This is a genomic window from Sphingomonas sp. GW821-FHT09B04, from assembly GCF_059418285.1.
Window position 1 is genome coordinate 1 of record NZ_JBWKPO010000005.1, and the last position, 115,343, is coordinate 115,343.

Sequence of the window (115,343 nt, forward strand, 5' to 3'; positions counted from 1 at the left end):
AACGGCTTGAGCGACGCGCCAACATCCGGCCAGAAATACCCGATCCCCACACCCGCCGCGATCGCGATCAGCACCTGCACGTACAGCTGGCCGTACCACGCCGTCCGGCGCGGATGCGGGTCCGCCGCATAGTCGAGTGCGATCGCCATTCAGTCCTCCCGTCGCGCCCTGTCGGCGTCGATTATTCCATGCCGCTCAGGGCACGCCGGGGTTATCCTTCCAACGCAAGCCGAACTCAAAGATCGGCTTAATGGATTGAAATTAATATATATTCTGGAGGATCAATGGCCAAGAACATGTGGAAATATGCACATATATCACCCCGAATGTGTGGTAATCCGCACAAATGAGTGGCGTCACCCGATCGACCCGGAGTCTCGTGCTGCTGGCCATTGCTGGCGCGGTGCTGCTGGCGGTGGTCTCGATCCTCGCCTTTCGTATCGCCCAGCAACAGGCGGTGTCTTCGACCGATCGTACGGCCGCACAGCTGGCGCGCGACAATGCCGGGCTGTTCGCAAGTGAGTTGCAGAAGTTCCGGCTGCTGCCGCTGGTGCTCGCCGAATACCCCGATGTCCGCGCAATGCTGGAGACGCGTGACGAAGCGATTGTCGAGCGGATCAACGCGCGGCTCGAACTGCTCGCCGCCAGCACCGACGCCGCGGCGATCTATGTCCTGACCGCGCAGGGGCGCACGGTCGCAGCGAGCAACTACCGGCTGCCGGCGAGCTTCGTTGGACAGGATTACGGCTTCCGCCCCTATTTCCAGGGCGCGATCCGCGATGGCGACGCCGAACTGTTCGCGCTCGGCACGGTGAGCGGACGCCCGGGTCTCTACCTTGCGCGCCGCATTGGCGATGCCGCGCGGCCGCTTGGTGTGATCGTCGTCAAGATCGAGTTCGAAGCGATGCAGTCTGCCTGGGCGCGTCAGCAGGGCAAGACGATCGTCACCGACGGGCATGGCGTAGTGATCGTGACCAGCGAGCCGGCCTGGCGGTTCGCGACGATCGGCCAGCTCGACGCAAGCAGCCGCGCCGCGATCCGCGCAACGCGCCAATATGGCAATCTGCCGCTGACACCGCTGCCGTTCACGATCACGGACGGCGCTGCACGGATGGGCGATGACAGCAGCCGCGTCGCATCGACCGCTCTACCCCTTGCGGGTGCGCAGCTGCGGGTGCTCTATCCGCTCGATCCGGCGATGCGCAGCGCCAACGCCAATGCGCGACTGGTGTCGCTGGGCGCGCTCGCGCTGATCGCCGGAGCCCTGCTGCTGCTGTGGCGGACGCGCGAGCGGCGGCTGATCCAGATCGCGGCGCAACGCGCTCTGGAGGGCCAGGTCGTCGAGCGCACCGCGGAACTGCGCGATGCGAATGCCCGGCTGGTCGCCGAAAGCGCCGAGCTGGCGCGCACCGACCAACGCTATCGCGCCGCGCGCGAGGAGCTGGCGCAGGCCAATCGGCTCGGCTCGCTGGGGCAGATCACCGCGGGCGTCGCGCACGAGATCAACCAGCCGGTCGCCGCGATCCGCGGCTTCGCCGAGAATGCGCAGGGCTTCCTTGCCAGGGGCGACGCCGCGCGTGCCGAAGGCAACCTGTCGCGCATCGTCGAGCTGACCCAGCGGATCGGCACGATCACCGCCGAGCTGCGCAACTTCGCGCGGAGGCGCACGCCCGAGACCGGCCCGGTCGATGTCGATGCGGTGATCGAATCGACACTGCTGCTGATCGGCGACCGCGTGCGCGCGCAAGGCGTGGTGCTCGAGCGAACCGGGCCGGTCGGCCTGCACGTCACCGCCGATCGCGTGCGACTGGAGCAGATATTGATCAACCTGATCCAGAACGCGCTCGACGCGCTCGCGGGACGGGAGGGCGCGGTGATCCGCATCGCCACCCATCGTACGGCTGACGGCATCGAGATCGATGTTGCGGACAACGGACCCGGCGTGCCACCCGACATTGCCGACGAACTATTCATGCCGTTCGTCACCGGCCGCACCGAAGGCCTAGGCCTCGGTCTGCCGATCGCGCGCAACATCGCGCGCGACTTTGGCGGAGAGCTGAGCCTCACCGACCCGGCGCTGGACGGCGCGGCGTTCCGCCTGTCGCTCCCGGAAGCCGCGCATGGCTGAGCCGCTCGTCCTGTTCGTCGACGACGATGCGGCGATGCGCGAGGCGAATGTCCAGACGCTCGAGCTGGCGGGGATCGCCGTGCGTCCCTTCGCCAGCGCGCAGGCGGCCTTGGGCGCGATCCGGCCCGACTTCGACGGTGCAGTTGTCACCGATATCCGCATGCCCGGCATGGACGGCCTTCAATTCTTCGAGCGCATCCGCACGATCGATCCCGAAATCCCCGTGATCCTGATCACCGGCCACGGCGACGTGCCAATGGCGGTGCGCGCGTTGCAGGATGGCGCTTTCGACTTCCTCGCCAAGCCCTTTGCCGCCGGGCACCTCGCCGCGTCCGCAAGCAAGGCGCTCGCGGCGCGCGCGCTGGTACTCGACAATCGCCGCCTGCGTGAAGCTGTAGCGGCCCGGGTCGAGAGTCCGCTGATCGGCGACAGCCCGGCGATGGTTCGGCTGCGCGAGACGATCGCGCAGGTCGCGCGCGCCGATATCGACGTGCTGATCGAGGGGGAGACGGGCACTGGCAAGGAATTGGTCGCGGCGATGCTCCATCGCGGATCGCCCCGCAGCGCGCGCGCCTTCGTCGCGGTCAGTTGCGCGGCGCTGCCCGAGGCGCATGCTGAGATCGAGTTGCTCGGCCATGCCGCTGATGCGGTGCCCAATGGTCGCTTCGCGCGCACCGGCCGGATTGAGGCATCGAACCGCGGCACTCTGTTCCTCGACGATATCGACGGAATGCCGCTCCCGGTGCAGTCGCGGCTGCTGCGCGTGATCGAGGAGCGTGAGGTGCAACCGCTCGGCGAGCAACGGCCGATCCCACTCGACCTGCGCGTGATCGCGTCGGTCAAGCCGGGGCTGGAGATGCTGATCGAGCAGGGAGCATTTCGCCGCGACCTCTATTTTCGTCTCAACGTGGTGCGGCTGTCGCTGCCGCCACTGCGCGAGCGTCGGGCGGATATCGCACCCTTGTTCTCTGCATTCGTCCACGAGGCCACGGCGCAGACCGGACGAGCCGATTTCCGGATTACCGATGCGGTGCGTCGTCACCTTATCGAGCACGACTGGCCGGGCAATGTGCGCGAGTTGCGCAATTTCGCGTTCAGTGCCGCACTCGGCCTGAGCGAGCCGGAGATGTGGGCAGCGGCGGAGCAGGGGCTGGTCGAGCGCGTGCGTGCCTATGAAGAGATGCTGCTGCGTGAGGCGCTTCAAGCCGCGAACGGCCGTGTCGGGCGCGCGATGGAATTGCTGCGCGTTCCCCGCAAGACGCTGTACGACAAGATGAGCCGCGCGGGAATTACGCCTTCGACCTATCGGACGGGTAGCCCCCGCAATCGCCCGGATTGATCGCCGAGCAGGAGAGGGGCGTCGCCGTTCCCGCCTCGGACCGGGATTTGCGCGCTGGGCTATTGCCTATCAGGGTCTCCAATCCCCGCATGGTTGCTATCAGAATCGGGATGGTATTTTCGTATCAGACATCGATTGCGATGAGCCACTCTTTCTAGAATTGGAATTAATCTGATTAAAACCAATTGTTTAATTGCAAAACTTTCTTCTGTTGCAATCGCCGCTCATTGCGACGAATGTTCTAATTAGAGAATGTGGTGGGCCGGACAAAAAATGGCTTAACCGCGCCGTGCAATATGTGCCGGGGGCATAGGGGAGTTTTCCATGTTGAATCAGAAGCTTCGGTTCGCAGTGCTCCTCCTGGCGAGCGGGGCTGCGCAGCCGCTCTGGGCGCAGAGTGAGCCCGCCGCGCAGGCAGGGACTTATGACGTCGTGATTGCCAATGGCCGCGTGATGGATCCTGAAAGCGGGCGCGACGAAATCGCCAATGTCGGGATCAACGGCCGCGGTGTCGCGATCATCACTACCGCGAAGCTGAAAGGGCGCCGCATCATCGATGCGACCAACCTGGTGGTCGCGCCCGGTTTCGTCGATCTCCACGCCCATGGGCAGAACCCCAAGGGAGAATATTATCAGGTCCTCGACGGCGTCACGACTGCGATCGATGCGGAGGGCGGAGCGATGCCGATTGCGCCCTTCATCGCCGCGCTTTCGGGCAAGGCGCTGGTCAATTTCGGCGCGACGGCATCGCACCAGTGCGCGCGGCGGGAAGTGATCGCCAATGCGCCGTGCCAGGGCCATGGCGCAATCAATCCGGATGGCGGGGCGGCGAGTGACCGCCGCGCCTATACCGCGCCCGCCACGCCGGAGCAGCAGCGCGCCATCGTCGCCGCGCTCGATCGCGAGGTCGCGGCCGGCGCGCTCGGCTATGGCCTCGGCATCGAGTACACGCCGGGTGCAGGGCGCAGCGAGATCTACGACATTTTCAAGGCCGCGGCGGTGACGCGCGCGCCGGTCTTCGTCCATGTTCGCAGCCGCCCGCTCGATCCGGCGCCGGGCGTGCCGATCGCGGTGGTGCAGGAAGTGATCGCCAACGCAGCGGTAACCGGCGCCGCGCTCCAGATCGTCCATCTCCATTCGACCGGCTTGCGCGACACGCCGACCCTGATCGACATGGTGAAGCGTGCGCGCCAGCGCGGGCTGGACATCACCTCTGAAGCCTATCCCTACACCGCGGGCAGCACGCATATCGGATCCGAATTCTTCCGCGATGGCTGGCAGGAGCGTTCGGGCATCAGCTTTGGCGATCTGCAATGGCCCGCGACCGGCGAGCGGCTGACCCGGGAAAGCTTCGAACGCTATCGCCGCGAGCAACCCAATTCCGCGGTCGTGGTGCACATGATCCCAGAGAATGTGGTCGACACGATCATCGCCGAACCCGAAATCTCGATCGCGTCGGACGGAATGCCCTGGGTCACGTCGGGCGAGCATCCGCGCGGCGCCGGCACCTATGGCCGTGTGCTCGGCCGCTATGTCCGCGAGCGCAAGACGCTGGGGCTGATGACGGCGCTGCGCAAGATGGCGCTGATGCCTGCGCAGCGGCTGGAGGCCGTCTCGCCGCAAATGGCGAAGAAGGGCAGGGTGAAGGTCGGCGCCGATGCGGATATCACCATCTTTGATCCCGCCACCGTGGCGGACGTCGCAACCTTCGAGAAGCCGATGCAGGCGTCGGTTGGCATCCGCCATGTGCTGGTCAACGGCCAGCCCGTAGTGCGCGATGGCAAGCTGGTGGAGAAGGTCTTCCCCGGTGAGCCAATCATGGGGATGGCGAAGGCGCCCTGACCTCAAAGTGCCAAGCCGTCCGTTAGGCGAGTGGTGCCTCAGCCCTCGGGGCCAGGCAGCAGGTCGAAATGGCCGGGCGTATATTGGAGGTAGACTGGCTCGGTGCCGGTATTGGCGGTGAATTCGGTCCAACCGTTCACCTCGTCGTCCATCACGATATGGACTTGCGGATCGAAACCGCCCAGCAGTTCGGCGAGTACGCGGCGCACCTCGGCTGCGACCAGCCCGCCGGCATCGATGTCCTGACCGACGTTCCGAAGGCCCTGTGCAGCAAGGTGTATCTGCACCGTATCGACCATGTCCTCGATCTCACCGTTGCCGATATAACCCAGTCGGGCCGCCGCGGTCACCAGGCTACGGATATAACAGGCGAAGCCGCGGCCGTTGATGGGGATGGGCTCACCATAGGGCGCCGCGACCGGTTCGCGGATCAGCGAGTTGAGCGGCGCCCCTTGGCTGGATTCGGTCACCTCGCCCACCAGCACCTGCAGCAGGGCCTTGATGTCCAGCGGCTCCGAGGACGGGGCGCCTTCGCCCTTCATCGGGGTCGGTTCGAAGCCGAAGGATTTGGGGCCGGTGCGATAGACCAGCTTGGCGCCCTGCTGGCCGGCCATTCTCATCGCCGCCTCGATCGCCCGGATCTCGGAATGCATGGCGAGATAGTTGGAGAGCAGCGCCTCGACGAAGACGCGCTCGTCGGTGCCGGGGGCGGTATCTTGCAGTGCCGTCTTGAACGCAGCGAAGATATCTTCCGACAGCCCATATTTCTCGGCAAAGACTGGTTTGTAGTCCTTGCTGAAATCGGGAAATTTGGCGGTCATCTGCTTCTTTACGCGGCCGGGCCCAAGCATGCCTTCGAACGGCGATTCGCGCTCGGGCAGGATGACTTGGGCGATGTTGATACGGTTCTGGCGCTGCAGTTCGATCAATTGTTCAGGGCCACTCTCGTCGTAATCCGTCAAGGGATGCAGCGAGACGTACATCCGCCCCGAATAGGGATGCCTGGGCGTTCCCATATCATTGTAGCCGGGCTCCAGGATCTGGTGTTCATGACCCGAATAGGGCTTGAGCCCATAGGCATAGCGCGCCGCATGGGTGGGCACGTCGCCGGTGGAGACCTTGGGATTTGCGGCGTTGGTCAGGCCCTCGAACAGCGGATCCAGCGGGCTTTGCTCTTCGTCTTCTCCGCGGCCCAGCTTCTCGGCGAGCGCGGTGTGATAGGCGTCATAGTCCTGGCTGTAGAAGTGGGTGCTGATATCGGACATGGAAGTGGGTACGAAATTGTCCGTCGCCCGCCCCACCGCCACGCGCGCGTCTTCCTGCGGCGGCTGGCTGCGCAAGGCCAGGAGCGCCTCACGAATGCGCTGGGCTTCGTAAGTGACGAGGCCCTGATAGGTGTTGAGATCGGCCTGCCGGCCGGCACCGTAAAGATAATAATAGCCCGCCGTGCTCAACGGCCCATCGGCGAGCGCGGAGGAGGAAAACACAGGCCGGTTGGTTTCATCCAGGCCGCGATGCTGAGCCCGGCTGCGCTGGTTGAAGGTGGCGCGCGAATAGAACAGGCCGCGATACTGCGCGACGACGAATCTCGACGGCACGATCTGTTCGGCCAGCGCAATCGGCACGCCCAGATCGAGCAGCGCGTTCAACTGCGCCAGATCGAGGGTTTGCTGCGGGCTCGGCTTGACGGGCAGCTTGGCGCGGTCGCCTACGGTCACGCTGGGATGGCGAAATTTGGTTTCCTTGCGGAATAGGGTTTCCTTGGCTGGCCGCTTGCCCCCTTCGAACATGGCGGCGCGCATCGCCTCCCCGCGCGTTGGCAGTTTTTTGGCCTTTTCTTTGCTGCCGGTCTTCCTGACCCGGCTCTTCACGGCCATCGCCTTGCCCAGTTCCGTCAGCCGCTTCCTGACCAAATGCGGCTTGAGCAAGCCCGCTTCGCGCTTCAGCCGATGCGTGGTGGCCGCGAGGCGGTCTTCGGATTCGCCATAGGAATCGTCATCTTCGGTATCGCTGCCGTTGGTATCGGTGCCCGAACCGTCATCCTCGCTGTCGCTGAATTGGGGCGCCTCGAACTCGTCCTCGCTTCCGGCCTCTTCCTCTTCGCCGAGATCCATCCTCGACGGCCAGGCGCGCGAGTGGGCATGTTCGCCCAGAATGGCGCGCCGCTCGCGATCGTGGGGCGCGCCACGCACCCGCAACTGATGATGGAGCTCTTCCAGTTCCTCCTTCGTGTAATCGGCCTCGTCCACCCCGGTGCGGAATTCGTCCAGCTCCTCGTCGGAAATTTCAGGGATGTCACTGGACCCTCGCACATCCTCGTCGCCCAGGCGCAGCGGCTGGCCGCGGACGATGCCGTCTTGCCAGTCATAGACCCCGTGCATGTTCACATGCAGCTGCGCGTTCAGCCAACGGTACAAATCCGTCGGCTCATCCGACGCATCGATTTGGTAGAACGTCTCCAACAGGTCGGGCCGCACCTCGGCGACATACTCTTCGACTGCATCGATCTCGCGGTCATGAGGCGCATCGAAATAGCGTTGCACCGGGCCGCCGGCCGCCTGCGCCCCGGTAGAGGGGCCGCCGGAGGCCGGCGCCAGCGGTGTTTGCAGCGCGCGGGCGCCCATGACATCGGCTTCGTGCTCCAGCCCCGCATCGTCGTTGAGCGCGACACCCTTGAGCTGCGTCGTCGGCGCGACGCGACCCTGCAATTGCTGCGCGGCGTGCCAGGCCTCATGCGGAAGATGCCGTTCCTGTCCCGGACCGACATGGATATCGCTGCCTTGCGTGAAGGCCGGGGCCCGCAACTGCGCCGGACGGGCGGAATTGTAATGGACGCGCACGCCATCAAGGCTGGTGCCCGAGAGATGCTCCACGCCCGCTTTCAACCGGTCGGGCAAGCCCGTCCGGTTCGTGAGCGTGGACGCGCCGCTGTCGGCCATCCGCTGCGCTGCCTGCCCCGACAGGGCGTCAGACAGTTTCGCCTGCGCGACAACGGACGGCGCGCCGTCGAGCTTTGCCTGCAGGCTCTGGTTTGCCTGCACTCTGGGATTTCGGTTGAGATCGCGGGCCTGGGCCGCGAGCGGGGTGGCGAATTGAAGCGCGGCCGCGCCGCGACCGGCCGGTTCGCCCTGCGCGAGCCGTGCGGGCCTCTCACTCTCGGACCTCATTTGCTGCGTCATCGAAGCTCTTTCGGTCAGGCTGCTCATTGATCCATTCCCGATGAACAATGCACCATCTTGATCACAAAGCAAAACGCGAGCGCATCTGCCAATGCGCGTTCGATTGAATTCATATTGACTTATGGGTGCAATGATAAACGGGGCGCTAAGTTCATGGCGAACGATTTGTTCACGAAATAAAGTGGCGATGAACAGTATTTTCTATTGTCGACCCAGAATCCTGCCCATATGTGTACAGCGTAACGGGGGCTTGTGTCAGTATTGTTGATCCCCGGCTCCAGCATTATCCGGACCTGAGGGGGCTCCTATGGACATGCCTGATCCAGTCACGCCGCTTACGCCAGCCGAGCAGGCGTTCGTCGCTAAACTCAATGCCACATGGACCCGCGAACAGGTGCTTACCCGCCTGAGAACCGACCTCCAGACCGCAGTCGAGATCGAACTCGCGACGATCCCGATCTATCTCTACACTTATTACTCACTTGTCCGGAACAATGAGAGCGGCGAGACGATCAGCGACGCCCAGCTTTTCGCTAACAAGGCGGGCGGCATCATCATGAGCGTGGCGGTGGAGGAAATGCTCCACATGTCGCTCTCGTCCAACATCCTGTGGTCGATGGGGGTGATGCCTCAGCTCTACGGCAAGGCGCCGGGCGTTTATCCGACCGGGCTTCCCTATCATAATCCGCAGGGGCCGGCCGGCCCGGACGGCAAGACCGCGGTGCTGATTCCGCTGGGTAAGCTGAGCTTCGAGCAGCTTTGGCACTTCCTCCAGATCGAGTATCCCGAGCAGTGGAACGCCCCGCCGCAGGACAGCGACTGGGATACGATCGGACAATTCTATTCGTACATCCGATGCCTGCTGAACACGCAGTTTCTGGACGATTCGGACTTCCAGCGTGGCTCGGTCGACAACGCGATCCAGCCCTATAATTACTCACCGAACAACGTCGACACCGTCTATCCTTCCGCCGGTTTCGATCCGTGGAAGCCTGCGCCGCCGGCGACGGTGACCTGGGCCGATCCGGTACAGGGCGCGGCGGCCGCGGCGGTCTATCCCGACTATGCCGACAGCCATGCGGGCCAGACCCAGCTGGTCGCGATCCGGTCGATTCAGGATGCCGCAACCGCGATCGACACGATCTGCGATCAGGGAGAGGGCGTGCCGATCCCGGATATCGGTCCCAGTCCTTATGACGATCCGTCGAAGGACGAGGAATCGCACTATGTGAAGTTCCTGACGCTTCAGGCGCAGTTCGCGGACTATGCGGGCACCACGGAAGTGCGCCCGCCACAGCCACCCGCGCCGACGGACGTGATCCAGCCCGCCACCGATAGCCAGACGCTCCTCGATGCGGGGGTGCTGGTGAACATGCCCGACAGCCCGCTCGCGGCGAGCTATCCCGAATATTATGTCGATATCGCCAACTTCTGCAGCGCATGCTTCCAGTACATGCTGGTGATGACCGAGACGGTCTATCTGGTCCCGCCCGAGAAGCAGAAGGTCTTCTTCAACGAAGGGCTGCACCGATCGATGATCTGGGTGCTCGACAAATATATCCGCACGATCCGTCAGATCCCGATCACGGCCGGCGTCTATGCGGGCACGATGATGGGTCCGACCTTCGAAAATGTGTCGCTTGGGGATCGGGTTGTGTCGTTCCAGGGACTGACCGACTTCGGCAACAAGGCAATCGCATCGGCCAATGCGCTGATCGCGCAGCTCGACGCCAGCGAAGTGGTCGAACATGTTCAGGCGCTGTTCGCGCCCGGTGGCACCACCGCCGAGGCGGTGAAGATCGAGAAGGAAGACAGCGACCTGATCGGCGTGCTCCAGAATGTCATCTACTATGTCGGCGTCGCGATCTCGAAGACCGGCACCAACAATGTCCCGATGCACCTGCCCGATGTCGGTCCGTATTGGACCGCCGCCCAGCAACGCTGACGCCCAAGCGAGAGGAACGACCCATGGCATCCTGCTCCACTCCGACCCCGTCGCCGGCGCCCGCGCCAGGTGTTCCGGTGCCGACCCCTTATCCCTATGCCGCCGAACCCGCCTTTCCGGGGCCAGGTGTGATCGGCCCGCAGCCCGAGGGCCTGCCGCTCCACGCCTGTATGGGGCTGAACGCCTGCGCGGGATCGGATCGCTTCGGCATGTTCGGCGCCCCGGGACGTGCGCCCAATGCCTGTGCCGGGCAGGGTTATTGTTCGACCGGCACCGACCATACCTGCCACGTCCAGAACGAGTGCAAAGGGCAGGGCGGCTGCGGCCTCTATGGCACGGGCGAGGAGATGAACAATCCCGGCGCCAATGATTGCCGCTCGCAGGGGTCGTGTGCCACGCCGATCAATGCTGAGCGCTTCAGCACCAACGGGCCGAACCAGGGGCAGAGTGTCTGGCTGCGCGCGCGGGCGGTGTTCGAGGCGAATTGGGAGACGACGCGGCTGGAACTGCTCGCGGCACAGGCGCTGCAGAAGGTCGGTTCCGGCCAACCGCTCCCGGCCGCGCTCGGCGGCGCGCCGGCGGCCTTTGCGGCGACCGGACCCACTTATCTGTGGATCTCGGACGACAATAACGAGCGCGGCAATATGACCGCCTGCGGATCGAGCGGGATGAGCGGCGCCGGTGGCTGCAGCTGAGGATTCACTGGCGGGCCTGCCCCGGCTTGGGTTGGGACTTGGCCTGCGCAACGTCCATTTCGATGCGATCCTGTCGGGCGAACCGCGCGACCTGTGGTTCGAAGCGATCTCCGAGAACTTCATGGACTCGGGCGGGCGGCCGCGCGCGATCATCCGCGCGGTCGCCGAACGCTATCCGATCGTCCTCCACGGCGTCTCGCTGTCGATCGGCAGCACCGACCCGCTCGACATCGCGTACCTGACATCGCTCAAGCGGCTGGCGGATGAGGTCCGCCCGGCCTGGGTCAGCGACCACCTCTGCTGGACCGGCGTGAACGGGCATAATTCGCACGACCTGTTGCCGATGCCGCTGACCGAGGAGAGCCTCGCTCATGTCGTCGCGCGAGTGCTCCAGGTGCAGGACATGCTCGAGCGCCCGCTGATCCTCGAAAACCCCAGCTCCTATGTCCGTTTTGCCCAGTCGACGATGGACGAACCGGCTTTCCTCCGCGCGCTGGCCGATCAGACCGGCTGCGGGCTGCTCCTCGACGTCAACAATGTCTATGTCAGCTGCTTCAATGCCGGCACCGATCCGGTTGCCTATCTCGAGGCATTCCCATGCGACCGCGTCGTCCAGATGCACCTGGCCGGACATCAGGATTTCGGCACGCACCTGATCGACACGCATGATCGCCCGGTGCGTCCCGAGGTGTGGGAGCTGTTCCATATCGCCTGGGCGCGGACAGGCGGTGCCTCGACCCTGCTCGAATGGGACGATCATATTCCCGGCTTCGACGATTGCCTCGCCGAGCTGCGCAAGGCGGAGCGCTACATGGTGGGCGACGGCACGCTGATTGATGGCTGCGTGCAGGCACCGGACGGCGAGGGCGTTTCCAACCCGGTCGGTTTCATCATCCCGCGCGCGATGGATAGCGTGATGGAGCATGCGGCGTGACGGCGTTGGCGGGCGCACAGTGCCGGATGCACGCGGCGTTGATCGATCCCCGTGCCGATCCCAGCGCGGCGCAGGAGCTGTTCGAAGCCGACGGCAGGCTCGGTGCGGTTGGAGGGTTGGCGGTCTATCAGCGTGGCTATTTCCTGCGCATCGCCGCCTGCATGCGCGAGCAGTTCCCGGCGCTGTGCCACGCGCTCGGTCGCGCGCTGTTCGACGATTTCGTCGCCGATTACATCCGCGACTGTCCACCAGAGCGGCATACATTGTACGATCTTGGCCGCCGCTTTTCGGACTGGATGGAAGCGAACTGCCCCGATCCGCAAGCGCGTGAAGCATGGGTGGATTTCATGATCGATCTCGCCCGTTTCGAGTATCTGGCGTTCACGATGTTCGATGCCGAGGGCAATGAGGGACGCGCCTTTGCTACGGTCGATACCGCGGACAGCGCCTTGCGCCTTCAGCCTGCTTTCGCGTTGGGCAGCTATCGTTTCCCTGTCGCCGGCTATTACCACGCCGTGCGTCGCGGTGAGGCGCCATCGCTGCCGATGCTGGCGCCTTGCCACATTGCCCTGGTTCGCAGCGATTATGTCACCCGCACCGTGCCGCTGAGTGAACCGCAGCACGGCCTTCTCGCAGCGATGCTGGCGGGAAGCGGTGTCGAGGCGGCGCTCGCAAATGTCTCGGCATGCTACGGGCTCGATCCGCGGGAGGCGGACCGGATATGGCGCGGCGCGCAGGGCAGCCGCGAGCGCTGGATCGAATGGGGCTTCTTCGTCGCCGCCAATCTGTGACCTGAAACGAACGGCGGAACGGGAGGAGTCTAATCGCGCCGGCGCTTCGTGTCCCCAACACGCAGCCCAAGCGCAGCGCCAGAATGCGATTGCTTTGGGCGGAACAGCGGGCAACAAGCTGGCAACCTTAGGAGATTGATATGCGCGGTACCCTTGCGTTGCTGTTGGCCTTGCCACTTGTTCAGGCGAACGCTCCGGGACCCGTATCGGCGCCATCTGCGCAAGCTCAGGCCCAGGACGCGGCGTTGCTTCGATTTCTGGATCAGGCGTTCGACGAGCAGATTCGCCTGAGCCCGGAGGCGCAGACGCAATTGGGGTTCAAGACGGACTATGACCGTCTGGACGACCGCACGGATGCTGCGGCCATACGTGGCCGGGACCTTGCCGAACGGCAACTCCGGGATATGCGCGCGCGGTTCAAGCCGGAGCAGCTCGGCGAAAGCGCGCGCGTCAGCTTCCGCCTCTTCGAATATGAGGTCGAGCGCGGCCGCGAGTCGTTCCGGTTCCGTCAATTGCGCTTCCCGGTATCGACGACGGGTAGCCCCGCCGGTGCCATTCCGGTGTTGCTGATCAACAACCACAAGGTCGACAGCGTTGCGGACGCCGAAGCCTATATCGCGCGGCTGCGCGATACCGAGCGCGTGATGCGCGAGGTTGCCGCGACGATGCGCCGACAGGCGGCCGCCGGGATCGTGCCGAACAAGGTCAATTTCGCACCGGCACGCGCCGATGCGCAGAAGGTGGTCACGGGGGCACCGTTCGATACGGGTCCGGATTCGACGCTGATGGCAGACTTCGCCAAGAAGGTCGCGGCGCTGGATGCGCCGGCCGCCGCGAAGGAAGCGCTACTCGGCAAGGCACGCGCAGCCCTGACCGGACCGTTCCGCACCGGTTATGGCGTGCTGATCGCGGCGATCGACGAGATCGAACCCAAGTCCAGGGGCAATTTCGGGGCCTGGAGCCTGCCCGACGGCGCCGCCTATTATGCTGACCGGCTCAAGACCTCGACCACGACGAACCTGACCGCCGACCAGATCCACGAGCTTGGCCTGAAGCAGGTTGCCGCGATCCGGACCGAGATGGAGGGGATCAAGCGCGAGGTCGGTTTCGAGGGAACGCTGGCGCAGTTCTTCGACCACATCCGCACCGATCCGAAGTTCAAATATGCGAACACCGAAGCCGGGCGCGAGGAATATCTTCGCGATGCACGGGCGGTGGTCGCATCCGCGATGGCGGCGGCGCCCCGTTATTTCCATGTCTTGCCCAAGGCACCGCTTGAAGTGCGCGCGGTCGAGAAATGGCGCGAAGGGACGGCGTCGACCGCCTTCTACAACCCGCCATCGGCAGACGGTAAGCGTCCTGGCATTTATTACGTCAACCTCGTCGACATGAACCAGACCCAGAAGGTTCAGGTCGCAGGCATCGCCGTCCATGAGGGCGCGCCCGGCCACCATTTCCAGATTGCGCGCCAGCAGGAGCTGGCCGGCATCCCCAAGTTCCGCAAGTTCGGCGGTTACGGCGCCTATATGGAGGGCTGGGGGCTCTATACCGAGCGCCTGGGCGACGAGATGGGCCTGTACAAGGGCCCATATGATCGGTTCGGCATGCTGTCGCTTCAGGTGTGGCGGGCAATCCGGCTGGTGCTGGATACCGGCATCCATTCGAAGCGGTGGACGCGCGAACAGGCGATCGCGTATTTCCGCGAGAACAGCTCGGTATCCGACACCGATATCGCGCGCGAGGTCGACCGCTACTTCAACTGGCCGGGGCAGGCGACGAGCTACATGGTCGGCCAGCTCAGGATTGCGGCGCTCCGCGCGCGGGCAGAGAAGGCGCTCGGGCCGCGCTTCGACATTCGCGATTTCCACGAAGCGGTGCTGAGCCAGGGCGCGCTGCCGCTCGACATCCTCGAGGAGCAGGTTGACCGCTACATCGCCGCAAAGCGCAGCTGAGGCGTCTCGGCGAGGCGAACCATAACGCTGAAGCGGCCGGTCAGGAAACGGGCTCAACCGCAGTTCATTTCCTGTCCGGCCGCTGCTAGATGCGGGCGGTGAGCGATGTACCGATCCGCAAGATCATCCATATCGACATGGATGCCTTCTTCGCCTCGGTCGAACAGCGCGATCAGCCGGAACTTCGCGGAAGGCCCGTCGCGGTCGGTTATGCGGGACCGCGCGGGGTCGTCGCGGCGGCCAGCTATGAAGCGCGCGCGTTCGGTGTGCGTTCGGCCTTACCCTCGGTGACCGCATTGCGGCGCTGCGCGGAGCTGGTGTTCGTGCCGCCTCGCTTCGAGGTCTATCGTTCGGTTTCGGCGCAGATCCACGCGATCTTCGCCGACTATACCGACCTCATCCAGCCGCTTTCGCTCGACGAGGCCTATCTCGACGTCACCGCCAATCGGCGCGGCATTGCCACCGCCTGGGCGACAGCGAAGGAGATCCGTGCCCGGATCCTCGAGGAGACCGGGCTCACCGCCTCCGCCGGCATTTCGTATAATCGGTTCCTCGCCAAGCTCGCCTCGGATCATCGCAAGCCCAATGGCCAGTTCGCCGTCACCCCCGATATGGGCGAAGCCTGGGTCGAAGGGCTGCCGGTGGCGAGGTTCCATGGCGTCGGGCCGGTGACGGCAGCCAAGATGAAGCGGCTCGGTATCGAGACCGGCGCGGACCTCAAGGCGCGGTCGCTTGAATTTCTGGCGGCGCATTTCGGGAGCGCGGCGGAGTGGTATTACGGCATCGCACGCGGGATCGACGAGCGGCCGGTCAATCCCAATCGCGAGCGTAAGTCGTCAGGTTCGGAGACGACCTTCGATCGCGACCTCAGCGACCCGGAAGCGATCGAGGCCGGTTTGCTGCGGATGGCCGACGATGTGGCCGCCTGGTGCGACGCCCGGCAGATGTTCGGGCGGACCGTCACGATCAAGGTCAAATTCGCCGATTTCCGGCAGGCGACGCGCAGCCGGACATGCGCGCAGCCGGTTCGCGACGGAGTCTTGTTGCGCCGCACGAGTTTGGAACTGATCCGTCTTCTCTATCCGCTGGATCAGGGGATCCGGCTGGTTGGCGTCACCGTGTCCAACTTTGATCGGCCCGCGAACGAGGCGATGCCGTTGTTCGATCATGCTGACAATGTCCCGTGATCAGGACGCCAGTTCCTGCGCGTGGAGTGATAATGACCGCGCGATAGCGATCCCTTGGCACCCGGCCCGCATAAGGATATCGATCAGGTCGTGCCTACTCGCTGCCCAAGAGCCGGGTGGGCGTTCTCCCATCCATCGGGAATCCGGAGATCAAGCCGCCAGCCTTCGCCCGATTTGGAACGGATGGCCGCATCCGTGGCGCCTGCAATCCGGAGTTTCTGGCGGACATTGTGCACGTGAACATCCACCACGCGCTCCGATCTCCCACGGCGCGCTCCGTATAGGCGTTCGAGTATCGCTTCCCGCGATACCGCCGACGGCATCTGTTCCCACAGCAGTTCGACGACCTGAAATTCGCGCTGGGTGAGCGAGACCTGGCGTCGTCCGATGCGGACCTCACGCTTGATCGGGTCGAGGCGGAAGGGAAAAGTGCGTGTCGTCGTCTCCGTCGAGCCCATTCCGGTGCCGGCTACTTCCTGGCCTGCTGCCAGCAGGCGAACGATCTCCGCTTGATGAAGATCGAGCAGCATCTGCACGTCCTCGCGCCCGCGCGTTTCGGACAGCGCGGCGATCAGACCGGTGAGCTCGCCGATGTCCGTGGTCAGATCAGCGACCAGTTCGCGCATGCGTGCGACACGTTCTGCGCACGCGTCGAGCTTGTCTTCCAGCATTTGCTGCATGCCCGCACTCACAATCGATCTCCAGAAAGCCGTAATCAGCATTGGCGAGTAGTATAAAGTACGAATGTAATTATTGGCAGGCAAGATTTCTTGAAAAAATAATATCAGCCTTAACCGAGCGGCGGGCAATATAGTTAAGGTCTGGTTAACTACATCGGTCTGTTCATTATTATGTATTGGGATGTAGTTGGTGCCAAGGAACCGTGGAGTTTTTACCATGAAGCGCGCATCAAGTCTTGGTATCGCAATGTGCGCAGCTGCGCTGTCTTCCGTGCCCGCATATGCGACGGGAATGGATGCTCAATCGTCAGGTAGTGTCACGATCACGGTCAACATTCCGCCTTTCGCGGCAGGCCTCGCCGCGCAGGCGGAAGGCGCGGTGGGTCTTTGGACGATGATCGACGATCAATCGACGTTGATGGTGAAGTTGCCTGACTCGGTCAGCAGCGCGGGTGGCGAAGTCGAGGCGGCGGTGTTTACGCCCGCCAGTGCGCCCTTCAGCGTTTCCGTCGCCAATCCGGGTATGAAAGTCGCGTCACTTCAAAGCACGGCGAGCAACGGCCTGATCCGTCATGGTTTTACGCTACGGCATACGGGGTTCATGGCGCCGGCGGGCGTGTCGCCAGAGGGCTCCGCGACGCTGGTCATTGCAGCCGTTTGAGATTCTGATCCGCTAATCTGACACGCTGACAATAGCGGGCGTCGTTGACTCCCGCACCGGCCATCTCGATGACGCCGCGTCCCAATCGGACCGGGTTCGGTCGATTTGGGCGAAGGGGGATTTCTGAAGTGAGGCGTGCGGTCGTTGCCTTTTGCGTATTGGCGGGTGCTGGGTTCTTGCCGGCCTCGGCGTCGGCGCAGCTTGCGATCGATCGTCTCTGGGTCGACTTCGAGCCCGGGATGGCCAATCGTTCGGATCTGGTGATCCGCAACGAGAGCGCTGACCGTTATTACATCACGGTTAGCCCCGTCGAAGTCGTGTCGCCCGGCGCGGTGGACGAGCAGCGCGTAGAGAAGAGCGATCCCGAACAGCTCGGCCTGTTGGTCTCGCCGAACCGGCTGGTCATCGATCCGGGTGGGATGCGCGCAATCCGCATCGTTTCGCTCAACGAGACCGTTTCCGTCGATCGCGTCTATCGCATTCGGGTTACCCCACAGGTGGGCGAAATTCAGGCCGGGGATCCGGGCGCCGAGGCGCGCGGCATGACGGTAAAGTTGCTCACAGCCTATGATGTGCTGGTCACGATACGTCCGCCCAAGCCCGAGGCTGGGATTACCGCGACGCGTGCCGGGAATGAGGTTACGATTCGCAATGGGGGCAATAGCAACACGCTGTTGTTCGACGGGGTCGCCTGTGCGCCCGCAACAGTGTCGGGCGCTGCCGAGGCCTGTGAGGATATCGGTGCCAGGCGCCTGTACCCGGCGAATGAGTGGAAAATCACACTCAAGGATCCGAACGCCAAGTTGAAATTCAAGGAGCGCCGCTACGCTTCGTCAGAGCCGCGTGAAATAAACTTCTAGTACTAAGTAATGTGAACAAAAAGATTGGGTGGCCGAATGAAGATTCGCGCCGCCCATTCTTGTTTTTACGCGTTAACTATTAAATTGATGGTTAATGACGGTGTAATTGATCTTAACCGCTGTTGACGTGTCTTAACAAAATATTTACCCAGCCAACTTGAGACCGCTAATTTCAGCGCCGTCTGGTTAAGAACTGGGGATTCAAATGAAGAAGATTCTTTGCGCGTCCGCGCTCGCTATGGCCGTCATTGCTTCGCCTGCTTTCGCGCAGGACGGCAGCCTGAGCTCGACAAGCAGCTCGGCTGAAGTCGATATCTCGACCACGATTCCGAAGCTCGTGCGGATCTCGGGTCTGCAGGACATCACCCTGACCGCGAGCGCAACGGATCTGGCCAACACCAGCGGCGCCTACAACCGTGGCCAGACCTTCTGCGTCTATTCGAATGACACGATGGCCGGCCTCTATAAGCTCAGCGTCAACGGCCAGGCCGGCGCCGAGCTGAACACCGGTGAGGCGAAGTATTCGCTGAGCGGCCCTGAGGGTCAGACCCTCTCGTTCGCGCTGTGGACCTCGGACGTCGCTTCGAACGTCTATGGTGGCGGCACTGCGACTCCGGGCGTCGCCAAGTCGTTCAAGACCACCTCGGGTGGCCAGGCGCGCACGACGACTCTGAACTGCAACGGCACTGAGAACGCGTCGATGAACGTTCGTTTCAGCAACGCGCGCATCCTTGCAGCCGTGGCGGGCACCTACACCGGCACCCTGACCTTCGTCGTCGAGGCGCTGTGATGTGAGCACGGCGGGGGCGACGTGCCCCCGCCGCTGCTTTTAGTTTGGGGGGAGGATAATTGTGTCGAGCAGGGTCATCCTGATTGCGTCAGGAATCGCGTTGGCGGCGTCGCCAGTCGCCATGGCCCAGATCGCGCCTTCGCAGGTTGATGCGTCCGCTTCGCCGGCCGCCGCGATCCGCATTTTCTCCAGCGACGGCCGCGTCGCGCGCCGCAGCTTCGATCTCATCAACGGTACCGCGACCACCCTATGCGTCGCCAGCACCACCGGGCGCTATCGGTTGCGCGTGACCAGCCTTTCGGGCGGCACGATGCGCGGCGCCGACGCCGGGTCGGCGCTCAGCTACCGGCTCAGGTTCCGCGACGCCACCGGCGCCGAGCAGATCAAGCAGATGGACGGTGTTGAAGTCGTGTTCGAGGGACGGTCGCCCGGTTACGCGGATTGCTCGCGCGGGGCGAACGCGTTTCTGCTGGTCGACAGCCCTGACCAGAATCTGGCGGGGCCCGTCGCTGGCACTTATGCCGATCGCCTCAGCCTGAGCGTCGAGCCGCTTTGACAAAGGGGCGAGGGTACATGCCGGGGGGCAAACGATATCGCGACATCAGCTGGGCAAGCGGCTGGGCGCTCGCGATCGCGCTCGCGTCGCATGCAGCCGCGCAGACGCAGCCGCCGGCTGTCGATCCGGTGCCAGCGCAGCTCACGCCATCTCCCCCACCGGCAACTGTCGTTCGAACCGGTGTTCCGGCTGGCTTCGATGATCTGGGCGCCTCGGTCAGCACGCTCTTCGACCTGACGTTCCAGGATCGCCGCGTCGGTTCCTTCGCCGGGCGGCTGGAGAATGGCACGTTCGTGTTCGAGGACCCCGCTGCGGTGACCGCGGCGCTGGGCGATGCAGTTGATACGGCCGGGGTGATCCAGTTCCTGTCGCAGCCGCTGTTAGCCAACGAGCAGTTTCGCTGCCGCCCTGGCCAGCTCGCCATTAGCGGGTGCGGCATCCTTCCGCAGGGCGGGTCCGGCGTCATCGTCAATGCGGATAATTTCGGCGTCACGCTGTTCATCCCGCGAGAGCTTTTGCGCAGCCGGGTGGTGGAAGTGCGTGAGCTGGGCGCACCGATGTCCGGTCCGTCGCTGATCCAGAATGTGCGCTTCTCGGCCGCCTCAGTTGAGGGCAATGAGCTGAGCTATGGTGGCACGCTGTCGACCTTCGCCAGTATCGGGCGGACCGCTCTCGTCGCGCAGACGACCGTAAGCAGCTTCAACGGACTGCGCAGCGAGGAAGCTTATGTCCAGCATCTGTGGGGCGAGCGGCGTGCGGCGGGCGGCTTGCTGCAGGACTACCAGACGCTCACGCTCAACAGCTATCGCATGCTCGGCGCCGAGTTCGGCTCCTTCTATGGTACGCTGATTGACCCGGCAAACGATCTGGCGACGCCGATCGAAGTATTGCTGCCCAAGCGTGCGCAGGTTGAAATCTATCGTTTCGGTGTGCTTGTCACCAGCGGACTCTATGATGCCGGGCTCCAACTCATCGACACGCGCTCGCTGCCCGACGGCACTTACGAAATCCGCGTCGTGGTGCGCGATGGCGGACAGATATTGCTCGATCAGGTGCGGCCATTCTCGCGTATGAACAGCGCGCTGCCGCCGGGCAAACTAGGCTTTCGCGTGCGTGCCGGCCGGCGCGTGCGCGACAGTGTCTTCTCCTCCGGATCTGCCGGACAGGATGATGGCTTCCTGCCAAAGGTGACCGACGAATTCGTCGTCTCGGGCGCGCTGCAGCGCCGGTTCGGCAGATCACTGCTTGGCGGCCTGACCGCGACCAGCTTCGGCTCCCGTCTGTTCGGCGAGGCAACGCTTGAGGTCAGCCAGGGCCGCATTAGCGGGCTGGCAGGCGTCGGCGGCGGCTCGGGCGGCGCCTATTCGATCGTGCTGGGCGGCAATGTCCAGTTCGCGCGGATCAGCGCGAATGTATCGGCGCGCCGTATGCGCGGGGGTGACGATCTTGTCGGGATTCCGGGCCTGACCCGCCCCGATCGCTATCAACCCTTTTTCCGCAGTCAGGATACGGTGTTCGGATCGGTCCAGGGCATCGTCCTGGGTGGCTCGCTCAACCTGACCGGAAGCTATACCCGTGCGACGAGGCTGCCGACGCGCTATACCGCCGGTCTGCAATATACCCGGCAGGTTCGGATGCCGATGATCGGCAGTGCGTTGCTGACTGCCGGATTCGCCCGCTCCGACTTCGATACCCGTTTCGGCGTCTCGGTATCGTTCTTCCGCCGGATCGATCGCAAGACCACCGGGTCCTTCGCGATGGGTGGCCAATATGTGTCCGAGTCAGGTCCGGACGGCGCGCGCCGTGGCTTCTCGCCGGTCGCCGACGCATCGATCGCGCGGACCGAGCAGTGGGGCTCGACCGACATCATCGGCGAGCTGGGTGCGTCGACCGATGCGGATTCGAACCTTGCGGTTGCGCGTGTCCGCGCGCTTTCCAACCTCGGAACCGCAGATGTCGCCGCGCAATGGCAATCGCGCGCCTCGGGCGGCGGAAGCGCATGGACCTATCAGCTCAACGGTGAAACCGGATTTGCGATTGGTGGTGGCGCGATGAAGGCCGGTCTTCGCACGCCGGCTGACGCAATGGTGATGCTCGACATCGGTCGCGTGCGGCAACTCGACGGCGCTCCGGCGGATTCTGATTCAGGCGAATCGAGCAGCGGCAGTGCCAGCACAGGCGGCGGCGCACCGGTCGCCGATGGCGGCTATCGCGTGATGATCGACGGCCGCCCGGCGGACTTCATCGAACCTGGGTCAAGGGTCGCGATCGGGGTCCAGCCGCTGCGTGAATATACCGTCTCCCTCCGGCCGGAGGGCGCGCCGCAGTTCGACCTCGATACTACGCAACGCAAGGTCGTCGTCTATCCTGGCAACGTCGTACGCGTGCGGTTCGAGGCCCAGCGCGTGGTCAGCATGTTCGGCCAGGTCGTGGACGCGAACGGCCGCGGGTTGGGGTCTGCAAGGGTTGAGGCCGGCACCGATGTCGTCACCGCCGACGATCGCGGCTACTTCACGATTACTGCGCCGCTGTCGGCGACGATGACCATTCGGAACAAGTCGGGCGAGCTTTGCGCCCAGCGCGCGCTTGAGACGCTCGCCGACACGACCCAGCCATCACTGCTCTATCGCTTCGGGCGGATCGCCTGTGGTCAGCCAGGCACAGCCGCGCAGAAATCTCCGGGCGCTGCCCGCGACATCGCGGAATCAGTGGCTCCGCTCGATAAATTGCAGAGTGAGCGGCCGACACGGCCCGCAAATCCCCGCACCAGTCAGCTTCGCGCACCATCATCGCACGTCGCTGAGCTGATCCAGCTTGCCAAAGCAGATTTGGAGCGTCTGGATCAGCTATTGGCATCCCGTCCTGTAACAAATGGGGCGTAGCGGCGCTGCGGGGCTGTTGATCCGAAACGCTGCTGCCAGATCGCCAGCATCGAATCCATCGCGGAACTCGAAAGGCCGCCTATCGATGGGGACCTGCCATCACCGGAATCGGCACGGCTGATCCCCATCGCTTCGGTCAGCGCTTTAGCAGCATCTCTGCGTTTTCGAACGGCAGGCCCTGATCGTCGATCGGCCGGCGCGCGGTTTCGACAAAGCCGAGAGACCGGTAGAAGGCGCATGCGCGCGCATTGGCAGTGTAGACTTCGAGGCGAAGTTGCTCATTGGTCTCCAGTGCGCGGGTGATGAGGTGGCGGCCAATGCCGGCACCCTGATGGCGGGGCGAGACGAACAACCCGCCGATAAAATCATCGATCAGACTGATGAAGCCTGCGGGCTCGCCGCATCGCATCGCAACCAGCGTCTCGGCTTGCGGTAGGTAGATGGTTTCGACGAGGGTACGCTGCTCGCGCAGGCGTGCTTCACCGATGAATGCGTGCGCGTGCCGCGATGCGTCGAACCAGATCGCCGACAGGGCTTCCATGTCCGCGGTCTCATAGCCGCGGATCACCAGATCCATTTGTTCCATGGTATTTCCCGAAAACAGAATATGCGTAGAAAAACGGCGCCGGAAAGCACCGTGCAATCGCCGCGATATGCGGCCTGATGATCAGCTTCTGCGCATCAAACTCCTGTTTCTGGCTTGCGAGATGGCGCGAGCGGTCGCGAAGATCAAGCCCGCTCGCGCCATCTCTATTCTGTCATCCCGCCCCGACCAGCGCGGCATGGATCTCGATTCCGGCAGCGATCCATGCGCGGCGCGCTTCCGCGCCGGCTTCCTCGGCTTCGACCAGACCACGTTCGGCGTCGATCTGGTCGATCCGGCTTGCCGCGCCCCGTGCGAAGCGGTCGCCGACCAGCTTCAGGCGCTGGCGTGCATGCTCTACCGCGTTCGTCGCGGGGCCCTGACGGTTCTGGGCAGAGAAGGAGGCCGCCAGCGCCGTCGCGAGATCGCGCTGGGCCGTGATCGATGCCTTGACGTACATCGCCTCGGCTTCGGCGGCTTCGGCCGCGGCACCGTCTGCACGGGCACGCGACTTTCCGCCGTCGAAGATCGCGCCCTCCAGCCGGATTCCCGGAATGAGGCTGAAGCCGGGGTTCTTGAGGAAGCTCGCGAGCGTCAGATTGCCCCCCTGTCCGCCGAGGCTCAGTACGACTCTGGGGCGGGCGTTGCGGATTTCGCCGAGCCGCCGTGAATCCGCCGCCTCGAGCCGCGCCGCCGCGGCCATGACATCGGGTCTGGCCTCCAGCTGGTCGAGGGCGATCGTGGCCGGCTGGAAGCGCTGCAACGCACCGAGCGTGCGGGGCGCATCGAAGCCGTCGACCGAGCTAAGTCCTGCCAGCGCCAGCAGGCGCAGGCGGGTCGCTTCGCGCTCGTTGGCGACGGTCAGACGCTCGTCGGCCAGACGTGCGAGCGCGGTGTCGCGCGCGAGCACCTCGTCCTGCGCGGCATAGCCAGCGGTGATGCGGCGTTGCGCAAGGATGCGCCCTTCGCGCTCCATCGACTGGCGGCGTTCGATGCGCGCCAGCCGGTCGTCCGCTGCGACGAGTGCAAGCCAGCCGCGTGCGAGGTCCGCTGCCAATACCGCCCGGGCGGCTTCGACATCGTGCCCCGCTGCCTGGGCTTCGGCGCGTGCGAAGCCCACTGCTGCGTTCACGGCTCCCCAGAGATCGGGAGTCCAGCTCGCAGTTGCGCCGAGGTCGACGCCGCGGGCATGGCGATCGCCACCAGCGATCGAGCGCTGCCAGCCGGCGGTGCCGTCGACCGTGGGAAGCCTTCCGCCCTGTTCGAGACGGACTGCAGCATCGCGCGCCGCGGCGCGGGCGAGGGCGGCCTTGACGTCGAGCGACCCCAGATCGGCGCGCTCGAGAAAGGCCATGAAGGCGGGGTCGCCCAGATCATAGCTCCAGCCGCGTGGTGTCTGGGTCTTGAGATCGGCAATGTGCATGATCCGGCCGGCACCGGCTGCGTCCGGGAAGCTGGCGCAGGCGGGCAAAGCGAGCGCGATCCCGAGCAGCGCGAAGGTCGCGACGTGGCTCATTTGAGCACCCGCACCTGGACGCGCTGACCGATACGGAGCGCCTGACCGTTCTGAACATAGACGACCATCTCGATCACGCGCGTGTCCTGGCGCTCGTTGGGGTCGTCGCTGGCGAGCTTGCGTGCGCCAAAAACCTCGCCGAGGCGCGATACCTTGCCCTCGAACGCCTGCTTGTCATCATAGTCGAGCAGGATGCGTGCGCGCTGGCCGGGGCGGACGCTCGTCACGAATTGTTCGTCGAGCTCGGCACGAACGATGCGCTCGGTTTCGGGCGCCAGCAGGAAGAGCTCGGTGACGTTGAACGTCGAGGCGCCGTCGCCCGGCTTGGCGGAGCGGCGGACGATCCGGCCATCGAGCGGCGCGCGGATACGTCGTGCCTCGATCTCGAAAAGTTCGCGCCGGAGCTTTTCCCGAGCGACTCCAATTGCGGCGGCGGCTGTCGCGAGTTCTCCGCGCTGAACGCGCGCCTCGTCGCGCGCCTTGTCCGCATCCTGCACTGGAACCGCATTGGTCGACGCGAGACTGGCGAGTCGCTTTGCCTCGCGATCGGCAGCCTGTGTCCGCGCCTGTGCGATCGTCTGGCGTGCCTGCGCCTCAGCAAGGTCGGCGCGTGCCTGGGCAACGCCCAGTTCCGCCTGGCGCGTGTCGATCTGCGCCAGTATCTGGCCCTTCTTCACGCGGTCACCTTCCTCGACGAAGACCGCCTGAATCAGGCCTTCGCGCTGCGCGGCGAGGCGGATGACCCCGCCTTCGACATCGATCTTGCCCTTGGCGATTGCCACGACATTGCGTGGCGCGGTGGTTGCCACGGCAGGCACGTCGACCTCACCGCAGCCGTTCAGGACGGTCGCGGAGAGCAGCAGCAGGCCCAGGCGCGGGGAAATAGAGCGGATAGACATGATCAATGTATCTCGTTCTGAACGGAGGATTGGGGGGCGGGGCGCTCGTCGCCGATGATCCGACCATCCTCCATGCGGATGATCCGGTCGGCGAAGCCGAGCAGCCGGGGGTCGTGGGTAACGCACAGGACTGCGGCGCCTTGATTGTGTGCAATGTCGCGCAGCAGCGCGATCACCGCATGGCCATTCTGGGAGTCGAGCGCGCTGGTGGGTTCATCGGCGAACAGGATGCGCGGTTCCTTGGCGAGCGCGCGCGCGATTGCGACGCGCTGCTTTTCGCCGCCCGACAATTCGAACGGCCGCAGCTTCATACGGGGACCAAGTCCGACGGCCGCGAGCGCGGCCCGTGCGCGTTCCATCGCCGCGCCCGGCTTCACCTTCATGCATTGCAGCACATAGGCGACCTGCTCTTCCGCGGTGAGCGCGTTGAACAGGTTGAAGCCCTGAAAGACGAACCCGGTGTTCTCGAGCCGGAACGCATCGCGCGCGCTGGCTTTCATCTGCGACAGCGGCGCGCCCAGTGCGTGAACCTCGCCTTGATCGGGCGGGGTCAACCCCGACAGGATCGCAAGCAGCGTGCTCTTGCCGCAGCCCGACGGCCCCACGACCAGCGTTAATTCGCCGGGCATGATCGAGACACTGACCCCGAACAGGATCTGCGTGCGGACCTGGCCGACCGTATAGGATTTGCTGATCGCGCGCGCATCGATCGCGATCGCCACATCGGGTTTGGTCATGAAGTTCACCGGAGCAACGCGGCCGGATCGGCCTTGGAGAGCTGGCTCAGCGCAACGAAGCCCGACAGGATCGCAACGCAGAGAACGAGTGCACCGCATCCCGCAGTGATCGGCAGCGAAATCGTGACCGGGATATAGGCGAGTTGGGCGAGCCACAGGATCAGGGCAGACAGGATACCGGCGATCACCAGGCCTACGATCCCGACCCACAGCGCCTGTTGCAGCACGACGCTGCGCAGGTGGCTACCGGGTGCGCCGAGCGCGCGCAGCGTCGCGAATTCACGGATCGACGCGGCGACCGCTGCCATCAGCGTCTGGCTGGTAATGACGATCGCGACGATGACCGCGACGAGCGAGGAGAGGCCGAACGCGGTGCCCATACCCGATTCGAACAACCAGTAGTTGGTCGAACGGTCGGCAAAATCCTTTGCGGTCCACGCCTCATAGCGAGCGGTCACGCCCTTGGGGGAAAGCGCTTCCTTGACCTTGGCGGGATCGGCCCCGGCGCGCAGCTTGACGAGGTAATAGGCGACGTCGTCGGTATGCTGGAGGCCCGGATCGAGATGCCGCGCTGTGCTGAGCGAGGAGATGACGTTGACGCTCCCGATGCCGCGCAACCCTTCAGTGAAGCCGGCGACATGGACCTTCTTGCCGTTGATCTCGGCATGCGATCCGATCGCGACGCCCAGTTTCGCGCGGTCCGCTATATCGACGAGTACCGCGCCGGGCATCTTGAGCCGCTCGCGCAGGTCGGGGGAGACGGTGTGCGCAAAGGTGAGCGAGCCGGGGCGGGGATCGATGCCGGCAAGGACGACGCTGACGTCCCCCGCGCCGGGCCGCGACCGCCAGACCCCGCCTGCCCAGGAAAAGGGCTCCGTGCGATCGACATCGGGGTGCATCCGAGCGAAGGATTCGGTGCGGTTGGAGATGTAGCGCCCCTGGTCGACACTGGGCGTGCCCGGAAACCCGACCCAGAGTTCGGCATCGGACTTCTCGATATAGACCGCGACCGTGGCGAAGATGCCGACGGCAAGCGCCGCCTGGATCACGAGCAGGATGCCTGAAAAGGCGATCGCGAAGATCGCGGGCGCAAAGCGGCGCCATTCGTGCAGGATGGATTTGCGGGCGAGCGATATCATGACCGTGCCGATGGCGGCGGTTCATGGAGCTACGCCCCGCGAAACGTGGAGGCGATGTGGAGCGTGCCCTCAATGGGGCAGGCGAACCTCGAAACAGGCGCCGCCGCCCTCGCGCGGTGCGGCGGAAGCCCGGCCGCCATGCGCCTCGGCGATGGCCTTCACCACGGCAAGGCCAAGCCCGGTGCCGCCGGAATCGCGCGACCTGGAATCGTCGGCACGCCAGAAACGCTGGAACAGGCGTTCCGCGTCTTCGGCGGCAATGCCAGGGCCCTGATCGAGCACACGCAGAAATGCCCCGTTGCCGTCGGAGCCCGTCTCGACCCTTACAACACCCCCCGATGCGGCGTAGCGCCGTGCATTGTCGAGCAGCGCGAGGAGGATTTGACGCAAGCGCGCGCCATCGGCGGCCAGTCGGACCGGGTTCAGATCGCGTTCCGCAACCATGCCCGCGCCGGTCAGTTCTCCATTGAACGCGTCGATCGTCCGGTCGGCCTCGAATGCGAGATCGATCATCGTCGGGCGCATCACCAGCCGGCCGGACATGGCCAGGCTCAATGTCCGTAGATCCTCAATGATCTGGGCGAGGGCATTGGTCTGGAAGATCAGGCCCTCGATCCCCTTCGCATCGGGGGCGAACACGCCGTCCGCCATGCCCTGAAGCCGGCCGCGCAACACGGTCAGCGGGGTGCGCAGCTCATGCGCAATCGCAGCGATGCTCTCGCGCATTTCGCGTTCGGACCGTTCCATCTCGCGTGCCATCATGTTGAAGTCGGCCATCAACTGATGCGTTTCGCCCGCACCGTTCCCGGTCACGGCAACTCTGACGGTTCGGTCTCCCGCTGCCACGCGTCGGGCGGCGGCCGCGACCCGATGCACCGGATCGCTGATCCGCGCTGCGAACCAGCGGCCCGCGATAATGCCGACCAGCAGTGCGACCACGCCGAGCACGGTCACCGCGATCAGTTCCTGAAATTCAAAGCTCGCTTCCCATCCCCGATAGGCGTTGAGGAGAGCTTCCAGATCCGCCTGCGACGGCAGCTGGTTGTTGTCGACCAGTTCCTGCGCGCGTCGTGCGTCCGCCGGGAGGCTGCTGACGAACAGGTCGATCGACCAGACATAGAAGGTCAGCATGCCGCCGAGCATCACGACGACGGAAAGAAAGGCGACGACCGTCATTGCCGCAGTCAGCTGGGTCGTGAGCCGGGCCCGGCGTCTGCGATGCCTCGCGCGCCCGATCATCCCGCCCAGTCCGGCAAGGCTGGTCGGACTGGGTCGACCCTTCCGGTGTGTCTGCGCCGCTATGTCAGTCGTCATCCGGTCCTGCGCTTTCCGTTCATCGGTAGAAGTCCCTGCGTCGGCCTGCGCCGGGCGCCCATCAACTCTCGACCGACTCTCGACGCGCGGGTCGTGATTGTCGGCGCGCGCTGCACCCGCGGCTGGCGTCTTGCGAGGAGTTGTGCGTGCAGATGCAAAGGCGATGGTGGCTCGGTTTTGTCGGCCTGATCGGATTTTACAAGGTGCCGGACATGGTCCTCGCCTGGCACGGCCGCGAGAGCGCGTGGGAATTTCTTTCGCTCGGGTGGTTTCTTTGGCTGCTCTACTTCGTCCCCGAATTGCGCCGCGATATCTGACGCGTTGCGAAGATCTTTAGCGCATGGCCGATCCGCGCGCAGGGCGGCGGCGCGGCTCATGGCGGCAGCAAACGATAGCCGATACCCCGTACGCCCCCCAGCAGATCGTCGGCACCTGCCATAAGCAGCTTACGGCGAAGGTTACTCACATGACTATCGACGGTGCGTTCGAGCGCTTCGCTTTCGGGCATGCAGGCGTCGAGCAGTTCGCCGCGTGAAAAAGCTTTGGTCGGCGCTCGCATCATGTGCGCGAGCAGCTTGAATTCGGTTGAGGTCAGGTTGAGGAGCTGCCGCCGGTCTGCGACCAGCACATAGGCAGCGTGCGCAGCGCCATCGAGCTCAAGCGGTCCGTGGCGGACGAGCGCGTCCTGGCTCATTCGGCCGCGCCGCAAAATGGCCTTTGCCCGTTCGACAACCTCGAGCGGATTGAAGGGTTTCACGACATAATCGTCCGCGCCCAGCCGGAGCGCCGACAGCTTGTCGAGGTCTTCGGTAAGGGCGGTCGCCATGATTACCGGCGTTCCGCCGCGGCGACGGACTTCAGCAAGAACTGCAAAGCCATCAGCCTTTGGCAGCTTGACGTCGAGGACCATCAGGTCTGGCGCAAGCATCAAATGATGCTGCAACCCGATTTCGCCGTTGGCCGCGGTCACGGTGCGGAATCCGTCGCGCGTAAAATAGGCATCGAGGATCGAGGCGATTTCCGGCTCGTCCTCGACAATCAGCACTAATGCACTTTCCACGTTCGACTCCCTTTCAGGATGCTTCACTGCCCTGAAGTCGAGATTAAGTGAACCAATTGTGGAGAGTTGATGGAGGCGCCCTGCGGATGCGCATGCCGGCATCCCATCCGGCCGGGACGATATCGTTCCGGCCGGAATGACAGCGATCAGGCTATCATGGGCCGTGTTTCGCCGCCCCACAGTAGGGATGCGGGGCGGCGAAACCTCAGAAGCGCATCACGCCGCCGAGCAGGAAGCGGTCGCGCTTGACTTCGTCGTTGAACTTCACGCGATCATACTCGCCACGGATGGCGAACTGGGGGGTGAGCGCGACTTCGGCGCCGCCGCCGAACAGGAACCCGCTTTCCTTGATCTTGGTGGTGACCGGCTTGGCGCCGATCGCCGTCGGGGTCGCGGTCAGATCGAAATGCTGGCGGGCCCAGCCGGCCTTGCCGAACACGAGGACGTTGTTGAACGCATAGCCGACGCGTCCCGTTGCGTCGAACGTGCGGCCGGGATTGACCTTGACGTTGGTTGCGCCGACCTTCTGAGTGAAGGTCTTGCCGCCGCCGCCCAGACCCAGCTCGACGCCGAGCACGATGTTGCTGTCGGTTTGAATGTCGTAGCCGGCATAGCCGCGCCAATCGAAGCTCTTCTTGGAAACGTCCAGCTCGGCTTTCTCACCTGCGACCGGCTTGTCGATGCTCGTACGGCTGATGCCCGCCGACGCGCCGACCTTGAACCCGTTGAAGGGCTTGTCCGAAGAATCTTGGGCATGCGCGGTCCCAGCGGCGACAAGCGCCATCCCGCAAAGGAGGGATTTGATCTTCATGTGAAACTCCAAAGCACTGCGGTCTTGATCGACCGGGAGAGTGCATCTGGCGCGGTATTGTGGAGCTATGGTGGAGGTCGTGCCGACGCTGGGTCGAGTCCGGGCGATCCACAATATCTCCATCCTTCACAGACAATGCCTGCACCAAACCGGCCCACCCCAAGGAGACATGATCGGGACAGCGAACAGCGAGGCAATATGGCGGCGTATCTGATGGAGCGGGCGCATGATCCGCTATGGTCGCGCAGCTCGGGCTTGCGCGTTGCCCTGTTCTCCGGAAATTACGACTGCGTTCGGGACGGCGCCAATCAGGCGCTCAACCGGCTCGTAGGCCACCTTCTCCACGAGGAAGGCGCGGCAGTGCGCGTCTACTCGCCGGTTGCGTCGGAACCGGCGTTCAATTCGGTCGGCGATGTGGTGCCCGTCCGATCGCTCGCGATTCCAGGGCGCGATGAGTACCGGGTCGCGCTCGGCCTTCCAGCGAAAATCAAGCGCGACATCCGGGCGTTCGCACCCGACATCGTGCATCTGTCCGCGCCCGACTGGCTCGGCTGGAGCGCGCAACGTTTCGCGCGTGAGCTTGGTGTTCCGGTCGTGAGCAGCTTGCACACGCGCTTCGAGACCTATCTGGACTATTATGGGCTCCGATGGTTGCGGGGGCCGGCCGAGCGCTATCTGGGCCGCTTCTACGGGGGGTGCGATCATGTGCTCGCGCCGACCGAAGCGATCGCCAGCGATTTCCGCAGATCGGGACTGGGCGGCCGCGTCTCGGTCTGGGGACGGGGTGTCGATCATGACCAGTTCAACCCTGGATGGCGCAGCACGGCGTGGCGACGTGAATGGGGCTATGCGCCCGACGAGGTCGTGCCGCTGTTCTTCGGACGCCTCGTACGCGAAAAGGGGATTGGCCTCTTTGCCGATGTGATCCGCGGCATGCGTGAGCGCGGATACCCACTGCGACCGCTGATTGTGGGGGAGGGGCCGGCACGGGACTGGTTCGCAGACCAGCTTCCGGAGGCGCAATTCCTCGGGCATCTTACTGGCGAGCGGCTCGGCACGGCGATCGCGAGTGCAGATATCCTGATTAACCCGTCGGTCACCGAGGCTTTCGGGAACGTCAATCTCGAAGCAATGGCGTCCGGGATTCCGATTATTTCGGCACGGGTCGACAGCGCCACCGCGCTGATCGAACACGATATCTCGGGGATACTCGTGCAACCCGATGATGTGACAAGCTATGTCGATGCGCTGGAACGGCTCGTCCTTTCGCGCTCGGCCCGTGTGGCGCTTGGAACAGCTGCTTCGCGGCGCGCGCTGGCCTATGACTGGCACGGGCAGCTTTCGTCGGTTGCGAAGGTGTATGCTGCATGCCTCGACCGGAAGCGGCGAAGTTCAGGGGCATGCGTCCGGCCCGTCCTCGCTGGCGCGGCCTAGAACGGGCGATCCGCCTCGATCATCCGCCGTGCGACCTCAGACGGCAAGATCACGGACGCGATAGCCATAGCGTTCGTCCAGTCCGAGTTCGCGGATCGCCCGGATCCCTGCCGACAGCGCAGCGGCGTCGAGCCCACGCAACGGCTTGCGCAGGCTGCCCACGGGCAGACTGCACGCCTGCATCAGCGACTTCACCGCGACCGGATTGATCGCGGAATAATTGAAATGCATCAGCGGCAGCAGCGCCAGATATTGCTCGCGAAAACGGGTTGCGTCACCCTCGCTGCGCCACGGCGCTGACAGCGTCGCCATCTCGGCAGGTGCGAGGTTGCCGGTCATGTTGGCGGTGCCGTGTCCGCCCAGCGCCATCGTCGGCACCACCAGCCCGAGATTGGGGGAGTCGCAGCACATCACCGACACGTCGGGACGTGCAGCGAGGATGCGACCGACCTGACCGACGCGTGCGGTCGATTCCTTGTGAACGACGATGTTCGGATGCGCGAACAGGCGCAGCAGCTGCGTCCAGTCGAGGTCGGTCTTCACCCGCGGCGGGTTGTTGTAGATGCCGAGCGGCAGATCGGTGGCGTCCGCCACTTCGAGGTAGAATTCGACGATGTCGGCCTCGGGCGCGCAGATATAGGGCGGTGGCGCGATGATCGCGCCGTCGGCGCCGTTCGCTGCGGCGAAGCGGACATTGTCGATCACCTGATCGGTCGTGGGGCCGCTGCAGCCGTAGAAGAAGAACATGTCGGCGGGGCGCAGCTTCACCGTCTCGACGATCAGGCGCTTCTTCTCCTCAGGGGTCAGCAGCGTCGGCTCGCCGGTCGATCCCATGAACAGCACCGCGCGGGTGCCATGGTCGCCAAGGTGACGGATCAGCGTGCGGAACGCGCCGAAGTCGATCGCTCCCCTTGAATCGAACGGCGTCACGGTCGCCACGAACGAACCTTCGATCCGCATCTTCGCCATCTATGTGTTCCTTGCCCTCTGGATTGTCCCAGGCCCTTCCAGCTACGACGGGCAAGCCGCACCGATCCGCCATGTCCGACTGGCGGAAATGCGCGCGCCGGGCGTCGTTCCGGGCAGGAGGAGGGCAGGCATGGGGATGAAGCGCACCGGGAAGGCGATGGTGGCAGTGCTGGCCGGCGCGATGCTGTGTTCGGCGGCACCGCAGCGGGGCGTGCCGCCGGCGGGGGAGGGGCTGATCGCACTCAAGGCGGCGCGGCTGTTCGACGCCACAAGCGAACGCCTGCGCGACGACGCGGTGGTACTGGTTCGTGACGGCCGCATCGTCGGCGTCGGGAACTCTGCCGACATCCCGACGGGCACGCAGGTGATCGACCTGGGCGACGCGACACTGCTGCCCGGCTTCATCGACGCGCATTCGCACCTGACGCTCGAATCCGACGCCGACTATTACCGCCACGTCTTCAAACAGATGATGCGCACGCAGAGTGAGCAGGCCTTTTATGCCGGTGCCAACGCAAAGCTGACGCTCGATGCAGGCTTCACCACCGTCCGCCATGTCGGCGCGCGTTATTTCATCGATATCGGCCTGCGCAACGCAATCAATGCGGGCCTCACGCCCGGTCCGCGTATTCTCGCCTCGGGCAACCCGATCACTGCGCGCGGTGGAAGCTGCGACCAGCCGCCATTTCCCGCCGAGCGGGTCGCGCCCAAGACTGCGATCGATGGCGTCTGTTCGGGCGGCGCCGAATGTCGCGAGGCGGTGCGCCACCAGATGAACAACGGCGCTGACGCGATCAAGATCTGCGTCTCCGGCGGGGTATTGTCGTGGGATCCGGTCGACGTGCCGCAGCTGACGCGCGAGGAGATCACGGCAGCTGTCGAGGAAGCGCACAACTGGGGCCGCAAGGTCGCGGCGCACGCCCATGGCGACACCGCCGCGCGGATCGCGATCGAGGCCGGGGTGGATTCGATCGAGCATGGCAGCTTCCTGAGCGAGGCGACGCTCAGGCTGATGAAGGCCAAGGGCGTGTTCCTGGTGCCGACCTGCACCGCGATCGACTGGGTCGAGACCCATTCGGGCAACTATCCGCCCAGCATCGCGGAGAAGGCGATCACCGCATCGAAGGCGCATCACGACATGCTGCGCATGGCGATCCGCATCGGCGTGCCGATCGCCGCGGGCACCGACATGAGCGTGGTCGACAAGGGGCATGGCAAAAACGCGATCGAGATGGTGCTGCTGACCCGCTACGGGATGCGGCCGGCCACGGCGCTGATCGCCGGCACGCGCGAGGCTGCGCGCCTGCTTGGCATCGCCGAGCGCGTGGGAACGATCGAGACCGGCAAGGACGCTGACATCGTCGCGGTCGCCGGCAATCCGCTCGCGGACATCGCCGCGACGCAGGCACCGGTGCTGGTGATGCAGCGCGGACGGATCGTCATGCAAAAAACCCGCTGACCGACTGGTGGAAACCGCGACCGCATCCATCCTTCCTGTGAGGGATGGTTTTGCGAGGGGGATGCGCGTGTTCGGTCTGAGTTCGGCAATCGGCAGAGTATGGCGCACGATCGCCGCGCTCATTGTGGTCACGCTGGCACTTCCCGCCGCGGCGCAGCTCAATTTCTCGGTCCAGCTTCCGGTCGATGCCGGCGGCCCGGTGACGGGCCGGCTGATCGTGGTTGCCGCGGGCACTGATGTCGCCGAACCGCGCACCGCGATCGGCATGCTCGGCCCGCCGTCCTTCGCAGTCAATGTCGACGCGATGAAGCCTGGCGCGAGCGTCACTGTCGGACAGAATTCGATCGGCTATCCGATCGACCTCAAGAGCCTGCCACCGGGCGAGTATAACGTTCAGGCGGTGCTGATCCGTTATGTCCAGACAAAACGGTCGGACGGCCACACGCTGTGGGTCCCCGCGCCCAATCAGGCGCGCGCGCCCGCCTATCTCAGCGGCGGCAACCTGTTCAGCAAGGTCGCCAAGGTTCGCATCTCGCCGATCGCGAGCGCGCCGATCGCGCTCTCGCTGACCGAGACGATCCCGCCCCCCGCGGCGCCGGTCGAGACGCCCTGGCTCAAGCATGTCCGCATCAAGAGCAAGGTTCTGTCGGACTTCTGGGGGATGCCGATGACGATCGGCGCGACGGTGCTGTTGCCCAAGGGATTCGACGCCAATCCCAACGCGCGCTACCCGGCGGTCTATGCGCTTAGCCATGGCGACATCCCGTTCGGCTTCACCACCGATGTGAGCACCGATACCCCGCGGGCGCGCGAACGCGCCGCCGACGGTGCGCTGGAGACCGGCTATCAATTCTACAAGGATTGGGACGGCGAGGGGATGCCGCGCTTCGTTGCGATCACGCTCGAACAGTACAGCCCCTATTTCTTCGAATCCTACGTCCTCAACTCGGCCAATAACGGCCCGTGGGGCGACGCCATCACCAAGGAGCTGATGCCGTATCTGGAGAAGAAGTTCCGGCTGATCGACCAGTCCTATGGCCGGATCGTCGAGGGCGCTTCGACCGGGGGGTGGGAGTCGCTCGCGCTCCAGCTCCACTATCCCGACATGTTCGGCGGTGCGTGGATCTTCAATCCCGACCCGATCGACTTCACCCGCTGGGGCGTCGCCGACATCTACCGCGAACCGAACATGTTCGAATATCGCGTGAGCGAGTGGCAGACTGCCGAGCGGCCGTTCCGCCGGACGCGCGAGGGACTGCCCGGCCTGTCGATGCGCGATCTGTCCAAGCTCGAGCTGATGCTGGGCGATCGCGGCCGCGGCTTCTATCAGCTCGCTGTCTGGCAATCGACCTATGGGCCGACAGACAAGGATGGCTATCCGCGCGCACTGTTCGATCCGCTGACTGGCGTGATCGACCGCGAGGTCGCCGAATATTATCGCACCAACGGCTTCGACCTGACTCATTACGCGAAGACGAACTGGGCGAAGCTCGCGCCGAAGCTGTCGGGCAAGCTCAACTTCTTCGCCGGCGAGCAGGACGAATTCTTCCTCAACCTCGGCGTCTACAAGTTCGAGGAAATGGTGCGCGAGGTCGGCGGCGCCAACTATCCGATCCGCTTCGAATATGGCCGGCCGAAAAAGGGCCATAACTGGCACCACACCGACTGGACCGGCGTGATCAAGGAGATGGGCGCGCATGTGCGCAAGAATGCTCCCGCCGGTGCGCGGGTGGCCGACTGGAACTATTGAGGGAGATCGAGCGATGAAGGCACCCTCTTGGAAAATGGCGGTGGCGATCGGCACCGCGCTCGGCATCGGTACGCTGCTTCCTGGCGGATGGGCGGTCGCCACCTCGACCCCCGCGGCGAAGGCGCGGGTCGCGACCTTCGACGAGATCAATGTCGGCCGCGTCAACATCGTCGAGCCGAACGGCAAGTACCGGTTGGTCCTCTCGAACAAGCCGCGCTTTCCGGGCCTGTTCATGGACGGCAAGGAGTATAAGCACCACAACCGCGATCAGGGCGGGATGCTGTTCTTCAACGACGATGGCGACGAAGTCGGCGGCATGGGCTTCGGCAACCGCGTTCGCGACGGCAAGAATTCGGCCAGCGCGACGATGATGTTCGACCAGTATAAACAGGATCAGACCGTGGGGATGGTCTACTCCGAAAACGACCGCAAGCGTGTGGCCGGGCTTCGTGTCTGGGATCGCCCCGACGCGTCGATCCAGCCGCTGATGGAGATGAGCGACCGCGCCTCGCGCGAACCGACCGAAGCGGGCAAGGCGAAGATCCGCGAGGAGATGATGGCGCACGCCAAAGCCAATGGCGGGGGCGGCGCGGAACGCTTCTTTGCAGGTAAGCAGTTGGAGGAGGCGGTCGTCCGGCTTGCCGACAAGCAGGGGCGTCCGCGGCTGGTGATGAAGGTTGGCGACGACGGCCTGCCGGTGATCGAGTTTCTGGGCGAGGACGGCAAGGTGGTGAAACGCATCACGCAATAGGCGCTTCCCGAAGACTGTAAGCAGCTGGCGTGGCGGGTGCTTCGGTATCCGCGCGCTATTTTCGTGTATTATCAGTATTTTACTTTGGCATTATTTAGTTTTTGTGACGGTTTGTTCTTGACGTCGGGCCGGTTTGCTGATGCTCTGCCGGAATGGACCATCAGGCCCGCCTTCTCTGGTTTGCACGCGAAGTGCTCCCGCATGAGGGGGATGTGCGGCACTGGCTTGCCGGCCGCATTCGCGGGTTGACCTCATGCGAGCTCGATGAGGTGATCCAGGAGGCTTATGCCCGGATCTGGACGGTCGATGTCGAGCGCATCGTCAGCGGGCGCGCCTATCTGTTCGTCACTGCCCGCCATATCGTCGGCGAGCATGTCCGCCGGTCGCGGATCGTTTCGATCGAGCTGGTGGCGGATTTCGAGTCGCTGAACATCGTGGATGATGAGATCGGCGCGTTTCGCCGGCTGAGTGGTCAGCAGGAACTGGCGCGGCTGCACGCCGCGATCACGACCTTGCCGCCCAAATGCCGGCAGGCGTTCCAGCTCAAGAAATTCGAGGAGTTGTCGCAACGTGAGATCGCCGGGCGTATGGGCATCTCGGAAAGCACGGTCGAGAAGCACCTCGCGAAGGCGCTGCGGCTGTTGATGGAAGCGATGAAGGCGCCACAGACAGGCGCGGAGGATGAAGAGCGTGGCAAGCGTAGGTTCTGGGGATTCGGATAACGCCGAGTCGCGCGCTGCCGCCTGGGTCATCCGTTCTTCTGAAGGTCCGCTAACCGCTGAAGACCAGCAGGCGCTCGACCAGTGGCTGGCGAGCGACACGCGGAACCTTGGGGCATGGGTGAAGGCGCAGGCGGCGTGGCTCGACGTCGATCGGCTGGTCGCGCTGGACACCGGCACGGCGAACGAGCCGGTGCGCGTCACCAAACCGCTGCCGTGGCGCAAGATGGCGATCGCCGCATCGGTGCTGTTCGCGATCGGAATCGGAGTCATTGCGGAGGACCGGCTGCCCGGCCGGATCGAGACGGCGCGCGGCGAAGTGCGCCGCGTCGCGCTCGATGACGGGTCGACGCTGTTCCTCAACGGCGACACGCTGCTTCAGGTGCGCTTCTCCGACGGCCAGCGCCGCATTGTGCTGCGCCGGGGCGAAGCGTCGTTCAAAGTGGCACACGATGCCGCGCGGCCCTTCGTGGTCGACGCGGGGAACGTCTCGGCGCGCGCGGTCGGCACTGACTTTACGGTCGGCAAGGCGACGGACGGCGACATCGCGGTGACCGTGGCCGAGGGGCGCGTGAAGGTGACCGATGCCGAACGCGGGGCGCCGCGCCAAATCGTGCTCGACCGCGACGAACAGTTCGTGGCCGCGACGATCGGCCCACGCCGCGCGCGGCTGGACCCGCGCGAGGTTCAGCGTCAGCAGGCCTGGCGCAGCGGCCAGCTCGTCTTCCGCGGCCAGATGCTCGCCAGCGCTGCGGCCGAGGTCAATCGCCACGCGGTCAAGCCGGTGGTGATCAACGATTCCTCGCTGGGCCGCGCCGAATTCATCGGCGTGTTCCGCGTTGGTGATTCCCGTGCCTTCGCCAACGCCGCCGCGGCGGCCTTCAACGGCGAGGTGAGCGAGACACCCGACGCCTTCGTCCTCGCGCGCAGACAAAACTCCCCCTCGCACTAAGATCGGTTGCCGCTACGGCGGCGGAACGATTTTGATCCGGAGTGGGGGATTTCTCGCATCCACCCCTCTCTTCCCCATGAGGCCGGATAACCGGCGATTAGGGGGAGACAGCCAATGGGCGAGCAGCGGAAAGTGCGGAGCGGAGCGCGGGCCATGTTTCTGGCCGGAGCGGCGATTGCCAGCCTCGGCACCGGCATGGTGGCGACGCCTGCCTGGGCGCAGGCGGCGCGGCAATATTCGGTCCCGGCAGGCGATGCGGGCGATGCGGTGCAGACCATCGCGCAGCAATCCGGTCTTCAGGTCATCGCCCCAGCGGCGGATCTGGCGGGTGTGCGCACCCATGCGATCAAGGGCAGCTTCAGTGCGGTCGAAGCGCTGCGACGCATGTTCGCGGGGACCGGCCTTGAGGTCGTCCAAACCGCCGGTGGCGCGGTGATGGTTCGCCGTGCCGCGGCGGCGCAGACGGAGCAGGAAGCTCCAGTCCCAGCGGCGAGCGAGGACGTCGTCGTCACCGGATCGCGTATCCTGCGGCCCGGGTTCGACACGCTGCAGGCTGCGACCTCGACCGATGCCGAGGAGATCGAACGGCGCAGCTATACCAACGTGCTCGAAGCGTTGCAGGACACGCCGGGTTTTGCGCCCGCGGCGTCGAGTCAGATCGGTACCAGCCAGGGCACGCTCGGCATCGCGCAGAGCTTCGCCAATTTCTTCGGGCTGGGTTCGCAGCGCACGCTAAGCCTCGTCAACGGTCGCCGCTTTGTGTCGTCGAACACTGTGTCGGGTTCGGGCGGCTCGACCTCGCCGGGTTCGCAGGTCGATCTCAATCTCATCCCGGTCGGGCTGATCGAGCGCGTCGAGACCGTCGCGATCGGCGGCGCGCCGGTCTATGGCTCAGACGCGATCGCCGGCACCGTCAACGTCATCCTCAAGGAGAATTTCGAGGGCTTCCAGCTCACGGGCCAGAACAGCATCAGCAGCCGCGGCGATGCCGCGAACCAGATGGTGCGCGCGCTGGTCGGCAAGAATTTTGCAGGCGGGCGCGGCAACATCGTGCTCGGCGCCGAATATGTCCGTCAGGAAGGCATGGTGCTCGGGCGCCGCTTTCCGTTCCGCTTCCTCACTCCATCGGGCAACAGCAATCCAAGCGATGGCATCTCCTCGCTGATGGTAGTCGACGAACTTCGCTATGCGCCGCTGACCGATGGCGGTCTGCCGTACACCGCGGGCGCGCCGATGGCCGCCACCTATATCCGCGATGCCGCAGGTAACCCGCTGCAATTCGGAACCAATGGCGATCTCGTGCCCTTCAACGTCGGAGCGCCGTTTTTCGGCTCGGCTATCTCGGGAATTCCGGTTTACGCCAGTGGCGGGGACGGGATGAATCCAGCAAAGCATACCAGCCTGTTGTCGCCGAATGAGCGATACCTGTTCAACCTCAACGCCAATTTCGACGTGACCGACAGCGTCAACTTTTTCGTCGAGGGCTCCTATGCTCATACCAGCGGCACGAAGCTGTCCGATCTGTTCCAATTCGCAGCCCCGGGTATCCTGGGCGGACCGGCGATCAACATCAGCGTGAACAACCCGTTCCTTACGCCTCAGGCGCGCGCGACCCTGGCGGCGAACGGCATCACCAATACGTTTCGGCTCAATCGCAACTTCAACGATATCGTCGACCGTTTCCCGGCCAATTCCACCTTCGACGTCTTTCGCATCGTCGCCGGGCTGAAGGGCGACCTCAAGATTGGCGGCGAAGCCTGGAACTGGGATATTTCGTACAATTACGGGCGAAGCCGCAATCGTACCGAGTTCAACTCGATCAACCTTACCCGGCTCCAGAATGCGATCAACGCGACGAGCACCACGACCTGTGCGGTCGGAGGAAGCTGCGTGCCAATCAATATCTTCGGCGAAGGCGCGGCCAGCGACGCGGCGGTCAACTATGTGCTCGACCGCGGCGTGGGCATCAGCAAAAACTCGATGGGGGTGTTTTCCGCGAACATGGGTGGCGCATTGCCGTTCGGCATTGGCGGGCCGATCTCGATCGGTATCGGCTATGAGCACCGGCGTGAGGCGGGGTCGTTCGACGGCGACGCTATCCTCAATGGCGGCTTGACGCTGCTGGGTGGAGCGATTGCTTACCCCGACGCGGCCGAAGGCAGTTTCAACACCGATGAATTCTATGGCGAAGCCGTCGTTCCGCTGATCAGCGACGCGATGAATGTGCCGCTGGTCAAGTCGCTCCAGGCCGAGGGTTCGATCCGCTATGTCGACCATTCAGTCTCGGGCGGCGACATCACCTGGTCGGGCGGTGCGCGGATGCAGACGCGCCTCGACGGGCTGACCTTGCGCGGCGTCTATACCCGCGCGATCCGCAACCCGTCGCTGGTGGAGCTGTTCCTCAACACCACGCCGGTGGCACGCAGAGGCGACGACGTGTGCGCCGCCAGCCGCGTTGCTGCCGGACCCAATCCCAGTGTCCGCCTTGCCAACTGCACCGCGGCGCTCGCTGCTGTTGGGGGACCGGTGCCCGGCCAGTTCCTCCCGACCACCAACGGCGCATCACCTTTCGGCCAGGTCGGCGGAAATCGCGATCTGGAGAATGAGAAGGCGCGTTCATGGTCGCTGGGTCTCGTTTATCAGCCGCCGTCGATCCGCAACCTACGGCTGTCGATCGATTACAGCCGCATCCGGCTCGCGAACGCGATCTCGCGCTTCGATCTCGGCACTGCGCAGGCGGCTTGCTACGATAGCCCGAACTTCCCGAACGAGACCGCCTGCCAGGCGTTCCGTCGCCTGAATGTGGCGGAAGCGGCGGCACAGAGCGCGGCGACGGGACGGCAACGCATCGCGGGCGATCTCGCCGATGGCTATCAGGAAACCTATTATAACAGCGCCCTGCTCGACTTTGCGGGGATCATCGGCGAGATCAACTACGCCTTCGCCGTGCCGAACGTTGCGGGTACCGAACCGGGCCAGCTGCGGCTGGGGCTCAAGGCCTTCTACATCGACTATTTCCGGAACCAGACTTCTGGCGGGTCGCCGGTGATCGAGGGGGCGGGGACCGTTGGTTCGCCGCGCTGGGACGTCAACGGCCGGATCGGTTACAGTTTCGATCCGTTCGACTGGGATGTGCAGGTGCTGTGGAGCAGCAAGACCGTCAACAGCCGGACCGCGACGATTGAGAACACGCCGATCAACGACTATCCGGCCTACACGTTGGTCAACACGACCTTCAGCGCCAAGGTCACCGAAAACTTATCACTGCAGTTCACGGTTCGCAACCTGTTCGACCGCGCAGTCCCGTATCCGGCGACGGTGACACGCTCGTTCGGGGTGTACGATCCGATCGGGCGGACCTTCACGGCGCGCGCGGCGGTGTCGTTCTGATGCGGGCAGGTCTGATCGCTGCCGCACTTCTGCTTGCTCTGCCCGCCGCCAACGCGGCGGAGCAGACCAAACGCTATACGATCGAGCAGTTGATGGCGGCGGAAACGTTCGGCGGCATCTCCTTCTCGCCCGACGACCAGCTGCTGCTGACCACCAGCAACCGCACCGGCATAGCCAATCTCTATACGGTGCCGGTGGCGGGCGGGCCGATGCAGCAGCTCACCCATTCGACCAAGGAGACGGTCAACGCGATCGGCTTTTTCCCCGACGACCGCCGCATCCTCTATTCGAGCGATCAAGGCGGTAACGAGCTTGCGCATATCTATGTGCGTGAGCTCGACGGCAGCGTGCGCGACACGACGCCGGGGACCAAGCATGTCGCGCGCTTCGTCGAATGGGCCAAGGATGGGAAATCCTTCTTCGTCCAGACCAACGAACGCGATCCGCGCTATTTCGACCTCTATGAGATCACGACCGACGGCTATGTGAAGACACTGCTGTTCGAGAACGACAAGGCCTATCAGATCCGCGCCGTCAGCGCCGATCGCCGCTATGTCGCGATGAGCCGCATCCACGACAACGCCAACAAGCGCGTCTATGTCTATGACCGTACTGCTAAGGCGCTGCGCGAGGTCACCGCCGGATCGACCCCGGTGTCGGGCGAGCCCGAGACCTTCGCACAGACCGGGTCGACCCTCTACTTCACCACCGACGATGGCGGCGAGTTCACCAAGCTCGCCCGGGTCGATCTTGCGACCGGGCGGCGTGAGACGATCTTCGCGCCCAAATGGGACGTATCCGGCGCCGCCCTCAGCCGCGACGGCCGCACGATCGTCGCGACGGTGAATGAGGATGCGCGCGGCCGGCCCTATCTGTTCGACGCCACGACGCTCAAGTCGATCCCGCTCGCCGATCCGGCGCCGGGGGCGAGCGTCGGTCTGCGCCTCGGCAACCGTGGAGCGATCGCGGCGATCTCGCTGACCAACGGTGCGACGCCGGGCGATATCGCGATCCTCGATCTCAAGACCGGCAAGCGCCGTCCGCTGCTCAACGCGCAGGCGCCCGGCGTCGCGCAGGGCGATCTCGTCCCCGGCAAGATGGTCCGCTTCGCCTCCTATGACGGGGTTCAGGTGCCGGGCGTGCTCTATGTGCCGCACGACGTCAGGCCCGGCGACAAGCGGCCGGCGGTGATCCATGTCCATGGCGGCCCCGGCGACGAGAGCCGGATCGGCTACCGCCCGCTGATGCAGTATCTGACCAACGGCGGTTATGTCGTGTTCGAGATCAACAATCGCGGCAGCTCGGGTTCGGGCCGCACCTTCTACCATATGGACGACAAGAAGCACGGCGACGCCGATCTCGACGATGTCGTCGCGGCGAAGAAGATGCTGGTCGCCACCGGTTTCGTCGACGGCGACAAGATCGCGATCGAGGGGCAGAGCTATGGCGGCTACATGACGCTCGCAGGGCTCGCTTTCCGGCCGAAGGAGTTTGCGGCGGGGGTCGACATCTACGGCGTGTCGAACTGGCTGCGGCTGCTCAGGAACACCCCGCCATGGTGGGAGGATCTGCGCCGCCTTCTCTATACCGAGGTCGGCGATCCGGCGACCGACGAGGCTTATCTGACCAAGATCTCGCCGGTGTTCCATGCCGACCGGATCGAGCGGCCCTTGCTCGTGCTTCAGGGGGCGAACGATCCCCGCGTGCTGCCGATCGAGTCCGAGGATATCGTCGCCAAGGTCAAGGCGCGCGGCGTTCCGGTCGAGTATATCTCCTTCCCCGATGAGGGGCATGGCTTCCGCAAGAAGGCCAACCAGATGGTCGCCTATCGCGCGATCCGCGACTTTCTCGACAGGCATGTCGCCAGGCGTGGCGACGATCCGGATGCGGCGCGCGGCGGCCTGCCGATCGGCGAATGAGCGGCCCGACGATGAGCCGGCGGGCGCTGCTCGCCGGCAGCGCCGCGCTCGCCGCATGGCCGGCTGCGGCGGCGGCATCGGGTGAGGCCGCGCGGCTCGACGCGTTCTTCGAGGCGTCGTTCCGCAAGCGCATCGCTCGCAATCCGCTCAGCCAGTCGGGGCTCGGCATCAAGGACGGACAGAGCCTTTGGCCCGATCCGGGCGATGGGCGTGCCGTCGAGGATGCGGCAATCCTGCGCGCTGAACTCGCCGAGCTGGCACGGTTCGATACAAGCGCGCTCGATCCCGAGCGCCAGATCAGCGTGCGGTTGTTCGACTATGCGGGGAAACAGGCGCTGACCGCGCATCGCTGGCGCGGCAATCGCTATCCGGTGTGTCAGATGCGCGGGCCGCAGCGCGTCATTCCGCAGACGCTGATCAACAACCATGCGATCGCCGACCGCGCGGATGCGCAGGCCTATGTCGCGCGGCTGCGCGGTGTGAAGCCCTATCTGGAAGCGATTGTCGGCGGGCTCGACACGCAGGCTGCGGCAGGGGTGCTGCCGCCCAATTTTTCCTACCCGCTGGTGATCGGCAATTGCGCGGCGCTGATCCGCGGTGCGCCGTTCGGCGGTACCGGAGACAGCCCGATCCTTGCCGATTTCCGCGAGAAGGTGGGCAAGCTTGCGATTACGGAGGGGGAGCGCGCACGGCTGGTACAGGATGCCGAGGCGGCGATGCGTGACGGCTTCGGCCCTGGGTTCCAGACGCTAATCGCGTGGCTCGAACGAAGCCAGGCACGCATGGCGGGCAACGACGGGGTGTGGAGTCTGCCCGAAGGCGACGCCTATTACCGCGCCGCGCTCGAGCTGGAGACGACGTTGCCGCTTACCCCGCAGGAGGTGCATCGCACCGGGCTGGAGGAAGTCGCGCGTCTGCATGCGGCAATGCGCGCGGTCATGGCCCGGTCAGGTTTCACCGGATCGCTGACCGATTTCTTCGCGTTCGTCGGCAAGGACGATCGCTTCTATTTCCCGAATACTCCAGCGGGCAGGGCCGCCTATCTCGACGCGATGCGCGGGCATATCGCGGCGGTCGAGGCCCGGCTGGGAGAGGTGATGACGCGCGTCCCCAAGGCGGGGATGATCGTCAAGCCGGTCGAGCCGTGGCTCGAACGCTCGGCCGCGACCGCGGGCTATTTTGCACCCGCGCCCGATGGGTCGCGGCCGGGAATCCTCTACGTCAACACCGTCGAGATGCGGAACCTGCCCAAATATGAGCTGTCCGCGCTCGCCTTTCACGAGGGCGTTCCTGGGCACCATCTCGAACGCGCGGTCAGCCAGGAGCTGGCGCATCTGCCCGCCTTCCGGCGGCAGGGCGGCTACACTGCCTATAGCGAGGGCTGGGCGCTCTACGCCGAGCAACTGCCTTATGCGATGGGTCTCTACACCGATCCCTATCAGGAATTCGGCCAGCTCTCGCAGGAGTTGATGCGCGCTGGGCGGCTTGTCGTCGATACCGGGCTGCATCATCTGCGCTGGAGTCGCGAGCGCGCGATTGACTGGCTGGTCGCCAACACGCCGGGTAGCCGCGCCGATCATGTGACGGCGGTGCAGCGCTACATCGTCACGCCGGGGCAGGCGACGGCGTACGAGATCGGCAAGCTCAAGATGGTCGGGCTGCGCGAGCGCGCGGAGAAGACTCTCGGGCGCGGCTACGACCTCCGGCGTTTCAACGATGCGTTGCTGGGCAGCGGACCGCTGCCGCTCTCCCTGCTCGATGAAGTGATGACGCGCTGGATCGCGAATGGAGGCAAGGCATGACGGTAACGCGCCGCGGGATGATGGGCGCGCTCGCCGCGGTGGCGGTGCCGCTGCCCGCCTGGGCGCTTACGGAGAACGAGGACGCTCGGCTCGATGCCTTTTTCGAGCGCGTGTGGCAGCGCGGGATTGACCGCAATCCGGTGCGCCAGTCGCAGCTCGGCATCAAGCGCGATCAGGACAAATGGAACGATGTCAGCGAGGCGTTCGCGATCGAGAATCTCGAGCTGCTGAAGCAGGATCTTGTGGTGCTCGCCGGGTTCGATCGGGCGAAACTGTCGCCGCAGGCGCGGATCAGCGTACGGATGTTCGAGGACGATGGCCGCAAGGCGGTGGCGCGCTTCGCCTTGCGCCGCGACGACTATCTCATGACCCAGATGGGCGGGATGCACACGCGCGTGCCGGTCACCCTGCTCAACGCGCATAACATCGCGGATCGCGCCGATGCCGAAGCCTATTGCGCGCGGATCGAGCGCGTGGGGCCGCTGATTGATCAGGTAGTGACGGAACTGGCGCGACAGGAGGCTGCGGGGGTCTCGCCGCCGCGCTTCGTCTACCGACTGGTGATCGAGCCGAGCGAGAATATGCTCAAGGGCCGCCCGTTCGACACCACCGGGGTCGACTGCCCGATCCTCGCTGATTTACGCGCGAAGCTGGCGAAGGCGAACATTGCCGATGCCGAGGCACTGGTCGCACGGGCGCAAGCCGGGCTCAATGGACCGTTCGCTGCGGGCTACCGCAAACTGATTGCGCATCTGCGTGCGGCCGAGGCGAAAGCGGACACGCGCGACGGGGTTTGGAAGCTGCCGCGCGGGGACGCCTTCTATCGCCAGCAGCTCGAAAACTACACCTCGCTGCCGCTGACAGCTGAGACAATCTACGAGCTGGGCCTGACGCAAGTCGCGCGCATCCATCGCGAGATGAGCGCGATCATGCGCAAGGTCGGCTTCGCCGGCACGCTCCAGGCATTCTTCGAGCATGTCCGCACCGATCCGCGCTTCTTCTATCCGCAGACCGACGCCGGCAAGGCCGCCTATGTCGCCGATGCCGAACGGCTGCTCGCCGAGATACACGGGCGGCAAAGCGAGATGTTCACGATCATCCCAAAGGCACCGGTTGTAGTGCGTCCGGTTGAGGCATGGCGCGAGAAGTCCGCGGCCAAGGCCTTCTACGCCAACCCGCCGCAGGACGGATCGCGCCCCGGGGTGTTCTACATCAACCTCTACGACATGAAGGCGCAGCCCAAATGGCAACTTGCAGCGACGCTCTATCACGAGGCGATTCCGGGCCATCACATCGAGACCTGCGTCGCGCATGACATGGCCGGGCTGCCCAAGTTCCGCCGTTTCGCGAGCGAGACGGCGTTCAGTGAGGGCTGGGGCCTCTATTCGGAGCGGCTACCCAAGGAACTCGGACTCTATGCCGATCCCTATGACGATTTCGGGCGCCTCTCGCTCGAACTGATGCGCGCGTGCCGGCTGGTGGTCGACACCGGCATCCACGCCAAACGCTGGAGCCGCGAGCGCGCGGTTGCCTACATGGATGCGAACATGCCGAGCAGCAACTACGACAACCAGCGCGAAATCGACCGCTACATCGTCCTGCCGGGTCAGGCCTGCTCCTATTATGTCGGGATGCGCAAGATCCTCGAACTGCGCGAGCGGGCAAAGGCGAAGCTGGGCGCAAGGTTCGACATTCGCGGCTTCCACGACACCATTTTGGGCAACGGGCCGCTGCCACTGCCGATTCTGGAGGAACAGGTCGATAGCTGGATCGCACGCGGGGGAGTTCGTTGATGGCACGCAATTCAATCAGCCTGATGGGGCTGCTGCTTGCGAGTGCGGCCCATGCCGAAGCGCCGCACTATGACATGAAGGCCAAGTTCGATCCGGATGGAGCGCTGCACGCCGATGTCACCGTGACGCTGACCGAAGCGTTGCCGGAAAAGGCATTCCTGCTTTCGAAGCGCTTCACGCTCGAGCCGATGCAGCTGCCGCAGGGCGTGACGATGGCGAGCGAGCCATCGGCCTCGCCAATGCCTGACCTCGTCAAATACAGCTTCCGCTTCGACCGTCCGAGTGCGCAGCCGCGCAAGCTGCGCTTTCGCTATGCGGGGCCGATCGCAACGGCGAACGACAGCGGTAACCCGCCGCTGCGGCCCGAAGGCTATGAGCTGTTCATCGATCATATGTGGTTCCCGGTCGGCGCCGATATCCAGACGCGCTTCACGGTCGATGCGACGATCGACGGCCTTGCGCCCGATCTGATCGTGGTCGCGCAGGGCGATGTCACGCGGACCCCGACCGGCGCGCATATCCGCCGCAACTTCGTCGATGTCGATCTGCCGATGGTGGCGATGCGCGGCCTCAAGCGCGCCTACGCCCATGGTGTCGAATTCTATGCCCGCGATCTCGATACGCGACTGTCCGGCTTCTACGTCAAGCATGCCGAGGGCGCGGCACGCTATTTCGAGGCGATGTTCGGTCCGCTGCCGCGCAAGGTGCGGATCGCGCAGGTCTGGCGGCCCAAGTCGCTGGGCTATGCCCGGACGGCCTATACCGTCGTGTCCGAGGGCGGCCGTAGCGGGCCCGACGTCGCCGAGATCAACCCGGCCGCCTATGTCGCGCACGAGATCTCGCACGCCTGGTGGATGCTCGCCAGCCCGTTGACCGACGATTTCTGGTTGGTTGAATCGACCGCTTCCTACATGGCGCAGCGCTATCGCGAGGCGGCGTTCGGGGTTGCTGAGGCCGAGAAGGCGCTCGCCGAGCTGCGCAAGGCCGCGGCGACCGCGGGAGCGGTGATGGGGCATGGCCGCCCGAACCGCGTTCAGCTCTATGCCAAGGGGCCGGTGCTGCTGGTCGATCTCGAGCGGCGGATCGGGCGTCCGGCAATGGATCGGCTGATGGCCATCATGGCGCGTGAGCCGGTGCACACCACCGCGATCTTCCTCAAGCATTTGACCGCGATCGGCGGGGCCGATGCCGCGCGTGACTTCAAGGCGGCGCTGCACGCCGCCTGAGCTTCAGTGGCTGGGCGGTCCGTAGAGCCGCTCCGCCCGCCGGCGCAGCAGCTCGGCGCTCCCCAGCAGCAGTGTGGAGGCGATCACCAGCAGCGTCGCCGCCGCGGTAATCGCCGGGCTGATCTGCTCGCGCACCCCTTCGAACATCTGGATCGGCAGCGTGCGCTGTTCGGGTCCGGCGAGGAACAAGGTAACGACGGTCTCGTCGAACGAGGTCATGAACGCGAACACCGCCCCTGCGGCTACGCCGGGTGCAATCAGCGGCAGCAGCACACGAAGCAGGACGGTCGTCGGGCGCGCGCCAAGACTGGCTCCCGCGCGCAGCAACGACCCGTCGAAGCCGTGGAGCGAGGCCGCGACCACGATCACCACGAATGGCGCCGCCAAGACGGTGTGTGCAATGATCAGTCCGACGAAACTGTTCGTGAGGCCGATGGGCGCGAACAGGAAGTAGAAGGCGATCGCGACGACGATCACCGGTACCACCAGCGGCGCGCCGAGCAGGGCGACGACCAGTGGCCGTGCGCGCGACTTCAAATTGACCAGGCCGATCGCGGCGAGCGTGCCGAGCGGGGTCGCGATCGCGGTGGTCGCGCCGGCGATGATCAGGCTGTTGGCGAAGGACCGCGTCCAGTCCGGCGATGTCGCCAGCATCCGGTACCAGCGCAGCGACAGCCCGCTCTCGGGGAAGACGAGGAAGCTGGTCGGGTTGAACGACATCGGCACGATCGCGAGGATCGGCAACAGCAGGAAGGCGAGGACGAGCCCCGCAAACCCGATCAGCGCGATGCGGGCTGCGTGTTCGCCGCGGGAAGCCGGCGCGCTCATATGGGGCGCCATCCGGAGACGGTGCGCCCGAGGATCAGCACGGCGCCGAGCGGGAGGACCAGCAGGATGCTGAGCGCCGCGGCCATGCCCCAGTTGAGCGAGCGGTTGGTGTAGAAGGCGATCGATGCGCTCACCATCTGGTCCGCGCCGCCGCCGACCAGCGCCGGGGTGACGTAATAGCCGAGCGCCAGCGTGAACACGATCACCGCGCCCGCGATCACGCCCGGCAGCGTCTGGGGGAAATAGACGCGGACAAAGGCGGAGACCGGCCCTGCGCCGAGCGAGCGCGCCGCACGCAGCGTGTCGGGCGGCACCTGCCGCATCACGCCGTAGAGCGGCAGGATGAAGAACGGCAGCAGCACATGCGTCATGGCGATATACACTCCGGTCCGGCTGTAGAGCAGCGGCAACGGCGCCTGCGCGAGCCCAAGCGACTGGATCAGCCCGTTCACCACTCCGTTGGTCTGCAGCAGCACGACCCAGGCAGTGGTCCGCACCAGCGTTGAGGTCCAGAAGGGGAGCAGGACAATGATCAACAGAGGGTTGGCGAGCTTTGGCGGGGCGCTCGCGACCATGTAGGCGACAGGGTAGCCGAGGATGACGCAGAGCAGGGCGACGATCGCGCTGATCTTGAAGGTGCGTAGCAGAATCTCGACGAAGACGGCCTGCTCGGAAGGAACGCTGACGATCCGTCCGTCGGCATCGACGCGGCGATCGAGGGCTGCCCAGATGTAGAAGCTGCTCGACGGCCCGCTGGCGTGACGCATCGCCGACCAGGTCGCCCGATCGCCCCAGCGGGAATCGATCCGGGCGAGGTCGGCGACGGAGCGGCCGTCCGCACCTTGATCGAGCCGCGCTGCGGTCGCGAAGATCAGGCTGCGCGAGCCGACAATGTCATAGTTCAGACGGTTGGCGACCCGATTGATCGTCCCGGCGCGCCGCGCTGCGCGCATCTCGCCTGCAGCGGTCGCCGCAGCCGTGTCAGAAGGAAGGCCTGCACCGTCCCATGCGCGCAAGGCTTCCGCGGTGCGTGGCATCACGGCGGGCAGCTCTTGCTCGCTCACCCCGCGCATCAGCATCATTGCGACCGGTGCGGCGAAGGCGACGAGCAGCGTGAGGAGAAGCGGCGCGAGCAGCGCGAACGGCCACAACCGCCTCACTGCGCGACCCAGGCATTGAAGCGCTGTGTCAGCTCGTCGCCATATTCGACCCAGAAATCGCCATCGAGCTTGAGCGCGCGCTTCATGTTCTCGGGCTCGGTTGCAGTATTTTCGCGCCAGCGCGGCTCAATCGCGTCCTGCGCCGCACGGTTGGTGAGACCCGTCGGCATGATCCGCGCGAGGTTCATCTGATTTTCGGGCCGCGTCGCGAAGCGGATGAACTGCATCGCTTCGGCCTTGCGCGGGCTGTTCTTGAGGATCGCCCAATAATCAACGGCATAGATGTTGCCATTCCATTGCAGCTTGAAGTTGCGCTTCTCGTCGCGATTGGCGACGACGAGGCGGCCGGGGCTGGTGACCGACATGACTACTTCGCCCGAGCCGAGCAGGTCGGGGACTTGCGCCACCGACGACCACCACACGACATGCGGCTTGAGCTCGTCGAGCTTGCGGAAGGCGCGATCGACCCCGGCGCGGGTGCGCAGCTGCGGATAGATTTGTGCGGCCGGCACGCCATCGGCCATCAGCGCGATTTCGAGCGCATATTTGGGCGTCTTGCGAATGCCGCGCTTGCCGGGGAAACGGCGGACATCCCAGAAATCGGCCCAGCTCTGTGGGCCTGCGCCGGCGATGCGGTCGCCGTCATAGCCGATCAGATAGGACCAGAGTTGCGACCCGACGCCGCAGGTGTTGACCGCGGCGTCGGTGAACGCTGCGCGCCCGCCGAGCGCGGCCCAATCGAGCGGCTCGAACAGACCCTCTTCGCAGCCGAGGATGATCTCCTCTGTCTCAGCCTGGACCACGTCCCAGCTGGTGTCCCCGCCCAATACCTTGGTGCGGATCACTCCGATCCCGCCGTGCCAGCTATCCTCGCGCACCGTGATGCCGGTCGACTTGCTGAAGGGCGCGACCAGCGCCTGACGATCGGCCGCCTGCGAGCTGCCGCCCCAGCCGACCACGGTCAGCGGGCGAGGCTCTTCTGTGCTGCCGCACCCGGCCAGCGCCAGTAGCGCGGCAAGACCGGCGAACCATGTTCCAAACCCCCTTGGAATCATCAATTTGCCCCTTCCACAGCGTCTTTTTGAGCGAAGGCGAACGCGCTGTCGACTGTCCAGCCGAGCGCAATCTGGTCGTCGCGAACGGCTCCCGGTGAGCGCGCCGTAACCTGTCCGCCGCCCGGCAGCCGCGCATAGATGCGCGTATGGTCGCCCAGATAGAGACGGTCTTCCACCACCGCATCGAAGCGGTTGGCGAGCGCGCCGGCTTGTTGGCCGGTCTGCACTGCTTCGGGGCGGACAGTGACGATGGCTCGGTCACCCGCAGCCAGGCCGTTGCTCGCACGGGCGCAGACCTTCGCCCCGCCTGCAATCTCGACCGTGCAGCGATCGTTGCTGCGTTCGACCACCACGCCGTCGAGGCGGTTGTTCTCGCCGATAAAGCCCGCGACGAAGGCGTTGGCCGGCATGTCGTAGATCGCGCGCGGCGTATCGACCTGTTGCAGCCGCCCACCCGCGAACACTGCGATCCGATCGCTCATCGCCAGTGCCTCCGCCTGATCGTGGGTGACATAGATCACGGTGATGCCGGTGCGGCGCTGGATCTGCTTGATTTCGACCTGAAGCTTTTCGCGCAGCTGGCGGTCGAGTGCGCCGAGCGGCTCGTCCATCAGCACCACATCGGGGTCGAAGATCAGTGCGCGGGCGAGCGCCACGCGCTGCTGCTGACCGCCCGAGATGGTATTGATGCGGCGATTGCCGAAACCCTCGAGATTGACGAGGGCCAGCGCCTCGTCGATCCGCGCATTGGCCGCGGCACCGCGGATGCCGCGTACGGCGAGCGGGAAGGCGAGGTTGCTGGCGACCGACATGTGCGGGAACAGCGCATAATTCTGAAACACGACGCCCATGTTGCGACGATGCGGCGGCTTGTCGGCGAGCGAGGCACCGCCAAGGCGGATGTCCCCCGCGCTCGCGCGTTCGAACCCGGCGAGCATCATCAATGTGGTGGTCTTACCCGACCCTGATGGTCCGAGCAGCGTCAGGAACTCACCCCGGCGCACGACCAGATCGAGGTCCGCGACTGCCCAATGCGTGCCGTCATAGGTCTTGCCGACGCCACTGAGCTCGACCAGCGCGGAATCGATGGCGCTGCTCACCGCGCGGTCATCGCGCGATAGACCTGCGCCAGACGGACGATGCCGGCGTCGATCATGTCCGGAGTGGCGAAGCTGTAGGAGAGCCGGACGTGGTTGCGCGGCGGCGCGCGGTTGCCGGTGCTGGCGCCCGCGAAGAAGCGGCTTCCGGCGATCAGGTTGATCCCGGCCGTTTCGGCATCGGCGGCGAGCCGGTCGCCGTCGATATGCACGGGCAGGGTGAGCCACAAATAGTAGCCGCCATCGGGTACCTGGATTCGGATTTCGGGCAGTTCGCGGGTGAGTGCCGCGAGCATCCGGTCGCGGCGCAGGCGATAGGCGTCGCGAACGCGGGCGACATGTTCGTCGAACGCGGGCGAACGCCCGAACTCGTAGAGGATTCGCTGGATCAATGCCGACGAGCCGCCCTCTGCCTTGAGCCGGATCAGTCGCGCGATGATCGCGGGATCGGCGGCGACCCAGCCCATTCGCAGCCCCGGCGCGACGAGCTTGGAGAAGGTGCCGACGTGAAGCACGATGCCGTGCGGGTCGAGCGCCTTGAGCGAAGGAATGGCCTCGCCCTCGAAGCGCACGCGGCGATAGGGCGTGTCTTCAATGATCGCGATGCCATGGCGCGCGGCAAGATCGACGAGCGCGCGGCGGCGATGGAGCGGCATCGTCACGCCGCTGGGGTTATGGAAATCGGCGACATTGTAGATCAGCTTGGGCGGCGGCAGACCTTCGGCCGCGCGCCGGGCAAGCGTTGCTTCGAGTTCGTCGATGCGGATGCCGGCTTCGTCCTGCCCGATCTCGATGAACTCGACGCCATAGACACCGAAGATCGGGATCGCAGTGAAGTACATCGGTGCGGTGACGACGATCGCGTCGCCTTCGTCGAGCAGAAGGCGGGAAATGAGGTCGAGGCCGTTCTTGGCGCCGTTGACGATCAGCAGGTTCTGCGCGCTCAGCGAGCAGCCGTCGCGGTTCATGAGTTCGGCGATCCATTCGCGCAGGAGCGGCTGCCCCTGACCTGCCGAATATTGCAGCGTCTCGCCACGATGTGCGTTGAGCGCGATCTCCGCGAACGGGGTCAGATCGGGCAGCAGATCAGGCGCGGCAAAGCCCGAATCGAATGCGATGACGCCATCATCGAGTTCGGACGGAAAATGCGACCCCGGAAACACGGTCGAAAGCCCCGCCGCGCGGCGTGCAAGACGTAGATCAGCCACCCCTTCTCCATTCTTTTCGCAACCCGCATTCGTCGCGAGCGGCCCCGATTGGAAGGATGGTCGGCGCCCGCAAATCCGCCATTCGATTGAGGGGCTGGGGGATTTTCGGGACCGGGTCATCGTTGTTTTGAAAGGGGGAGCATGATGCCGGCTGAGGCTATGCGAGGTTGGACGATATTGATGCTGTCGCCGCTGCTCGTTGCAGCGGCGGAGCTGCCGCGCGGGCTCGATCCGCGCGCGGTGCCCGATCCGTTTCCGAGCACCTATGTCCCGGCGCTGTCGGGGCCGCTCGCAATCGTCGGCGCGACATTGCTGACCGGGACCGGCGCCGAGATTGCTGATGCCACGCTGCTGATGCGCGACGGTAAGGTCGAGGCGGTCGGGCAGGGGTTGGTGCCGCCGCCGGGCTATGCGGTGATCGACGCGCGCGGAAAATGGGTGACGCCCGGGGTGATCGACGCGCATTCGCATCTCGGCGCTTCGGGCTCGCCGTCGACCGCTGCGCATGACGACACCAATGAGGCGACCGCGCCCAACGCCGCCGAAGCGTGGATAGAGCATTCGGTGTGGCCGCAGGACCCCAAATTCCGCCTCGCGCGGGCGGCGGGCGTGACCACGCTGCAATTGCTGCCGGGATCGGCCAATCTGTTCGGCGGGCGATCGGTGACGGTGCGCAATGTGCCGGCGACCAGCGTGCAGGCAATGAAACTGCCCGGTGCGCCGCATGGCCTGAAGATGGCGTGCGGAGAGAACCCCAAGGCGACCTTCGGTGGGCGCGGGCGGGCACCGGCGACGCGGATGGGCAATGTCGCGGGTTATCGCACCGCGTGGATCGCCGCGGCAGACTATGCTCGGCGCTGGGACGCCTGGCGCGCAAAGGGGGCAGGGGAGCCGCCGCGCCGTGATCTGCAGCTCGATACGCTGACGGGGGTGCTGAAGGGCGAGATCCTGATCCAGAACCATTGCTATCGCGCCGACGAGATGACGGTGATGATCGATATCGCACGTGAGTTCGGTTTCCGCATCGCTGCGTTCCACCACGCCAGCGAGGCGTACAAGATCGCGTCGCTGCTCGCGCGCGAGGACATCTGCATCGCGACCTGGGCCGAGGCGTGGGGCGCCAAGATGGAATCGTTCGACGGGATCGAGGAGAATGCCGCGATGATCGAGGCGGCGGGCGGCTGTGCGGTGCTGCATTCGGACGATGGGCTGCTCGGCCAGCGCCTCAATCAGGAGGCCGGGATTGCGATGGCCGCGGGCCGCGCATCGGGTCTGAAGATCGATCGCGGGACTGCGATCAAGTGGATTACGCTCAACCCTGCCAGGGCGATCGGGATCGACCGGCTGACCGGCTCGCTCGAGCCTGGCAAGGCGGGCGATGTCGTGCTGTGGAACGCCGATCCGCTCAGCGTCTATGCGCTCGCCGAGCGGGTGTGGATCGACGGTGCGCTGATGTGGGACCGGGCCGATCCGGCAATGCAGGCGCAGCAGCGCAGCGACATGATGCTCGGCCAGCCGGAGGTGACGCGATGATCGGGCGCAGGAGTGCGTTTCTCGCCTTTCTGATGGCGGCGCCTGCGGCTGCGCAGGACGTCGCGATCGTCAATGCGCGCGTGCTGAGCATGGGGCCGGCGGGCGAGATTTCGCGCGGCACGGTGGTGATCCGTGCGGGGCGGATCGTCGCGGTCGGCACCGGGATCTCGCTGCCGCCGGGCGCGCAGGTGGTCGATGCGGCCGGTCGGGTGGTGACGCCGGGTTTCGTCGCGCCTTACACGACATTGGGGCTGGTCGAGGCGCGATCGGTCGCGGGGACGGACGACCGCGCGTCGATCAGTCCGGCGATCAGCGCGGCGCTCGACGCCGGGGACGGGCTCAATCCGGATTCGGTGCTGATCCCGGTGGCGCGGTTGGGCGGGATCACGCGCTCGATCGTCGTGCCCGGCTATGCCCGCAGCGGGCCGCGCGAGCTGCTGTTCGCGGGGCAGGCGGCGGCGGTGCAGTTTGGCGTGGGCGGGACGATGCTCACCCGGCGCGGGGTGGCGATGGTCCTTGCCATGGGTGAGGATGGCGCGGAGCGCGGCGGCGGATCGCGCGGTGCTGCGCTTGCGCTGCTGCGGGCTTCGCTCGACGAGGTGCGCCTCTATGCGCGGCGGCGCGCGGATTATGAGCAAGGCGCGATGCCGCCATTGTCGCTGTCGCGCGCGGATCTTGAGGCGCTGGTGCCGCTGGTCGAGGGGCGGATGCCACTGCTGGTCACGGTCAACCGCGCGTCGGACATCAGGGAGATGCTGGACCTTGCCCGCGCTCAGGGGCTGAGGCTGATCCTTGAGGGCGCGGCCGAGGGATGGCGTGTCGCGCCGGAGATCGCCGCGGCGAAGGTGCCCGTGCTGCTGACCCCGATCGAAAATGTTCCGGCAAGTTTCGAGATGCTCGGCGCGACGCTGACCAATGCGCGGCGGCTGCATGCCGCGGGCGTGACGATCGCGTTCGAACCCAACGGCCCTCAGCGCGAGCGCGAGCTGCGCCAGAATGCGGGCAACGCTGTCGCCGAAGGATTGCCGCACGCCGCGGCACTGGCGGCGATCACGATCAACCCGGCACGGATCTTCGGCCTTGCCGATCGCATCGGCTCCCTCGAGCCGGGTAAGGACGGCGACGTCGTGCTGTGGGATGGCGATCCGCTCGAGACCACCACGCGGCCGGTGGCGATCTATATCCGCGGTGTCGCCCAGCCGATGACCTCGCGCCAGACCGAACTCAGAGACCGTTATCTAACCCAGTTGAGGAGGGCACAATGAAGATCGATCCAAGTAAATTGCTGATGGTCTATTCGGCGGTGCTGACGGTGGGCGCCGTCGGTATGATGAGTACGGGCGGCGCGGTCGCGCAATCGGGCGGCGCCACGAGTGGTAAGGCCTCGTTCGACACGATCGACGTCAAGCGGATCAACGTCCGCGAGGACGATGGCACGCTGCGCATGATCGTCTCCAATACCAGCCGCTCGCCGGGCATCATCATGCGCGGCAAGGAGCGCCCGCATCCCGGCGGCAACCGCGGCGCCGGCATCATCTTCTACAACAACGAAGGCAGCGAGAATGGCGGGCTGACCTTCAGCGGCCAGCGCGGCCCTGACGGCAAGGCATCGGGCAGCGGGCATCTGAGCTTCGACCAATATGAGCAGGATCAGGTGATCCAGCTCACCCAGAGCGAGCATGACGGGAATCGTTTCGCGGCGATGATCGTCAACGACCGGCCTGACGCGCCGCTCGATTTCGACACCGCCGAACGCGTCTCGAAGATGCCGGCGGGGCCCGAGAAGGATGCCGTGCTGGCCAAGCTGCGCGCCGAAGGATGGGGTGGAAGGCAGCGCTTCTATGCGGGGAAGAGCCGCGACAAGAGTTCGGCTGTGGCGCTGAGTGACGGACTGGGGAGGCCGCGCCTGATGCTGCGGGTTGCGCATGATGGCGCTGCCTCGATCGAGTTCATGGACGAGAAGGGCAAGGTGGTGCGGACGCTGTCGCCGACGCCGTAGGACGGATCGGCACGTTACCTGATCCTCCCCCGCGACGGGGGAGGATCATTTCCGGGCCATACCATATCGCCGGGTCTAGGGCGCGATCAGCCCGCCGGCGTCCGTGACCTCAAGCGCCGGATACTTCGCCTTGAGCGCAGGCAGCCAGACCTTGCTGTCGCCCACCACCAGCACCACCGCCCGCTTGGGGTCGAGGCGTTGCGCGGCTCCGGCCAGCGCCGTTTCACTCACCATGGGTGCGGCGCCGAGCTCGCTGCGCGCGAGCGACAGCGGCGCGCCGGTCGCGACCAGATCGGCAAGATAGTCGCCGAGGCTGGCGGTGCGATCGGTGCGGGTGGTGAGGCCGCGCGCGACCAGATCGCCGCGTTCGGCGATCGCGGCAGCATTCGGCGGCTCGATCGCAAGCCGCGCGAACTGCGCGAGAACGAGATCGACCACCTCGGGCGCGGATTCGGTCTTGGTCTGGGTCGCGGCCATCACATAGCCGGCGCCGCGCCGCATATCGATCTGGCTGCCCGCGCCATAGCTGAGCCCGCGCTTCTCGCGGATCTCCTTGCCCAGCCAGCCGCCCGATCCGCCGCCAATGACGGCATTGGCGACCTGAAGCGCGCGATGGTCGCCAGCGACGCGCGGACCGACCGGCAGCATCGCGACCACCGCGGTCTGCGCGACGCCGGGCAGGTCGACGGCGACGATCCGCGGCTTGGGATCGGGAATGGCGGGAAGGGGAACAGAAACGCCGCCCTGCCACGCGCCGAATGCGGCCTGCGCAAGCGCGGACACGGCGCGCGGGTCGAGCGGCCCCGTCACCACCAGCGTCGCGGTGCGCGGCCCCCAGGCGGCGCGCGCGGCGGTGATGTCGGTGGCATCGACCGCCGCGAGCGATGCCGGGGTGGCGACGCCGCCATAGGGGCTGCCGCCCGCCACGGCCGCGGGAAGCAGCCGCAGCGCGAGCTGGACCGGCTGGCGTTCGCTCACCGTGATCGCGTCGGCCAGCCGGCGGCGTTCGCGATCGAGTTCGGCGGTGTCGCTGGCCGGGCGCAGCATGACATCGGCCATCAGTCCCGCCGCGGCTTCGGCATTGGCGGCCGGAACGGTCATCCGCAGGATCGTGGCGTCGGGGGTCGCGCTCGCCGCCATGCGTGCGCCGAGGCGGTCGAGCGCGGCACCGAACGCAGCGGCGTCGCGCCCGCCCGCGCCGCGCAGCATCAGCGCGGCGGTGAGGTCGGCGCGGCCGGCATGGCCTGCGGGGTCGCTCGAATCCCCGCCCGGCATCACCAGTTCGAGCGTGATCAACGGCAGATCAGTGGACTGAGCGCTGACGAGGCTCAGGCCGTTGGCGAGCTTGCCCTCGGTGATGGCGGGCGGCTGGCGGCGTTGCGGCCCGGGGCCGGGCGGCTGCTCGCGCTCCGCTGCGCTGGCGAAGCTGACCGGCGGGCGCGGCCGGGTCGGTACGTCCACGCCCATCGTGTCCACCGCATTGGGCGAGGTGTCGCCGGTATAGCCGGCCGGGCGCAGCGTTTCGTCCTGATAGCGGATCGTCACGCGGCGGCGGTCGGCGAGCCAGCGGGCGGCGATGCGCTGGACATCGGCCGGAGTCATCGTCCTGATCGCCGTCAGCCGCTTGTCCGCCATACCGGGATCGTCGGCCAGCGTTGCACCGTCGCCGATCAGCAGCGCACGTCCCTGCATCGTCTCACGCGCGGTCAGTGCGTCACCGAGCAGCGCGCTTTTGACCGCATCGAGTTCGGCTGCGCTCACCGGGCGGTCACGCAGCGCGGCAAACTCGATCGCCAGCGCGGCCTCGGCGTCGGCGAGCTTCGCGCCCTTCGCCAAGGTTGTGGTGATGGCATAGGCATGGCCGTCGCGGGTGAGGAAGTTGAATGCGCTGTTGCTTGCCGCAAGTCCCTTTTCGCTCACCAGCGCCCGATTGAGCCGGCCGGTTGCGCCGCGCGTGAGCAGCGCGTCGACCACGTCGAGCCCGGCGGAGTCCGCATCGGCGGCGGGCGGCGCGATCCAGGCGGTGACGATCGCGGGCAGCGGGACGTTGGGCGCATAGGCGTCGACCAGACGCGGCGCGGTGCGCTCAGGCTCGCGCACGGTTGGTACGGTGATCAGCGGCGCGGAGGGTTTGGGGACCGCGCCGAGATAGCGATCGGTCCACGTGTTCAGCTGGGCGGGGTCGAAATTGCCCGCGACCACCACGACCATGTTGTCGGGGCGATAAAAAGCCTCGTGGAAGGCACTGACCTCGGCAAAGGTGGCGCGATCGAGTTCCGCTGCGGTGCCGCCGATCGGGCGGGCATAGGGATGGGTGGTGAAGACGAAGCCGGGGATCAGGTGGTGCAGGATGCGGCCATAGGGCTGGGCGAAGATGCGCTGACGCAGTTCTTCCTTCACCACGTCGCGCTCGGAGGCGTATTGTTTCTCGTCGACGATCAGGTTCCGCAGCCGCTCGCCCTCCATCCACAACAGGCTCTCGAGCCGGTTGGCGGAAGCCGTTGTGGTGTACAGCGTGGTGTCGAACAGGGTGGTGGCGTTCGCCCCCTCGACGAAGCTCGACTGGAATGCGCTTACCCCCTGGGGCAGATTACGCGTGGGTTTGAACATCAGATGCTCGAACAGGTGCGCGAAGCCGCCGCGTCCCTTGGGATCGTCGCGCTGACCGGTCTTGTACCACACATAGACGCTGACCGAGGCCGCCTTGGGATCGCGATGCGCATAGACGGTCATGCCGTTAGTCAGCGTGCGCTTGGTGTAGGCGAGCGGCGGCACCGTGATCGGCCGGGCGGCGACGGGGGCCTGCTGCGCGATTGCCGCAGGCGGCACGAAGGCGGCCGTGGCGAGAAGTGCGGCCAGCATGATCTTCATGGTTTCCCCCTCAATTGTCGGGCCAGAGCGTCCCGAACAGGCGTGCGAAATTGCCGCCGAGAATCTTGTCGATGCGCCGCGCCGGATGGCCGCGCGCCGCGAGGTCGCGGCCGATGTCGAAGAACCGGTGCGGGCTGGTGTAGTCGGGGATCAGGTTGAGCACGTCGGGCGCTTCGCCCGGTGCCGCGATCCCGCGTTTGGCCCGGCTCTCATAGAATTCGCGCTGCGCGGCATAGGCCGCGGCATCGGTGCGCTGCGCGGTGAGCGAACCGTCGGTGCCGATGCCGACGTGCTCCTCGCCACAGACGTTCACGGCATGCTCGATATGGCGGATCAGGTCGTCCGCGCGCGGCTGGCCCGACGCGCGCAGGAACGGCATCAGGTAAATGCCGGCCACACCGCCCTTGTCGGCCATCGCGCGCAGCGTGGCGTCTGCGACGTTGCGCGGCACATCGTTGAGCGCACGGCAGCCGGTGTGGCTGATCGCCATCGGCCGGCTCGCCGCCGCGACCCCTTCGGCGATGGTGCGCGCGCCGCCATGGCTGAGGTCGAGCGCGATCTTCTGCGCCTCGATCTCGGCGATCACGCGGCGGCCATAGTCGGAGAGGCCGGCGTCTGCGCGTTCGATCGCGCCATCGCCGGCGAGGTTACGGGTGTTGTAGGTGAGCTGGATCATCCGCACGCCCGTCGTGCGGAACAGTGCGACATGGGCGAGGTCGCCCTCGAGCGGGCTGGTGTCCTGGAAGTTGCAGATGATCCCCAGCCGACCGCTGCGCTTCGCTTCGATGAGATCGGCGGCGGTGCGGACGAGGATCAGGAGTTTCGGGTGGTCGAGGCACATCTGCGCAACGCGTGCGACCTCGGCTACTGAATCGTGGAACTGGCCGGGGCCGCTGCCGACGCGGCCGACGGTCATGCTGATCGCGGTCATGCCCGCGGCTTGGATCGCGGCGATCACTTCTGGCGTCATGCGCTGCCCGCCGCCGGTCGAACCCTGCGCGTCGATCACCGTCGCGCGGGCATAGTCGCGCTCGTCCCAGCGCGGCGGCGCAGCACCGATCAGCGCACTTGCGGCGAACGCCGCACTGCCACCGAGGAACGTCCGCCGCGTCGTCACTCGCAGCGTCCACGGCGCGGGGCGAGACCGGCGGCGACCGCGAGCGCATCGCCGTCGAACAGCGTGCCCTGCTTGATCACCAGCGCTGCGCAGCGCACCGCGCCGATCCGGGCGAGCGGGTCGCCGTCGAGCAGCACGAGGTCGGCGCGCTTGCCCTTGGCGATCGACCCGGTGGTCGCATCGAGCTTCATCACCCGTGCTGCGCCGAGCGTCGCGTTGTAGAGAACATCGGCGGGGGAGAGACCCGCAGCAACGTGAAGCTCGAGCTCGCGCGAATAGAGCGTCGCACCGCCATCGGTGCCGTTGACCACCGGGACGCCGGCATCGTGGAGCCGCTTGAGCAGTTGCTGCATCCGCGTGAACGACGCGCGGTACTGGGTACGTTCTTCAATGGTCTTCGCGCGCCCACCAGCGCGTGCGCCACGCAGCGATGTCGCCGGCATCCGCGACGCCCAGGGCGTGGTCGCGCGGGCCATCTCGCCCTTCCAGCCGGTGAACATATTCTCGAAAGTGACCAGCGTGGGGTCGACCACGGTGCCGGCCGCCTTGAGCCGCGCGACGAATTCGCGGGCGGCGGGGCCGTCGGGGTCGATCTCATGGCCGCGGGTATAGGCGTCGATGAAGCGCGACGGGGTCTGGCTGCGCGCCAGCACTTCGGGACCCAAGAAGCTCAGCAGCCACATATTGCCATGCTGTATCTCGTCATAGCCGAGCGCGACGGCGTCCGTGGCGGTCAGGCCGGAGGGCAGGTGCCCGCCGACGCGCATCGCTTTGGCATGCGCGCGGGCGATCGCGGCACGCGCGGCCTCGACGGGGATCGAGCTGTAGAGTTTGACCATCGGATAGCCGAGCGCGGCGAAGCGATCGACCTCGGCCTCGGCTTCGGCCGGGGTGGTCACCAGCGATTTGGTGGGGCCGGCAAAGGGGCCGCGCCCGTCGATCAGCCCGGCCTTGAGCACATGCGGGCCGAGCAGCACGCCGCTGTCGAACTGATCGGTGATCTGCTTGAGCGGCACCGGGTCATTACCGAGATCGCGGGCGGTGGTGACCCCGGCGGCGAGCGCCATCACCCCCTCCTCGGACCCGAGCACATGGACGTGCATGTCCCACATCCCCGGGATCAGCACGCGCCCGCGCGCGTCGATCACCCTTGCGCCGGCGGGTGCCGCAATGCTGCCATCGGCGCCGACCGCTGCGATCGTGTTGCCGCGGACGAGCACGCTGGTGCCGGGCCGCAGCGCTCGCGTCTCGGCATCGAACAGCCGCGCGCCCGTGATCAGCACCCCGGCCGGGTTGTTCTGCGTCAGCCGCTTGGCGGTCGCACGCGCCGCTTGCTGGAACGCGTCGGCCTCGGCGGCGAGCAATGCCGTCTGTTCGGCTTCATGACCTTCGCGGATCACGCCGATCCAGTTGCTGCCACTGGCGAAGAGCTGGCGATCGCCGTCAAGCCAGATGCCCGAAGGCGACATGCCGAGCCCGTCGATCGCATAGAGCGTCGCCGTCCCGCCGCCGGCGATCGGACGTGTGGCGAGGCTGCGGATTGACGCTTCGCCGAATGGAAGCAGCTTGAGCTTGCGTCCGGGCGCGGCAAGCAGGGCGCGGGCGAGCATCGCGGTCGCTTCGGCATCGCCCTCATTGGCGACATAATAGCCGCCAGCCGGAGCGCTGCCCTGATCGACTGCGCTCGTCCAGGTCGCGCGATCGCGGGTGACGGAGAAAGTCTCGGCGGTCGCAATGCGGCGATAGTCGGTGCCGGAGATTGCGATGTGGACGGGGGCACCGCGTGCGTCGACGCGCACCACCGTCTCGAGATCGGGCCCGCGTCCGCGGTCGCGAAAGGAATAGACTGAGCGCCGCTCTCCCGCTGCGGTTTCGTTCACCCGCAAGCTGCCCTTGGCGGCGCCCGACATGAGGACGGTGTAGCGCTGCTCGGCGGGAGGTGTGGTGCCCGCAAGGCAGAGAGCTGCTCCGACTAGAAGGAGCAATCGCGGCGGAAGAATATGTCCTGGCATCCCCATCACGATGGATGGGGCGCAGGTTTCCGCCATATGGCGGGACGGTACCAGGAATGTGAGCCTCGACCGCCGGCGCGCGCAGGTTCTACTCTGCGGTAGCTTCCTCGCTGTACAGGTTGATCAGCGAGTCCATCAGACCATCGTCGGCGCTGGAACAGACGCCGAGCACCACTGCCTCGTCGCAATTCTCGCCGGTGAGGTAGGCGTGGCCCATGTTCGAATCGATGTAGATCGATTCATTTTCCTCGAGCGTGACCGGATCGTAGAACTCGGTGTGGACGACGACCCGACCGCTGACCACGAAGATGAATTCCTCGCCCGAATGGCGAACGAGTTCGCCGAACTCCGCGACCGATTTGGCGCGGATCCGGGTAAGGACCGGGATCATCCGCTTCCGGCGCAGCTCGGTGCACAGATAATAATAGTCGTAGTTGCTGGTGTTGACCCGGATCGCGCGCTCGAGCTGGCCGAGGCTGCGGCGTGCGGTCACTTGGGGGTCGGGCGCTTCGACATTCTCCGCGAACAATTCGGACATGCGGATGTTGAGACGCTGGCTGAGCTGGAGCAGCTTGTCATAGGTAAGGGTGAGCCGGTCGTGCTCGACCTTGGACAAGGTCGAGACGGGGATGCCGCTGTGTTCGCTCATTTGCTTGAGCGTCCAGCCGTTGCTCGCGCGCAGGTTCTTGAGCAACGTACCAAGTGTTGGTTGCACTGGCTTCATGCGATGCTGCTCTGCTGTTTGCACCGAATTGGCAGCTCTGTAGACAAGATCATTGTATCTCGGTCAGGATGATATCTTATTGTATCGGATGGCAGATTAGCCACTACCGGCCAGCGATGCAATCGAGCGGCCGGACCGGCGGGACGGAACAGCCTGACGATCGCGTCGCCGTTCCCGCTCGGCCAGCGCTGCCATATTCCAATCTCGATGCTCAGTTCTTCGTCGCGCGCGATTCGCGGTTCTGGATCGCCGGTTCGATCCACTCCAGGGTTGAAGGACAGCGTTTCGCCGGAATCGAAGGTTCCGGCGCATCGTTCTGCGCCGGGGCGGTGCAGGCGGCAAATTACGGACATTGTTCGTTGCGATCCCGGCTATCCTCACGGAAGCGAGGGGAGGCTGATATGGCCACGACTCATATCTTCGGCGCGACGTGCGAGGGTTCGGGCGGGCAATCCCGCAGAACAGCGGAGCGCTCCCTTCAACGCGCCATGCGATCTTGCGCGCTGTTCGACCAGTAAACGCGCGCCGTTGGACCAGTAAACGGTCGCGCGCGGACACGGTACGCCGCGGTTATTTCGGCCTTTTTCGAGCGACGTCGCAGTCATCGGCGCAGCGGATCGGGCTATGATCGCCTCGCTATCTGTATGACTGTTTGCATCGTCAGCGGTCCATTTTGAACCCTGCTTGACAATTATCCAATCGGGATCATGATGTCCTAATTAGGATTGGATTCTCTGCTATCAGACTGCCCCATCGCTCGCCTTCAAAGGGCGGGGCGTGGAGGGCGGCGCAAGGGGAGGCATAAATGCGTTCAAAGACAATAGTTGCAGGCTTCGTAGCACTCCTGGGGGCGTTCATCGCGGTGCCCGCACTGACCCAGCAGGGGCCTGGGCCTGCCGCGAAGGTTGCCATCGTGCCGGCGGGAGCGGCTCCTGTGGCCCCCGTGACTTCCCCGAGCGTTCCGCAACTCACGCGTTCCGATGTCGATGCCTGGCTTGATGGGTTCATGCCCTACGCTTTGCGGCGCGGTGACGTCGCCGGCGCCGTAGTCGTCGTGGTCAAGGACGGGCAGGTGCTTACCCAACGCGGGTTCGGCTATTCCGATGTGGCAAAGCGCACGCCCGTCGATCCCGAGACTACGCTGTTCCGCCCCGGCTCGGTCTCCAAGCTCTTCACCTGGACCGCGGTGATGCAGCTGGTCGAGCAGGGGAAGCTCAACCTCGACGCTGATGTGAACCAGTATCTCGACTTCAAGATCCCCCCGCGTGACGGCAAGCCGATCACGCTGCGCAATATCATGACGCACACGCCGGGGTTCGAGGAAGCGATCGAAGGGCTGATCTTCTCCAATCCCCAGGCGATCAAGCCTTTGGGCGAGGTGCTCAAGCGCTGGACACCCGCACGGATCTTTGCACCGGGCGTGACGCCTGCCTATTCCAACTACGCGACCGCGCTGGCGGGCTATATCGTCGAACGGACGTCGGGCATGCCGTTCGACGACTATATCGACCGCAACGTCCTTGGCCGTATTGGCATGACGAAGTCGAGCTTCCGTCAGCCGCTGCCCGCCAACCTCCAGCCGCTGATGTCGAAAGGCTATGCGCTCGGTTCGGGCAAGCCCGAGCCCTATGAGCTGATCAGCCACGCACCCGCGGGCAGCCTTGCTTCCCCCGGCGCAGACATGGCGAAGTTCATGATCGCGCATCTGAACGCTGGTGGGGCATTGCTGAAGCCCGAAACTGCAAAGCTCATGCACGAAACCAAGCTCGATATTCTTCCGCCGCTCAACCGGATGGCGCTGGGTTTCTACGAGCAGAACATCAACGGGCTGCCCGTTGTCGCGCATGGCGGCGATACGCAATGGTTCCACAGCGATCTGCTGCTGTTCACCAGCAAGAATGTCGGCATCTATATTTCGATGAACAGCGCGGGCAAGGACGGCGTCAGCGGTCCGCTGCGCGCAGCAGTTTTCGAGCAGTTCGCCGACCGCTATTTCCCCGCGGCGAACACCGACGGGCGGGTCGATGCGAAGACCGCGGCCGAGCATGCGCGGATGATGGTGGGAACCTATATTTCGAGCCGGCGCGCGGACACGAGCTTCATGCGCGGGCTCGAACTGGCGGGCCAGTTCAAGATCGGGCTCGACGCGCAGGGCGGATTGCTGATCGACGCTGTGCCCGCACTGGGCGGGGCGCCGCGCAAATGGGTGGAGATCGCGCCTTTTGTCTGGCGCGACGCCCATGGGCATGAGCGCTTCGCGGCCAAGGTGGAGAATGGCAAGGTCGTCCGTGTGAGCTTCGATGCGGTGTCGGCGATCATGGTCTGGGACCGTGCGCCCTGGTATCGCTCGACCGCGTGGATCACCCCCGCGCTGCTCCTTAGCCTCGCCGCTCTCGCCGTGACGGCACTCGCCTGGCCGATCGCCGCGATCGTCCGCCGCCGCTATGGTGCGAAGCTCGCGCTGGTCGGGCATGATCGAATGGCGTACCGTCTGGTCCGCGGCCTTTCCGCCGCTGCGGTGCTGACCCTGATCGGCTGGGTCTTCGCGCTCATCACGATGATGTCGAACCTCGAGAATCTGGATGGCAGCTTCGATCCGGTGATCTGGCTCCTTCAGATCGCGAGCGTCGTGGTGTTCTTCGGGCTGCTCGCCGCCGCAGGCTGGAATGCCTGGCTGGCCTGGAAGGGGAAGCGCGGCTGGGGTTCGCGGGTCTGGAGCGTCGTGCTGGTACTCGCAGCGTTCGTCACGCTGTGGACGGCATTGGTGTTCAAGCTGATCAGCTTCGGAACATCCTACTGACCTGAAACTGGGCCGCGCTTCCGGCGAAGCGCGGCCATTTCATTCGATCATTGCCCGATCGGGCACCGTTTTGACGGGGCTGCTTTCGGCAGCGGGTACGGCGTGATCGGCGGGACAGCCGCCGGCGCAACAGGAATGATGGAGAGGACGTTATGCGTTTGTGGAAGACAGCTTTGGCTGGCGCGCTCGCGCTCGTCGCAGGACCGGCGTTGACGCGACAGGCGCCTGCACCGGCAAAGCCGGCGGCAGCGGCGCCCGTTGCGGCCGCCCCTGCGGTGACGGGCGCGCCGCAGCTCACGCGCGCCGATGTCGATGCCTGGCTCGACGGCTATATGCCCTATGCGCTCAACCGCGGCGACATCGCGGGTGCGGTCGTCGTGGTGGTCAAGGACGGACAGGTGCTCAGCCAGCGCGGCTTCGGTTATGCGGATGTCGCAAAGAAGAAGCCCGTCGATCCCGACAATACGCTGTTCCGCCCCGGCTCGGTGTCCAAGCTCTTCACCTGGACCGCGGTGATGCAGCTCGTCGAGCAGGGCAAACTCAATCTCGACGCGGATGTGAACCAGTATCTCGATTTCAAGATTCCTCCCCGCGACGGCAAGCCGGTCACGCTGCGCAATATCCTGACGCACACCGCGGGGTTCGAGGAATCGGCGCGCGGCAATTTCAGCTACAATCCCAAGGGGCCGCCGCCGCTGGGCGATGTGCTGAAGGCGCAAAGGCCTGAGCGTATCTTCGCGCCGGGCACGACGCCTGCCTATTCGAACCACGCCACCGCGATTGCGGGCCATATCGTTGCACGCGTCTCGGGAATGTCGTTCGACGACTATCTTGACCGCAACATCTTCGGCCGGCTGGGCATGACCAAGTCGAGCTTCCGCCAGCCGCTCCCCGCGAACCTTCAGCCGTTGATGTCCAGGGGATATCAGCTGGGTTCGGGTGAGCCCACACCGTTTGAGATGGTCGCGGTCGGCCCCGCGGGCAGCCTCTCGGCGACAGGCGCCGATATGGCCAGGTTCATGATCGCGCACCTCAATCAGGGCGGTGCGCTGCTTCGGCCCGAAACTGCACGACAGATGCATGAGACGAAGCTCACCATTATCCCTGCGGTCAATCGCATGGCGCTCGGCTTTTACGAGCAGAATGTGAACGGCCACTCGGTGATCGGCCATGGTGGCGATACGCTGCTGTTCCACAGCTATCTGTGGATCTTCCCCGGCGACAATGTCGGGGTGTTCGTCTCGATGAACAGCGGCGGCAAGGACGGTGCGACCGGCGCGATCCGCGATGCGCTGCTCTCCGATTTCGCCGATCGCTATTTTCCTGCCGCGAACACCGATGGCCGCGTCGATGCAAAGACCGCAGCCGAACATGCCCGGATGATGGTCGGCACCTACAATAATTCGCGCCGCATGGAGACCAACTTCCTCAAGGTCATGGAGCTTGCGGGTGGACAGGTGAAGATCACGCTCGATGACAAGGGCGGCATCGTTTTCGGCATGATCCCGGGCCTTGGCGGGCAGGAACGCAAATGGGTCGAGATCGCGCCCTTCGTCTGGCGCGATCAGGACAGCAAGCAGCGGCTCGCGGCGAAAGTGGTCGACGGCAAGGTGGTTGCGTTCAGCATCGACATGATCTCGCCCTTCATGGTGTTCGAGCCGGTTCCGGCATCCGAGTCCTCGGCATGGCTGACCCCGGCGCTGCTGCTCAGCCTGCTGGCGCTTGCGGGGACGGCGCTGGCCTGGCCGATCGCCGCGATCGTCCGCCGCCGCTTCGGTGTGACACTGGCGCTCAGCGGCAAGGCGCTGAAGGCGCATCGGCTGACACGGGGCCTCGCCGCGCTCGCGGTGGCGGTGATCATCGGCTGGATGGTGCTGATCAGCGCGATGATGGCCGACTTCACGCTACTCGGTGGACAACTCGATTGGGCCCTGATCCTCCTCCAGACCCTGAGCCTCTTCGGCTTTGTCGGGCTTGTCGCGGCTGCGGGCTGGAATGCCTGGCTGGTCTGGCAGGAGAAGCGCGGCTGGCTCGCGCGGATCTGGAGTGTCGTGCTCGTGCTCGCCGCGCTGGTGCTGCTCTGGGTCGGCTGGGCCTTCCACCTGATCGGTTTCAACCTCGTCTACTGATCCGACGGGAGAGGATCGGCAATGAATGTGCGTTCCAGGCCCTCGCTCGACGTTGCGGTCGACCCGCAGCGGGAGCGTTACGGCCTGGTGCGCCGGGGCGATCCGGGGCGCAAGGGCGGGTGCCCGAAGGCATACCGGATGTTCCGCGTTTGACGTTCCCCAGTCGGGCAACGGCGCCCCGATTGGCTTCAAATAGAATGAATAGGGGAGAGGATAATGGATCTGGAATCTAAGCTTTCGCGGCGGCAGATCGTGCGTGGCGCCACGGCCGCCGCCGTCACCGCGACTGCCTTTCCGATGATCAGTTTCGGCCAGTACCGGCCGAACCCGGCCTCGTCCAAGCTCTACTCCAAACGCGCGGTGGATCTCGTCCGCCAATCGCTGGTGATCGACATGCTGGCGCCGCTCAAGCTGGACTTCCGCCCCGAATATTATGCTGCGCCGCTAAGCGAGAAGGATGCGGCCGATTTCCGGGCGAGCGGCATAACCGGGCTTCACAATGCGGTGGGGATGGGCGGTCCGGATGCTTATGCCGAGACGCTCTCATGGATCGCCGCCTGGCAGGGCTTTGCCGCGCGGAACAGCCATGTCTTTACGCTGGTCGACAAGGCGGCGGACCTCGATCGCGCCAAGAAGGACGGCAAGTGTGCGGTCATCATGGGGCTCCAGAATTCGGAACATTTCCGGACGGCCAGCGATGTCAGGCACTTCTACCAGATCGGGCAGCGCTGCTCGCAGCTGACCTATAACAGCCAGAACATGATCGGGTCGGGGAGTACCGACCGTATCGACGGCGGGATCAGCGACTATGGGGTATCGATCATCAAGGCGATGAACGATGTCGGCATGCTGATCGATGTGTCGCATTGCGGCGATCGCACCACGCTCGACGCCATTGCGCTTTCGCCCAAGCCGATCGCGATCACGCACAGCAACTGCCGTGCGCTCACCGATCATCCGCGGCTCAAGACCGATGAAGCGATCAAGGCGCTGGGCGCCCGGGGCGGGGTGATGGGGATCACCGGCGTCCGCATGTTCGTGAGCGCGAAGGAGCCGACAACGATCGCGAATATGGTCGATCACATTGACCATGTCGTGAAGCTGATCGGCGTGGATCATGTCGGCATCGGCTCGGACGCCGACCTCAATGGCTATGACGACATGCCCGCGGATCAGTACAAGATGCTGAAGGCAGGGTATAAATCGAGCTACGCCTTTCGCGACAAGATCGACACCGACGGCTTCGATCATCCGCTGAAAACCTATGATCTCGCCGAGGAACTGATCCGGCGCAAATACTCGGACGCCAATATTCAGGCGATCCTGGGCGGTAACTTTCGACGCTTGCTGGGAGAGACCTGGGGCTGAACTCCAGGCGCAACACGCAGAGGGGACACGACATCATGAAACGGAACTCACGCGGCATGCTTGCCGCCACGACCGCGCTTTGCCTGCTGACTTCCACGGGGGCCGCATGGGGGCAGCAATCGTCATCGCCGCCGGCGGAAGCGGACGGCCCCGATGTCATCGTCGTCACCGCGCAGAAGCGCAGCGAGAACCTTCAGGACGTGCCTATCTCGATCAGTGTCGTGGGCGGCGAACGGCTGCAGGAGACCGGGGCGAGTCAGCTAACCGATTTCGGAGCCTATGTGCCCGGTCTTCAGGTCGACAGTTCGGGCACGCCGGGCCAGTCGACCATTTCGCTGCGCGGCATTGCGCCGATCGGACCGAGCGCCACGGTGGGTACTTATGTCGACGATGCGCCGGTGGGGTCCAGCTCGCTCTATGCGAGGGCTTCGGCCTTCGCCCTCGACCTGCTGCCCTATGATATTGAGCGGATAGAGGTGCTGCGTGGTCCGCAAGGTACGCTCTACGGCGCAAGCTCGATCGGCGGCCTGCTCAAATATGTGACCGTGACGCCAAGCGTGACCGATTTCTCGGGCAAGGCCGGCGGCGAGGTGTTCGGTATCCGGCATGCCGGTGAGGCGGGCTATGCGGGTCAGGCGATGGTGAATGTGCCGCTGGTCACCGACAGGCTGGGCCTCACCGCAAGCTATGCCTATCGCAAGACGCCGGGCTATGTGGACAGCGTGGTCACCGGCGAGCGTGGCCAGAACGACTATCGCCAGCAGGGCGCGCGCATCGCGTTGCTCTGGCAGGCGAGCGACGATTTTTCCGTCGCGCTCTCCGGGCTTTGGCAGGAAATCGAAGCCGAAGGCAATGGGTCTGTCGTCGAGGACATCGTAACCGGTAAACGTATCGGTAACGGCTTCTCCAACAACAATTATCTCGACGAGCCCTTTACCAAAAGCCTCTATTATTTCGCGGGCACGCTCAAAAATGATTTCGGCTTTGCCGCGCTGAGTTCGACGACCACCTATAGCCGGGTCAAGACATCACAAACCTCGGATGCGAGCCGTATCTTCGGCGTGCTGTTTCCTTTGTTCGGCCAGCCTGCGCCCGGGCTCGCGCCGTTCAACATCACCCTCGACCTGAAAAAGGTGACGCAGGAGGTGCGGCTGACCTCGCCCTCCGGCGGTCGTTTCGAATGGCTGCTCGGCGGCTTCTTCACCAACGAGGTCAGCGGCAACAAACAGATTGTCCGTGCCTATGACATGGCCGGGGCGCCGATCGCGGGGCTGGATCCGCTCGCAATCGCTGAGCTGCCAACACGGTATCGCGAGTTCGCCGCGTTCGCCAACGCGACCTACAAGTTCAGCGACCGGTTCGACATCACGGCCGGGCTGCGCTGGGCACGTAATACCCAGCGCTACCGTCAAATCAGTGTTGGGGCGGTCGTGCCGACTGCGAACAATCCCGGCAGCTCTGCGGAAAGCGTCCTCACCTACAGCGTCAGTCCGCGGTTCCATTTGACCGACGACACGATGCTCTATGCGCGCGTCGCCAGCGGCTATCGCCCGGGAGGGCCCAATGCGACGCTGCCGGGCGTTACGCCCACAGTGGCTTCGGATTCGCTGACCAACTACGAGATCGGTCTTAAGACGATCCTGTTCGACCGCACACTCACACTCGATCTGGCGGCCTTCTACATGGATTGGAAGGACCTTCAGATGACGGTCGATTTCAACGGCGTAAGCGGGCTGGCCAATGCCGGTTCCGCCCGGAGCCAGGGGTTTGAGGCAACCATCGGCTGGCGGCCGGTCAGAGGGCTGCAGCTCGGTATCAACGGTGCCTTCACCGACGCTAAGCTTACCAGCGACACCCCGGTTGCCGTCGGTGGCCTCAACGGGGACAGGCTGCCGCGCATCCCCAAATGGAGCGGATCGCTGACCGCCGAGTACAGCTTTGCGGTCGGCGGTGACGCCCAGGCCAAACTGGGGGGAGGGCTGCGTCATACGGGACAACGCGTTTCGAGCTTTGAAGGGGTGCCCGCTGTAACCAACCCGGTCGTTGCGGATGCCTATACCGCGCTCGACCTCAATGCCGGAATCACCTTTGACGAACGCTGGTCGTTGCGCCTCTATGCGCGCAACCTCACCGATACCGATGCCGCGGTCACACGCGATGTCCAGACCGACGGCCTTGGCCGGCGTGCCTTCATCCGTACGACACCGCTCCAGCCCCGCACCATCGGGTTGGCGCTCGATCTCTCGTTCTGACTTCGATTTCTGGAATTATTACAATATAATTCAGTGTGTTACATTCTATGTATTCAGCACGCGTACAGTATTTCCGGGCTAGTTCTGGTCCGTCGCCCACATTCCTGTGGGCGGAGCAGAAAGCGTACCATGTATCGACTATTGAAAGGCATCGGCTCCGCCGTGGCGGCGGAGGCGATGCCGCTGCGTCGCAGCAATACCCCGCAGCCTCGCACGGAATGGTTTGGATCGTTGAAGGGCAGGAGCGCAGTGATGACGCGTGCGGTTCTCAAACTGGCTTCGGGCCTTGGAGCCGCAATCCTGTTCACCGCCGCGACTTCGACCGCGATGGCACAGGCCCGCGCGGGATCCGAAGCGGCAGACGATGAGATCAAGCCCGCAATGACCGGCGCGGCGCGGATGGCCGCGGAAGGTGGCGCCGATACGATGATGGCCTCGTCGCGCTGGTGGGGCCGCGGTGACGACGACGATTATGACTATGACGGTCGCTATGGCTATCGCAAGGCGGTGACGCGCTGCGCGGACAAGGCGCGCGAGCGCGGTGCTCGCCATGGCAAGGCGCGGATCACCGAGATCACGCATATCGAACGCGTGCGCCGCGGCTATCGTGTCGAGGGACGCATCCGCATCGATACGGCGTCGGGCCGCGATTGGGACGATCAGGACCGGAATTCCGGCCGCGAATATGGCACGTTCTTCTGCCAGACCCGGCAGGATTCGATCCGCTGGATCGACCTCTACGGATTCGACGACTGAGCATTTTCCCGCGCCTGACCTGTGCAATCGCGCAGGTTCGGCGCGGGCCGGTGGCCTCAGCGCCGCTGTTCCTGGGTCGTCCGCGACCATTCGGCAAGGCGCCCTTGCTGCTTGATCGTCTTGAGACACACGACGGTCGAGAGCCGGTGCACCCCGGGAAGCTTGGAAAGCTCGTGCCGCAGAAGGTCGTCGAGATGATCGACCGACCGGGCAAAGACCTTGAGCATATAGTCGCTGTCGCCCGCCGTCGTATGGCATTCGCTGACCGCAGGATGCGCCATCACCGCCGCCTCGAACTCCGCATGCGCGTCGAGGCTGATCCGCACTTCGACATAGCTCTGCACCTCAAGCCCCAGCGCGGCCGGGTTAAGGCAGGCCGCATATCCTTGAATGATTCCCCGTTCTTCGAGGCTTCTGACCCGCGACCAGCAAGGCGATTTGGACAGGCCGACCGTCTCGCCCAGTTCCGCAAAGGACTGGCGCCCGTTCTGCTCCAGCGCCGTCACAATCTTCCAGTCAAGCTTGTCCATTGCGTTGTCCTCGATCGATTGCCGTCACTTGAAATCGGGCTGCAATTCGGGGTGCGCAGCGGCGAAAGCCGGTAGCGCGCGCGCTGCCTCGACCACCGCCAGCGTTCGGGGATAGGCGCTCAGATCGACATTATAGCGCTCGGCATTGTAGACCTGCGGTACCGTATAGCAGTCGGCAATCGTCGGCGTGTCGCCGAACGCGAACCTGCCGCCATCGCGCGCAATCAGGGTTTCGAGCGCGCCGAAGCCCTCATGAATCCAATGCGCGATCCAGTCCTTTACCTGCGAATTGTCGGCACCGAACTGACTGCGGATGCGCGTGAGGACCCGCAGATTGTTGAGCGGGTGGATATCGCACCCGATGAGCGCTGCGATCGCGCGAACCTTCGCGGCAGCATCCGGGCAGGCCGGAAGCAAAGGCGGGTGAGGCCATTTCGCCTCGATCCATTCGAGGATGGCGGGGCTTTCGATTAGAATTTGGCGCTCATGTTCGAGCGCCGGAACCAGCCCGTGCGGCGCAATGGCGAGATAGGCGGGGTCATGCTGCGCACCCGTGCGAAGATCGTGCGGCGCCTGCCGAAAGGCGATGCCTTTGAAGCCGAGTGCGATGCGCACCCGATACGCAGCGCTGGAGCGCCAATAGCCGTGGAGTACGGTGTCGCTCATATCAACTCTCCCTTGGCGGCTGTCCTGGGGCGCCATTTCTCTCCTCTATGCACGCACCTTGGGGCGAGTGCCACAAATTGTGCGCAAGCCGTTTTGCCTTGATTCGAGATTCCCGCGCTTTGCGCAGGAAATTCCGCGTTTGCGAAGGACGTTTATGGCTCTGATGCGATTTGCAGTGGAACATCGTTCTTCAGCGCGCCTGCCGAAGGGCTAAGAAACGGACAATGTTTTTCGGCAACGAACCTATCCTTTGCGCAGGGCAGTGGAGACCAACGTGGCCGCGAAACATATCTTCGACACACCACCGGAGGGTGTGGCGTCGGACTGGACGATGCCGCAGAATTGGCAAAGCTTCACGCAAGCACAGCATGCGACCTGGCGCACCTTGTTCGACCAGCAATCCGCCGCGCTTTCGGGCTATGCCTGCAAGGATTTTCTGCGCGGCCTCGATATCCTGCGCTCAGTCGAACCCGGCGTTCCTGACTTTGCGCAGCTGAACCGTCGGCTGACCCCGGCGACGGGGTGGGAGATCGTTGCGGTTCCCGGCTGGATTCCGAATGACGCCTTTTTCGAGCATCTTGCGAACAAGCGTTTCCCCGCCGCCAATTTCCTCCGCCCGCCCGAGCAGCTCGGCTACAGCGAAGAGCCGGACATGTTTCACGACATATTCGGCCACGTCCCGATGCTCACCAATCCGGCCTTTTCGGACTTTCTGGTGGCCTATGGTCAGGCGGGGCTGCGCGCGGAGGGGCTGGGTGCGGCTGATTTCCTCGGGCGGCTATGGCTCTACACGACCGAGTTCGGTCTGGTGGTCGAGAATGGCGAGTTGCGCGCCTTCGGCGGCGGCCTGCTTTCCAGCTATGCCGAAACGCTCCGTTCGCTCACCTCGCCGGAGCCGAAGCGGGTCTGGCTGGATATCGGGCGGGTGATGCGCACCACCTATCACTTCGACGAATTTCAGCGCATCTATTTCGTCGTCGAGAGTTTCGAGGACCTGCTGCGGGCAACCGAGGAAACCGATTTTTCGGCCATCTATCGGAGGATTTCGGATGAAACCCCGCTTGAGCCTGACGCCGCCTATGCTGGCGACCGTTTCTATCAAGGTGCGCTGCAACCGGTGCGCCCCGGGCCGGCCTTCATGAATCAGGGGGCCGCGTAATGATCAGGCAGAGTCGCGACGGCGGAACCGACATCTTCGAGACCGAGATCGATGGCGAGACGATTCAGTGGGACAATGGGCTGACCTATGCCCGTCATCTCCAGACCGCGCAGCTGCTCTCGGCGCAGGTGCCGGTGTCGGACAAGCCCGACGAACTGCTCTTCATCATCATGCACCAGACGATGGAATTGTGGATCAAGCTGGTGCTCCACGAAGCCAGGCTGGTCGTAGAGGCGATCCGCGCCGACCGGCTGGAGCTGGCCGGGAAGGGACTCGACCGGATCGCGACAATCCAGCGCCACATGATCCACAGCTGGGAGGTTCTCGCGACGCTCACGCCGTACGACTTCCTGACCTTTCGCGGCTTCCTGCGCCGCGCCTCCGGGTTCCAGTCGCAGCAATATCGCGAACTCGAATATCTGCTTGGCAACAAGCGCGGCGATATGATGATCGTTCATAAGGATGATGCCGCCGCGATGGCGCGGCTTCGCGCTGCCTTCGAGGCGCCGTCGCTCTATGATGAACTGCTCCAGCTTCTGGCGCGGCGCGGGTTCGACATTCCGGCGGACCGGTTGGAGCGCGACTGGACCCAGCCCTATGAGGCGTCGGAAGGCGTCGAGAAGGCGTGGCTGGCGATCTACACCGACCCCGACCGGCACTGGGATCTCTACACGCTCGCCGAGAAGATCACTGCGCTTGAATATTATTTCCAGGAATGGCGCTTCAAACACATGAAGACCGTCGCGCGCGTCATCGGGCACAAGCCCGGGACGGGTGGATCGTCGGGCGTCAATTATCTCGTCAAGGCGCTCAGCCTCAGCTTCTTCCCCGAACTCTGGTCGATGCGGACCGAGATGGCCGCACCGCGTGAGGGTGGTGATTATGCCGAAGGGAAGGGCGCATGAGCCGGATCTGGGATATTTCGCAGCCGCTCCACGCCGCGGTGCCGGTGTGGCCGGGCGAACCCGCTTTCGCGCTCCACAGCCATGCCGTGATCGGCGATGGCTGCCCGGTCAATGTCGGGGGCATGTCCACGCCGCTGCATGCGGGAACGCATGGCGACGCGCCGCTGCACTATGCCAAGGACGGCGCATCGTCCGCCGATTGTGATCTCGATGCCTATATCGGGCCATGCGTGCTGCTCGATGTCCGCCACGCGCGCGAACGTGTCGAGATCGGCGATATCGACTGGGATGCGGTCGAGGGTGCGACGCGCGTCTTGCTGCGGACCTATGAGCATTTTCCGCACGAGCAGTGGGACAGCGATTTCACCGCGATCGCCAGCGAGGTGATCGAACGGCTGGGGACGGCGGGCGTTCGGCTGATCGGCACCGATGCCGCCTCGCTCGACCCCGAACAGTCGAAGACGCTCGACGCGCATCAGGCGGTCAAGGCAGCCGATATGCGGATATTGGAAGGGCTCGTCCTCGATGACGTACTGCCCGGCACCTACGAACTCATCGCGCTGCCGCTCCGCATCGTCGGCGCCGACGCCAGTCCCGTACGCGCGATCCTGAGGGAACTTGCATGACCGATACGATCCTCGCCCCCGATGTGGCGGTGCTAGACGCCGCCGACCCGCTCGCGCATTTCCGCGAACGTTTTCGCCTGCGCGATGGGCTGATCTACCTCGACGGTAATTCGCTCGGCGCCTTGCCCAAAGCGACGGGCGACCGGCTCGCAGAAGTGATCGGCAGCGAATGGGGCGAAGGGCTCATCACCTCGTGGCTCGGTGCCGAATGGTCGACCGCGCCGCGGCGCATCGGTGACAAGATCGGGCGGCTGATCGGCGCGAACCCCGGGGAGATCGTCGCGACCGATTCGACTTCGGTGAATATCTTCAAGGCGCTGACCGCCGCGCTTTCGCTGCGCCGCGATCGGACGGTGATCCTGTCGGAAGCGACCAACTTCCCGACCGACGTCTATATGATGCAGGGCATCGAGGCGTTTTCGGGCGGGCGCATCAAGGCGATGACCGTTGCGCCTGACGATGTCGTCGGTGCCCTGAACGAAGACGTCGCGGTGCTGCTGCTGACGCAGGTCCATTACAAATCTGGCCGCGTGCGCGATATGGCGGCAATCACCCGGCGCGCGCACGAAGTCGGCGCGCTCGTCGTCTGGGATCTGAGCCATAGCGCGGGAGCGATTCCGGTCGATCTCAACGGCGCCAACGCCGATTTCGCGATCGGTTGCGGCTATAAGTTCCTCAACGGCGGTCCCGGTGCGCCGGCCTTTCTGTTCGCGGCGGCGCGGCATCATGCCGCAACACCGGTGCTGTCCGGCTGGTTCGGCCATGCCCGGCCCTTCGATTTCGAGGAAGACTATGATCCCGCCGCCGGGATCGAACGCTTCCAGTGCGGTACCCCGCCCGTGCTCGGGCTGTCCGCGCTTGAGGTGGGGATCGACCTGATCCTCGAAGCCGACATGGCCGAGCTGCGCCGCAAGTCGCTCGCGCTCGGCGATCTGTTCATCGATCGCATGCAGCCGCTGTGCGACGCCTATGGTTTTGAGCTGGTGAGCATGAGGGATCATGCGGAGCGCGGCAGCCAGGTCTCCTATGCGCACCCGCACGGGTATCAGATCGTGCAGGCGCTCAAGGAATATGACGTGATCGCCGACTTCCGCACGCCCGACATACTGCGCTTCGGGCTGACGCCGCTTTACTTGCGCTATCAGGACATCGTCGACACGGTCGAGCGGCTCGAAAAGGTCTGCGCCACGCGCGCATGGGACAAGCCACAATATCATCAGCGGGCGGCAGTGACATGAGCGGCGCGTCGGCACCCTTCCTGCCCAAATCGCGCGTCGCCGCGGTTCAGGCCGCGCCCGTGTTTCTCGATACCGCGCGAACGGTGGACAAGGCGTGTGCGCTGATCGCCGAGGCCGCGGGCAATGGCGCGCAGCTCGTAGCCTTCCCCGAAGTTTTCGTGTCCGCCTATCCCTATTGGAACTGGCTGATGACCCCGATCGAGGGGGCTGAATGGCACGAGCGCCTTTATCGCGCATCGGTGCTTGTTGACGGTCCCGAGGTTGCCGCGCTTTGCGACGCCGCGCGCGACCATGGCTGTACGGTCGTGATCGGGATCAACGAGCGCGATCCGGTCAGCGTCGGCACGCTTTACAACACCAACCTGATCATCGGCGCCGACGGAAGCCTGCTCGGGCGGCACCGCAAGCTGGTCCCGACCTGGGCCGAGAAGCTGACCTGGGCCGGCGGCGACGGCAATTCAATCCGCGTCTACGACACGCCGGTCGGGCCGCTCGGCACGCTCGCCTGCGGTGAGAATACCAACACGCTCGCGCGTTTCGCGCTGCTGTCGCAGGGTGAACTCGTCCATGTCGCCAACTACATCGCGCTGCCCGTCGCGCCGGCGTCCTACAATATGGCCGAAGCGATCAAGATCCGCGCGACCGCGCACAGCTTCGAGGGCAAGGTCTTCACCATCGTCGCCTGCTCGACGGTGAGCGCGGAAATCATCGACGCGATGTCGGCGGACCGACCGGCGAACCGCGACTTGCTGACGCGGCCGAACAGCGCCTTTTCGGGCGTGATCGACCCGCACGGCAATCTGGTGGGTGAGGCGCTGATCGATGAAGAGGGCATCGTCTATGCCGACATCGACCTGGGCGAGTGCATTCGGCCCAAGCTGATGCACGACATCATCGGCGGCTATAACCGCTTCGACATCTTCAACCTGACGGTCGACCGGACTCCCCGCGCACCGGCTGTGTTTGTCGACGTGCCGCAGCCGATCGATCCCGACGAGGAGGCATCGTCATGACGGGCAATCGCACGACCATCGACCCACGCGACGATGTGCTCGGGCGCGCGCGCGTCACCGACACGCCCGAGCTTGAAGCCTTTTACGGGGAGCTTGCCGGGCGCAACGCCGGCGCGTTCTGGAAGCGCGCGAATGCGATCGAGCCGTGGGAGCCTGAGACGCGCTATCGCCCGACGCTGTGGCGGTACACCGATATGCGCGACATGTGCCTGCGCGCGCTCGATCTGGTGAAGCCGGAAGAGGCGGGGCGCCGCGTCGTGACCTTGCTCAATGACAGCGATGCGGGGCGCGAGAATGTCGCGGTGTGCGGCTGGCTGTTCAGCGGGATGCAGGCGATGCGCCCGGGTGAGGTTACGCCCGCGCACCGCCACACCGCTTCGGCGCACCGCTTCATCATGGAGGGGAAGGGCGCCTATACCGTCGTCGATGGGCACCACATCACGCTGGGCGCCAATGATTATGTGCTGACCCCGAACGGCGCATGGCACGACCATGGCGTCGTCGCCGGGGGCGAGGTGTCGATCTGGCAGGACGGGCTCGACATCCCGCTGATGAACTGCATGGAGACCAATTTCTACGCGGTCTATGACAAGCCCGCGCAGACCGCGGCGTTTCCCGTGGACGACCTGCCACTGACCTATGGCGGTGCGGCGCTGCGGCCCGAAGGCGTGCCCGCGTGGGAGAAACCCTATTCACCGGTAATGGTCTATCGCTGGGAAGCGACGCGCGACGCGCTGTGGAATCTCGCCAAGGTTTCCGAAGGCACCCCCTTCGATGGCTATATGGTTCGCTACTCGAACCCGCTCACGGGTGGCTGGGCGCTCCAGACGATGGGCGCACATATGCAGATGCTCAAGCCCGGCTTTCGCGGCAAGGCGCACCGCCATACCGGCAACGTCGTGTACAATGTCGCGAACGGGCGGGGCTATTCGATCATTGGCGGCAAGCGCTTCGACTGGGGGACGCACGACATCTTCTGCGTGCCGGCCTGGACCTGGCACGAGCATGTCAATCTGGATCCATCCGAAGAGGCCTTCCTCTTCTCGTTCAACGATTTCCCCGTGATGGAGGCGCTCGGCGTCCGGATCGAGGAACCCTATTCCGAAAATGGCGGCCACCAACCCGCCTGACTTGCAGACAGGATAGACTATGCGCTTCGTGACTTATCGCACGGTGGAGACCGAGCCACGGCTGGGCCTTCTCCACGACGGGCTTGTGATTGACGTCGAGTATTTCGGCGATGCGATCGGGCATGACCTGCCCTCCACGATGCTCGATTTCATCGATCTGGGGCCGGTCGCGATCCGCTTTCTTCAGGAGGCTGTCGCGACGGCGACCACCGCCGACCTGATCGGCACCTCGCTTCCCGTAGGCAACGTTGCTTTGCTCGCGCCGATCCCGCGCCCGCGCAAGAACATCTTCGGCATCGGACTCAACTATACCGAGCATGTCGCCGAATCCGCGCGTTCGCTCGACACGTCGAACGAACTGCCGCAGCAGCCAGTAATCTTCTCGAAGCCGCCGACTGCAGTGGTCGCGTGGAACGATCCGATCCGTCACAATGCGAAGGTGACGCAGCAGCTCGACTGGGAAACCGAGCTCGCGGTGATCATCGGCAGCACCGCGCGCCATGTCGCCGAGGGTGATGCGCTCAACCATGTGTTCGGCTACACCGTGATCAACGACGTATCGGCGCGCGATTGCCGCCGCTCGGGACAATGGATCGTGTCGAAGGGGCAGGACAGCTTCGCACCGATGGGCCCGTGCATCGTCACCGCTGACGAGATCGGCGACCCGCACAATCTCGATATCCGGACCCATGTGAACGGCGTCGAGAAGCAGAACAGCAACACCCGATTCATGCTGTTCAACGTCAATCAACTGATCGCCGATATCTCCAGCGTGATGACGCTCGAGCCTGGCGACATCATTGCGACTGGGACGCCCGCGGGCGTCGGGGCGGGCCGCACGCCGCAGGAGTTCATGTGGCCGGGCGATGTCGTCGAATGCACCGTCGAGGGCATCGGCACACTGCGCAACCCGATCATCGCGGTCTGAGGGAGCTCAGCATGACACGACCCATCCGCATCGGGCAGATCGTGCCCAGTTCGAACGTCACGATGGAAACCGAGATTCCCGCGCTGCTCCGTGCGCGCGAGGCGATCGCGCCCGAACGCTTCACCTTCCACTCGTCGCGTATGCGGATGAAGAAGGTGACGAAGGAAGAGCTCGCGGCGATGGACGCCGATTCCGATCGGTGCGCGCTCGAGCTTTCCGACGCTTCGGTCGATGTGCTCGGCTATGCCTGCCTCGTTGCGATCATGAGCATGGGGCAGGGGTATCACCGAATCTCCGAGGCGCGTCTCCACCAGCGTACCGTCGAGAATGGCCATCCGGCGCCGGTTGTGACGAGCGCGGGGGCGCTGATCGAGGGGCTGAACATATTGGGTGCGAAGCGCATCGCGCTCGTCGCGCCCTATATGAAGCCGCTGACTCAAATGGTGGTATCCTACATCGAGGATGAAGGGATCACGGTCGCTGACTGGCTTGCGCTCGAAATCCCCGACAATCTCGAGGTTGCGGCGCAGGATCCCGCCAATCTGCTCCAGCACTACAAGAAGTTGGATCTCACCGGCATCGACGCGCTCGTTCTGTCGGCGTGCGTGCAGATGCCGTCGCTTCCCTCGATCCAGAAGATTGAGGACGCGATTGGCCTGCCGGTAGTGTCCGCCGCGATCTGCACCGCGCACCAGATGCTGACGAGGCTCAATCTTTCGACAGATATTCCTGGTGCCGGGGCACTGCTTTCGGGGCGCTATTGAACCCCGGAGCGACAACCTGCCTATTGAGCGCAACGCGGTTTATCAACGGATCGCCACGATCGGTTGGTGGCCGCGTATTGCCACTGCTTCCGCGGTTTGAGGTGCTGGACTCGGTTAACCAGCGGCGGCTCTATTGCCCTCCATATTTCCATCAAGAACGATAGCTCGGACTGCAGATGCTGGCAGCGGACCGAGTGTCGCGGCACGTTCCCGCACCGGCCCGCTGCCTCTCTTTCTGGTCAATCGGTTTGCACATGTCCTTCCGCTGTCATCACGATCGGCTGGTCATCCGCCAGCGCGACTGACATCACCGATTTTCCGACCTGATCACCGGCACCATCGAAGGTCAGTGTAACTGCCTGCCGGTTGCCGGTCTTGTCCTTCAGCGTTGCAGTTACACTTGCCCATGCCCCGCTGGTTTGAAGCACGCCGATATGCTCGGTCATCCAGATGCGCCCCGTCCGGGTATCGGTCAGGTTGATCGAACCGCTGGCAGTGCGCGCGCCTGTATGCTGCGTGAGGTCGAACTTCACGACAACGCTGGAAGACCGCGCGGTGGCAGCGAGCCGGCGTGTTGCCGTGGCGGGCGTCATCCGGCGGCTGGGCATATGGGCGTCACGGCGCAACACGGCGCCGGCTTTGGTCCCGGTCGCCTTGCCATCGGCAAGCGCGACAGCGCCGTTGACGAGAACGTGCCGCATCCCTTCGGGCAGCCGCGTTGGCGCCTCGAACGTGGCATGATCGCGGATCGTGGCCGGATCGAATATGGCGAGATCGGCACGCATGCCAGGGGCGATCCGTCCGCGATCGACCGCGCCGATGATAGCGGCGGGCAGCGCGGTCAGTTTTCGCACCGCGTCCGTCAGGGTGATCGCGCCGGTATCGCGAACATAGTGCCCCAGTATCTTCGGGAAGCTGCCATAATAACGCGGATGTCCCCGATTTTGGAGTGTCGCTCCGCAATCGCACGCAACCGCAGTATCGGGATATTTGAGGAATGCGATGACATCGGATTCGGCGCCAAAGGTCATGTTCGCGTAGGTCAGCGGATCGCGTTCGAGCGTGCGCAGCACGGCTTCGCCTGCGCGGACATTTTCAGCTGCCATGATATCCGTCAGCTTCTTACCGAGCTGCGGCAACGCGATGCCTTCGGCCCCGCCCAGCCTTGTCGCCATTGCATATTCTGCGGCCTCGACAAGTTGCGGGCGAATCTTCGGATCCCTGAACCGTGCCAGCATCGCCTCGCTGCCCCCGTCCGCCGCCCAGCCGGGCACCAGAAAGGCCTGCAGCAACGTCTGGCCCGCGAGGTAGGGATAGATATCGATCGCTGTCCAATTGTTCCGAGCACCGGCGGCGGTGACCATTTCGAGCACCTTTGCCGCCTGTCCGCGTTCCTTTCCGGCACTCTTGATGTGCGTAATGACCGGGGTCAGTCCTGCGGCACTTCCGATTGCGATGGTTTCTTCCATCCCCTTGTAGGAGCTGAGGTTGTCTTCGGGACGAAGCCGGTCGTGATTGGGAAAATTGGTCCGCCAGGGCGCCGCGGCGGACAGGATCGCAACGACCTCCTCGGGTTTTGCGTAGTAGGCCGGGCGATAATCGAGGCCGGATGCGACACCCCAGGCCCCGGCGGCGAGGTTCCTTTCCAGAACGCTGCGCATGGCTGCGATCTGCGCCGCGCTCGGCCGCACGTCCCGCTCGCCCATGGCATCCTGCCAGATGGCGTTGAAGCCGATATAGGCGCCGATATTCTCGGCCAGCCCCTTTGCGGCATAGCTGGAAAGCTCTGCGGCGATATCGACACTGCCGCTGCCATCGGCATTGATGATTTCGGTCGTGACGCCCTGGACGAGCATGTTCGCTGCGGTCGAAACCGCTTCGGGCTCGGCATGGCTGTGGATGTTGATGAAGCCGGGCGCCACAACCAGGCCTGTGGCATCGATCGTTCGGGTGATCTTGCCTCGCCCAATCTCGCCCACGGCGACGATGCGGCCATTGGCGATCGCAATATCGCCACGAAACCCTTCAAGGCCGCTGCCATCGATGATGGTGCCGTTCCGGACAACAATGTCGTAGGTCGGAGTGTCCTCCGACGCGTCGGCGACAGGAACGGCTGAGAGGGCAATGGTCGACCACAAGACCCCGCGCATGATCCGATGCCGACCCGAGATATTCCCTGTGTTCATCGATCGCTCCTGACCGTTCACTGCTTCGAAAATGGGCGCGCCCGGACGAAGCATCCGGGCGCGCACCGAACGCTCCGCTAGAATTTCGCGCGGACACCGACATGGAATTTGCGGCCAACCACGTCGTAGTGCGCGGCATTGGTAGCCGTGTTGGAAATGAAGTTGAGCGGGGCGACAGGCGGATCCCTGTCGAGCAGATTGTCTATGCCCGCATAGAGCTGAGCCTCATGGCCCAGCAGCGCCTGAAGATCATATCTCACCGACAGATCCACATAAGCTACCGCCCCGATACGATTGTCCTTTGCGGACAATTGTTCCGGACCATAGGTCGCGTTGTAGACGCCGCTCCCGATATAACGGAGCTGACTGAAAAGCCCGACGCGGCCGATATCGAAGTTGGCGCTGAAGGTCGCCTTGAAATCGGGCGATCCGAAGCCGGTGGAGGTCGGGCCGACTTCACCCGCGACATCGACCGGCACACCGCCGGTTGGCGCGATTTTCTTGTCGATCAGATAGCTTGCGACAAGGCCCAGCGAGAGCTTTCCGCTTCCCAGCGGGAGCGAATAGCGCGCGTCGAAATCGACGCCCTGCACCTGAAAGCTGCCGAGATTGAGATTTTGGTTCCTGACCGAAAGGATTGTCTTGTTGGCGCCGAAGCTGATGAGCGAGCAGAGATCCTGCGCGCCCTTGAAGCAGCGATCGGCGATATCCTGCGCGCCCAATGCTCCGATCGCGTTCTTCAGCCGGATGTCATACCAGTCGATCGACGCCTTGAAGCGCCCGGACGTCAACACCACGCCAGCAGTCTTCGTCAGTGCCCGCTCTTCGCTAAGGTTGGGATTGCCCGAAAGCGGAACCTGAACGAACTCGATATTGCCGGTGAAGGGATTTGCCACATTCTCGAACAACAACACCGATTTCACGAACGTTTCGCCGATGCTCGGTGCGCGGATGTCGCGCGAAATCGTTCCGCGAAAGCGGACCTCCTCGATCGGCGCAAAGACCAGCCCGGCCTTCCAGGTGACGACATTGCCGACTGTGCTGTAGTCGGTGAGCCGCACCGCTCCGTTGAAATCGAGCTTCTGCGCACCTGCGAGGATCGGGACGGCAACCTCGGCATAGCCTTCGGTGACGTCATATTTGCCGTGAAGCGGCTGCGCGTTGACGATGAGGAATTCGCTGTTCGCATTGGGCGCGTTGACCGTGCGATCAAGCGTCTCCCGGCGATGCTCGATACCGAACGACGTCTGGATCGGTCCCGCCCAGCCCTGAAGCAATTCGCCGCTCAGATTGGCTGCAATGACGGTCTGCCGGATCTTTGTGTCCGATGTTCCCGTACCGGTGACATAGGCGATCGCAGCAGCGCTCGGGGAACCCTTGCCGAACAGATTGATCGGGGCGCAACCCGGAGCGCCATTAGCCCCGCCGAGATTGGCGCGGCATATGATCTGGCCGCTTGATGGATCGCGTATCGCATCGGCTGCGAACACCAGCCTGGCGGGCAGCAGGTTGTTGGGTTGATCGTTCGAAAAATCGGTGCGACCATGCTGAACCGATGCGTCCCACGTCCAGGACGAGCCGAGCGACCCGCGTAGTCCGCCGACGAAGCGCATTGTTTCGTTGACCGAAACTGAGGTGATCGGCGGAAATTCCTCAAAGGTCCGGAACAGCGCAAACGGTTCGTTCAGTGCGGCGATGCTTGCTGGCAGGAATGGGTTGTCTGGTTGGATGACGGTGCGGCCGAAACTGAAAGCATCGACCAGCGCGCCGCGCGACTTGGATCGTGCAAAGCTCGCTTCACCGAAAAGCGTAACACCATCGGCTATTTCATAGCGCGCAGCGCCTAGAAAGTTGAAACGCTCGGTGGGGATCAGCAACGCGACGCGATCGGCAAGGCGCGAGCCGCTGCCCCCGACCATGTGGCTGCCGCCAATCTGCCCCAGTTCGCGCGGACGCGCGGTGCCGTCGGGAAAGAATTCGAGATTGCCGGTCTGCCCGGCCCCCGGCAGCGTCACACCATTGGGTGACGCAAGAAACAGCACTGCATTATCGCGGATGATGTAGCGCGGAATGCCGTCCTTGTCGCCCGTATCCGCCGGGTTTTCGAGCAGGGCCGGGCTTTTGCGCTGCCAGGCGCGCGCGCGTCCGGCGGGAATACCCTTGTTGCGATCATAATCGGCAGCCAGAAGGATATGCCCCCGGCCCCCGCCAAAATTGCTCCCGAAAACGCCCGAAAGGCGGAAATTCTCTGCATCCCCGTGCGTCGTCTGGCCATATTGGGCGTTGAACTTCATGCCCTCGATCTTGTCGTCGAAGACGAGGTTGACGACCCCTGAAATCGCGTCCGATCCCCATGCCGCCGACGCGCCGCCTGTCACGACCTCGACGCGAGCGATTGCGAGCGATGGCACGGCGTTGAGATCGATGTTCTCGAACTCGTCAAAGGGGGTGCCGCGTCTGCCGTTGATGAGGACAAGATTGCGGTTGGTGCCGAGCCCCCGCAAGTCGATTGCGTTCACACCGTTCTGGCGGCTGTTGAGATTTGAGGAGCTGGGGGTGATCGTTCCCGTGACCGCGGGAAGTTCGTTGATGACGTTAGCAATGTTCGTCGAACCGCGCTGATCGATCAGATCCGCACCGATCGCGAGCATCGGGGTCGGGGCCTCGAAATTGGCATCCTTGATGCGTGTCGCTGTAACGGTAACTTCACTGACCGTACCTTCTGGATCAGCTTCGGAAGATGTCTCGACCTGTGCCATGGCAGGCATCGCGAGAACGAGCAGCGCAACACTGGGCGTAAGGGAAATTTTCCCAATAAAAGCCATCAACATCCTCCTATTTTTGTTTCTATATTTATGTAATTTATTGTCCATCGAGGGATGGTTTATTCGAATCTATTATGACTATCGGTAGATTGGTGTGCTATTGATTTGACGCGACGATACGAGTCGCATGCCTATGCTCAGGAATCTCCCCAACCCGTGCGTATTGCGTCTTTCTCGATTCGTATCATTTCATACTAAGATTCTCCTAATTGGAAAGTTTTTTATCCTAATCAGGACATGTGTGCTGATTTAGACATTCGCGAGCGCTCTAGGCGCCCTCATGCGGCGCTGATCGGAGCGGCGGTGAAAGCGGTTGGCGGCGTGCATGCGGACGTCGCCCATGACCAGCGGCAAGCGGAGCGCCGTGTGCTCAAAAACGACGCAGTCCGGGCCAGTCGAACCTTCAGAAGTGCGCTTTTGTGCTGTTTTTCAGGGGCAGGAGCCGAATCATGAGGATTCGGTGGTGCCGGATGCAGGAATCGAACCCGCGACCTTCGGTTTACAAAACCGCTGCTCTACCAGCTGAGCTAATCCGGCATCCAGCCGAAACCCGCAGAAATCTGCGGGTTTTCCGCTTGTCGCGATTGACTTGATATTCGTCAAGGGGCTCTGGGGGCAATCTCAGGGGCAATGGTTGTCCGAAGATCTCATCAAGCTGACTGGGCTGCTGCTGCGGCGGCGTGTGGGCGGCCTGCCATTTCTCACGCAACATCGGCAGATCGACATCAACGCATCGGCGTACCGTGAGGTTAAAAATATGGCCCGGCAATCTGCCGGGCCGGAGGAGGGGGGAGCAGTTGCTGAAAGCTGCTCTTTGGACGCGCTATCGGGCAAGCGCCCGACGCTCAAACGGAAGAAGATCGAATATGGGGCGAAGCAGTGGATGAAGTTCGCGGGCACTAGATCTGTGGTTCGCGCCTTGCCAGAAACTCGTCATGGCCTTTGATCGTCAGATCGCGGCTACCGGAACTGGGAAGGTATTGTCATGGCTTAACCTGTCACCGGAGGTAGACGCCCGCTTTCAGTTTTCAGGGCGAGCCAGATTTGGAACGGTCAGCGCACGCCGCTCAAGTTCCACACCAAGCCGCTCGAACTCGGCGGTACCTTCGTCTATCGACGTGCTTGCGATGGCGTCGATCAGGGCTCGACCCGGGATCAAGGCGAGTAACTGTCCGATCACTTGCTCGAGCAGTTGGGCGATTGCCGGGCTCTCGGGGGAGATGGCTTGTTGCGCGATCGCAAGATCGGTCAACTGGTCACTCACTATGTCAAGCCAATAGGGGCGAGCCAGCTGAGCTGCGCCCGTGGGCCAGGGACAGGGAAGTGCTGGAATTGGGCCGGTCTTTACGACTGGCGCAGATCGGTCCCTCCATGTCTGCCGCCGCTGGATCGCGCGGACCGCATTCTGAAGCGCTTGCTCGATCTCCTCGGACCGTGGCTCACATAGGAGTGCGGCGCCGCTGCCCAGTATCGGGCCCAGGAAATCGAGATGTGTGATCGGACACACAAGGATGACCTCGCTTCCCTTGCGCCGGTGCGCGGCAGCAAACTCAAGGAGTGAGGCAGCGCACACTTCTGCCAGCCCGTTGGTATCTGCCAGCAGCAAGGCGCTCGCTGCGAGTGCGTCCGGATCCGTCAGGACAGTCTCGGCTGTCGTCATCTCCGCATCGAACTCGCGGAGCACCAGGCCTTGATAATTGGTTCTGCGGCACGTTGGGGCAATGATAAGCGCGGAAGGGCGTTCGCGCCGTGTTGCACCGCTCACGAAAGTCAAAGAGTTCATCCAATCCTCCAGCGCGGCGCCTTGCGTCGGGTTGGAGGAATTGCAGAGCTATTTCATGTCCAGAATGGAGGCAATGTCTGTACTAGGAGCCGAGCTTGCCGCTGCGAGGGGGAGTAACCGCAAGACTGGTTCCGGATCCGAATGGATCGTGGGCGGGAGATAGCGCTCGATCCATTTTTCAAGCCGGAGGGCGAGCTCGGGCACAATGTGAAGATACGCTCGGCGACGATCCGTAGGGTCGTTTTCGCGCACCAACGATCCTTCATCAACCAACTTCTCGATCCAGCGCAATGCTGTTGTCGGTGGCACATTGGCCGCTATGCACGCGCTGCTGATCGATACATTGCGTCCGACGCATCGTGAAGCGAAGAGGTCGAGCAGTATGTCCCAAGCCGGGTCGGCAAACCAGCTATCGTCGAGGATGTGGCTGCGTGCGCGCCGCGCGAGGAGATAGCTGCGGACACGTTGACCGAGTTCGCTTGCCCGATAGCTTCCCAGTGAATTCTTTATCGAAGAGGTACTGCTAGGCGAAGAAGCCGGAGCATTTGAATTCAGGCCGAGCGCGGCACATTGCGCAGCAATCTGGCTGAGCCTGCAGGCGATCTGCTCGAGTGCACGCGGGTCAGCGCCATCGATGCGCCCTGTGTCGAGGTTCGGGTACATCACTGATCCCCGCTTGCCGGTCGAGCATGACGCCGATCGCCAATGTCAGTAGCATCGGAACCGACCACAGGCTTTGCAGCAGGAAGTAGAGCTTGGGCGCAAAGCCTGGCGCGAGCGCGCTTGCAAGATGCGAGACCACAGCGACGAGGTGAAAGCCGGTGAACCACATCGGAAACCAGCGGCTCGACCATAATACTACCCACATGAGTGCAGCCAGCAACGCAAGGTCGACGATGAGCGCCGGCAAGTGCGGGTCGGACCATGCCTTGGGATCTCGTGTCGCCAGTGAGGTTGCGGCAACGGCCGCGACATAGATGAGAGCGATCGCGCGCCCCGACTTGCCGCCGAACAGCGCTGCGAAGCCGCAGCACAATAACGTCAGAGCCCAGAATGAAAGCGCCACGAGCATAAGGTTCGCCGAGCATCGCGGCGCCTCCTTCGTCAAGTGTTATTGATTGGCAGACTGCAGCGAGGTGCCAAGGCTTGCCCCCGTGAAGAACTCCGGCATGGTCGTCTCGACCGCAGGCAAGCCGTTGGGACAGCCTGTTGCGAACTCGCGCTGGTTGCTCTTGTTCTTGATAAGGGTGAGGCAAGAGATGAGTTGCCGCAGATCCTCGCGGCTCTCGACGATCTTGTCGCCGTGCGCGAGGATTCGCGAATAGAGGTCCTGGCTCACATTGATCGGCAGGTCAGACTCCGTCACACCTTCGATCACAGATGCCAGCATATGGGCATGGGCGAGCAGCGTCTGGTCGGTTGCCCGGAGCAAGGCGCGGGTATCACCTACAACGACTGTCACCGCACTTTTGGAAATATGATGCATAGCTCTCCCCTTTGACGGAAGCGCATCCGCGCTTACCGCCCCTCAATCAGTTACGTTGTGGTCGGGTGGGCTAGCGAAACATCCACAGCAGAACTGCGATCCCGATGGTCAGGATCATCAGAACTGAAAGGCCAAGGACTGCAACACGGAGAATTGCGAAGATCTTGGCTTCTGCTGTGAGATTGTTGAGCGACCCTCCCATTGGCGGGACCATCCGTTGCCACCCGTGGCTTGCCGGTCCCGACACGGCATTGACTGCCGCGCCGGGCGGGGCTTCGGCAAGCGGCTGCGGCTGACTAGTCAATGGCTGATCAGCTTCCGCAGCGGTGAGCATGCGGGCCGCCTCCGCGCGGCTCTCGACCTGAAGTGTGTCGAGCGCAGCGCGGACATGGTTGTCAACGGTTGCGGGACTGATCCCGATCTTTCGTCCGATTTCCTTTGAGGTATAGCCGTGTGCAACGAGACGCAGGCAATCCTTCTGACGCTCCGTCAGGCGCTCGATCGACCGCCGGTCATAGGCTGGATTGGAGTCTGCTTCATCAGACGCCATGATGGAATGGCCGCGCGGCCCTGCTTGATCGAGATGCGCGGGAGATACCCCGGCTCTCGCTGGACCTCAAACTACGCATTTACCATTCCCCCATTCCCGGCGCGTCCTAACCCACCCACGCCGATATTCCCCAACGGGATAATATGATTGGCGATCGACCGGACAGTGCGCCAAAGCCGTCGCTGCCCCAGATACTATGCCTCGACAGGCCGCGACCCGCTCCGCATTTGGTAGCCTCCCGGCCCATAGCCAGCCGCAGGATCGCTGCGCACTTTGGCGTTGTCCTTTGCTGCTCGCTCCGGGGCCCGCGCGGGCGCGTCCGACTCGGGCAGGAAGGTGCGAAGGTTGGCACGAACATGCCCAATATGGTTAGGTTTACATCGATGCCGGAGCAATCGAGTCCGATAAACCCTGTCCGAATTGGATGTGTCAGGGTGCGTCTATCCGCGATCGCGGATAGACATCGACTTCTATCGGAGGGCGAGATGATCCAAGTCCTGGAAGTCGCTTATCATCGCAATGGCTGTGCCGGCGAACCCTTCTATGCAGTACGATTTGCCGATGGCAGGATCCGCTTGCTCGCACTGGTATTCGAGCGGCCCGATCGCATTGTTGTGATTGACCCGGTCAAGGCCGCCGATACGGTCGCGCCCGAAGAGAATAGCTGGCGCGGAGATATCTACGAGGTTGCTCTGCGGAAAGCGATCGTTCGATTTGAAGTCGCACGCACAATGCGAGCCGCACCTGCCGGCGGGTCCGCCGCGCTTCACTAGGCCGGAAACAGGCGTGCACCTTACTTAGCTGCGTTCGATCCGCTCGACATAGGGGAGACTGCACCCCAATCCCCCCCCCGATGTGACGCGATGCCCCGTCAGCATTTGAACGTGTTTGCCGAGGCGCAGGGCTCTGCCGGACTGGCGGACGGCAGAGCAATCGCTTGCCTCAACCGGCCTCCATTGCCCGCGCGCTCGACAGAGAAGGCCTGATATCGGTGATAGCGGGATCAATGGCCGCGAGGCAATCCGGTCTGCTGGGCGCGCCCGTAGTGCCTTCGGCCCAAACCCCGCGTTCTATCGAGATTACTCGAGCTTGGAACGCTCCCAGTCTGCCAGCAAACCGGCGAGCACCTCGAGCGGCATCGATCCCGACAGCACCACATCGTGCCAGTCCTTGAGGTTGAAGCGCGACCCCAGATTGGCGCGAGATCGCGCCAGGAGCCGCTTCAATTCGGTATGGCCGATCTTGTACCCACAGGCCTGGCCAGGCAGGACGCAGTAGCGGTCGACCTCGCCTTGCGCCGTGATCTGGGGAACGCCGACGGTTGCGACCATATAGTCGGTTGCCTGCCGCCGGCCCCAGCCCATCGCGTGAATGCCGGTATCCGCCACGATCCGCGCAGCGCGCAGCAGCAAAGCCTGTTGCAGCCCGACCCGTCCGAGGGGATTGCGTTCATAAAGCCCAGCTTCCTCGGCAAGCTCCTCGGCATAGAGCGCCCAGCCTTCGGTATAGGCCGCGAAGTAGAAATGCTGGTTTATAGCGGGGACGTCTCCCATTTGCTGGGTCATCGCCGCGTTCCAGAGATGCCCGGGAATAGCTTCGTGGAAGACGAGGGTGGGAAGCGAATACTTCGGCCAGGCCGATGTGTCGCGTAGGTTGATGTAGAATGCCCCCGGGCGCGCGCCGTCGAGGCTGCCAGGCATTGCATAGGCCGCAACCGCACCCAGTTCGTTGGCCACGGGAATGCGGCGGATTTCGATGGGCGATTCCGGCGGGTTATTGAAATAGGCGGGCATTCTTGTGCGGGCCTCAGCGAGGAGCCGCTCCAGGTACGCTAGGATCTGTGTACGGCCCGTATCGTCATTGGCATAGCTTTGCGCCGGATGCCGGTTGAGCATGGTGAGGCGTTCGGCGACGCTGCCGTGCGTCATGCCCTGCGCACGAAGTATCGTGTTGATCTTGGCACTTAGCTCCGTGACCTGCGCGAGCCCGGCCCGGTGTATCTCTTCCATTGGAGCCCGTGTCGTCACATGCATTCTGAGCGCAGCGGCATAGAAATCCGCGCCGCCGGGACGCCGCCCCAGTGAGGCTTCCGCTGTCGCCCGTTGCCGAAGGTGCACAAGCAGCGCGCGCTGTCGGTCGAGTGCGGCCGCGAGCGGTCCTTTGACCAGCTGAGCGGCGCGTCGGCCCCAATCCCCAGCCAAGCGGCGTTCCGCCGTTTGCCGGGCGAGCGAGGTGACCAGATCCGATTGGTCGCCTCGTTGCGCGCGGAGCCTGTCAGTTTGTGCAATCGTCAGGTCGAGAACGAAATCCGGCGGGATGATGCCGCGCACGCCATCGGCCTCGACCATGTCGCATTCGGTCGCGATCAGCCGGCCGAAGTCTTCGAGCCGCTGCAGATAGGCCTCGGCATCCTGTGTGGTCTGGATCCGGTGCTGTCGCTTCAGGAAGTCGGGGACGTTTTGATAGCTGCCGGTGATCTGGTTGAGGACATAGGGCGTCGGCCAATTGTCGATCGTGCCGAAGCCGGTTGCATCGAGTTCGGCGGCACGCTCCGCCGCCCAGATGATGGTATCGAGATAATAGGGCTCAGTACCGCTCAAGCTTGGCCGATCGAACCCGCGCAACAGGGGAAGTGCGTCGACCAGCGCCTGCTGGGCGCCGAGGCGCTCGTCCGGCCCCGAGCTCTTGAGGCGTGAGCTGAGCGGATGACGCTCACCCATATCGAGACCAAGCGCGGTCGCGATCGCGGGATCACGATGCATCATCTGGTCGAACGTACTGTCAAGCAGGGCGCGAAGCGGACTCCGTTCCGTATCGGCCTGCTCGGGGGGCACCGCAAGGGCTGAACGGCCGGAGACGAACACAGCGAGTGCGGCGACAGAGGTCAGGAACTGGCGGCGATCCGTCATGCTACTTCTCCCAGCCTGGCGCAGATAGACTTTCCGCCTATGGCTACGACGACCCGGACAAGAAAATCCCGCAGTGGGCTGACAGTTCAGCCCTGCATGAACTCAAGCGCTGGAATGCCGTATCGAGCTGCACATATTCCTCACCTACATTCTACTGGGCGTGATCAGGTCGCTCGTCGGCGTTTGCGCCCGGACGCTAGTGCATGCCGCTTACCGCCGACGGATCGCGCGCCAGAAGTGACCGCAGCTTCATCCGCGCTTTGCGCGCTTGAGCCGGCGCGCATTGCCTGTCGCGGTGCGATGCAGAGGTGAGAGGGCTTCCTTGCCCAGCCGCGCACTCGCGCTGATCGCGCCCAAGGTATATTCCGACGATTGCGTCGCCAACGCGGAGGCCTCGTGAAAGGTTGGCAATTTGCCCGACATCAACATCAACCCGACGCGCTGCATCTGGACCGTCCAGGCGTGATGCATCGCCAGCGAGTCCCGCGTAATGGCGCGAGCGCTTCGGCTGAAGGCGTCGATCTTCTCTGGTACCATGCGGGCGAACTCGGCGAAGTCGGCATCGAGCGGGGCGCTCGCGGCGTCGCGCATCTTGCCGCTGCGCGCGGCGATCACCCACTGAGAGGCTTGCAGCGTTTCGAAACCGCGCAGCCAGTTGGACTGCATGTCGAGCCCGGCCGCGAACATGCGCGACGAGGCAGTGAAGGGATCGATCATCTTGTTCTCCAACTGCGTCACAGAATTCAGGCGAGGGTCCGGACCGAGGGTTCGCGCTCATAGAAGCGCTGGCTGGCCGCGTTGATGAATGCGGAATCCAGCCCGGTGATCCCCGCGTCGGGGACGACGCCGGCTTTGTCGAGCAATGGCTTGGCCGCGTCGCTGGCGCCAATCGCCTTGAGATGGGCAAAGGCGTTCATAACGAACTCGACCGCGGCGCCTTCCTTCAGCAGCGCCGAGCAGCCCGCCTCCGACAAGGCGATTGCCACTGCATCGAAGATCTGGCTCGGTGAACCGGCAAGCTGGCCATCCGCTTTCTGCACAGACCCGTCCGAGAGCTCGGCGCCCCCGATTTTCGGCGCAACGATCACCGGCTTTCCCTTGGCCTTCTTGACCGCTGCGACGACCGCCGACAATTCACCGGCGTCGGTGCCGTCCGCGATCAGGATGCCCACCGCCCGGCCTTCCAGCGTGGCTTTCATGTTCTTGTGGATCGACAGCGCGTCGGATGGTGGCATATCGATTGGCGCCTTGGCTGCTTGTGCCTTTGCCGGCAGCGGAATGCCAAGGCCGTCCGCGACGCGCTTGGCGAGGTCTTCGTCGACATTGCGCAGATTGGCGACCATCCGCCCGGGCACCTGATCGAGCAAGCCGACCTTCGAAAGCTCGAATACGAAGGACGAGGCGATATGCGCCTGCTCGTTCTTGGTCTGCGAACGGTAGAACAACCGGGCCTGGCTGTAATGGTCGGCGAACGTTTCGGCGCGGATCCGCAGCTTCTCGCCGGTCTCGCCATCGCCGGTTGATGCTGTCGAAGTGGTAAAGCCGAGCGCCGGGGATTCGCGCGGCCCACCTTCTTCTCCATGCGCCGCCAGGCTGTTGGGTTCGTAGTTGGCGCGTCCCTTGGGCACCATCATCTGCATCTGCCCGTCGCGCTGGAAGTTCTGGAACGGACAGCGTGGTGAATTGACCGGGATCTGGTGGAAGTTCGCGGTCCCGAGCCGCGACTTCTGCGTGTCGAGGTAAGAGAACAGCCGGCCCTGGAGCAGCGGATCGTTCGAAAAATCGATGCCGGGCACGATATTTCCCGGACAGAAGGCGACCTGTTCGATCTCGGCGAAGAAATTGTCGACATTGCGGTCGAGCACCAGCCGGCCGATGATGCGCACGGGCACATCCTCTTCCGGTATCAACTTTGTCGCGTCGAGCACGTCATAGGGCTGGGCATCGGCGAAGGCCTTGTCGAAAACCTGGATACCGAGCTCCCATTCGGGGAAGTTACCGGTATCGATCGCCTCGAACAGGTCACGGCGGTGGTAGTCGTTGTCGGCTGCCTGCAACTTCAGCGCCTCGTCCCAGATGGTGGATTGCAGGCCGAGCTTGGGCTTCCAGTGGAACTTCACAAAAAGTGTGTCGCCGGCTTCATTGACCAGCAGGAAGGTGTGAACGCCAAAGCCTTCAATGGTGCGCAGCGAGCGCGGCAAGGTGCGGTCCGACATCGCCCACATCAGCATATGGGTCGTTTCCGGCATCAGCGATGCCCAGTCCCAGAAAGTATCATGGGCGCTGCCGGCCTGGGGATAGCCGCGGTCGGCCTCCATCTTCACCGCATGGACGAGATCGGGAAACTTCATCGCATCCTGGATGAAGAAGACGGGGATGTTATTGCCGACCAGATCCCAATTGCCCTCGGTCGTGTAGAATTTAACGGCAAAGCCGCGAACATCGCGGGGCGTGTCGACCGAGCCGGCGCCGCCCGCGACAGTCGAGAAACGGACGAACACTTCGGTCCGTTCGCCCTTGCGGAACAGCGCGGCCTTGCTGAGGTTCGCGATGTCATCGGTCGCCTCGAAATAGCCATGAGCGCCGGTTCCGCGCGCATGGACGATCCGTTCGGGAATGCGCTCGTGATCGAAGTGGAAGATCTTCTCACGGAGGACGAAATCCTCGAGCAGGGTCGGTCCGCGTGCGCCCGACTTCAGGCTGTTCTGATTGTCGGAGACGGCGATGCCCTGATTGGTGGTCAGGATCGCGATTGCCTCGGCGCCGGCATCCGCGATCTGATGAGTTTCGCCCCCGGACGAATTGCCGGCGCGTTTGGATGTCTTGCTCATGGCGGACTCCCTATAAATTGAGCATGCGCGCAGCCGCCCATCTCCGGGCGACCGCGTTGAAGATGAACCGTCTCAGGCGACCGGTTCGCCGAGCTCGATCTCGATCGGCTTAAGTGTTCGCGCGGTCGGGATCGGCAAGCCGTTCGCATTGAACTGTGCCTTCAGCTCGTCCTTGCGTGCCGCCATCTCCGCGCCGAGTGCTACGAGATCGACGTCGCTCGCGCGTGCCTGTGCGAACATGCCGTCCTTGGGCATCTCTTCTTCATGGACATGGTGCTCGATCTCTTCGGAAAGCACCGTCACCTTGGCCTCGAAGAAGTTCTCACCCGGCTCGCTCGCCATGATCTGGCCGATCAGCAGCTTGGCGCCGTCATGCTCGACATAGGATTCGTCGAGCAGGTCGCTCTCGATCTTTCCCTTGAGCGCTGGATAGAAGAGCTCCTCCTCAATGATCGTATGGATGACGAGTTCGGTGCAGATCTCGGTTGCCAACGATTTCTGCTTTGCTTTCGAGCTGGTCGCTTCGAACTGATCGAACAGATCCTCGACGGTGCGATGGTCCGCCTTGAGAAGGGCGATCGCGTCTGTTGCCTTGTTGGCCATGGAATGGTGCCTTTGCGGGGGAAGCCAAGGCAGCAAAGTCCTGCCTCTTCCTCTTCAACGCGCCAGATGCACTTAGGGCACTGTTGCGGATCATTCTCACGCAGGCCGCCTCGATCGCCGTTTGAGATGGATTCGATTTTCGGAGGTGCCATGGACATCGCATCCAATACCGGTCGCGAGGGTTCAGTCGATGCGAGGAGGCGCATGCAATGCCCGCGATGAACTGCCTGATCATTGGCGGCGGCCCTGCCGGGTTGACCGCCGCGATCTATCTGGCGCGCTTTCACCTCGGCGTGGTTGTGATCGACGCCGGAGACAGCCGGGCGAACCTGATTCCGCGCACACGCAACCATGCGGGATTTCCGGAAGGCATTTCGGGGGTGGATTTGCTGGCGCGCATGCGCGCGCAGGCGCAGCTTTATGGCGTCGACATCCGCACGGAGCGCGTTGATCGCCTTACGCAGACCGACGACGGCTTTGTCGCGAACACCGAAGCGGGAACGTTGCGCGCGCGCTTGGTGCTGCTGGCCACCGGGGTCGTCAATCGGCGCCCTTCGATGATCAGCGATAGCGATCATGCCCGCGCGCTTGCGGGCGGGCAGCTACGCTATTGTCCGATCTGCGACGCATACGAGGTCACGGATCGCCGGATCGCGGTGCTCGGCACGGGAGAACGTGGATTCAACGAAGCCAGCTTCCTGCGCAGCTACAGCGCGGACGTGACGCTGGTAGCGCCGGAAGGCGGGCACGATCTGTCTCCAAGGCAGCGCCAAGCATTGGCCGAGGCTGGCATCGCTATCGCGGCGGTGTGCGACGCGATCGAACTGATCGAAGGACAGGGGGTCACGCTCCATGTCGATGGCGTTTCGATGACATTTGACACGCTCTATCCGGCGCTTGGCTCGGATATTCGTTCGGAGCTAGCCGCGCAGGTCGGCGCCCATCGCTCGCAGGATGGTTGCCTGACGGTTGACGCGCATCAGCGGACGAGCGTTGTGGGCCTCTATGCGGCGGGGGATGTCGTGCTCGGACTCGATCAGATCAGCCATGCGATGGGCGAGGGGGGCGTCGCCGCAACGACGATGCGTAATGACTTGGCCTGTCAGGAAGTGCTGCATCGCGCTGCAAGATAATACTGGTTACTGGCGGATAGCTGGCGGCCTCCTTCAGATTCTACCGGGTTTCGTTCCAGAGCCCGTGAGCCGTCATCAAGCCGCAGGCGAGGAAACACAAGGGAGTGCTGTGACCTTCGTCGACGAATGGCGAGGTCCGACTGTCCGCTCGCAAATTGGTCAGACTGGCATCGGCCCAGCAACTGTCATCCTCCATTTAACCGTTGATGATCGTCCCGCCATTAGGATGGAGCACCTGCCCCGACATGTAGCTCGCATCTTCGCAGGCGAGGAACAGGAAGCTGGGGGCGACCTCATTGGGCTGGCCGGGGCGACCCATCGGGGTGTTCTCGCCGAAATTCTCGAGCTTTTCAGGGCTGGCCCCGCCGCATGGGTTGAGCGGGGTCCAGATCGGTCCGGGCGCGACTGCATTCACGCGAACGCCCTTTTCGACCAGATTTTCCGACAGGGAGCGGGTGAAGGCGGTGATCGCCCCCTTGGTGCTCGAATAGTCGAGCAGTTCCTTCGACCCCTGGTACATCGTCACGCTGGTACAGTTGATGATCGAACTTCCCTCACCCAGATGTTCCGCCGCCGCCTGCACCAGATAGAACATGCCGAAGATGTTGGTCTGAAAGGTGCGCTGGAGCTGCTCCTCGGTGATGTCGCGAATGTCCTTGTCGGGATGCTGCTCGCCGGTGTTGTTGACGAGGATATCGAGCCGACCGAACACCTCGATCACCTGTTCAACCGCGCGGTCGCACATCTTCTTCGATCCGACATCGGCCTTGATCGTGATCGCGCGGCGGCCTTCGGCCTCAACGATCGCCTTGGTGTCCGCCGCGTCCTTGTCCTCGAGCAGATAGAGGATGCCGATATCGGCGCCCTCGCGCGCGAACAGTGCGGCGACTGCGCGGCCGATGCCGCTGTCGGCGCCGGTGATCAGGGCGACGTTGCCCGTAAGCCGCCCTGAGCCGGGGTAGCGCGGATGCCAGTCGGGTTTCGGATCTAGCTTGTGCTCGTCGCCGGGCAACGCGTCCTCATGGATCATCTCAGCGGTATCGGTCATCGGCTTCTCTCCGCTGGCCCCCGCACAAGAACCGGTGGGCGTGGCACGGGGTTCCCGGCAACCTTCCGGTGGCTGGGCGGTTTCCCCCGCGTCATGGTTACGATCCGATCCGCGTCCGGCTACCCCGACGGCATCGCCTCGGCGGATGCCGATGGGCGCGGCGCACGGCTCAACTGGGTTTCGCTCGCGGTGCTGGCTGCGGTCATGCTGGCCGCGCTGCTCGGCGCATTCGGCGGCGGCAAGGCACGCAGCGTCGCCGCCATTGCCCCCGCGGCGCGGCTCGAAGTCCACACTCCGCGCGTGCTGCGCAACGGGATGATCTTCGAGACGCGTATCCACATGACTGCCAGGGCACCGGTAGCCAATGCGGTCATCGTAATTCCCGCGTCGCTGTGGCGCGACATGACAGTCAACACGATGATCCCCGCGCCGTCCGAGGAGAGGGCCGAAAAGGGCGCGTTCCGCTTCAGCTATGGAGCGATGAAGCCCGGCGACACGCTCGACATCAAGATCGATGGGCAGATCAACCCACCGCTGTTCGCGGGCAATGCAGGCAGCATCGCGCTGTACGACGGCGATCGGCCGCTGACGCATGTGCCGATCGACATCACAGTGCTACCCTGATGGATATCGTGCTGCGCGCTACGGTAATGTTCGCGATCCTGTTCGGTCTGCTGCGGCTGATGGGAAAGCGCGAACTGGGGCAGATGACCCCGTTCGAGCTGGTTATGCTGGTGGTAGTCGGGGACCTGATCCAGCAGGGGATCACGCATAATGATTTTAGCCTGACCGGCGCGACATTGGCGATCTCTACCTTCGCGTTCTGGACGGTAGTTCTCGGTTGGGCCGTGTATCTATCGCCGCGCGCGCAGCGCCTGATCGAAGGAACCCCGCGCGTGCTGGTTCGCAATGGCGCACTGGTTGAGGCCAATCTGCGCCGCGATCGGCTTACCCGAGCCGAGATCGAGTCCGAAATGCGGCTGGCAGGCATTGCTCATCTGGAGAAGGTCGCTTGGGCGATCCTCGAACCGGAAGGGAAAATAAGCTTCGTTCGGCGTGATGACGACGACATCGTTCGTCCAGATGATCCAGTGACCTAGTGGGTCCTGAAAACACTGCCGGTATCGAAATCCAGGCTTGGTTGGCGGCCGACTACGATAGCGAATTCGCCTGTAGAAGCGGACCTCGCTCTTCCTTTTCCAAGTCGTTGAGCCACCTAAACTCCGGACGCAACCTCCCTGTCATTGAAAGCGGTACGGGTCGAAACACGCGGCATCCGGATCTGACCGACCGATCAGCGATAGCGCCAGAATCTCGCTTGCCAATGCTGCGAACGCGATGCCGTTGCCGCCAAACCCCGCGCTCAGCCAAACGCGCGATAAGGTCGCAGCAGCACCGATCGCCGGCAAGCCGTCAGGCGAGTTTCCGAACATCGCTGCCCAGCGACGATCAATCGTAAGTGATTCTTCGAGGCCGAGCAGTGCCGCGGCCCGCTGCGCGAGAATTGACGTCCGTTCCGAGATCTCGCGATTCCGGCGGGCCGGGTTGAATGTCTCAATATCTTCACCGCCGACAATAATTCGCCCGTCTCGGCTGGTGCGAAGATACAGATAGGGATCGGAAGCTTCCCATATCATCGCGTGCTCGCGCCACAGCGAACCCGTGCCCGGCGATGTCGCCATGACGAAGGTAGAGAGCAGCCTGAACGCGGGTGGCAGCAAGAGCGGAGCGCGTTCGTACCCGCCAGCGAAGATGGCATGGCGCGCGCTGATCCGCTCGCCATTATCCAGTATGAGCGCAACGGCGCTCGTTTCGGTCTCAATTGCAGCGACGTCGCACGGCCAACTGATCGTGGCACCTCTCTCGATTGCACAATTCAACAAGCCCAGAGTCAGAGCGACCGGGTCGACTTCGAAACCACCACCCGATACCAGTCCAGTACGCGGCGCGATGCCGAAGTTCGCCGCGATCGCCTCAGCCGACATGAGGTCAGTCGGCAGCCCAGCCCGTACATGAAACGCTGCCTCCTCAGCCAGTCCGCTTGGATCGAGCGTCTTGCCCGCAAGATAGATGGTCGGACGGTCTGCCCGAAAGCAGGCTATGCCGATGTCGTCGATCCGATCGGCGAACGCGCGGGTCGCTTCGTAAACGCGCCGCCAACGCCTTCTCGCTTCGGCTTCCCCCAGTCTGGCGGCAAGATCCCGCATGGGCACATCCATCGCCCACATGACTTGCGCGGTTGAAGCAGCGGTGCTGCCATGGGCGGGGGGACGACGATCAAACAGCGCTACTTTGTGTCCGTCAGCCGATAATCGCTCGGCGAGAACGCACCCCATGATACCGGCGCCGATGATCGCCACGTCGCAGTACGGCGGTGCCGGAACGCTGGGCGGAATGGAATACTCTTCTTCGTCCCACGCGGGATTGCCGCCGCGGAGGTCGTGCTGTTCACTCAACGGCATGAGCAGAGCGATGAAAGGCGGGATGTCATGTCACGATGTCCAGTCGATAGGGGAGGCACAGGCCGGCCGCGCTACGATAGACGCCGCCCTTCGCAGGGCGGCGCCTGTACATGGCTAGAAGCGGGCGTTACTCGGCGCCGCTGCCTACCGGCGTGATCTTCGGCGGCTTGCCGTCCTCGGCCCTGCCTTCGTTTCGCAAGGCGCGGCCTTCCTCAGCCCTTTTCTTTGCCTCGGGGCTATCGCCGTGCTCGTTCAGTTCCTCTTCCACATATCCAGCGGCTTCTTTAAGTTTGCCTTTGACACTCATTGATCTTCTCCGTGAATGTTTCCGCCTCCATCCGCGAAAACTTAACACCCTCAATCGTTTAGTGTTCCACGGAGTCGCCATGAGAAGCGTGGCGGACCCGGATCGCAGGCCGGCAAAGCAACAGCGTGAAAGGCGTGATCGGCCTGATGCGGTCGATGACCGCGACCTAGCGCGCGGTCCGCGCTGCGATCGGGCTTGGGAGTGATCCGGACGATCCGCGCGACAATTCTCGCCGGCAGCTTCTATTTCGGCGCGACGCAAGATCGCTTCGGCTATCCCCACTACTGCTGTCACTGGCCGTCGTCATGCTCAACTCATGCCCGACGGGCGAACGACGGTGGTGCGGGGCCATGAGCAAACTCCAATCGACTGACCGCGGAGGCCTTCGAGGTTGAGCGCCGTCAGAAAAGCTGATCAATACAACATAGGTGATAGACGACTTCGCCGACTGCGTCATAGCAATCAATGTCATTGTGGTGCCGGAACAGTCTCTCCCAATGTGCGTAGTGCAGGCTTGTGAACGACGGAGATGGAGTGGCCAGTTCAGCGGTTGAAACGACCGGTAGTGACAAAGTCTTTCTCGCCGGTGGTGGAGAGATGGGTGAGCGGATCGCTGCTTTCGACTGGTCGACTACGTCGCTCGGTCCGATCGCGCACTGGTCCCGGAGCTTGTGCGCGATCGTCGCCTTCGTCATCCATTGCCCCGTCCCTTTGGTGATGCTGTGGGGCGAAGAAGGCATCATGATCTACAATGACGGCTATTCGGTTTTCGCTGCCGATAATCACCCTCGCTTGCTCGGCTGCGAGGTACGTGACGGCTGGCCCGAGGTTGCTGATTTCAACGACAATGTAATGAAGGTCGGCCTCGCCGGAGGGACGCTCGCCTACAAGGACCATGTCCTCAGCCTCAATCGGACCGGCAGGTTCGAGGATGTCTGGCTCAACCTCGATTATTCGCCCGTCTATGAGGATGACGGCCGTCCCGCCGGCGTGCTCGCGGTGGTGGTCGAGACCACCGATGCTGTGAAGGCTGCCAACGCGCTGCGCGAAAGCGAGGCCAGGCTGCGCTTCCTCGACGCGTTGGGCAAGCGCGCCGCGGCGTTGACGGATGCGGACGAGATCCTTGCGATCACGACCCGCATGGTCGGTGAGGAACTCGGCGTCTCCAATTGCGCCTATGCGGATATGGACGAGGATCAGGACGGCTTCACCATTCGCGGGGACTGGGCACGCAAGGGCTCGCCCTCCATCGTGGGCCATTACAGTCTCACCGATTTCGGCACACTTGCGGTACGCAATCTTCGTGCCGGCCTGCCGCTCGTCATCAACAACAATCTAGAAGAAATTGGCCCTGAGGAAGCGGCGAGCTTCCAGGCAATCGGGATCAGCGCGACGATCTGCATGCCGCTCGTCAAGGAAGGCCGACTGACCGCGTTGATGGCTATTCATCATGCTACACCGCATGACTGGACAGTCGAAGAACTGGCGACGATCCGCGAGGTCACCGAACGCAGCTGGGCGCATATCGAGCGCGTGGCTGCCGAGAATGAGCTCAGGCTCACGGCGGATCGTCTGCGCGATCTCAACGAAACCCTCGAAAGCCGCGTGAAGGAACGGACTGACGCCCTCACGCGCAGCCAGACCCAGTTCCGGCTGATGGTCCAGAGCGTGACCGACTATGCGATCTACATGCTCGATCCTGAAGGACTGGTATCGAGCTGGAACGCCGGTGCTGAGCGGATTAAGGGCTTTGCCCCGGGTGAAGTGATCGGGCGAGACTTCCGTACATTCTACCCGGAGGAGGATCGCGCGCGCGGAGAACCTGAACGCGCCCTTGAGACGGCGCGGCGCGAGGGGCGATTCTCCGCGGAAGGGTGGCGGCTACGCAAGGATGGCTCCCAGTTCCGCGCGAGCGTGGTCATCGATGCCATCCATGATGATGACGGGAAACTCATCGGGTTTGCCAAGATCACCCGCGATGTGACCGAGCGGGAAGATGCGCAGCGTGAGCTTGAACTCGCGCGGGAGGCGCTGTTCCAATCGCAGAAGATGGAAGCGATCGGCCAGCTGACGGGCGGAGTCGCCCACGATTTCAACAATCTTCTGACGGCGATTCTAAGCGGCCTCGAACTGTTGCGCAGGCGCGTGCCAGGGGAACCGCAGATCCTGAAGCTGCTCGACAATTCCACGCAAGCAGCGAAGCGTGGCGCGGCGCTCACGCAACGGATGCTTGCCTTTGCGCGTCGCCAGGAGCTGACCGCCGAGCGCGTGAACGTCCCCCGGCTCGTTGCCGGTATGACCGAGCTGTTGCAGAGTTCGTTGGGACCGTTGTTCCTGATTGAGACCAGCTTCTCCGCAGGGCTGGTGCCCGTCTCGACCGATATCAACCAGCTCGAAATGGCGCTGTTGAACTTGGCGGTGAACGCGCGGGATGCGATGCCGGGAGGTGGGCGCCTGTCGATACACGCCGACGAGCACCGTGTGGTGAAGGACGAGCTGGAGGATCTGGCGCCAGGCCTTTATGTCCGGCTGACCGTAGCCGATACTGGCAGCGGCATGGATGCGGACACGCTGCGCCGAGCTGCCGACCCCTTCTTCACCACCAAGGGGATCGGCAAGGGCACCGGTCTTGGCCTTTCGATGGTCCATGGCTTTGCCCGGCAGATGGGCGGCACCCTTCAACTCGAGAGTGAGCCGGGTAGGGGCACCAGCGTGCATCTCTGGCTCCGCTCGGACGAAGGCAGCCCAGCGGCGCAGACCGGTTCATCCGAGGAGCAAGAAGCGGTCGCCATCTCGCCGCGGATGATCCTCGCCGTCGACGATGATTCGCTGGTGCTGATGAATACCGCGATCATGATCGAGGACCTTGGTCATTGCGTGTTGGAGGCAACGTCGGGAGCGGAGGCGCTCGAAATCTATCGCACCCACCCGGAGATCGATCTGCTGATCACCGACCAGGCCATGCCGGGCATGACGGGTAGCGAGCTCATTGCCGAAATCAGGCGAGAGCGCTTCGAGCTGCCCGTCATCCTTGCGACCGGTTATGGCGAGACGCCCGGGGAGATCGGTTCGGCCGTTCATCGCCTTGGCAAGCCATTCGGGCAGGCTGAGCTCCGCCGCGCACTGGTCGCGGTTCTCGGCAGCAGCTGACACGTGAGCGAGGCAGCCGTCTCTTCAGGGCCATCTTCCTAACCGACGTCAGTCTTCTTGACTCGTGAGGAGCCTGCCCATCGTCAATGGGTGTGGCACAACGGTCCGATCGAGAGACCGGCACCGGCAAAAATGGTAGAATGGCCCAGCGGTAGTGGATTGAGATTGAAAGGCGACCGGGACGATATGAGGATCGCGGCCTGAAGGGCGATGAAGTGTTACGTAACAGATTGATAAATCTTACTGATCCAAATCAACTTGGCATCATCTTGTGGAACATGCGCCGTGCACAACCGGTTCTGTTGTGACGCGGGACACCACGGGAGACTCCGATGAACGACGAAAACAATTATCCCGGCCAGCAGGGCGGCGGGATCGAACAGCAGCCGGGTCAGGATGGTCAGGGGCAGCAGGATCAAGGCGGCCAGCGGCATGAAGATCCGGATGACCGCGGGCGCCAGCCCGAGCAGGAGCAGGAGCAAAGCGAAGGGCAGCGGGGTGATCGCACAGAAGGCGAGCGCGAGCGCGACTGAACGGCCCGATTGGAATAGCCCGTGCGGCCGCGTCCTTGGAAGCGGCCGCATTTCGTTCTGCAGATATCGCCCCGTCGGCGTCGGGATTATATCGCTTGGCCACGCGATAGGCTGTGGACGTCGGCGTGGTGCAGTTTGATCGAGTTTAATGAAGTCGGCCGACTCGAAGTTAATGTAGCGCCGTAGCCAGAGCTGGGGGACGTCTATGGAGAGGCAAGATGTCTGTCGATGATGTGACTTATTATCGCAAGCGTGCCCGGGAAGAACGAGAGAGAGCTCTTGTTTGCGAAGATTGTTCAGTGGTGCTGGCCCATCGGCGTCTGGCCGACGAATATGAACGTCGCGTCCAACAGCTGCAGATCGGGGACGGGATGAAATCAGCCCCTAACCCTTCGGCCGGGGCGCAAGCGCGTTCGCACCTTTTTCAGGCTTGATCGTCCCTAAACGGCGCGAGCGCTTGCAGTCTCTGTGCAACAAGATTGTGCAGCGATGTGCCGATAGCGGTTCGCGTTCGCTTCGGTTCCTTGAAAGCCCATGCAGTCATTGGGCCAAAGCGAGCTTCTCCTGGGGGAGGTGAAGGTAGCCGCTGTCAAAATCTGCTGCCGCGGCGAGGGATTTCCAGTCATTGATCGTGACTGAGCGCCGGGTGCGGCGGATGAGCCCCTCATTGGCGAGGCTCTTCAGCATCCGGTTTACATGGACCGGGGTTAGGCCGGTGCAGTCGGCCAGCTGCTCCTGACTCATCGGCAGTTCCCATTCCCTATGGCTGCCTAGGCCCGCCGCTTCGAGTCTCAGCGCATATTCGCACAAGAGGTGGGCCAATCGCGTCCGCGCGTCCCGGCGTCCGACATTGGTGATCCATTCCCGAAAGATCGAGCCGTCGACCAGCGTGTCGTACCATAGTGCTTTGCCGATCGCGGGTCGCTCGAAGGCAAGCTCGACGATCGCTTCGCGCGGAATGAAGGCAACCTGGGAAGCCGTCAGGATCTGGACATTGTGATCGGCTATGCCGAGCAGCGAATTTTGAAGATCGACGATATCGCCGCTCATATGAATGGAGAGGATTTGTCGGGCACCGTTGGCCGTGACCTTGTGGCGATAGCTCAGGCCGCTGATCATCACGCAGGACTGGGTCGGCTTGTCTCCTTCCCGAACGATATAATGATGCGCTTCGATCGTCTTCAGGGTGTAGGGAAGCGCAAGCATGGCGTCGCGCTCCTCATTATTCAGGAAGGCCCAGGAATCCATCTTTCGGACCCAAGAGGCTAGCGGAGCAACAGCCGGCATTCGTATCTCCCGTTGATGGCGGGAGCACAGCCGCTCTCAGTCGCCAGCAGGCCCAGCGGGCCAGCGATATTCGAAACCTAAGCTCCGCCCGATCGGCCTCCATAACATAGATTAGATATTCATCGTTCGACCGAGCGAGCCACAAATAGATCGGTAGTCGTCGCGCTTACACAGGCACGAGGTGCGGCGTGCTCAAGTGCGCTGCAGCCGCACCCCTTCGCTGCCGGAGCCGTATCGAGATCGGGGCTGGAATGGGCGCGACGGTAGCGCCGCAGTTCCTAAGATCGGACTGCATGACGTCGCCACAGCCGAACCAAGCCGGTCTGCCTGCCGTCCTTCCAATTCACGACCGGCACTTGGTAAGATCGAGCTCGGTGAACCCCAATTCATTTCCCTCGACAAGCCCGAAGTCGGCAAGGCGAGTATCTGCTGCGCCTCGCTGGCCTGATACGGGTGAAGTTCGCTGCGCGTCGGCGCTGAGCGGAGGACAGGTTTGTCGGTGTTTGTAGCCCGCGGTCGGGGCACTTGACACTGGATGCCGCAAGGACCGCTAAGGGCATGGTGAGGGGAAAATGTCGCAGGTGCGAGTTCTGGCCGCACCTGCGACGTGTCGGTCAAAGTTAGCGTACTCTACCACGACGCACGAGGTTGACGATCCCGAGCAGGACTACGGCTCCAAGAAGTGACACGAGGAACGAGGTGATCGTCAGTGGCGCACTATTGATCGAACCGCCGCTTATCAGCAAGCCGCCGACAAACGCTCCGACGATGCCGACGATGATATTGAGAAGGATGCCCTGCTGCGCGTCGGTGCGCATAATAATGCTAGCCAGCCAGCCAATGACACCGCCGACGATGATCCACACAATCAAACCCATTCTTGTTCTCCCATATGTCATTTGAAGATGATTTCCTGCGGGGTCGTCTTTCTCAGCGTTTGCCGCGCAATGTATTGAGAATGGCAAGGCCGATGACGCCTACGAGCGCCGCCGAAGCGAAGGGGCGCTCGCGCGCAAACTGCCGGGCTTTGTCGAGAAACGGGGCGCCGTCACTCGCCAGCGCTTCACGTGCCGCGCCAATGATCTTCTGCGTCTTTCCGTTCAACTGATCGATCAGGCCTTCACCCTGAAGAGACCGGTCACCGGTCACGTCACCGGCGGTTTCCTTAAGTTTACCAACAACATCACGACCTTCGCCTTCGAGGGTGTCTCGGTTCATTTGTCTAACTCCAAATTGCTTGGCCATAACGAGCAAATGAGGAAAAGGATCATCGTTGTATTTTTCCTGAGAGATCAGTTCCGCTGTGCGGAAAATGTAGCCGATAGGTGCCGAGATTGACGGCTCCCAAGCCAGGCGGAGCCGGGCAGGGGCCTAATGGCGCTATCAGAGTGCACGGCCTGTCATTTCGGAACCCGTGCCGCGTCTACATGTTGTGATAGGTCGAAAAGGAGGGCCTATGGCCGAACTCGACGAACCTACTCAGCTGCTGATCCAGTCCAACAAGGCTGATGTCATGACCGTCAAAACCCGTGACGGTGACAAGCTGGGATCGGTCTACGCTTTCATGATCAACAAACGCACTGGGGCGACGATCTACTCGATCCTCTCGATCGGTGGTTTTCTCGGTATCGGTAAGGCCTATTACCCAATCCCTTTCCAGCTTTTGCAGTTTGAACCAACCTCAGATGCCTATGTTGTGACGATTGACCGGCGTGTTCTTGAGGGCGGCCCGAGTTGGGCGGCCAATCCCCCAATCTTCGACCAAGCCTATGCCGACCGCGTCGCGAGCTACTACCAGGTCCCCCCACAAGATTTGTCAGTTGGTGGAGCTACAATGGGGGCGTCCGAGGCATAAGCAGGATCGCAGCGGACAGCGCTCGATCAGCGACTTGGGTTAGGGCGCATGGCGCAATGGCGGCCCTTGAGTTCTTGCTTACGCCCAAGGCAGCTGGCCTTCGTTTTCCTGCATCGCCGTCATCGTGGGGGCAGAGACTGGCGGTGAGCAATCTCACGCCATTCTCGCTGCTGTGCAGGGCTTCCAGCTAGTTGCTCGCGATCCCCTGGCTTCGCCTGTTCTTCGCCATGAGCAAGGCGGAAGCCGCATTAAATCAAGCATTTCTGGCGAGTTGGTCGGAACCGTAACGAGAGTCGCGCGCTGTTGCCGCAGGAGTGATCAATGGAAATGACCCCGTCTCAACACGCCGATACCGGCATTCGCGGCCTTGACGATGTGCTCGCTGGGGGCTTCGAACGAAGCCGGGCGTACCTCCTTGAAGGCAGCCCGGGCACGGGCAAGACGACGATTGCGCTGCAGTTCCTTATCGCGGGCGCCGCGGCCGGCGATCGTTGTCTCTATATTACGCTGTCCGAGACGGAGGACGAGCTGCGCGCCACGGCCACGTCACATGGCTGGCCATTGCAGGACATCGATATTTTCGAGCTTGTACCGCCCGAGAGTTTATTGGACGAGCAGCAGCAGCAGAGTCTGCTCTATTCGTCCGATCTTGAGCTTGGCGAGACAACGAAGCGGATCTTCGAAGCATTCGAACGGGTAAGTCCATCCCGGGTTGTCCTGGACAGCCTGTCGGAGATCCGGCTGCTGGCACAGAGTTCTTTGCGGTATCGCCGGCAGATCCTGGCGCTCAAGCATTACTTCGCGCGCAGCGGTGCGACCGTGCTCATGCTTGATGACCTGACCACCGATGCCAATGACAAAACGGTCCATTCCGTAGCGCACGGGGTCGTGCGACTGGAAGAGCTGGCACCGGAATATGGCGCGGAACGCCGGCGCATGCGCGTAATCAAATATCGTGGGCGACGCTTTCGCGGCGGCTATCACGATCTTGCCATTCATACGGGCGGAGTTCGTGTCTTCCCCCGCTTGGTGTCGAGCGAGCATCACCGCCACTTCGAGCGCGAAGTGATTGAAACGAATCTACCCGAATTCACCGCGCTGCTTGGTGGCGGGGTAGAGCGTGGATCGAGCGTCCTCATGCTGGGGCCGGCAGGCACCGGCAAGTCGCTGCTCTCGCTTACCTTCGTCAAGACTGCCATCGACCGTGGCGAGCGCGCGGCGATGTTCGTCTTCGATGAAGAGATCGGCCTGCTCATGCAGCGCGCGCGGGGCCTCGACATCGATCTTGAAGCAATGATCGATGCGGGCAATTTGGTGCTCGAACAGGTCGATGCCGCTGAACTCACGCCCGGTGAGTTTTCCACCCGCGTGCGCGAATGTGTCGAAACACATGGTGCGCGAACGATCGTGATCGACAGTCTAAATGGTTACCAGGCAGCGATGCCCGGAGAGCATGCGCTCGTCCTGCACGTCCACGAGCTGCTGCAATATCTTAACCGTCAGGGCGCGACCACCTTCCTGACCGTCGCGCAGCACGGTCTGGTTGGCGACATGAAGTCCCCGGTCGATATCACCTATCTCGCCGATACCGTCATCCTGTTGCGCTATTTTGAGGCCCTCGGACGCGTCCGACGGGCGATCTCGATAGTTAAGAAGCGCATGAGCGCACATGAGGATGTCATCCGTGAGTACAAGATCGGCCCGCAAGGTTTCACGCTCGGTCCGCCGCTGATCGGGTTTCAAGGAATTTTACGCGGTGTGCCTACCTTTGTCGGTGAAGCGGGTCAGCTAAAGTCCGACGAGGCGTGAAGCAGACGACAGTCTCTGAGCGGGTGCTGGTACTCGCACCGCGTGGACGCGACGCGTCGGTCGCGACAGCCATGCTTGCCGAAGCCGGGATCGAGGCAGAGGCGCATCGCTCGCTGCAAAGCATGATCGCGGGTCTTAAGTCTGGGGCTGGTTGCGTTCTGATAACGGAGGAGGCGCTTGCCACCGCCGATCTGCGGTCGCTTGTGGAGTGGCTGGCGAGCCAGGAAGAGTGGTCGGACTTGCCCTTCGTGCTGCTCACCAGTCGCGGTGGCGGCCTTGAGCGAAATCCGGCAGCCGCGCGCCATCTGGACGTACTTGGCAACGTCACCTTTCTCGAACGGCCCTTCCATCCCACGACATTGGTCAGCCTGGTGCAATCAGCGCTGCGCGGCCGCCGCCGGCAATATGAAGCGCGTGCTCGCTTGATCGAGTTGCGGGAGAGCGAAGAGCGTTACGCAACCTTGTTCCAGACGATGGATGAGGGCTTCTGTATCATCCGGTTCGTCGATGGGCGACATGGACCCAAGAGCGACTATGTGCATGTGCAGGCCAACCCCGCCTATGAGCATCATACGGGTATTTCGGACGTCGTCGGGCAAACCGTCCGGGAGATGGTCCCTGATGAGGCAGATGGGTGGGTCGATCGATATCGTGACGTTCTGATATCGGGCGAGCCGATCCGGTTTGAGCGCGAACTGGTCGCCACTGGGAGGCATCTTGAGCTTTCCGCATTCCGGGTCGAGCCGCGTGAACGCGATGAGGTCGCTGTCATTTTCCAGGACGTAACCGTGCGCAAACGCGCCGAGATTGCACTGCGTGAGTTGAACGAGACACTCGAACGGCGGGTAGAAGCGGCGGTGGCCGAACGGCAGGCCGCGGCTGAGCAGCTGCATGAAGCGCAAAAGCTGGAAACGATCGGTCAGCTGACGGGTGGGGTGGCCCATGACTTCAACAATCTGCTGACCCCGATCAGCGGCGCACTCGACCTTCTGAGCCGACGCTATGCAGGGCAAGACCCTCGTATGGCGCGGTTGATCGACGGCGCGTTGCAATCAGCTGAGCGTGCGCGCGTGCTGATCAGCCGCCTGCTTGGTTTTGCCCGGCGGCAGGCACTGGAGACCCGGGCAACCGATGTCTGCAGCTTGCTCACAGGTGTCCAGGATCTCGTAACCAGTTCGATTGGATCCTCCATCGCGCTCAACCTCGAGTGCCCGCAGGGATTGCCTGCGGCGCTCGCAGATCCCAACCAGCTCGAACTCGCAATACTGAATTTGAGTGTCAACGCGCGCGACGCGATGCCTCAAGGCGGTACGCTGACGATCGCTGCCTCGCAGGTACGAGTAGATGGGGAGGATGCGACCGGGCTCTCTGCCGGTGACTATGTGCGCATCACCGTGTCCGACACGGGCACCGGCATGGATGCTGGAACCCTCGCGCGCGCGATCGAGCCATTCTATTCGACCAAGGAGTTGGGCAAGGGAACGGGGCTTGGCCTATCGATGGTGCACGGCCTCGCTGGCCAATTGGGCGGGGCCTTCATCTTAACGAGCGAATTGGGGCAGGGCACGCAGGCCAATCTCCATCTGCCGATTGCCAGCGATCCGGCTAGGGCGAGCGATGTCTCATCAGACGCTCTCCCGCCGGGACTGTCCTCGCTCAACGTTCTGCTCGTGGATGATGAGGAGTTGGTTCGCGCAGGCACCGCTGAAATGCTGCGGGACCTGGGTCATGTCGTTCACGAGGCGGCGAGCGGCTCACAGGCGCTGAGTAAGCTGGTGGGAGGTCTCCCCATAGACCTTCTAATCACGGATTATATGATGCCCAGTATGAATGGCGCTGCGCTGGCGCGACGCGCTACCGGGCTCAAGCAAACCTTGCCGGTTCTCGTGATAACGGGATATGCGGGGGGTGATCTCAATATCGGTTTGCCGCAACTGACCAAACCATTTCGGCAAGCAGACCTTGCCCGCTCACTTCATCGGCTCTTTCCGCACGAAGCAATCGTCTAGCCGAGTTGTTCCAGCTGCGGTCAGTGCTGGCGCTCGAGCGTCTATGGGTTGCGATGGTTTCTGCCAGTTTGAAATGAGCAGCTAACTCACGGCTCTCAGCCGGGTGAGGCAGTCGGATGCTCCAGGCGAATGGTATCGAGCAGGTGTGGTATCGGGCAGGTGCTCGATCGCCGCATTCTCGCGTGGCGTACCGCTCGGTGTGACCTCCCAATTACAAAGCAAATAGCTGAGCGGGTCGCGCAGCTTGATTGGGCCAAGCGCGATCCGCCAGCGGCGCTGGGTGCCGCCCAGTTGTTTGACCAGGGTGGACACGACCAGATCCTGAAGCTGGCTTGCGAGCATGGCCGCCGCGCGGCTCGCGGTCTTGTGCGTGTACTGCCTTACTAGGTCGCTGAGCATCTCGATCAAGGAACGCTGATGCCCGTGTTGGAGCGGTACGAGGCTGATCCAAAACCGGCTACCTTAGTCTGGCGGCGTCTCGCCACTCGGTCGGACGCGTAAAACTGCTAGTGGATTATTTGAAGGGTCTGAAGGACTTGAAGGTTCTCAACGAGAAGCGACAAGTCGTGTCGTGAGGCATCTGGCTTATGTCGGCGGTCGCCCGCTGTGCTCATGCGCGCGACGAGCGTCCAGCGTCTGGCGAACTGATCTCACCTGGACAGGTACGGCCTGGCCCAGTCCACAACGTTCTCAACAAATATTGGCCGGGTGGCCGCCGCGTATGTCCAAGCCTCATGGCTAAAGGTGGCGGTGCATGCGACCCCACGCATGTTCTCACGCCCGGCTTATTATGCGTTCGCGTGGAGTTCACGCTTGCGCAAACATTCGAATTATTTTCGTATTATAATCTTCTTATAATCACTTCCGCCGCTAGGCTTGGTCGAGTCATGGCCATGACATTTCGCAACCAAGGAGAATTGCCATGAACCGCGAAAAGGAAGACGTGATCGAGCTCGGCGCTGTCAGCACCGAGACCAAGGGGGCCATCGAGGGTGGTCCCGACACCGAAGGCGCGCTGCAGCCGCGTAGCGGCCTCAGCGACGACTGAGCGCATCGGGCGCGTGCCGGTAAGCGGCGCGCGCCCTTTGCGAGCTTTCGCCATGTCACTGCGCCTGCGCGATGGCGTTTCCTGGTGCCTGTGCGCCGGACGCGCCGTCTTTCTCGACCTGGAACGCGACCGCTTCTTCTGCCTGTCGCCCGATCGGGATGCTGCGTTCCGAAGCTGGGCGCAAGGCGTGGAGCCTGGCGCCGCTCCAGCGTTTGAGCAGCTTTGCCAAAGCGGACTGCTCGTTCCCGATGCGAACGGAGGGCAGCTGCCTGCGCCGGCGACGCTGATCGAGGCGACCTGCGATCTGGCCATCGATCCGCGGGGCAAGGCGAGGCTTGGCGACATCGCGGGTGCGGTTCTTGCCCAATATCGCGCGTCCCGGCGGCTGCGCCGCCTGAGCTTGCAGGCGATCCTCGCTGCGTCCCGGGCAGCGCGCAGCATACCGACGGGCGATGCGATCGCGCGAGCGCGGTACCTAGCTGCCGCTTTCTCCGCGGCGGGCCTGCTTCTTCGCACCGCCGATCGCTGTCTGCCCCGCGCGATCGCGATGCGCGATCGATGCCATCGCGCCGGTATCGCTCCGGCGCTGGTCTTTGGGGTCCGGCGCGATCCCTTCGCGGCGCATTGCTGGGTCCAGCTCGAGGATGCAGTGCTCGTCGGGGATCTGGAACAGGTGCGGCTGTTCACTCCGATCCTGGTGGTGCCGTGAGGCCGCGCTATCTGCTTGCTGTCGCGCGGGGTCCAGCTGCCCCTGGTACGGCCGCTCGGCTCGCCGATGCGACCGGCCTCGACCGGGTTTTCGACAGCCATCCGCTGATCGCGCTCGCCAATCCGGCCTGTCGCTGCATCGGCGTGCCGGGGAGGGGGCTGGTCTTGGGGACGCTGTTTCGACGGCACGGGCCGCCGCGCCCGCTCGAGGCAGCGGACCTGTCGGATCCGGCGCAGCTGTTTGCCGATCGCGGCGGCACGCTGCTTGGGCGTTTCTGGGGCGGATATGTCGCGGCCCTTGCCGGCGCG

General features: G+C 63.9%; 96 protein-coding genes and 1 tRNA gene (1 of these 97 running past the window's edge). 56 read left to right on the forward strand and 41 right to left on the reverse strand.

Annotated elements, in window-relative coordinates:
* The first annotated feature begins 379 nt into the window (after positions 1–379).
* The 3 genes from AC07NK_RS15840 to AC07NK_RS15850 all read left to right on the forward strand — a co-directional run bounded on the left by AC07NK_RS15840 (position 380) and on the right by AC07NK_RS15850 (position 5,309).
* Complete coding sequence (locus AC07NK_RS15840; protein WP_495171574.1) at positions 380–2,128, forward strand: sensor histidine kinase; 1,749 nt, start codon at positions 380–382, stop codon at positions 2,126–2,128.
* The gene (locus tag AC07NK_RS15845) at positions 2,121–3,467 is read left to right on the forward strand and encodes a sigma-54-dependent transcriptional regulator (protein ID WP_495171575.1); all 1,347 of its coding nucleotides are present in this window, start codon (positions 2,121–2,123) and stop codon (positions 3,465–3,467) included. The genes AC07NK_RS15840 and AC07NK_RS15845 overlap by 8 nt, the downstream gene beginning before the upstream one ends.
* A 324-nt stretch (positions 3,468–3,791) precedes the next feature.
* Entirely contained in the window at positions 3,792–5,309 is a 1,518-nt protein-coding gene (locus AC07NK_RS15850) for an amidohydrolase family protein (RefSeq protein WP_495171576.1), read from the forward strand.
* 38 nt (positions 5,310–5,347) lie between these two features.
* On the opposite strand, the gene AC07NK_RS15855 is transcribed toward AC07NK_RS15850, so the two are convergent.
* A complete protein-coding gene (locus tag AC07NK_RS15855) occupies positions 5,348–8,515 on the reverse strand; it encodes an eCIS core domain-containing protein (RefSeq protein ID WP_495171577.1) in 3,168 nt (1,055 codons plus the stop codon).
* Between the two features lie 286 nt (positions 8,516–8,801).
* Here AC07NK_RS15855 and AC07NK_RS15860 point away from each other — a divergent pair, with 286 nt between their 5' ends.
* The 6 genes from AC07NK_RS15860 to dinB all read left to right on the forward strand — a co-directional run bounded on the left by AC07NK_RS15860 (position 8,802) and on the right by dinB (position 15,992).
* On the forward strand, positions 8,802–10,433 hold the full coding sequence (locus AC07NK_RS15860) for a ferritin-like domain-containing protein (RefSeq protein WP_495171578.1): 1,632 nt from the start codon (positions 8,802–8,804) through the stop codon (positions 10,431–10,433).
* Between the two features lie 77 nt (positions 10,434–10,510).
* Positions 10,511–11,128: a hypothetical protein gene (locus AC07NK_RS15865; protein ID WP_495171579.1), complete on the forward strand. Its 618-nt coding sequence runs from the start codon at positions 10,511–10,513 to the stop codon at positions 11,126–11,128.
* 7 nt (positions 11,129–11,135) lie between these two features.
* Positions 11,136–12,062, forward strand: a complete 927-nt coding sequence (gene bufB / locus AC07NK_RS15870; RefSeq protein ID WP_495171987.1) for an MNIO family bufferin maturase — start codon at positions 11,136–11,138, stop codon at positions 12,060–12,062.
* Positions 12,059–12,853, forward strand: a complete 795-nt coding sequence (locus tag AC07NK_RS15875; protein WP_495171580.1) for an HvfC/BufC family peptide modification chaperone — start codon at positions 12,059–12,061, stop codon at positions 12,851–12,853. Before bufB ends, AC07NK_RS15875 begins: the two co-directional genes overlap by 4 nt.
* 140 nt (positions 12,854–12,993) lie before the next feature.
* Positions 12,994–14,805: a DUF885 domain-containing protein gene (locus AC07NK_RS15880; RefSeq protein ID WP_495171581.1), complete on the forward strand. Its 1,812-nt coding sequence runs from the start codon at positions 12,994–12,996 to the stop codon at positions 14,803–14,805.
* 89 nt (positions 14,806–14,894) lie between these two features.
* Positions 14,895–15,992 (forward strand): DNA polymerase IV, encoded by a 1,098-nt coding sequence (gene dinB / locus AC07NK_RS15885; RefSeq protein WP_495171582.1) that lies wholly within the window; start codon positions 14,895–14,897, stop codon positions 15,990–15,992.
* 83 nt (positions 15,993–16,075) lie between these two features.
* On the opposite strand, the gene AC07NK_RS15890 is transcribed toward dinB, so the two are convergent.
* Positions 16,076–16,672, reverse strand: a complete 597-nt coding sequence (locus AC07NK_RS15890) for a winged helix-turn-helix domain-containing protein (RefSeq protein ID WP_495171583.1) — start codon at positions 16,670–16,672, stop codon at positions 16,076–16,078.
* Positions 16,673–16,889: 217 nt separating this feature from the next.
* On the opposite strand from AC07NK_RS15890, the gene AC07NK_RS15895 reads away from it, so the two are divergent.
* From AC07NK_RS15895 to AC07NK_RS15915, 5 genes are all read left to right on the forward strand, one after another.
* Positions 16,890–17,333: a hypothetical protein gene (locus AC07NK_RS15895; protein WP_495171584.1), complete on the forward strand. Its 444-nt coding sequence runs from the start codon at positions 16,890–16,892 to the stop codon at positions 17,331–17,333.
* Between the two features lie 239 nt (positions 17,334–17,572).
* Positions 17,573–18,193: a fimbrial biogenesis chaperone gene (locus tag AC07NK_RS15900; protein ID WP_495171585.1), complete on the forward strand. Its 621-nt coding sequence runs from the start codon at positions 17,573–17,575 to the stop codon at positions 18,191–18,193.
* Between the two features lie 205 nt (positions 18,194–18,398).
* The gene (locus tag AC07NK_RS15905) at positions 18,399–18,983 is read left to right on the forward strand and encodes a hypothetical protein (RefSeq protein WP_495171586.1); all 585 of its coding nucleotides are present in this window, start codon (positions 18,399–18,401) and stop codon (positions 18,981–18,983) included.
* Between the two features lie 121 nt (positions 18,984–19,104).
* Positions 19,105–19,539, forward strand: coding sequence for a hypothetical protein (locus AC07NK_RS15910; RefSeq protein ID WP_495171587.1), 435 nt, complete (start codon positions 19,105–19,107; stop codon positions 19,537–19,539).
* A 17-nt stretch (positions 19,540–19,556) separates the two neighbouring features.
* The gene (locus tag AC07NK_RS15915) at positions 19,557–22,421 is read left to right on the forward strand and encodes a TcfC E-set like domain-containing protein (protein ID WP_495171588.1); all 2,865 of its coding nucleotides are present in this window, start codon (positions 19,557–19,559) and stop codon (positions 22,419–22,421) included.
* 136 nt (positions 22,422–22,557) lie between these two features.
* On the opposite strand, the gene AC07NK_RS15920 is transcribed toward AC07NK_RS15915, so the two are convergent.
* The 6 genes from AC07NK_RS15920 to AC07NK_RS15945 all read right to left on the reverse strand — a co-directional run bounded on the left by AC07NK_RS15920 (position 22,558) and on the right by AC07NK_RS15945 (position 28,609).
* The gene (locus AC07NK_RS15920; RefSeq protein ID WP_495171589.1) at positions 22,558–23,007 is read right to left on the reverse strand and encodes a GNAT family N-acetyltransferase; all 450 of its coding nucleotides are present in this window, start codon (positions 23,005–23,007) and stop codon (positions 22,558–22,560) included.
* A gap of 172 nt (positions 23,008–23,179) precedes the next feature.
* Positions 23,180–24,520 carry a TolC family protein gene (locus AC07NK_RS15925; RefSeq protein WP_495171590.1) on the reverse strand — a complete coding sequence of 447 codons (1,341 nt, stop codon included), beginning with the start codon at positions 24,518–24,520 and terminating at the stop codon, positions 23,180–23,182.
* Entirely contained in the window at positions 24,517–25,419 is a 903-nt protein-coding gene (locus AC07NK_RS15930; RefSeq protein WP_495171591.1) for an efflux RND transporter periplasmic adaptor subunit, read from the reverse strand. The genes AC07NK_RS15925 and AC07NK_RS15930 overlap by 4 nt, the downstream gene beginning before the upstream one ends.
* Before the next feature lie 2 nt (positions 25,420–25,421).
* Entirely contained in the window at positions 25,422–26,156 is a 735-nt protein-coding gene (locus AC07NK_RS15935; protein ID WP_495171592.1) for an ABC transporter ATP-binding protein, read from the reverse strand.
* Between the two features lie 5 nt (positions 26,157–26,161).
* Positions 26,162–27,295: an ABC transporter permease gene (locus AC07NK_RS15940; protein ID WP_495171593.1), complete on the reverse strand. Its 1,134-nt coding sequence runs from the start codon at positions 27,293–27,295 to the stop codon at positions 26,162–26,164.
* 69 nt (positions 27,296–27,364) lie between these two features.
* Entirely contained in the window at positions 27,365–28,609 is a 1,245-nt protein-coding gene (locus tag AC07NK_RS15945; protein WP_495171594.1) for a sensor histidine kinase, read from the reverse strand.
* A 146-nt stretch (positions 28,610–28,755) separates the two neighbouring features.
* On the opposite strand from AC07NK_RS15945, the gene AC07NK_RS15950 reads away from it, so the two are divergent.
* Entirely contained in the window at positions 28,756–28,926 is a 171-nt protein-coding gene (locus AC07NK_RS15950; RefSeq protein WP_495171595.1) for a hypothetical protein, read from the forward strand.
* A 56-nt stretch (positions 28,927–28,982) separates the two neighbouring features.
* On the opposite strand, the gene AC07NK_RS15955 is transcribed toward AC07NK_RS15950, so the two are convergent.
* Both AC07NK_RS15955 and AC07NK_RS15960 read right to left on the reverse strand, forming a co-directional pair.
* Positions 28,983–29,696 (reverse strand): response regulator, encoded by a 714-nt coding sequence (locus AC07NK_RS15955; RefSeq protein WP_495171596.1) that lies wholly within the window; start codon positions 29,694–29,696, stop codon positions 28,983–28,985.
* 178 nt (positions 29,697–29,874) lie between these two features.
* The gene (locus AC07NK_RS15960) at positions 29,875–30,480 is read right to left on the reverse strand and encodes an outer membrane beta-barrel protein (protein WP_495171597.1); all 606 of its coding nucleotides are present in this window, start codon (positions 30,478–30,480) and stop codon (positions 29,875–29,877) included.
* Between the two features lie 198 nt (positions 30,481–30,678).
* On the opposite strand from AC07NK_RS15960, the gene AC07NK_RS15965 reads away from it, so the two are divergent.
* The gene (locus tag AC07NK_RS15965; protein WP_495171598.1) at positions 30,679–31,914 is read left to right on the forward strand and encodes a glycosyltransferase family 4 protein; all 1,236 of its coding nucleotides are present in this window, start codon (positions 30,679–30,681) and stop codon (positions 31,912–31,914) included.
* A 36-nt stretch (positions 31,915–31,950) separates the two neighbouring features.
* Here AC07NK_RS15965 and AC07NK_RS15970 read toward each other — a convergent pair whose 3' ends face one another.
* Positions 31,951–32,883 carry a dihydrodipicolinate synthase family protein gene (locus AC07NK_RS15970; protein ID WP_495171599.1) on the reverse strand — a complete coding sequence of 311 codons (933 nt, stop codon included), beginning with the start codon at positions 32,881–32,883 and terminating at the stop codon, positions 31,951–31,953.
* 130 nt (positions 32,884–33,013) lie between these two features.
* On the opposite strand from AC07NK_RS15970, the gene AC07NK_RS15975 reads away from it, so the two are divergent.
* The 10 genes from AC07NK_RS15975 to AC07NK_RS16020 all read left to right on the forward strand — a co-directional run bounded on the left by AC07NK_RS15975 (position 33,014) and on the right by AC07NK_RS16020 (position 48,644).
* On the forward strand, positions 33,014–34,342 hold the full coding sequence (locus tag AC07NK_RS15975; RefSeq protein ID WP_495171600.1) for a metal-dependent hydrolase family protein: 1,329 nt from the start codon (positions 33,014–33,016) through the stop codon (positions 34,340–34,342).
* A gap of 67 nt (positions 34,343–34,409) precedes the next feature.
* Positions 34,410–36,092 (forward strand): alpha/beta hydrolase-fold protein, encoded by a 1,683-nt coding sequence (locus AC07NK_RS15980; protein WP_495171601.1) that lies wholly within the window; start codon positions 34,410–34,412, stop codon positions 36,090–36,092.
* A 13-nt stretch (positions 36,093–36,105) separates the two neighbouring features.
* Positions 36,106–36,843 (forward strand): hypothetical protein, encoded by a 738-nt coding sequence (locus AC07NK_RS15985; RefSeq protein ID WP_495171602.1) that lies wholly within the window; start codon positions 36,106–36,108, stop codon positions 36,841–36,843.
* 152 nt (positions 36,844–36,995) lie between these two features.
* Positions 36,996–37,565 carry an RNA polymerase sigma factor gene (locus AC07NK_RS15990; protein WP_495171603.1) on the forward strand — a complete coding sequence of 190 codons (570 nt, stop codon included), beginning with the start codon at positions 36,996–36,998 and terminating at the stop codon, positions 37,563–37,565.
* Positions 37,525–38,514 (forward strand): FecR family protein, encoded by a 990-nt coding sequence (locus AC07NK_RS15995; protein WP_495171604.1) that lies wholly within the window; start codon positions 37,525–37,527, stop codon positions 38,512–38,514. Before AC07NK_RS15990 ends, AC07NK_RS15995 begins: the two co-directional genes overlap by 41 nt.
* 153 nt (positions 38,515–38,667) lie before the next feature.
* Complete coding sequence (locus AC07NK_RS16000; RefSeq protein WP_495171605.1) at positions 38,668–41,904, forward strand: TonB-dependent receptor domain-containing protein; 3,237 nt, start codon at positions 38,668–38,670, stop codon at positions 41,902–41,904.
* On the forward strand, positions 41,904–43,823 hold the full coding sequence (locus AC07NK_RS16005; RefSeq protein ID WP_495171606.1) for a S9 family peptidase: 1,920 nt from the start codon (positions 41,904–41,906) through the stop codon (positions 43,821–43,823). The genes AC07NK_RS16000 and AC07NK_RS16005 overlap by 1 nt, the downstream gene beginning before the upstream one ends.
* An 11-nt stretch (positions 43,824–43,834) precedes the next feature.
* A complete protein-coding gene (locus AC07NK_RS16010) occupies positions 43,835–45,625 on the forward strand; it encodes a DUF885 domain-containing protein (RefSeq protein WP_495171607.1) in 1,791 nt (596 codons plus the stop codon).
* A complete protein-coding gene (locus AC07NK_RS16015; RefSeq protein WP_495171608.1) occupies positions 45,622–47,418 on the forward strand; it encodes a DUF885 domain-containing protein in 1,797 nt (598 codons plus the stop codon). The genes AC07NK_RS16010 and AC07NK_RS16015 overlap by 4 nt, the downstream gene beginning before the upstream one ends.
* A complete protein-coding gene (locus tag AC07NK_RS16020) occupies positions 47,418–48,644 on the forward strand; it encodes a M1 aminopeptidase family protein (RefSeq protein WP_495171609.1) in 1,227 nt (408 codons plus the stop codon). The genes AC07NK_RS16015 and AC07NK_RS16020 overlap by 1 nt, the downstream gene beginning before the upstream one ends.
* Positions 48,645–48,647: 3 nt before the next feature.
* On the opposite strand, the gene AC07NK_RS16025 is transcribed toward AC07NK_RS16020, so the two are convergent.
* The 5 genes from AC07NK_RS16025 to AC07NK_RS16045 are packed head-to-tail and all read right to left on the reverse strand — an operon-like array spanning position 48,648 to position 53,992.
* Positions 48,648–49,472, reverse strand: coding sequence for an ABC transporter permease (locus AC07NK_RS16025; RefSeq protein WP_495171610.1), 825 nt, complete (start codon positions 49,470–49,472; stop codon positions 48,648–48,650).
* Positions 49,469–50,632, reverse strand: a complete 1,164-nt coding sequence (locus AC07NK_RS16030) for an ABC transporter permease (RefSeq protein ID WP_495171611.1) — start codon at positions 50,630–50,632, stop codon at positions 49,469–49,471. The genes AC07NK_RS16025 and AC07NK_RS16030 overlap by 4 nt, the downstream gene beginning before the upstream one ends.
* Positions 50,629–51,687, reverse strand: coding sequence for an ABC transporter substrate-binding protein (locus AC07NK_RS16035; RefSeq protein ID WP_495171612.1), 1,059 nt, complete (start codon positions 51,685–51,687; stop codon positions 50,629–50,631). The genes AC07NK_RS16030 and AC07NK_RS16035 overlap by 4 nt, the downstream gene beginning before the upstream one ends.
* On the reverse strand, positions 51,687–52,787 hold the full coding sequence (locus tag AC07NK_RS16040) for an ABC transporter ATP-binding protein (RefSeq protein ID WP_495171613.1): 1,101 nt from the start codon (positions 52,785–52,787) through the stop codon (positions 51,687–51,689). Before AC07NK_RS16040 ends, AC07NK_RS16035 begins: the two co-directional genes overlap by 1 nt.
* Positions 52,784–53,992 carry an aminotransferase-like domain-containing protein gene (locus AC07NK_RS16045; RefSeq protein ID WP_495171614.1) on the reverse strand — a complete coding sequence of 403 codons (1,209 nt, stop codon included), beginning with the start codon at positions 53,990–53,992 and terminating at the stop codon, positions 52,784–52,786. The genes AC07NK_RS16040 and AC07NK_RS16045 overlap by 4 nt, the downstream gene beginning before the upstream one ends.
* Positions 53,993–54,172: 180 nt before the next feature.
* On the opposite strand from AC07NK_RS16045, the gene AC07NK_RS16050 reads away from it, so the two are divergent.
* Genes AC07NK_RS16050 through AC07NK_RS16060 form a run of 3 tightly spaced genes read left to right on the forward strand, consistent with a single transcriptional unit; the run spans position 54,173 to position 57,524 of the window.
* Entirely contained in the window at positions 54,173–55,525 is a 1,353-nt protein-coding gene (locus AC07NK_RS16050) for an amidohydrolase (protein ID WP_495171615.1), read from the forward strand.
* A complete protein-coding gene (locus AC07NK_RS16055) occupies positions 55,522–56,790 on the forward strand; it encodes an amidohydrolase family protein (protein WP_495171616.1) in 1,269 nt (422 codons plus the stop codon). The genes AC07NK_RS16050 and AC07NK_RS16055 overlap by 4 nt, the downstream gene beginning before the upstream one ends.
* Positions 56,787–57,524: a hypothetical protein gene (locus AC07NK_RS16060; protein ID WP_495171617.1), complete on the forward strand. Its 738-nt coding sequence runs from the start codon at positions 56,787–56,789 to the stop codon at positions 57,522–57,524. The genes AC07NK_RS16055 and AC07NK_RS16060 overlap by 4 nt, the downstream gene beginning before the upstream one ends.
* A 75-nt stretch (positions 57,525–57,599) precedes the next feature.
* Here AC07NK_RS16060 and AC07NK_RS16065 read toward each other — a convergent pair whose 3' ends face one another.
* From AC07NK_RS16065 to AC07NK_RS16080, 4 genes are all read right to left on the reverse strand, one after another.
* Entirely contained in the window at positions 57,600–60,395 is a 2,796-nt protein-coding gene (locus AC07NK_RS16065; protein ID WP_495171618.1) for a M16 family metallopeptidase, read from the reverse strand.
* Between the two features lie 10 nt (positions 60,396–60,405).
* The gene (locus AC07NK_RS16070) at positions 60,406–61,512 is read right to left on the reverse strand and encodes a dipeptidase (RefSeq protein ID WP_495171619.1); all 1,107 of its coding nucleotides are present in this window, start codon (positions 61,510–61,512) and stop codon (positions 60,406–60,408) included.
* Positions 61,509–63,497, reverse strand: a complete 1,989-nt coding sequence (locus AC07NK_RS16075) for an amidohydrolase family protein (protein ID WP_495171620.1) — start codon at positions 63,495–63,497, stop codon at positions 61,509–61,511. The genes AC07NK_RS16070 and AC07NK_RS16075 overlap by 4 nt, the downstream gene beginning before the upstream one ends.
* 115 nt (positions 63,498–63,612) lie before the next feature.
* Complete coding sequence (locus AC07NK_RS16080) at positions 63,613–64,248, reverse strand: helix-turn-helix domain-containing protein (protein ID WP_495171621.1); 636 nt, start codon at positions 64,246–64,248, stop codon at positions 63,613–63,615.
* 943 nt (positions 64,249–65,191) lie between these two features.
* Here AC07NK_RS16080 and AC07NK_RS16085 point away from each other — a divergent pair.
* The 5 genes from AC07NK_RS16085 to AC07NK_RS16105 all read left to right on the forward strand — a co-directional run bounded on the left by AC07NK_RS16085 (position 65,192) and on the right by AC07NK_RS16105 (position 73,553).
* On the forward strand, positions 65,192–67,048 hold the full coding sequence (locus AC07NK_RS16085; protein WP_495171622.1) for a serine hydrolase domain-containing protein: 1,857 nt from the start codon (positions 65,192–65,194) through the stop codon (positions 67,046–67,048).
* Between the two features lie 152 nt (positions 67,049–67,200).
* Positions 67,201–69,177, forward strand: coding sequence for a serine hydrolase domain-containing protein (locus AC07NK_RS16090; RefSeq protein WP_495171623.1), 1,977 nt, complete (start codon positions 67,201–67,203; stop codon positions 69,175–69,177).
* Positions 69,178–69,393: 216 nt separating this feature from the next.
* A complete protein-coding gene (locus AC07NK_RS16095) occupies positions 69,394–70,545 on the forward strand; it encodes a dipeptidase (protein WP_495171624.1) in 1,152 nt (383 codons plus the stop codon).
* Between the two features lie 35 nt (positions 70,546–70,580).
* Positions 70,581–72,797, forward strand: coding sequence for a TonB-dependent receptor (locus AC07NK_RS16100; protein WP_495171625.1), 2,217 nt, complete (start codon positions 70,581–70,583; stop codon positions 72,795–72,797).
* A gap of 252 nt (positions 72,798–73,049) precedes the next feature.
* Positions 73,050–73,553, forward strand: a complete 504-nt coding sequence (locus AC07NK_RS16105; protein ID WP_495171626.1) for a hypothetical protein — start codon at positions 73,050–73,052, stop codon at positions 73,551–73,553.
* A gap of 56 nt (positions 73,554–73,609) precedes the next feature.
* Here AC07NK_RS16105 and AC07NK_RS16110 read toward each other — a convergent pair whose 3' ends face one another.
* Positions 73,610–74,083, reverse strand: coding sequence for an Lrp/AsnC family transcriptional regulator (locus tag AC07NK_RS16110; RefSeq protein ID WP_495171627.1), 474 nt, complete (start codon positions 74,081–74,083; stop codon positions 73,610–73,612).
* A gap of 24 nt (positions 74,084–74,107) precedes the next feature.
* Positions 74,108–74,749, reverse strand: coding sequence for a maleylacetoacetate isomerase (gene maiA / locus AC07NK_RS16115; protein WP_495171628.1), 642 nt, complete (start codon positions 74,747–74,749; stop codon positions 74,108–74,110).
* 274 nt (positions 74,750–75,023) lie between these two features.
* Here maiA and phhA point away from each other — a divergent pair, with 274 nt between their 5' ends.
* From phhA to AC07NK_RS16155, 8 genes are read left to right on the forward strand one after another with little or no spacing between them, the layout of a single operon-like run.
* Positions 75,024–75,908, forward strand: coding sequence for a phenylalanine 4-monooxygenase (gene phhA / locus AC07NK_RS16120; RefSeq protein WP_495171629.1), 885 nt, complete (start codon positions 75,024–75,026; stop codon positions 75,906–75,908).
* Positions 75,908–76,813: a tryptophan 2,3-dioxygenase gene (locus tag AC07NK_RS16125; RefSeq protein WP_495171630.1), complete on the forward strand. Its 906-nt coding sequence runs from the start codon at positions 75,908–75,910 to the stop codon at positions 76,811–76,813. The genes phhA and AC07NK_RS16125 overlap by 1 nt, the downstream gene beginning before the upstream one ends.
* The gene (kynB, locus tag AC07NK_RS16130) at positions 76,810–77,439 is read left to right on the forward strand and encodes an arylformamidase (protein WP_495171631.1); all 630 of its coding nucleotides are present in this window, start codon (positions 76,810–76,812) and stop codon (positions 77,437–77,439) included. Before AC07NK_RS16125 ends, kynB begins: the two co-directional genes overlap by 4 nt.
* Positions 77,436–78,677: a kynureninase gene (gene kynU / locus AC07NK_RS16135; protein ID WP_495171632.1), complete on the forward strand. Its 1,242-nt coding sequence runs from the start codon at positions 77,436–77,438 to the stop codon at positions 78,675–78,677. The genes kynB and kynU overlap by 4 nt, the downstream gene beginning before the upstream one ends.
* On the forward strand, positions 78,674–79,690 hold the full coding sequence (locus AC07NK_RS16140; protein ID WP_495171633.1) for a carbon-nitrogen hydrolase family protein: 1,017 nt from the start codon (positions 78,674–78,676) through the stop codon (positions 79,688–79,690). The genes kynU and AC07NK_RS16140 overlap by 4 nt, the downstream gene beginning before the upstream one ends.
* A complete protein-coding gene (locus AC07NK_RS16145; protein ID WP_495171634.1) occupies positions 79,687–80,820 on the forward strand; it encodes a cupin domain-containing protein in 1,134 nt (377 codons plus the stop codon). Before AC07NK_RS16140 ends, AC07NK_RS16145 begins: the two co-directional genes overlap by 4 nt.
* A gap of 19 nt (positions 80,821–80,839) precedes the next feature.
* Complete coding sequence (locus tag AC07NK_RS16150) at positions 80,840–81,748, forward strand: fumarylacetoacetate hydrolase family protein (protein WP_495171635.1); 909 nt, start codon at positions 80,840–80,842, stop codon at positions 81,746–81,748.
* Between the two features lie 11 nt (positions 81,749–81,759).
* A complete protein-coding gene (locus AC07NK_RS16155) occupies positions 81,760–82,512 on the forward strand; it encodes a maleate cis-trans isomerase family protein (RefSeq protein ID WP_495171636.1) in 753 nt (250 codons plus the stop codon).
* Between the two features lie 239 nt (positions 82,513–82,751).
* Here AC07NK_RS16155 and AC07NK_RS16160 read toward each other — a convergent pair whose 3' ends face one another.
* From AC07NK_RS16160 to AC07NK_RS16170, 3 genes are all read right to left on the reverse strand, one after another.
* Positions 82,752–84,662, reverse strand: a complete 1,911-nt coding sequence (locus tag AC07NK_RS16160; RefSeq protein ID WP_495171637.1) for an N-acyl-D-amino-acid deacylase family protein — start codon at positions 84,660–84,662, stop codon at positions 82,752–82,754.
* Between the two features lie 113 nt (positions 84,663–84,775).
* Positions 84,776–87,466: a TonB-dependent receptor plug domain-containing protein gene (locus AC07NK_RS16165; protein ID WP_495171638.1), complete on the reverse strand. Its 2,691-nt coding sequence runs from the start codon at positions 87,464–87,466 to the stop codon at positions 84,776–84,778.
* Between the two features lie 518 nt (positions 87,467–87,984).
* Positions 87,985–88,060 (reverse strand) — tRNA-Thr (locus tag AC07NK_RS16170).
* Positions 88,061–88,157: 97 nt separating this feature from the next.
* Here AC07NK_RS16170 and AC07NK_RS16175 point away from each other — a divergent pair.
* Positions 88,158–88,469 (forward strand): hypothetical protein, encoded by a 312-nt coding sequence (locus tag AC07NK_RS16175; protein ID WP_495171639.1) that lies wholly within the window; start codon positions 88,158–88,160, stop codon positions 88,467–88,469.
* A 75-nt stretch (positions 88,470–88,544) separates the two neighbouring features.
* Here AC07NK_RS16175 and AC07NK_RS16180 read toward each other — a convergent pair whose 3' ends face one another.
* From AC07NK_RS16180 to AC07NK_RS16200, 5 genes are all read right to left on the reverse strand, one after another.
* Entirely contained in the window at positions 88,545–89,306 is a 762-nt protein-coding gene (locus AC07NK_RS16180; protein ID WP_495171640.1) for a hypothetical protein, read from the reverse strand.
* Positions 89,307–89,354: 48 nt separating this feature from the next.
* Entirely contained in the window at positions 89,355–89,969 is a 615-nt protein-coding gene (locus AC07NK_RS16185) for a hypothetical protein (RefSeq protein ID WP_495171641.1), read from the reverse strand.
* Entirely contained in the window at positions 89,929–90,414 is a 486-nt protein-coding gene (locus AC07NK_RS16190) for a hypothetical protein (RefSeq protein WP_495171642.1), read from the reverse strand. Before AC07NK_RS16190 ends, AC07NK_RS16185 begins: the two co-directional genes overlap by 41 nt.
* A gap of 3 nt (positions 90,415–90,417) precedes the next feature.
* Entirely contained in the window at positions 90,418–90,792 is a 375-nt protein-coding gene (locus AC07NK_RS16195) for a hypothetical protein (protein WP_495171643.1), read from the reverse strand.
* 70 nt (positions 90,793–90,862) lie between these two features.
* Entirely contained in the window at positions 90,863–91,342 is a 480-nt protein-coding gene (locus tag AC07NK_RS16200; RefSeq protein ID WP_495171644.1) for a LuxR C-terminal-related transcriptional regulator, read from the reverse strand.
* A 485-nt stretch (positions 91,343–91,827) separates the two neighbouring features.
* On the opposite strand from AC07NK_RS16200, the gene AC07NK_RS16205 reads away from it, so the two are divergent.
* On the forward strand, positions 91,828–92,115 hold the full coding sequence (locus AC07NK_RS16205; RefSeq protein WP_495171645.1) for a hypothetical protein: 288 nt from the start codon (positions 91,828–91,830) through the stop codon (positions 92,113–92,115).
* 306 nt (positions 92,116–92,421) lie between these two features.
* Here AC07NK_RS16205 and AC07NK_RS16210 read toward each other — a convergent pair whose 3' ends face one another.
* The 4 genes from AC07NK_RS16210 to AC07NK_RS16225 form a co-directional block, all read right to left on the reverse strand.
* Complete coding sequence (locus AC07NK_RS16210) at positions 92,422–94,251, reverse strand: DUF885 domain-containing protein (protein ID WP_495171646.1); 1,830 nt, start codon at positions 94,249–94,251, stop codon at positions 92,422–92,424.
* 249 nt (positions 94,252–94,500) lie between these two features.
* The gene (locus AC07NK_RS16215) at positions 94,501–94,968 is read right to left on the reverse strand and encodes a hypothetical protein (protein ID WP_495171647.1); all 468 of its coding nucleotides are present in this window, start codon (positions 94,966–94,968) and stop codon (positions 94,501–94,503) included.
* Between the two features lie 26 nt (positions 94,969–94,994).
* The gene (locus tag AC07NK_RS16220) at positions 94,995–97,082 is read right to left on the reverse strand and encodes a catalase (protein WP_495171648.1); all 2,088 of its coding nucleotides are present in this window, start codon (positions 97,080–97,082) and stop codon (positions 94,995–94,997) included.
* 72 nt (positions 97,083–97,154) lie between these two features.
* Positions 97,155–97,685 (reverse strand): hemerythrin domain-containing protein, encoded by a 531-nt coding sequence (locus tag AC07NK_RS16225; RefSeq protein WP_495171649.1) that lies wholly within the window; start codon positions 97,683–97,685, stop codon positions 97,155–97,157.
* A gap of 209 nt (positions 97,686–97,894) precedes the next feature.
* Between AC07NK_RS16225 and AC07NK_RS16230 the strand changes: the two genes are divergently transcribed.
* Complete coding sequence (locus AC07NK_RS16230; protein ID WP_495171650.1) at positions 97,895–98,818, forward strand: NAD(P)/FAD-dependent oxidoreductase; 924 nt, start codon at positions 97,895–97,897, stop codon at positions 98,816–98,818.
* 196 nt (positions 98,819–99,014) lie between these two features.
* Here AC07NK_RS16230 and AC07NK_RS16235 read toward each other — a convergent pair whose 3' ends face one another.
* Complete coding sequence (locus AC07NK_RS16235; protein WP_495171651.1) at positions 99,015–99,866, reverse strand: SDR family oxidoreductase; 852 nt, start codon at positions 99,864–99,866, stop codon at positions 99,015–99,017.
* A gap of 93 nt (positions 99,867–99,959) precedes the next feature.
* On the opposite strand from AC07NK_RS16235, the gene AC07NK_RS16240 reads away from it, so the two are divergent.
* The gene (locus tag AC07NK_RS16240) at positions 99,960–100,490 is read left to right on the forward strand and encodes a hypothetical protein (protein WP_495171652.1); all 531 of its coding nucleotides are present in this window, start codon (positions 99,960–99,962) and stop codon (positions 100,488–100,490) included.
* Entirely contained in the window at positions 100,490–100,966 is a 477-nt protein-coding gene (locus AC07NK_RS16245; RefSeq protein WP_495171653.1) for a DUF421 domain-containing protein, read from the forward strand. The genes AC07NK_RS16240 and AC07NK_RS16245 overlap by 1 nt, the downstream gene beginning before the upstream one ends.
* A gap of 141 nt (positions 100,967–101,107) precedes the next feature.
* Here the strand turns inward: AC07NK_RS16245 and AC07NK_RS16250 are convergent, their stop codons facing one another.
* Together AC07NK_RS16250 and AC07NK_RS16255 are read right to left on the reverse strand one after the other, a co-directional pair.
* On the reverse strand, positions 101,108–102,322 hold the full coding sequence (locus tag AC07NK_RS16250) for an NAD(P)/FAD-dependent oxidoreductase (RefSeq protein ID WP_495171654.1): 1,215 nt from the start codon (positions 102,320–102,322) through the stop codon (positions 101,108–101,110).
* Between the two features lie 133 nt (positions 102,323–102,455).
* On the reverse strand, positions 102,456–102,635 hold the full coding sequence (locus AC07NK_RS16255) for a hypothetical protein (RefSeq protein ID WP_495171655.1): 180 nt from the start codon (positions 102,633–102,635) through the stop codon (positions 102,456–102,458).
* A 534-nt stretch (positions 102,636–103,169) separates the two neighbouring features.
* On the opposite strand from AC07NK_RS16255, the gene AC07NK_RS16260 reads away from it, so the two are divergent.
* From AC07NK_RS16260 to AC07NK_RS16270, 3 genes are all read left to right on the forward strand, one after another.
* On the forward strand, positions 103,170–105,785 hold the full coding sequence (locus AC07NK_RS16260; RefSeq protein ID WP_495171656.1) for a GAF domain-containing hybrid sensor histidine kinase/response regulator: 2,616 nt from the start codon (positions 103,170–103,172) through the stop codon (positions 105,783–105,785).
* A 332-nt stretch (positions 105,786–106,117) separates the two neighbouring features.
* Positions 106,118–106,318, forward strand: a complete 201-nt coding sequence (locus AC07NK_RS16265; protein WP_495171657.1) for a hypothetical protein — start codon at positions 106,118–106,120, stop codon at positions 106,316–106,318.
* Between the two features lie 218 nt (positions 106,319–106,536).
* On the forward strand, positions 106,537–106,752 hold the full coding sequence (locus tag AC07NK_RS16270; RefSeq protein ID WP_495171658.1) for a hypothetical protein: 216 nt from the start codon (positions 106,537–106,539) through the stop codon (positions 106,750–106,752).
* Positions 106,753–106,858: 106 nt separating this feature from the next.
* Here AC07NK_RS16270 and AC07NK_RS16275 read toward each other — a convergent pair whose 3' ends face one another.
* From AC07NK_RS16275 to AC07NK_RS16285, 3 genes are all read right to left on the reverse strand, one after another.
* A complete protein-coding gene (locus AC07NK_RS16275; RefSeq protein ID WP_495171659.1) occupies positions 106,859–107,566 on the reverse strand; it encodes a Crp/Fnr family transcriptional regulator in 708 nt (235 codons plus the stop codon).
* A 659-nt stretch (positions 107,567–108,225) separates the two neighbouring features.
* The gene (locus tag AC07NK_RS16280; RefSeq protein WP_495171660.1) at positions 108,226–108,483 is read right to left on the reverse strand and encodes a GlsB/YeaQ/YmgE family stress response membrane protein; all 258 of its coding nucleotides are present in this window, start codon (positions 108,481–108,483) and stop codon (positions 108,226–108,228) included.
* A gap of 52 nt (positions 108,484–108,535) precedes the next feature.
* Positions 108,536–108,823 carry a CsbD family protein gene (locus AC07NK_RS16285; protein WP_495171661.1) on the reverse strand — a complete coding sequence of 96 codons (288 nt, stop codon included), beginning with the start codon at positions 108,821–108,823 and terminating at the stop codon, positions 108,536–108,538.
* A 238-nt stretch (positions 108,824–109,061) separates the two neighbouring features.
* On the opposite strand from AC07NK_RS16285, the gene AC07NK_RS16290 reads away from it, so the two are divergent.
* The 3 genes from AC07NK_RS16290 (at position 109,062) to AC07NK_RS16300 (ending at position 113,278) form a co-directional block, all read left to right on the forward strand.
* Complete coding sequence (locus tag AC07NK_RS16290; RefSeq protein ID WP_495171662.1) at positions 109,062–109,460, forward strand: PRC-barrel domain-containing protein; 399 nt, start codon at positions 109,062–109,064, stop codon at positions 109,458–109,460.
* Between the two features lie 321 nt (positions 109,461–109,781).
* Positions 109,782–111,269 (forward strand): ATPase domain-containing protein, encoded by a 1,488-nt coding sequence (locus AC07NK_RS16295; protein ID WP_495171663.1) that lies wholly within the window; start codon positions 109,782–109,784, stop codon positions 111,267–111,269.
* Complete coding sequence (locus AC07NK_RS16300) at positions 111,266–113,278, forward strand: ATP-binding protein (RefSeq protein WP_495171664.1); 2,013 nt, start codon at positions 111,266–111,268, stop codon at positions 113,276–113,278. Before AC07NK_RS16295 ends, AC07NK_RS16300 begins: the two co-directional genes overlap by 4 nt.
* 81 nt (positions 113,279–113,359) lie before the next feature.
* Here the strand turns inward: AC07NK_RS16300 and AC07NK_RS16305 are convergent, their stop codons facing one another.
* Entirely contained in the window at positions 113,360–113,677 is a 318-nt protein-coding gene (locus tag AC07NK_RS16305; protein ID WP_495171665.1) for a hypothetical protein, read from the reverse strand.
* A gap of 523 nt (positions 113,678–114,200) precedes the next feature.
* Between AC07NK_RS16305 and AC07NK_RS16310 the strand changes: the two genes are divergently transcribed.
* The 3 genes in view from AC07NK_RS16310 to AC07NK_RS16320 are tightly spaced (at most 52 nt apart) and all read left to right on the forward strand, a layout consistent with a single transcriptional unit that may run on beyond the window.
* Positions 114,201–114,326 carry a benenodin family lasso peptide gene (locus tag AC07NK_RS16310; RefSeq protein WP_495171666.1) on the forward strand — a complete coding sequence of 42 codons (126 nt, stop codon included), beginning with the start codon at positions 114,201–114,203 and terminating at the stop codon, positions 114,324–114,326.
* A gap of 52 nt (positions 114,327–114,378) precedes the next feature.
* A complete protein-coding gene (locus tag AC07NK_RS16315; protein ID WP_495171667.1) occupies positions 114,379–115,035 on the forward strand; it encodes a lasso peptide biosynthesis B2 protein in 657 nt (218 codons plus the stop codon).
* On the forward strand, positions 115,032–115,343 hold the 5' end (the start) of the coding sequence (locus AC07NK_RS16320; protein ID WP_495171668.1) for an asparagine synthase-related protein. The gene runs 1,464 nt beyond the window's last position; 312 of the gene's 1,776 nt are visible here — the first part of the coding sequence; it begins with the start codon at positions 115,032–115,034; the stop codon falls past the right edge of the window. Before AC07NK_RS16315 ends, AC07NK_RS16320 begins: the two co-directional genes overlap by 4 nt.

Excerpts from the sequence above, each read along its gene's own strand:
- AC07NK_RS15845 (WP_495171575.1), top strand. The coding sequence starts at position 2,121 with ATGGCTGAGCCGCTCGTCCTGTTCGTCGACGACGATGCGGCGATGCGC.
- AC07NK_RS15850 (WP_495171576.1), top strand. The coding sequence starts at position 3,792 with ATGTTGAATCAGAAGCTTCGGTTCGCAGTGCTCCTCCTGGCGAGCGGG.
- AC07NK_RS15855 (WP_495171577.1), bottom strand. The coding sequence starts at position 8,515 with ATGAGCAGCCTGACCGAAAGAGCTTCGATGACGCAGCAAATGAGGTCC.
- AC07NK_RS15860 (WP_495171578.1), top strand. The coding sequence starts at position 8,802 with ATGCCTGATCCAGTCACGCCGCTTACGCCAGCCGAGCAGGCGTTCGTC.
- AC07NK_RS15880 (WP_495171581.1), top strand. The coding sequence starts at position 12,994 with ATGCGCGGTACCCTTGCGTTGCTGTTGGCCTTGCCACTTGTTCAGGCG.
- dinB (WP_495171582.1), top strand. The coding sequence starts at position 14,895 with ATGCGGGCGGTGAGCGATGTACCGATCCGCAAGATCATCCATATCGAC.
- AC07NK_RS15890 (WP_495171583.1), bottom strand. The coding sequence starts at position 16,672 with ATGCAGCAAATGCTGGAAGACAAGCTCGACGCGTGCGCAGAACGTGTC.
- AC07NK_RS15895 (WP_495171584.1), top strand. The coding sequence starts at position 16,890 with ATGAAGCGCGCATCAAGTCTTGGTATCGCAATGTGCGCAGCTGCGCTG.
- AC07NK_RS15900 (WP_495171585.1), top strand. The coding sequence starts at position 17,573 with ATGGCCAATCGTTCGGATCTGGTGATCCGCAACGAGAGCGCTGACCGT.
- AC07NK_RS15905 (WP_495171586.1), top strand. The coding sequence starts at position 18,399 with ATGAAGAAGATTCTTTGCGCGTCCGCGCTCGCTATGGCCGTCATTGCT.
- AC07NK_RS15910 (WP_495171587.1), top strand. The coding sequence starts at position 19,105 with ATGGCCCAGATCGCGCCTTCGCAGGTTGATGCGTCCGCTTCGCCGGCC.
- AC07NK_RS15915 (WP_495171588.1), top strand. The coding sequence starts at position 19,557 with ATGCCGGGGGGCAAACGATATCGCGACATCAGCTGGGCAAGCGGCTGG.
- AC07NK_RS15920 (WP_495171589.1), bottom strand. The coding sequence starts at position 23,007 with ATGGAACAAATGGATCTGGTGATCCGCGGCTATGAGACCGCGGACATG.
- AC07NK_RS15925 (WP_495171590.1), bottom strand. The coding sequence starts at position 24,520 with ATGAGCCACGTCGCGACCTTCGCGCTGCTCGGGATCGCGCTCGCTTTG.
- AC07NK_RS15930 (WP_495171591.1), bottom strand. The coding sequence starts at position 25,419 with ATGTCTATCCGCTCTATTTCCCCGCGCCTGGGCCTGCTGCTGCTCTCC.
- AC07NK_RS15935 (WP_495171592.1), bottom strand. The coding sequence starts at position 26,156 with ATGACCAAACCCGATGTGGCGATCGCGATCGATGCGCGCGCGATCAGC.
- AC07NK_RS15940 (WP_495171593.1), bottom strand. The coding sequence starts at position 27,295 with ATGATATCGCTCGCCCGCAAATCCATCCTGCACGAATGGCGCCGCTTT.
- AC07NK_RS15945 (WP_495171594.1), bottom strand. The coding sequence starts at position 28,609 with ATGACGACTGACATAGCGGCGCAGACACACCGGAAGGGTCGACCCAGT.
- AC07NK_RS15960 (WP_495171597.1), bottom strand. The coding sequence starts at position 30,480 with ATGAAGATCAAATCCCTCCTTTGCGGGATGGCGCTTGTCGCCGCTGGG.
- AC07NK_RS15965 (WP_495171598.1), top strand. The coding sequence starts at position 30,679 with ATGGCGGCGTATCTGATGGAGCGGGCGCATGATCCGCTATGGTCGCGC.
- AC07NK_RS15970 (WP_495171599.1), bottom strand. The coding sequence starts at position 32,883 with ATGGCGAAGATGCGGATCGAAGGTTCGTTCGTGGCGACCGTGACGCCG.
- AC07NK_RS15975 (WP_495171600.1), top strand. The coding sequence starts at position 33,014 with ATGGGGATGAAGCGCACCGGGAAGGCGATGGTGGCAGTGCTGGCCGGC.
- AC07NK_RS15985 (WP_495171602.1), top strand. The coding sequence starts at position 36,106 with ATGAAGGCACCCTCTTGGAAAATGGCGGTGGCGATCGGCACCGCGCTC.
- AC07NK_RS15990 (WP_495171603.1), top strand. The coding sequence starts at position 36,996 with ATGGACCATCAGGCCCGCCTTCTCTGGTTTGCACGCGAAGTGCTCCCG.
- AC07NK_RS15995 (WP_495171604.1), top strand. The coding sequence starts at position 37,525 with ATGAAGAGCGTGGCAAGCGTAGGTTCTGGGGATTCGGATAACGCCGAG.
- AC07NK_RS16000 (WP_495171605.1), top strand. The coding sequence starts at position 38,668 with ATGTTTCTGGCCGGAGCGGCGATTGCCAGCCTCGGCACCGGCATGGTG.
- AC07NK_RS16005 (WP_495171606.1), top strand. The coding sequence starts at position 41,904 with ATGCGGGCAGGTCTGATCGCTGCCGCACTTCTGCTTGCTCTGCCCGCC.
- AC07NK_RS16010 (WP_495171607.1), top strand. The coding sequence starts at position 43,835 with ATGAGCCGGCGGGCGCTGCTCGCCGGCAGCGCCGCGCTCGCCGCATGG.
- AC07NK_RS16015 (WP_495171608.1), top strand. The coding sequence starts at position 45,622 with ATGACGGTAACGCGCCGCGGGATGATGGGCGCGCTCGCCGCGGTGGCG.
- AC07NK_RS16020 (WP_495171609.1), top strand. The coding sequence starts at position 47,418 with ATGGCACGCAATTCAATCAGCCTGATGGGGCTGCTGCTTGCGAGTGCG.
- AC07NK_RS16025 (WP_495171610.1), bottom strand. The coding sequence starts at position 49,472 with ATGAGCGCGCCGGCTTCCCGCGGCGAACACGCAGCCCGCATCGCGCTG.
- AC07NK_RS16035 (WP_495171612.1), bottom strand. The coding sequence starts at position 51,687 with ATGATTCCAAGGGGGTTTGGAACATGGTTCGCCGGTCTTGCCGCGCTA.
- AC07NK_RS16050 (WP_495171615.1), top strand. The coding sequence starts at position 54,173 with ATGCTGTCGCCGCTGCTCGTTGCAGCGGCGGAGCTGCCGCGCGGGCTC.
- AC07NK_RS16055 (WP_495171616.1), top strand. The coding sequence starts at position 55,522 with ATGATCGGGCGCAGGAGTGCGTTTCTCGCCTTTCTGATGGCGGCGCCT.
- AC07NK_RS16060 (WP_495171617.1), top strand. The coding sequence starts at position 56,787 with ATGAAGATCGATCCAAGTAAATTGCTGATGGTCTATTCGGCGGTGCTG.
- AC07NK_RS16065 (WP_495171618.1), bottom strand. The coding sequence starts at position 60,395 with ATGAAGATCATGCTGGCCGCACTTCTCGCCACGGCCGCCTTCGTGCCG.
- AC07NK_RS16080 (WP_495171621.1), bottom strand. The coding sequence starts at position 64,248 with ATGAAGCCAGTGCAACCAACACTTGGTACGTTGCTCAAGAACCTGCGC.
- AC07NK_RS16090 (WP_495171623.1), top strand. The coding sequence starts at position 67,201 with ATGCGTTTGTGGAAGACAGCTTTGGCTGGCGCGCTCGCGCTCGTCGCA.
- AC07NK_RS16095 (WP_495171624.1), top strand. The coding sequence starts at position 69,394 with ATGGATCTGGAATCTAAGCTTTCGCGGCGGCAGATCGTGCGTGGCGCC.
- AC07NK_RS16100 (WP_495171625.1), top strand. The coding sequence starts at position 70,581 with ATGAAACGGAACTCACGCGGCATGCTTGCCGCCACGACCGCGCTTTGC.
- AC07NK_RS16105 (WP_495171626.1), top strand. The coding sequence starts at position 73,050 with ATGACGCGTGCGGTTCTCAAACTGGCTTCGGGCCTTGGAGCCGCAATC.
- AC07NK_RS16110 (WP_495171627.1), bottom strand. The coding sequence starts at position 74,083 with ATGGACAAGCTTGACTGGAAGATTGTGACGGCGCTGGAGCAGAACGGG.
- maiA (WP_495171628.1), bottom strand. The coding sequence starts at position 74,749 with ATGAGCGACACCGTACTCCACGGCTATTGGCGCTCCAGCGCTGCGTAT.
- AC07NK_RS16125 (WP_495171630.1), top strand. The coding sequence starts at position 75,908 with ATGATCAGGCAGAGTCGCGACGGCGGAACCGACATCTTCGAGACCGAG.
- kynB (WP_495171631.1), top strand. The coding sequence starts at position 76,810 with ATGAGCCGGATCTGGGATATTTCGCAGCCGCTCCACGCCGCGGTGCCG.
- kynU (WP_495171632.1), top strand. The coding sequence starts at position 77,436 with ATGACCGATACGATCCTCGCCCCCGATGTGGCGGTGCTAGACGCCGCC.
- AC07NK_RS16140 (WP_495171633.1), top strand. The coding sequence starts at position 78,674 with ATGAGCGGCGCGTCGGCACCCTTCCTGCCCAAATCGCGCGTCGCCGCG.
- AC07NK_RS16145 (WP_495171634.1), top strand. The coding sequence starts at position 79,687 with ATGACGGGCAATCGCACGACCATCGACCCACGCGACGATGTGCTCGGG.
- AC07NK_RS16150 (WP_495171635.1), top strand. The coding sequence starts at position 80,840 with ATGCGCTTCGTGACTTATCGCACGGTGGAGACCGAGCCACGGCTGGGC.
- AC07NK_RS16155 (WP_495171636.1), top strand. The coding sequence starts at position 81,760 with ATGACACGACCCATCCGCATCGGGCAGATCGTGCCCAGTTCGAACGTC.
- AC07NK_RS16160 (WP_495171637.1), bottom strand. The coding sequence starts at position 84,662 with ATGCGCGGGGTCTTGTGGTCGACCATTGCCCTCTCAGCCGTTCCTGTC.
- AC07NK_RS16165 (WP_495171638.1), bottom strand. The coding sequence starts at position 87,466 with ATGCCTGCCATGGCACAGGTCGAGACATCTTCCGAAGCTGATCCAGAA.
- AC07NK_RS16180 (WP_495171640.1), bottom strand. The coding sequence starts at position 89,306 with ATGAACTCTTTGACTTTCGTGAGCGGTGCAACACGGCGCGAACGCCCT.
- AC07NK_RS16185 (WP_495171641.1), bottom strand. The coding sequence starts at position 89,969 with ATGTACCCGAACCTCGACACAGGGCGCATCGATGGCGCTGACCCGCGT.
- AC07NK_RS16195 (WP_495171643.1), bottom strand. The coding sequence starts at position 90,792 with ATGCATCATATTTCCAAAAGTGCGGTGACAGTCGTTGTAGGTGATACC.
- AC07NK_RS16200 (WP_495171644.1), bottom strand. The coding sequence starts at position 91,342 with ATGGCGTCTGATGAAGCAGACTCCAATCCAGCCTATGACCGGCGGTCG.
- AC07NK_RS16205 (WP_495171645.1), top strand. The coding sequence starts at position 91,828 with ATGATCCAAGTCCTGGAAGTCGCTTATCATCGCAATGGCTGTGCCGGC.
- AC07NK_RS16210 (WP_495171646.1), bottom strand. The coding sequence starts at position 94,251 with ATGACGGATCGCCGCCAGTTCCTGACCTCTGTCGCCGCACTCGCTGTG.
- AC07NK_RS16215 (WP_495171647.1), bottom strand. The coding sequence starts at position 94,968 with ATGATCGATCCCTTCACTGCCTCGTCGCGCATGTTCGCGGCCGGGCTC.
- AC07NK_RS16220 (WP_495171648.1), bottom strand. The coding sequence starts at position 97,082 with ATGAGCAAGACATCCAAACGCGCCGGCAATTCGTCCGGGGGCGAAACT.
- AC07NK_RS16225 (WP_495171649.1), bottom strand. The coding sequence starts at position 97,685 with ATGGCCAACAAGGCAACAGACGCGATCGCCCTTCTCAAGGCGGACCAT.
- AC07NK_RS16230 (WP_495171650.1), top strand. The coding sequence starts at position 97,895 with ATGCCCGCGATGAACTGCCTGATCATTGGCGGCGGCCCTGCCGGGTTG.
- AC07NK_RS16235 (WP_495171651.1), bottom strand. The coding sequence starts at position 99,866 with ATGACCGATACCGCTGAGATGATCCATGAGGACGCGTTGCCCGGCGAC.
- AC07NK_RS16240 (WP_495171652.1), top strand. The coding sequence starts at position 99,960 with ATGGTTACGATCCGATCCGCGTCCGGCTACCCCGACGGCATCGCCTCG.
- AC07NK_RS16245 (WP_495171653.1), top strand. The coding sequence starts at position 100,490 with ATGGATATCGTGCTGCGCGCTACGGTAATGTTCGCGATCCTGTTCGGT.
- AC07NK_RS16255 (WP_495171655.1), bottom strand. The coding sequence starts at position 102,635 with ATGAGTGTCAAAGGCAAACTTAAAGAAGCCGCTGGATATGTGGAAGAG.
- AC07NK_RS16265 (WP_495171657.1), top strand. The coding sequence starts at position 106,118 with ATGAACGACGAAAACAATTATCCCGGCCAGCAGGGCGGCGGGATCGAA.
- AC07NK_RS16270 (WP_495171658.1), top strand. The coding sequence starts at position 106,537 with ATGTCTGTCGATGATGTGACTTATTATCGCAAGCGTGCCCGGGAAGAA.
- AC07NK_RS16275 (WP_495171659.1), bottom strand. The coding sequence starts at position 107,566 with ATGGATTCCTGGGCCTTCCTGAATAATGAGGAGCGCGACGCCATGCTT.
- AC07NK_RS16280 (WP_495171660.1), bottom strand. The coding sequence starts at position 108,483 with ATGGGTTTGATTGTGTGGATCATCGTCGGCGGTGTCATTGGCTGGCTG.
- AC07NK_RS16285 (WP_495171661.1), bottom strand. The coding sequence starts at position 108,823 with ATGAACCGAGACACCCTCGAAGGCGAAGGTCGTGATGTTGTTGGTAAA.
- AC07NK_RS16290 (WP_495171662.1), top strand. The coding sequence starts at position 109,062 with ATGGCCGAACTCGACGAACCTACTCAGCTGCTGATCCAGTCCAACAAG.
- AC07NK_RS16295 (WP_495171663.1), top strand. The coding sequence starts at position 109,782 with ATGGAAATGACCCCGTCTCAACACGCCGATACCGGCATTCGCGGCCTT.
- AC07NK_RS16305 (WP_495171665.1), bottom strand. The coding sequence starts at position 113,677 with ATGCTCAGCGACCTAGTAAGGCAGTACACGCACAAGACCGCGAGCCGC.
- AC07NK_RS16310 (WP_495171666.1), top strand. The coding sequence starts at position 114,201 with ATGAACCGCGAAAAGGAAGACGTGATCGAGCTCGGCGCTGTCAGCACC.
- AC07NK_RS16315 (WP_495171667.1), top strand. The coding sequence starts at position 114,379 with ATGTCACTGCGCCTGCGCGATGGCGTTTCCTGGTGCCTGTGCGCCGGA.